General features: G+C 37.9%; 83 protein-coding genes, 1 tRNA gene and 1 pseudogene (2 of these 85 cut by a window edge). 22 read left to right on the top strand and 63 right to left on the bottom strand.

Annotated elements, in window-relative coordinates:
- Positions 1 to 1,033: the 3' portion of a PQQ-dependent sugar dehydrogenase gene (locus O0V13_RS12250; RefSeq protein WP_268035254.1), read on the top strand. The gene continues 161 nt to the left of window position 1, outside the view; the window shows 1,033 of its 1,194 coding nt (coding positions 162–1,194); its start codon lies beyond the left edge, outside the window; it ends in the stop codon at positions 1,031 to 1,033.
- A gap of 77 nt (positions 1,034 to 1,110) precedes the next feature.
- On the opposite strand, the gene O0V13_RS12255 is transcribed toward O0V13_RS12250, so the two are convergent.
- The 31 genes from O0V13_RS12255 to fbaA all read right to left on the bottom strand — a co-directional run bounded on the left by O0V13_RS12255 (position 1,111) and on the right by fbaA (position 38,925).
- A complete protein-coding gene (locus O0V13_RS12255; RefSeq protein ID WP_268035255.1) occupies positions 1,111 to 2,490 on the bottom strand; it encodes an exonuclease domain-containing protein in 1,380 nt (459 codons plus the stop codon).
- An 81-nt stretch (positions 2,491 to 2,571) separates the two neighbouring features.
- On the bottom strand, positions 2,572 to 4,152 hold the full coding sequence (locus O0V13_RS12260; RefSeq protein ID WP_268035256.1) for an NAD(P)/FAD-dependent oxidoreductase: 1,581 nt from the start codon (positions 4,150 to 4,152) through the stop codon (positions 2,572 to 2,574).
- A 136-nt stretch (positions 4,153 to 4,288) separates the two neighbouring features.
- Complete coding sequence (locus O0V13_RS12265; protein WP_268035257.1) at positions 4,289 to 6,199, bottom strand: polysaccharide biosynthesis protein; 1,911 nt, start codon at positions 6,197 to 6,199, stop codon at positions 4,289 to 4,291.
- 263 nt (positions 6,200 to 6,462) lie between these two features.
- The gene (locus O0V13_RS12270; protein WP_326492727.1) at positions 6,463 to 7,068 is read right to left on the bottom strand and encodes a sugar transferase; all 606 of its coding nucleotides are present in this window, start codon (positions 7,066 to 7,068) and stop codon (positions 6,463 to 6,465) included.
- Between the two features lie 5 nt (positions 7,069 to 7,073).
- A complete protein-coding gene (locus tag O0V13_RS12275) occupies positions 7,074 to 8,210 on the bottom strand; it encodes an aminotransferase class I/II-fold pyridoxal phosphate-dependent enzyme (protein WP_268035258.1) in 1,137 nt (378 codons plus the stop codon).
- A gap of 128 nt (positions 8,211 to 8,338) precedes the next feature.
- Positions 8,339 to 9,496: a glycosyltransferase family 4 protein gene (locus O0V13_RS12280; RefSeq protein WP_268035259.1), complete on the bottom strand. Its 1,158-nt coding sequence runs from the start codon at positions 9,494 to 9,496 to the stop codon at positions 8,339 to 8,341.
- 282 nt (positions 9,497 to 9,778) lie between these two features.
- The gene (gene cysQ, locus O0V13_RS12285) at positions 9,779 to 10,537 is read right to left on the bottom strand and encodes a 3'(2'),5'-bisphosphate nucleotidase CysQ (RefSeq protein WP_268035260.1); all 759 of its coding nucleotides are present in this window, start codon (positions 10,535 to 10,537) and stop codon (positions 9,779 to 9,781) included.
- A 230-nt stretch (positions 10,538 to 10,767) separates the two neighbouring features.
- Positions 10,768 to 10,986 carry a four helix bundle protein gene (locus O0V13_RS21660; protein ID WP_326492728.1) on the bottom strand — a complete coding sequence of 73 codons (219 nt, stop codon included), beginning with the start codon at positions 10,984 to 10,986 and terminating at the stop codon, positions 10,768 to 10,770.
- Positions 10,987 to 11,144: 158 nt separating this feature from the next.
- Positions 11,145 to 12,434 carry a sulfate adenylyltransferase subunit CysN gene (gene cysN, locus O0V13_RS12290; RefSeq protein WP_268035261.1) on the bottom strand — a complete coding sequence of 430 codons (1,290 nt, stop codon included), beginning with the start codon at positions 12,432 to 12,434 and terminating at the stop codon, positions 11,145 to 11,147.
- 127 nt (positions 12,435 to 12,561) lie between these two features.
- A complete protein-coding gene (gene cysD / locus O0V13_RS12295) occupies positions 12,562 to 13,467 on the bottom strand; it encodes a sulfate adenylyltransferase subunit CysD (RefSeq protein ID WP_268035262.1) in 906 nt (301 codons plus the stop codon).
- A gap of 24 nt (positions 13,468 to 13,491) precedes the next feature.
- Entirely contained in the window at positions 13,492 to 14,085 is a 594-nt protein-coding gene (cysC, locus tag O0V13_RS12300) for an adenylyl-sulfate kinase (protein ID WP_268035263.1), read from the bottom strand.
- A gap of 1 nt (position 14,086) precedes the next feature.
- Positions 14,087 to 15,850 carry an SLC13 family permease gene (locus O0V13_RS12305; RefSeq protein ID WP_268035264.1) on the bottom strand — a complete coding sequence of 588 codons (1,764 nt, stop codon included), beginning with the start codon at positions 15,848 to 15,850 and terminating at the stop codon, positions 14,087 to 14,089.
- Positions 15,851 to 15,859: 9 nt separating this feature from the next.
- A complete protein-coding gene (locus tag O0V13_RS12310) occupies positions 15,860 to 17,530 on the bottom strand; it encodes a capsule assembly Wzi family protein (protein WP_268035265.1) in 1,671 nt (556 codons plus the stop codon).
- Positions 17,527 to 18,282, bottom strand: a complete 756-nt coding sequence (locus O0V13_RS12315; RefSeq protein WP_268035266.1) for a glycosyltransferase family 2 protein — start codon at positions 18,280 to 18,282, stop codon at positions 17,527 to 17,529. Before O0V13_RS12315 ends, O0V13_RS12310 begins: the two co-directional genes overlap by 4 nt.
- On the bottom strand, positions 18,282 to 19,373 hold the full coding sequence (locus O0V13_RS12320) for a glycosyltransferase family 4 protein (RefSeq protein ID WP_268035267.1): 1,092 nt from the start codon (positions 19,371 to 19,373) through the stop codon (positions 18,282 to 18,284). Before O0V13_RS12320 ends, O0V13_RS12315 begins: the two co-directional genes overlap by 1 nt.
- The gene (locus O0V13_RS12325) at positions 19,370 to 20,131 is read right to left on the bottom strand and encodes a sulfotransferase domain-containing protein (protein WP_268035268.1); all 762 of its coding nucleotides are present in this window, start codon (positions 20,129 to 20,131) and stop codon (positions 19,370 to 19,372) included. The genes O0V13_RS12320 and O0V13_RS12325 overlap by 4 nt, the downstream gene beginning before the upstream one ends.
- Complete coding sequence (locus tag O0V13_RS12330) at positions 20,124 to 21,149, bottom strand: glycosyltransferase (protein ID WP_268035269.1); 1,026 nt, start codon at positions 21,147 to 21,149, stop codon at positions 20,124 to 20,126. Before O0V13_RS12330 ends, O0V13_RS12325 begins: the two co-directional genes overlap by 8 nt.
- Before the next feature lie 8 nt (positions 21,150 to 21,157).
- The gene (locus O0V13_RS12335) at positions 21,158 to 21,655 is read right to left on the bottom strand and encodes an acyltransferase (RefSeq protein WP_268035270.1); all 498 of its coding nucleotides are present in this window, start codon (positions 21,653 to 21,655) and stop codon (positions 21,158 to 21,160) included.
- A gap of 83 nt (positions 21,656 to 21,738) precedes the next feature.
- The gene (locus O0V13_RS12340) at positions 21,739 to 22,296 is read right to left on the bottom strand and encodes a serine O-acetyltransferase (RefSeq protein ID WP_268035271.1); all 558 of its coding nucleotides are present in this window, start codon (positions 22,294 to 22,296) and stop codon (positions 21,739 to 21,741) included.
- The gene (locus O0V13_RS12345; protein ID WP_268035272.1) at positions 22,286 to 23,605 is read right to left on the bottom strand and encodes an O-antigen polymerase; all 1,320 of its coding nucleotides are present in this window, start codon (positions 23,603 to 23,605) and stop codon (positions 22,286 to 22,288) included. Before O0V13_RS12345 ends, O0V13_RS12340 begins: the two co-directional genes overlap by 11 nt.
- A gap of 26 nt (positions 23,606 to 23,631) precedes the next feature.
- Positions 23,632 to 25,092, bottom strand: coding sequence for a lipopolysaccharide biosynthesis protein (locus O0V13_RS12350; protein WP_268035273.1), 1,461 nt, complete (start codon positions 25,090 to 25,092; stop codon positions 23,632 to 23,634).
- A complete protein-coding gene (locus tag O0V13_RS12355) occupies positions 25,076 to 25,765 on the bottom strand; it encodes a sulfotransferase family 2 domain-containing protein (RefSeq protein WP_268035274.1) in 690 nt (229 codons plus the stop codon). The genes O0V13_RS12350 and O0V13_RS12355 overlap by 17 nt, the downstream gene beginning before the upstream one ends.
- A gap of 1,307 nt (positions 25,766 to 27,072) precedes the next feature.
- On the bottom strand, positions 27,073 to 28,389 hold the full coding sequence (locus tag O0V13_RS12360) for a UDP-glucose dehydrogenase family protein (protein ID WP_268035275.1): 1,317 nt from the start codon (positions 28,387 to 28,389) through the stop codon (positions 27,073 to 27,075).
- A complete protein-coding gene (locus O0V13_RS12365) occupies positions 28,389 to 29,399 on the bottom strand; it encodes an NAD-dependent epimerase/dehydratase family protein (RefSeq protein WP_268035276.1) in 1,011 nt (336 codons plus the stop codon). The genes O0V13_RS12360 and O0V13_RS12365 overlap by 1 nt, the downstream gene beginning before the upstream one ends.
- Positions 29,400 to 29,442: 43 nt before the next feature.
- Positions 29,443 to 30,672 (bottom strand): GDP-mannose 4,6-dehydratase, encoded by a 1,230-nt coding sequence (gmd, locus tag O0V13_RS12370; protein ID WP_268035277.1) that lies wholly within the window; start codon positions 30,670 to 30,672, stop codon positions 29,443 to 29,445.
- Between the two features lie 86 nt (positions 30,673 to 30,758).
- Positions 30,759 to 31,709 carry a GDP-L-fucose synthase family protein gene (locus O0V13_RS12375; RefSeq protein ID WP_268035278.1) on the bottom strand — a complete coding sequence of 317 codons (951 nt, stop codon included), beginning with the start codon at positions 31,707 to 31,709 and terminating at the stop codon, positions 30,759 to 30,761.
- Positions 31,710 to 31,721: 12 nt separating this feature from the next.
- Positions 31,722 to 32,141 (bottom strand): adenylyltransferase/cytidyltransferase family protein, encoded by a 420-nt coding sequence (locus tag O0V13_RS12380; RefSeq protein WP_268035279.1) that lies wholly within the window; start codon positions 32,139 to 32,141, stop codon positions 31,722 to 31,724.
- Positions 32,142 to 32,542: 401 nt separating this feature from the next.
- A complete protein-coding gene (locus O0V13_RS12385) occupies positions 32,543 to 33,094 on the bottom strand; it encodes a hypothetical protein (RefSeq protein ID WP_268035280.1) in 552 nt (183 codons plus the stop codon).
- Positions 33,095 to 34,051: 957 nt separating this feature from the next.
- The gene (locus O0V13_RS12390; RefSeq protein WP_268035281.1) at positions 34,052 to 36,499 is read right to left on the bottom strand and encodes a GumC family protein; all 2,448 of its coding nucleotides are present in this window, start codon (positions 36,497 to 36,499) and stop codon (positions 34,052 to 34,054) included.
- Complete coding sequence (locus tag O0V13_RS12395) at positions 36,499 to 37,323, bottom strand: polysaccharide biosynthesis/export family protein (protein WP_268035282.1); 825 nt, start codon at positions 37,321 to 37,323, stop codon at positions 36,499 to 36,501. The genes O0V13_RS12390 and O0V13_RS12395 overlap by 1 nt, the downstream gene beginning before the upstream one ends.
- Before the next feature lie 540 nt (positions 37,324 to 37,863).
- Positions 37,864 to 38,925 carry a class II fructose-bisphosphate aldolase gene (gene fbaA / locus O0V13_RS12400; protein ID WP_268035283.1) on the bottom strand — a complete coding sequence of 354 codons (1,062 nt, stop codon included), beginning with the start codon at positions 38,923 to 38,925 and terminating at the stop codon, positions 37,864 to 37,866.
- 301 nt (positions 38,926 to 39,226) lie between these two features.
- On the opposite strand from fbaA, the gene O0V13_RS12405 reads away from it, so the two are divergent.
- Together O0V13_RS12405 and O0V13_RS12410 are read left to right on the top strand one after the other, a co-directional pair.
- Complete coding sequence (locus tag O0V13_RS12405) at positions 39,227 to 41,647, top strand: glycoside hydrolase family 31 protein (RefSeq protein WP_268035284.1); 2,421 nt, start codon at positions 39,227 to 39,229, stop codon at positions 41,645 to 41,647.
- Between the two features lie 139 nt (positions 41,648 to 41,786).
- Positions 41,787 to 42,653, top strand: coding sequence for an ABC transporter substrate-binding protein (locus O0V13_RS12410; protein WP_268035285.1), 867 nt, complete (start codon positions 41,787 to 41,789; stop codon positions 42,651 to 42,653).
- On the opposite strand, the gene O0V13_RS12415 is transcribed toward O0V13_RS12410, so the two are convergent.
- From O0V13_RS12415 to dnaG, 6 genes are all read right to left on the bottom strand, one after another.
- Positions 42,630 to 44,597 carry a tetratricopeptide repeat-containing sensor histidine kinase gene (locus tag O0V13_RS12415; RefSeq protein WP_268035286.1) on the bottom strand — a complete coding sequence of 656 codons (1,968 nt, stop codon included), beginning with the start codon at positions 44,595 to 44,597 and terminating at the stop codon, positions 42,630 to 42,632. The genes O0V13_RS12410 and O0V13_RS12415 overlap by 24 nt on opposite strands.
- Before the next feature lie 105 nt (positions 44,598 to 44,702).
- A complete protein-coding gene (gene surE / locus O0V13_RS12420; RefSeq protein WP_073569734.1) occupies positions 44,703 to 45,485 on the bottom strand; it encodes a 5'/3'-nucleotidase SurE in 783 nt (260 codons plus the stop codon).
- 3 nt (positions 45,486 to 45,488) lie between these two features.
- Complete coding sequence (locus O0V13_RS12425) at positions 45,489 to 46,139, bottom strand: hypothetical protein (protein WP_268035287.1); 651 nt, start codon at positions 46,137 to 46,139, stop codon at positions 45,489 to 45,491.
- A 141-nt stretch (positions 46,140 to 46,280) separates the two neighbouring features.
- On the bottom strand, positions 46,281 to 46,919 hold the full coding sequence (locus O0V13_RS12430) for a hypothetical protein (protein ID WP_073570780.1): 639 nt from the start codon (positions 46,917 to 46,919) through the stop codon (positions 46,281 to 46,283).
- 87 nt (positions 46,920 to 47,006) lie between these two features.
- The gene (locus O0V13_RS12435; protein WP_268035288.1) at positions 47,007 to 48,218 is read right to left on the bottom strand and encodes a bifunctional 3,4-dihydroxy-2-butanone-4-phosphate synthase/GTP cyclohydrolase II; all 1,212 of its coding nucleotides are present in this window, start codon (positions 48,216 to 48,218) and stop codon (positions 47,007 to 47,009) included.
- Between the two features lie 84 nt (positions 48,219 to 48,302).
- Positions 48,303 to 50,243: a DNA primase gene (gene dnaG / locus O0V13_RS12440; RefSeq protein WP_268035289.1), complete on the bottom strand. Its 1,941-nt coding sequence runs from the start codon at positions 50,241 to 50,243 to the stop codon at positions 48,303 to 48,305.
- Between the two features lie 207 nt (positions 50,244 to 50,450).
- Between dnaG and O0V13_RS12445 the strand changes: the two genes are divergently transcribed.
- The 6 genes from O0V13_RS12445 (at position 50,451) to O0V13_RS12470 (ending at position 57,916) form a co-directional block, all read left to right on the top strand.
- Positions 50,451 to 51,545, top strand: coding sequence for an Mrp/NBP35 family ATP-binding protein (locus tag O0V13_RS12445; RefSeq protein ID WP_268035290.1), 1,095 nt, complete (start codon positions 50,451 to 50,453; stop codon positions 51,543 to 51,545).
- A 4-nt stretch (positions 51,546 to 51,549) separates the two neighbouring features.
- On the top strand, positions 51,550 to 51,798 hold the full coding sequence (locus tag O0V13_RS12450; protein WP_268035291.1) for a NifU family protein: 249 nt from the start codon (positions 51,550 to 51,552) through the stop codon (positions 51,796 to 51,798).
- Between the two features lie 13 nt (positions 51,799 to 51,811).
- Positions 51,812 to 54,886, top strand: a complete 3,075-nt coding sequence (locus tag O0V13_RS12455; RefSeq protein ID WP_268035292.1) for a M43 family zinc metalloprotease — start codon at positions 51,812 to 51,814, stop codon at positions 54,884 to 54,886.
- A gap of 118 nt (positions 54,887 to 55,004) precedes the next feature.
- Positions 55,005 to 55,769: a PASTA domain-containing protein gene (locus O0V13_RS12460; protein WP_268035293.1), complete on the top strand. Its 765-nt coding sequence runs from the start codon at positions 55,005 to 55,007 to the stop codon at positions 55,767 to 55,769.
- Positions 55,770 to 55,777: 8 nt separating this feature from the next.
- Positions 55,778 to 57,610 (top strand): T9SS type A sorting domain-containing protein, encoded by a 1,833-nt coding sequence (locus O0V13_RS12465; RefSeq protein WP_268035294.1) that lies wholly within the window; start codon positions 55,778 to 55,780, stop codon positions 57,608 to 57,610.
- A 9-nt stretch (positions 57,611 to 57,619) separates the two neighbouring features.
- Positions 57,620 to 57,916 (top strand): rhodanese-like domain-containing protein, encoded by a 297-nt coding sequence (locus O0V13_RS12470; protein ID WP_268035295.1) that lies wholly within the window; start codon positions 57,620 to 57,622, stop codon positions 57,914 to 57,916.
- Positions 57,917 to 58,016: 100 nt separating this feature from the next.
- On the opposite strand, the gene O0V13_RS12475 is transcribed toward O0V13_RS12470, so the two are convergent.
- Positions 58,017 to 58,090, bottom strand: a tRNA-Ile gene (locus tag O0V13_RS12475).
- 151 nt (positions 58,091 to 58,241) lie between these two features.
- On the opposite strand from O0V13_RS12475, the gene O0V13_RS12480 reads away from it, so the two are divergent.
- From O0V13_RS12480 to O0V13_RS12490, 3 genes are all read left to right on the top strand, one after another.
- A complete protein-coding gene (locus O0V13_RS12480; protein WP_268035296.1) occupies positions 58,242 to 58,874 on the top strand; it encodes an HAD family hydrolase in 633 nt (210 codons plus the stop codon).
- Positions 58,864 to 59,973 carry a site-2 protease family protein gene (locus tag O0V13_RS12485; RefSeq protein WP_268035297.1) on the top strand — a complete coding sequence of 370 codons (1,110 nt, stop codon included), beginning with the start codon at positions 58,864 to 58,866 and terminating at the stop codon, positions 59,971 to 59,973. Before O0V13_RS12480 ends, O0V13_RS12485 begins: the two co-directional genes overlap by 11 nt.
- A gap of 1,038 nt (positions 59,974 to 61,011) precedes the next feature.
- Positions 61,012 to 61,584 carry a hypothetical protein gene (locus tag O0V13_RS12490; RefSeq protein WP_268035298.1) on the top strand — a complete coding sequence of 191 codons (573 nt, stop codon included), beginning with the start codon at positions 61,012 to 61,014 and terminating at the stop codon, positions 61,582 to 61,584.
- On the opposite strand, the gene O0V13_RS12495 is transcribed toward O0V13_RS12490, so the two are convergent.
- Together O0V13_RS12495 and O0V13_RS12500 are read right to left on the bottom strand one after the other, a co-directional pair.
- On the bottom strand, positions 61,581 to 62,768 hold the full coding sequence (locus O0V13_RS12495; RefSeq protein ID WP_268035299.1) for a hypothetical protein: 1,188 nt from the start codon (positions 62,766 to 62,768) through the stop codon (positions 61,581 to 61,583). The two genes, O0V13_RS12490 and O0V13_RS12495, sit on opposite strands and share 4 nt — an antisense overlap.
- A gap of 267 nt (positions 62,769 to 63,035) precedes the next feature.
- The gene (locus tag O0V13_RS12500) at positions 63,036 to 64,664 is read right to left on the bottom strand and encodes a hypothetical protein (protein ID WP_268035300.1); all 1,629 of its coding nucleotides are present in this window, start codon (positions 64,662 to 64,664) and stop codon (positions 63,036 to 63,038) included.
- A gap of 158 nt (positions 64,665 to 64,822) precedes the next feature.
- On the opposite strand from O0V13_RS12500, the gene O0V13_RS12505 reads away from it, so the two are divergent.
- Positions 64,823 to 66,784, top strand: a complete 1,962-nt coding sequence (locus O0V13_RS12505; protein WP_268035301.1) for a tetratricopeptide repeat-containing sensor histidine kinase — start codon at positions 64,823 to 64,825, stop codon at positions 66,782 to 66,784.
- Positions 66,785 to 67,429, top strand: a complete 645-nt coding sequence (locus tag O0V13_RS12510) for a response regulator (protein WP_268035302.1) — start codon at positions 66,785 to 66,787, stop codon at positions 67,427 to 67,429.
- 60 nt (positions 67,430 to 67,489) lie between these two features.
- On the opposite strand, the gene O0V13_RS12515 is transcribed toward O0V13_RS12510, so the two are convergent.
- On the bottom strand, positions 67,490 to 70,078 hold the full coding sequence (locus O0V13_RS12515; RefSeq protein WP_268035303.1) for an alkaline phosphatase D family protein: 2,589 nt from the start codon (positions 70,076 to 70,078) through the stop codon (positions 67,490 to 67,492).
- A 116-nt stretch (positions 70,079 to 70,194) separates the two neighbouring features.
- On the opposite strand from O0V13_RS12515, the gene O0V13_RS12520 reads away from it, so the two are divergent.
- Positions 70,195 to 71,109, top strand: a complete 915-nt coding sequence (locus O0V13_RS12520; protein ID WP_268035304.1) for an EamA family transporter — start codon at positions 70,195 to 70,197, stop codon at positions 71,107 to 71,109.
- Between the two features lie 2 nt (positions 71,110 to 71,111).
- Here the strand turns inward: O0V13_RS12520 and O0V13_RS12525 are convergent, their stop codons facing one another.
- Positions 71,112 to 72,269 carry a hypothetical protein gene (locus O0V13_RS12525; RefSeq protein ID WP_268035305.1) on the bottom strand — a complete coding sequence of 386 codons (1,158 nt, stop codon included), beginning with the start codon at positions 72,267 to 72,269 and terminating at the stop codon, positions 71,112 to 71,114.
- Positions 72,270 to 72,431: 162 nt separating this feature from the next.
- Here O0V13_RS12525 and O0V13_RS12530 point away from each other — a divergent pair, with 162 nt between their 5' ends.
- Complete coding sequence (locus O0V13_RS12530; RefSeq protein WP_268035306.1) at positions 72,432 to 73,364, top strand: cation diffusion facilitator family transporter; 933 nt, start codon at positions 72,432 to 72,434, stop codon at positions 73,362 to 73,364.
- Between the two features lie 2 nt (positions 73,365 to 73,366).
- On the opposite strand, the gene O0V13_RS12535 is transcribed toward O0V13_RS12530, so the two are convergent.
- Positions 73,367 to 74,431, bottom strand: coding sequence for a hypothetical protein (locus O0V13_RS12535; RefSeq protein WP_268035307.1), 1,065 nt, complete (start codon positions 74,429 to 74,431; stop codon positions 73,367 to 73,369).
- 190 nt (positions 74,432 to 74,621) lie between these two features.
- Positions 74,622 to 75,197 carry a uracil-DNA glycosylase family protein gene (locus O0V13_RS12540; RefSeq protein ID WP_268035308.1) on the bottom strand — a complete coding sequence of 192 codons (576 nt, stop codon included), beginning with the start codon at positions 75,195 to 75,197 and terminating at the stop codon, positions 74,622 to 74,624.
- 26 nt (positions 75,198 to 75,223) lie between these two features.
- Here O0V13_RS12540 and O0V13_RS12545 point away from each other — a divergent pair, with 26 nt between their 5' ends.
- Together O0V13_RS12545 and O0V13_RS12550 are read left to right on the top strand one after the other, a co-directional pair.
- Positions 75,224 to 75,913: a DUF2490 domain-containing protein gene (locus tag O0V13_RS12545; RefSeq protein ID WP_268035309.1), complete on the top strand. Its 690-nt coding sequence runs from the start codon at positions 75,224 to 75,226 to the stop codon at positions 75,911 to 75,913.
- Between the two features lie 178 nt (positions 75,914 to 76,091).
- A complete protein-coding gene (locus O0V13_RS12550) occupies positions 76,092 to 76,682 on the top strand; it encodes a DUF4136 domain-containing protein (protein ID WP_268035310.1) in 591 nt (196 codons plus the stop codon).
- Between the two features lies 1 nt (position 76,683).
- On the opposite strand, the gene O0V13_RS12555 is transcribed toward O0V13_RS12550, so the two are convergent.
- A complete protein-coding gene (locus tag O0V13_RS12555; RefSeq protein WP_268035311.1) occupies positions 76,684 to 77,877 on the bottom strand; it encodes an RNA-guided endonuclease TnpB family protein in 1,194 nt (397 codons plus the stop codon).
- A gap of 23 nt (positions 77,878 to 77,900) precedes the next feature.
- Positions 77,901 to 78,169, bottom strand: a pseudogene (locus tag O0V13_RS12560) (transposase); the annotation flags it as partial.
- 248 nt (positions 78,170 to 78,417) lie between these two features.
- Between O0V13_RS12560 and O0V13_RS21715 the strand changes: the two are divergent.
- From O0V13_RS21715 to O0V13_RS12570, 3 genes are all read left to right on the top strand, one after another.
- Positions 78,418 to 78,666: a transposase gene (locus O0V13_RS21715; RefSeq protein ID WP_442780924.1), complete on the top strand. Its 249-nt coding sequence runs from the start codon at positions 78,418 to 78,420 to the stop codon at positions 78,664 to 78,666.
- A 214-nt stretch (positions 78,667 to 78,880) separates the two neighbouring features.
- On the top strand, positions 78,881 to 79,729 hold the full coding sequence (locus O0V13_RS12565) for an OmpA/MotB family protein (RefSeq protein ID WP_268035312.1): 849 nt from the start codon (positions 78,881 to 78,883) through the stop codon (positions 79,727 to 79,729).
- A gap of 106 nt (positions 79,730 to 79,835) precedes the next feature.
- On the top strand, positions 79,836 to 80,144 hold the full coding sequence (locus O0V13_RS12570; protein ID WP_268035313.1) for a DUF3784 domain-containing protein: 309 nt from the start codon (positions 79,836 to 79,838) through the stop codon (positions 80,142 to 80,144).
- Between the two features lie 181 nt (positions 80,145 to 80,325).
- Here the strand turns inward: O0V13_RS12570 and O0V13_RS12575 are convergent, their stop codons facing one another.
- The 15 genes from O0V13_RS12575 to O0V13_RS12645 form a co-directional block, all read right to left on the bottom strand.
- Positions 80,326 to 81,663: a TolC family protein gene (locus tag O0V13_RS12575; RefSeq protein ID WP_268035314.1), complete on the bottom strand. Its 1,338-nt coding sequence runs from the start codon at positions 81,661 to 81,663 to the stop codon at positions 80,326 to 80,328.
- Positions 81,650 to 82,324, bottom strand: a complete 675-nt coding sequence (locus tag O0V13_RS12580; RefSeq protein ID WP_268035315.1) for an ABC transporter ATP-binding protein — start codon at positions 82,322 to 82,324, stop codon at positions 81,650 to 81,652. Before O0V13_RS12580 ends, O0V13_RS12575 begins: the two co-directional genes overlap by 14 nt.
- A gap of 214 nt (positions 82,325 to 82,538) precedes the next feature.
- Positions 82,539 to 83,891, bottom strand: a complete 1,353-nt coding sequence (locus tag O0V13_RS12585) for a Gfo/Idh/MocA family protein (protein WP_268035316.1) — start codon at positions 83,889 to 83,891, stop codon at positions 82,539 to 82,541.
- 12 nt (positions 83,892 to 83,903) lie between these two features.
- A complete protein-coding gene (locus O0V13_RS12590; RefSeq protein WP_268035317.1) occupies positions 83,904 to 84,578 on the bottom strand; it encodes a 3-keto-disaccharide hydrolase in 675 nt (224 codons plus the stop codon).
- A gap of 208 nt (positions 84,579 to 84,786) precedes the next feature.
- Entirely contained in the window at positions 84,787 to 87,195 is a 2,409-nt protein-coding gene (locus O0V13_RS12595) for an ABC transporter permease (RefSeq protein WP_268035318.1), read from the bottom strand.
- Between the two features lie 101 nt (positions 87,196 to 87,296).
- Complete coding sequence (locus tag O0V13_RS12600; RefSeq protein ID WP_268035319.1) at positions 87,297 to 89,708, bottom strand: ABC transporter permease; 2,412 nt, start codon at positions 89,706 to 89,708, stop codon at positions 87,297 to 87,299.
- Positions 89,709 to 89,825: 117 nt separating this feature from the next.
- On the bottom strand, positions 89,826 to 92,270 hold the full coding sequence (locus O0V13_RS12605; protein ID WP_268035320.1) for an ABC transporter permease: 2,445 nt from the start codon (positions 92,268 to 92,270) through the stop codon (positions 89,826 to 89,828).
- Between the two features lie 232 nt (positions 92,271 to 92,502).
- Complete coding sequence (locus O0V13_RS12610) at positions 92,503 to 94,911, bottom strand: ABC transporter permease (protein WP_268035321.1); 2,409 nt, start codon at positions 94,909 to 94,911, stop codon at positions 92,503 to 92,505.
- Between the two features lie 24 nt (positions 94,912 to 94,935).
- Entirely contained in the window at positions 94,936 to 95,880 is a 945-nt protein-coding gene (locus O0V13_RS12615) for a DUF4097 family beta strand repeat-containing protein (protein ID WP_268035322.1), read from the bottom strand.
- 231 nt (positions 95,881 to 96,111) lie between these two features.
- Positions 96,112 to 98,553: an ABC transporter permease gene (locus tag O0V13_RS12620; RefSeq protein ID WP_268035323.1), complete on the bottom strand. Its 2,442-nt coding sequence runs from the start codon at positions 98,551 to 98,553 to the stop codon at positions 96,112 to 96,114.
- A gap of 188 nt (positions 98,554 to 98,741) precedes the next feature.
- Positions 98,742 to 101,105 carry an ABC transporter permease gene (locus tag O0V13_RS12625; RefSeq protein WP_268035324.1) on the bottom strand — a complete coding sequence of 788 codons (2,364 nt, stop codon included), beginning with the start codon at positions 101,103 to 101,105 and terminating at the stop codon, positions 98,742 to 98,744.
- A gap of 92 nt (positions 101,106 to 101,197) precedes the next feature.
- Entirely contained in the window at positions 101,198 to 103,633 is a 2,436-nt protein-coding gene (locus O0V13_RS12630; protein WP_268035325.1) for an ABC transporter permease, read from the bottom strand.
- Between the two features lie 132 nt (positions 103,634 to 103,765).
- Positions 103,766 to 106,183, bottom strand: coding sequence for an ABC transporter permease (locus O0V13_RS12635; protein WP_268035326.1), 2,418 nt, complete (start codon positions 106,181 to 106,183; stop codon positions 103,766 to 103,768).
- Positions 106,184 to 106,502: 319 nt separating this feature from the next.
- The gene (locus tag O0V13_RS12640) at positions 106,503 to 108,959 is read right to left on the bottom strand and encodes an ABC transporter permease (RefSeq protein WP_268035327.1); all 2,457 of its coding nucleotides are present in this window, start codon (positions 108,957 to 108,959) and stop codon (positions 106,503 to 106,505) included.
- Positions 108,960 to 109,086: 127 nt separating this feature from the next.
- Complete coding sequence (locus tag O0V13_RS12645; protein WP_268035328.1) at positions 109,087 to 111,513, bottom strand: ABC transporter permease; 2,427 nt, start codon at positions 111,511 to 111,513, stop codon at positions 109,087 to 109,089.
- Positions 111,514 to 111,714: 201 nt separating this feature from the next.
- Here O0V13_RS12645 and O0V13_RS12650 point away from each other — a divergent pair, with 201 nt between their 5' ends.
- The gene (locus O0V13_RS12650) at positions 111,715 to 112,704 is read left to right on the top strand and encodes a bestrophin family protein (protein WP_268035329.1); all 990 of its coding nucleotides are present in this window, start codon (positions 111,715 to 111,717) and stop codon (positions 112,702 to 112,704) included.
- Positions 112,705 to 112,762: 58 nt separating this feature from the next.
- Here the strand turns inward: O0V13_RS12650 and O0V13_RS12655 are convergent, their stop codons facing one another.
- Complete coding sequence (locus O0V13_RS12655; protein ID WP_268035330.1) at positions 112,763 to 113,458, bottom strand: head GIN domain-containing protein; 696 nt, start codon at positions 113,456 to 113,458, stop codon at positions 112,763 to 112,765.
- Between the two features lie 78 nt (positions 113,459 to 113,536).
- Positions 113,537 to 115,343, bottom strand: the 3' portion of a protein-coding gene (locus O0V13_RS12660; protein ID WP_268035331.1) for an ABC transporter permease. The gene runs 620 nt beyond the window's last position; only the last 1,807 of its 2,427 coding nucleotides appear in the window; the start codon falls outside the window, past its right edge — the gene reads right to left on this strand; the stop codon is at positions 113,537 to 113,539.

The following is a 115,343-nucleotide window of genomic DNA, read 5'->3' on the forward strand; positions in this document are numbered from 1 at the left end:
AAACCTGCCTGAAGGCTTTAAAATTGACGTTTGGGCAGCAGATCTACCAAGTGCCCGATCCTTGGCTATTTCAGACAAAGGGATCATTTTTGTAGGAAATAGAAGAGAAAACAATGTTTTTGCTGTGGTAGATGAAGATGCAGACGGCAAAGCCGATTATAAATTTGTAATTGGTGAAGATCTTAATATGCCCAATGGTGTTGCCTATAAAGACGGAGATTTGTATGTGGCTGAAGTCAATAGAATACTCAGGTTTAAAGACATTGAAAATAATCTGGGAAACCCAACCTACGAAGTAGTCTATGATGGATATCCAACTGAAACTCATCATGGTTGGAAATTTATAGATTTCGGCCCTGATGGAATGTTATATGTACCTGTGGGAGCTCCTTGTAATATCTGCAAAGAGGATAATGAAATTTTCGCATCCATTACTCGAATTGATGTCAGTAAACCCAACCCAACTCCTGAGGTATATGCCCATGGCGTAAGAAATTCAGTTGGATTTGATTGGAACCCAAAAACAGGCCACCTTTGGTTTACAGACAATGGTAGAGATATGCTAGGAGATGATGTACCTGATTGTGAATTAAATCTGGCAACAGAAGCTGGACAACACTTTGGTTATCCCTACTGGCATGCAGGAACTGTAAAAGATCCGGAATTCGGCGATAAAGGAAAAGCAGCCAATGCTTATGTGGCCCCAGCTGAAAAAATGGGAGCTCATGTGGCTCCTCTAGGAATTCGGTTTTATGAGGGTTCTATGTTTCCTTCTTCTTATGATAACCGTGCATTTATCGCAAAGCATGGTTCTTGGAACAGAAGTAAAAAATCAGGATATCAAGTTGTTACCGTCAATATTGACGAAAATGAAAAGGTTACTAGCCAAGATGTCTTTATTTCGGGTTGGTTGGATGATGCCTCTCAAGATGTCTGGGGAAGACCTGTAGATGTTCAAGAGTTACCTGATGGAAGTTTGTTGATTTCAGATGATATGGCTGGATGCATCTATCGAGTTACTTATTCGAATTGAATTTGGGGAATAGAATCTGCATTTCTAAATAAATTTAGCCTCCACCTAAAGCTGGAGGCTTTTGCATTTATCCAAAATTAAAACTCAAAAGTCAGAACAGTTTGAGATCCTTTTCTTGGTGCAATCACTTGAATCTGATCCGGATCAATCTGATGAAAAAACTGTTTCAATAAATAGGAAGTCTCTGGATAGGGCTTTACCCTTTCTAAAGGTTCATTATCCTCCTTGACAAAGCCGTATTCCGTCAACATACCCCCTTCAAAAATACAAACAGCCTTTTCTTCTTCCTCTCTTCCAGAAAACTCAATTCTCAAACCTCCTTTACTTTCTTTGATTTTCTGAATAAAATCCTGTGCCCGGGCATTATATTGTTTAGGTTTTTCTGAAGAAGAGCATGCACCCAAACATGATGTATCTTGCACCACTTCACAATTAACTTTCCTCAATCCACAGAGTTTTGGACAAAGCTCATAGGCGGAGATACCTGATTTGAGATATTCTTTGGCCTCTTCTGAGGAAAAAAATGTTTCCAATGGCTGTAGTGCCTTGCTTATTTTTCCAATTTGAAATCGGGTATATCCGTTCCCATCCAAGTATGAAAAAAGTCCCCAGAGGGTCCTTGGAAGTTTTAATGCAGCATTATACTTCGGCCAAATCCGTTTGATTTCCAGAGTTTCAAGCATTAGAGCCATAAATTCTGTACCTGTCAATTGCCATTTCAAATCAAATACTTCGGCCTTGAGTTGTTGTTTTAGATGAGGGTGACTTTGACCAGAAAAGTGCCCTTTAAATCGCTCTTGAATATTGATAGCCTTCCCAACATAAATCACTTTTCCTTTGTCATTGAGCATGTAATAAACTCCACAAGCTTTGGGGATTTCTCTGAATTTGGTAAGGGAGAAATTAGGAGGCAAAAAGGATTCACCTGAATTCCTTTTCAAACTCGAAGAAATCACATCAGAATGACTCTTCAGAATCTTATCAAAAAGAATTGCAGTTGCTTGGGCGTCGCCCATAGCTCTATGTCTCGCCAGAATTGGGATATCCAATTGTTCACAAATTCTTCCCAAACTATAAGAGCGCTGTCCGGGAAAGGCCTTTCGACTCAATCGAACTGTGCACAGCTTGGCTGGTTTAAATTCGTAATCAACTCTGGATAAAAACTCTCGAATAAATCCAAAATCAAAATTTACGGAATGGGCCACAAACACCCTACCTTCTAAAAGATCAATCAACTCATCGGCAATCTCTTCAAATGTGGGAGCATCAGTCACCATTTCATTATCGATACCTGTTAATCCGGTAATATAGGCAGGAATAGATTGCTCAGGGTTGATTAGAGTCTGATACTCTTGAACAATGGATTCTCCATCATGAATTACCACAGCAATTTCTGTAATCCCTCCATTGCGGAAATTACCTCCTGTAGTTTCAATATCCACGATTGCATATTCCATATCTAAAGATAACTAGAGAAGTTATTAGAAGTTTGGAAAAGATTGAAATTGACAGAGAATGTCTTTTTATACCATAATTTTTTAGGTATTTACATAGGCAGCAATCAACTTTTCTGCGCACCTCTCACCATCCATAGCAGCTGAAACAATTCCGCCGGCATACCCTGCTCCTTCACCACATGGATATAAACGTTTCAACTCCGGATGCTCAAAACTTTCGCGATCCCTAGGAACCCGTACAGGAGAGGAAGTTCGGCTTTCTACTCCAATCAATTGCGCTTCATTGGTCAAATACCCCTTCATTTTTTGTCCAAAAGCCTTGAATGCAAAACGCATTCTTTCTGCAATAAAATCGGGCAAAACATCATCCATATTGGAGGAAGCTAGCCCAGGTTGATAGGAAGTATCCAACAAACTGCTACTCGACTTTCTTTGAACAAAATCCATCATCCTTTGGGCCGGAGCGACTTGGGTCTTTCCTCCTACTTCCCAAGCCTTTTTTTCAATCTCTGCCTGAAAATGCATTGCAGCCAATGGCCCGTACTTTTGATATTTAGGAAGATCTTCCAATTCAACCGCTACCACCATTCCTGAATTGGCAAATTTGCTATCTCTTCGACTTGGACTCATTCCGTTCACTACCAATTCACCCGGTGAAGTAGCAGCCGGGACAATAAATCCGCCCGGACACATACAAAAGCTGAAAACACCTCTTTGCTTTCCTTTGAATTGAGTCTGTTGAACTAATGAATAGGAGGATGCAGGCAAATATGGCCCCCGATCAACTTCACAATGGTACTGGATTTGATCGATTAAATTTTGAGAATGCTCTATCCTAACTCCCAGAGCGAATGGTTTTGCTTCGATTAATACTTTTTTGGAATGAAGCAATTCAAAAATATCGCGAGCAGAATGGCCAGTAGCCAAAATAACTCCCAAACCCAATATTTTCTCTCCATCCTGTGTTATCACTCCTTTTAGTTCATTTCCTTCCAAAATAAAATCTTCAACACGAGTATCGAAAAGAACTTCACCTCCGGCATCTAGAATACTTTCTCGAAGTTTCGTTACCAAAACAGGTAATTTATTGGTGCCAATATGAGGATGTGCATCTACCAAAATCTCCTCAGTTGCTCCATGTGCAACCAGTATTTCCATAACCCTTCTGACGTCTCCCCTTTTCTTTGATCTAGTATAAAGCTTACCATCAGAATAAGTTCCGGCACCACCTTCACCAAAACAATAATTCGAGTCAGGATTAACAATATGCTCTTTATTGATAGCCGCTAAGTCTCTTCTTCGAGATTGAACATCTTTTCCTCTCTCAATCACTATTGGTTTTACTCCTAATTCAATCGCACGAAGCGCCGCAAAAAGTCCGGCGGGCCCAGCTCCAACAATGATTATTGGATCAGAATTCTTAACTGATTTATATTGGGTTGGAGGATCAAATCTAGGAGTAGGAGCTTCTTTAAAAAATAATTCAGCCTCAACATTGATTTTAACATTTCTACCACGGGCATCTATGGATCTTTTGACTTGTCGAACGAAACATTCCTTTTCATCTGCATTCAGACCAGCCTTTTTTAAGACTACTTGCCTGAAAATATCCTGATCATAAGCCTCTTGTGGGCTCAATTGAAGTGTAAATGTTTTTTTCATGGTAAGGTGTTTTTCCTTAAAGCAATGGGTATTTAAAAATGCAAATTTACATCAGGTTCAGAAATAAAGAGAATTTGATTAGAAATAAAAAAGACCGCAAGAGCGGTCTTCAATTATAAATTCTTTCCAAAAAAGGTCAATTCAGCCTATCCAAAACTTCAAACCTCGAAGAATTGGAAATGAATTCTGGAACAATTGTTTTCAAATGACCAACAATTTCGTTTTCAGAACTCTTTTGAATCAGTTCTTGGAAAAGTTCTACCTGACCATCCACTTTATGATAGGCTGAAGGTAATACCTGAGCAATTTTAATTTTAGGATGATGAGTGATCTTTACAGTTTCAAAGTCATTCAACAGTTCCTCATACAGCTTTTCCCCTTCTCTTAATCCTGTAAATACTATTTTTATATCTTCATCTACACGCTTTCCTGAAAGCTGAATCATTTTCTTCGCCAAATCAAGAATCTTAACTGGTTCTCCCATATCAAACACGTAGATTTCTCCTCCATGCCCCATGATTCCAGCCTCCAATACTAATTGACATGCTTCAGGAATAGTCATGAAAAATCTGGTGATTTCTGGATGGGTAACAGTGATAGGACCTCCATGCAAAATTTGCTTTTTAAACAATGGAATTACAGATCCATTGGATCCCAAAACATTACCAAATCTAGTCGTGATGAATTTTGTATGATATTTCTTATGATTGACTTCTAGGTATTCATTCAAAGCCTGGACATACATTTCTGCAGCTCGCTTACTGGCTCCCATCACATTGGTTGGATTTACGGCCTTATCAGTGGAAACAAAAACGAATTTGTCCACTTGCGAAAGTACAGAAAGGTCAGCCAAAATTTTTGTTCCAATTACATTAGATTGAATAGCCTCTTCAGGGTAATTCTCCATCATAGGAACATGCTTGTAGGCAGCAGCATGGAATACAACTTGAGGTTTGAAGTTTTTAAATACTTCCCTCATCTTCTTTTTATTCCGAACATCCCCCAAAATAATCTTGATAGGACAGTTAGGGAAACTTTCTCTGAATTCGTTTTCAACGTCATACAATGCAGACTCTGCAATATCCAGCATTACCAACAGTCTAGGTTGATAATGAGAAATCTGTCTACACAACTCTGAGCCAATAGATCCTGCGGCTCCAGTTACCAAGACTACTTTACCCATCAAATCTTCCTGAATTCTAGGATTGTCCAATTTGATTTGCTCTCTGGAAAGAAGGTCTTCAATTTTAATTTCACGAATAGCTCCCGTTGTCAATCCACCTTTGATCCATTGATCTACCGGAGGCACAATAGAAACTGATATTTTTAATCTAAGACATTCATCAATTATCTCTCTCTTTCTTTGAACCGAAAGATCTCGGACTGCGATAATCAATTCAGAAACCGAATGCTGCTCCACCAATCTCTCCAATTCTGACAAGCCTTCAAAAATTCGGGTACCTGAAATATTTTTACCCTCTTTTTTGGAATCGTCATCCAAAAAGGCAACTGTATTATAGAAACTTGTTCCATCTCCTTTAATCGCTTCTTGAGCAATTATTCCTGACTCTCCAGCTCCAAAGATCACTACATTTTTAAGCTCTTTGGGAACCAATCCATATTTGATATAGACAAAAAGCTCTTTAACCAATAAGCGGTAAAATATTAAGCTGAATAATGAAGATAAACTCGCGATGATTAAAACTGAAGTCGGTAATAAAAAGCGATCATTCAGGAAATTTCCATGAAAGAAATTCAGGAATAAGAAAAGTACAAAATTAATTCCGATAGTCTTAAAAATATTTGAGCCGTCCTTAAATCCTGTATGACGAACTATCCCCTCATAACTTCTGGTATTTTGCATTACAAGCAAGCCTCCTACCATGAAGGTAAAAGATCCTGCAACAGCATCATTTTGTTCAATTAAAGCTAATTCAAAATTAAAACGAACCAGGTATCCGAACAGGGCACAATGGAAAAGTATCAATGCATCAAGGGTGGCAATAATCCATCTTGGAAGGATTTTTAACCGAGTCAAAAAATTCATAGTAGAATTGGATTCAAATATGGTTGGTTAATTGATGTGCCAAAACAATTATAATCGCACACAAAATAAGCTTTTTTTTACAATTTCACCAAACATCCTTGGGCAAGTTTCGGAAGTATCCAATTTTATTTTGCATAAAACCAAGGACTTTCAGCAAAAAAAGAATTACGTGTGGATGATTTAAATAAAAAGAATAAATATTTCTTCAAAAAAATTTTTCTCAAAATAGAAAAATTTAGGAAGGTTACTTATGGATGAATTCCTCAATTCCCCTCAAACTTCCCCATACTCACGTGTCCTTGCTGGGAAACCCCCTTTCCTTGAATCACATTAAAAAATGTAGTGAAAAGAATTTTCAAATCCAGAGCAAAAGAAAGGTGATCCACATAATAAATATCAAGTTTAAATTTTTCCTTCCAGGAAATCGTATTTCTTCCATTTATTTGGGCCCAACCTGTAACTCCCGGACGTACATCATGTCGCCTATTTTGTTCTTTAGAATATAGCACTAAATACTCTTCTAATAGGGGTCTAGGTCCTACCAAACTCATATCCCCTATCAGCACATTGATTAATTGGGGGATTTCATCCAAAGAAAACCTTCTAACAAGTCGCCCAAAATCAGTTATTCTTTCTGAATCAGGCAATAAACCCCCTTTTTCATCCCTTGAGTCTTTCATTGTTTTAAACTTCAGGATTTGAAAAACTTCTGAGTTAAGGCCTGGTCGTCTTTGAGAAAAAATTGGATTGCCTTTAAAATGAATCAAAAGGGAGAGATAAAGAAAAAAGAAAATTGGAGACAAAAGCAAAAAAAGAAGAGCAGAAAGAATGACGTCCAACAATCTCTTTCCAATATTTTTATAAATCACCTAGTTTAGAAAGTTTTAGCTAACTCTTTGATTACCACAGCTACTATCTTCTCTTGATCTTCATAGGTTAAATCAGCAGAACTTGGCAAGCATATCCCCCTTTGAAAGAGACTTCTCGACACATTTCCACCAAAAAATTGAATTTCTTTAAAAACTGGCTGCATATGCAATGGTTTCCAAAGAAACCTTGTTTCTATGCCATTTTTCATAAAAGCAATCCTCAACTGATCGTTGGTGAATCCAGTAACCTTTTCATCAATTAAAATTGTACTCAGCCAATAGTTTGAGAAAGCCCCTTCTGGTTCGTCTTGAAATGAAATACCTGGAATCCTTCCTATCAATTTCCGGTAATTGGAGTTGATTTGCCTTCTTTTTTTAACGCATTTATCAAGCTGTTCCAATTGAGCTAATCCAATAGCAGCAGAAAGATTATTCATCTTATAATTATAACCAATCTCCAAATGCTGGTAATAAGGTAAATCTTCGCGTGCTTGGGTAGAAAGATATCTGGCTTTTTGTACCAAAGCTGAATCATTAGCAATTAGAGCTCCTCCTCCACCTGCTGACACGATTTTATTTCCATTAAAAGAATATACTCCTATATCTCCATAGGTACCACAAGACTTTCCAAAAATCTTGCTTCCAACTGCCTCGGCAGCATCTTCTAAAACTGGAATATTGTATTTGCTGGCAATTTCCATGATCTCTTTCATTTTGGCAGGCATACCAAACAGATGAACCACAATGATTGCTTTTGGCTTTTTACCATGAGCTATTCGATGCATAATAGCATCTTCCAACAACTCAGGGGACATATTCCAAGTATCCCTTTCACTATCAACAAAAATCGGTTTGGCCCCCAAATAAATAATAGGGTTTGCAGATGCACAAAAAGTGAAAGATTGGCAAATAACCTCATCTCCTTGGGATATTCCTAAAAGGACTAAAGCCAAGTGAAGCGAGCTTGTACCCGAGTTAAGAGCAACCGCTTGATGAGTTTTAAGCTTCTTACTTAGCTTATTTTCAAACTTTTCGATAAAACTGCCCGCAGTTGCCAGTTGCCCTGAGCTTATTGCCTGCTGGGAATAGATCATTTCATTCCCATCAAATATTGGAGCAGAGAGTTTGTACTGGTAAGCCATCTATAAGGTTAAAAGCAATAAGAAACCGTAACTTACTAGCTTATACGCAAAAAGCCAACCAACCTAAAAATTAGTTAAAATAAAAATTACCAGAACTTCTAATTTTAAGGGTTTTAACGACAAAAACCTTAATTCATATTGATTTTAGAATCTGTAATTTTTTTTAAATCCATATCAATTTTGGATTTTTCTGATGCTTTTGATGGTTTTATCTCTAGTACACGAGGAAGCTTAGAGACCTTCTTTTTTACATTTTTCACTGTCACGGTATCCAAATAAAAACCCAATGAAATTGCCAAAACTGAAATTACAGGCAAAACAATGTGATCAGAATTATCCTTCATTCCCAATACCAAACAAATAAATCCCAATTGAATCCCACCAAGTAATAATGCGACTTGATTGTGCTTCAAACCCATTCTCATTAAAAAATGATGCACATGGCTTTTATCAGGTGTCATTGGTCCTTGACCTCTCCTGATTCTACGTAAGAACACCCTTGCCATATCATACAAGGGAAACATCATAATTGCTACACCAGAAGAGAATATTGGTTCAAATCTCAAATAAGAATCGATCGGAAGCGCGGCATTGTATTCCATAAAAGCTATGATCAATGCCCCCAAAGTGAAACCTAATGTTAAAGAACCTGTATCACCCATGAAAATTTTCGCGGGGTGCCAATTAAATACCAAAAATGCTAATATACCTCCCAGGAATGTAAATGAAAGTACAGCCAAACTCTCAAGACCTTGAAGGGTAAACCAAATACCAAGAAAGGTAAATGCAATAATTGCAATTGTACCTGCTAGTCCATCTAACCCGTCAATCAAGTTAAAGGCATTGGTCAGTGCTAAAAGTACAAATGCAGAAAATCCATAAGATATAATAATCGGCAATTCATTTATTCCCAAAAAGCCATGTAAATCTTTAATCCGGATATCAGAAGCCACAACTACTAGAATCACAGCAATCAATTGACCCAAAAGTTTATGAGTAGCTTTTAACTCAACCATATCATCCCTAAGACCTACAAAAAACATTAATGCTATAGCTCCCAACAAATATCTTATATCCGGAAGAGGAAATTGCCAACCCCAAATTGACATGGAAATAGCTGCTGCTGCAAAGAAGCCAATTCCTCCCATCGATGGTACAAATCCTGAGTGAATTTTTCGGCCTCCAGGAACATCACCAATTTCAGCTTTATTTAATACTTTGATCAAAATAGGAGTCACTAAAAAACCTACTGAAAAGGCTGTTAAGCTGGCTAAGAAAAAATACATATTGCGGTTGGTTTAATCAGTTAAAATTAAAAAAAGTAATCACAATAGTCCAGCCATTAACGATTTAATAATAAAAACTCAGTTTTAATAAGAATTCAAAAATACCGAATAACTACTTCAAGTTACCTGATTTGAAGGGTAAAATCCATTTTTTAGATTGTGAAAAATAAAATTTGTTGTCAAAAAAATATTTTAAAAGCATTTAAATTTTTGTTGCTAAAATCCCCAAAACGGAAAAAGCTACCCGAATTGGGTAGCTTTTATATCATTTTTTAATTGAAATCAAGGTTGGCAGATAAACCAAGGGTTTAGCAAATTCTCTCTATTATAATTTAAAGCCTTCATTTCAGGGTAAATTTTGACACTTCCACCGCAAGCCCGAATTACACCATGAGCCGCTGCAGTATCCCATTCCATAGTAGGAGCAAAACGGGGATAAACTTGGGCTTTGCCTTCAGCTACTAACATAAATTTCAAAGAAGAACCCATTGAAACAACCTCAACCTCTGGGTATTGATCAATAAATTCTTGGGTTTCCGGACTTAGATGGGATCGGCTTGCAACAATGGTCTTTATTTCTGAACCCGATTGTTTTTTCAATTGAAATGGAATTGCCTCTCCTTCTTGTTTCCAGGCTCCATCTTCTTGATTTCCCCAATAGAGCCATCCCAAAACTGGAGCATATACTACTCCTAGAACTGGCTTTCCTTCATGGATTAAAGCAATATTTACGGTAAACTCTCCATTCTTTTTGATAAACTCTTTGGTTCCATCCAATGGATCTACCATCCAAAAATACTCCCAGTCTTTTCTTACTTCGTAAGGAATATCTTTTCCCTCTTCAGATAAAATCGGTAGTCCTGATTCTTCAAGATATTTAACTATAACCTGATGAGCTGCTTGGTCAGCTTTAGTAAGTGGAGAATTGTCTCCTTTTATCTCTATTCCAAAATCTGCCGAATTGTAGATTTCTAAGATTGCCTTGCCAGCGGCTAGAGATGCTTCTTTGGCAAGGGATGTGAGTTGTTTTATATTAATCATTGTTTTTAATGCTATTAATTGTCTTTAGTCAATTTCTCGTAGAGTTTTAAAGATTATGACTTAGAGAATTTGGGACAGAGAGACGAAGAGACAAAGCGACTAAAGGATGTAGTTGGAAGAAATTGTAGGATATAATTAATAGGTCCATTTTTCAGGATGATGCCCCATAACTACCAGTTTACCTAAAATTTGGTTGTATTTATCATCTAGGTCTGTTTTACATACTTCATCTATATATTGACATTTAAAAGCATATAATATCCAAAATGAGTTTCAGCAGCTTCACCTTCGCAGTCCACTAATTTTGACACAAAATATTTCGGGTACTTTCTTTTTCTAAATGCTTCTGCAAGGTTTGCGCATACCGATCTTGAACTTCTCCTTATTGGATCAGTCAATGAATATTTTTCAACCTTGGGAAAAGACTTAGACAATTCAAAGATTCTCATTGAAGCATCAAATGCTAATTGAAATACCTGTAAATCCTCATGACTTCGAATTTTAACTATAATTAAATTTTAAAAAAAAAAAACTGCTTAATCTCTCATTCATTTCGTCTCTTAGTCATTATTCCCTTCTCCTTCGTGCTCTTTGTGGTTCAGTAACCTTAAATAATCATTCCAGCACCCACCGTTTCATTGGTGTTAGGATCAATCAAGATAATAGAACCTGTTTGCCTATTTTTAGAATAAGAATCAAAAAAAACTGGTTGAGCAGTTCGGATGGATACCCTAGCAATGTCATTCATCCCAATTTCTTCAATATTTTCAATTCTATGAAGTGTATTGACATCCACTTTGTATTGAATATCCTTCACCATTGCCTGACATTCTTTAGTAGTATGCTTAACAATGAGTTTAGTTCTATTTTGAAGAGCTTTCTGGTTCATCCAACAAACCATTACATCTAAATCTTGTTCGACTTCTGGCTGATTGTTTGGCCTTACAATCATATCCCCCCTACTTATATCTATTTCATCCTCTAATGTCATAGTAACTGACATTGGCGCATAGGCTTCTGAAATTTGCTCACCATTCAATTCAATTGATTTTATTTTAGAAGTAAAACCTGATGGCAATACTTTAACCTCATCACCTGGTTTAAAAATACCTCCATCAATTCTACCCGCGTACCCTCTGAAATCCTGAAACTCTAATGTATGTGGTCGAATCACCATTTGCACAGGAAATCTGCAATCAATATGATTGAAATCAGAGGCAATATGAACATGCTCTAGGTGATACAATAAGGTAGATCCTTCGTACCAAGGCATATTTTCAGACCGGTCAACAACATTATCCCCTTTCAATGCAGAAATAGGAACAAATTGAACATCTTTTATATCAAGCTTACTTGAAAATGCCTCATAATCAGCAACAATTTTATTATAAACCTCCTCTGAATAGTCCACCAAATCCATTTTGTTTACACAGACCACTACATGAGGGATTTTCAAAAGTGAGGCAATGAACGAATGTCTATAAGTCTGCTCCAAAAGGCCCTTTCTAGCGTCCACCAATATGATCGCAAGATTGGCTGTACTTGCTCCAGTCACCATATTACGGGTATATTGGGTGTGTCCAGGAGTATCCGCAATAATGAATTTCCTTTTTGGAGTTGCGAAATATCGGTAGGCAACATCAATGGTAATACCTTGTTCTCGTTCAGACTTTAACCCATCTGTGAGAAGGGATAGATCTACATAATCAAAGCCTTTCTTTTCTGACGAGGTTTTTACAGCCTCAATTTGATCTTCAAATATGGATTTGGAATCGTAAAGTAATCTACCTATTAAAGTACTCTTCCCATCATCAACTGATCCTGCAGTCGTGAATCTTAATAACTGATTATTTTCTTGTATGGACATTTTAAGTAAAATCTTTTGTTTGGAAGTCACTGAATGACGAGGTACGAACCGAGGCAGTCTTAAATTTTCCGAGATTGCTTCGTCGTCATTCCTCCTTCTAGCAATGACGGTAATAATTCATCATCTGGATACTTGATACCAAGTACTAGATACGATTCTAAAAATAGCCTGCCTTCTTCCTATCTTCCATTGCGGTCTCTCCCCTCTTATCATCGGCTCTGGTTCCTCTTTCCGTAGTTCTGGTTGTTGCTACTTCTTCGATAATTAACTCAAGGGTATCAGCATTTGAAAGGACAGCCCCCGTAATTGGCATATCACCACATGTTCTATACCTCACTATTAATTTTTGAATTTCTTCTCCTTCTTTTAATGGCAAGTATTCTGATTTTGCCAATATCACTTCATCTCTAACTACACATTCTCTTTCATGGGAAAAATAAAGAGAAGGCAATGCAATATTTTCTTCTTTTATATATTGCCACACATCCATTTCTGTCCAGTTGGAAATCGGGAAAACCCTGAAATGTTCCCCATGATGCTTTCTGCCATTAAACAAATTCCACAATTCCGGCCGCTGGTTTTTAGGATCCCATTGACCAAACTCATCTCTATGTGAAAAGAATCTTTCCTTAGCTCTTGCTTTCTCTTCATCCCTTCTTGCTCCACCCATCGCAGCATCAATCTTCAAGTCCTCTAGTGTATCCAATAAAGTTACCGTTTGAAGGGCATTTCTACTGGCATTGACACCTGTTTCCTCTCTTACTCTACCCTTATCAATACTTTCTTGTACAGAACCTACCACTAATTGTACGCCCAATTCTTCCACTAGTGCATCTCTAAACTCTAGCGTTTCTGGGAAATTATGACCTGTATCAATATGGATCAGTGGAAAAGGAATTTTAGCAGGATAAAATGCCTTCTTCGCTAAATGAGCCAAAAGAATACTATCCTTTCCTCCCGAAAAAAGAAGTGCAGGTTTTTCAAATTGGGAAACTACTTCTCTAATAATAAAGATAGCTTCAGCTTCCAATTCTTTCAAATGTGATAAATAATATTGTCCCATTGTTTTATTTTCTGGGTTGAACATTTAGTGGCTTATCGTAGCCGAAATTGTTTGAATAACTTTTTGTATTGATTTGGTCAATTCTTCTTGATCAGAATGAATATGAACTGCTGGATGCAATGGCTTTTCATAAGGGGAATCGATCCCCGTAAAATTTTTGATTATTCCTTTTCTTGCCTTAGCATAAAGTCCTTTGACATCTCTTTGTTCACAAACCTCAATAGGACAGTCCACAAATACTTCCAAGAAGTTTTCTTCCCCGACCAATTTTGCTATCATCTCTCTTTCCTCCCGAAAAGGAGAAATAAAGGCAGAAACAACTAAAAGCCCTGCATCCATCATCAACTTAGCCACCTCCGTGATTCTTCGAATATTTTCAACTCTATCCTCGTCCGAAAACCCTAAATCTTTATTCAGGCCTGTTCTAATATTATCCCCATCTAACAAATAGGTCATATATCCTTCTTCAAAAAGCTGAGCTTCCACTGCATTGGCAAGAGTAGATTTTCCTGAACCGGACAATCCAGTAAACCAAATTAATTTCGGAGACTGCTTTAATCTTCCTTTCCGTTGTTCGCTGGATACTTTGAATACAGTTGGATGTATGTGGTTTTCCATCTTAGAAATAATAAAGGTAAATAAATGTGATTACAACACTTGAGTAGATAAATGTTAAAGGAAGCCCAATTTTGGTATAATCTGAAAATTTGTAATTACCGGGGCCTAGTACCATTAAATTTGTTTGATATCCGATTGGCGTCATAAAGTCTGCAGATGCAGCAAAGGCAATCGCAATAAAATAAGGGGTTAAATTTTCTCCAAGTCTCAAACCCATTTCATAGGCTACAGGAAACATAATAGAAACTGCTGCAGCATTGGTAATCAAAGCTGTCAACCCTAAGGTCAAAACGAATAAAATAATTATAGCGCCTATTGGATTCAGGTCTGCAAAGATACCAGAGATCTGCTGAACCAAAAATGATGCAGAACCTGACTTTTGAATAGCCATACCTACTGCCAAGGCAGAAACTAAAATAAGTAACAAATCTACGTCAATGGCAGATTTTATCTGATTTAGGTTAATTACATTGGATAAGGCCATGACCAAAATTCCCACAAAAGCTGCAAGAAATAAATCTATCAATCCAAAAATTCCAATGAGAAGAACTCCTATTGCAATAATGCTAGGAAGGGTCTTTGTAAATGAAAGTTCCGTTTGAACTTCTCCTGATTTGGAAAGCACAATCAAGTCTCGGTTAGATATCACCTTGGTAAAGTCTTTGGAACATAGAAGCAATAATAAATCCCCCTCCTTTAATTGAATCTCACCTAGGTTCTCTTTCACTTTTTCCCCTTTTCTATAGACAGATATTACTGAGGCCTTATATCTATCCCGAAATCCCAGTTCTTTTAGTGAAGTCCCAACCAGTCTACTTCCTGATGGAATAACCGCCTCTGTCATTGCCGAGAAACCATTGCTAAGCAAATGAGAAGTATCAGGAAGTTCCAATCCATTGTTATCATTGATCAAATCCAGAATTGATTGGGTATTCCCTGCAAAAAAAAGAATATCTTCAGAATGAATAATTCTATCTGAAGACACTGCGGTGATACTTCTCTCTCCTCTTTTGATTTCAACCAAAAATAAATCCTTTAAATGTCTTAAACCCGCCTCTTCAATGGTTTTACCTATCAAAACTGAACTTGGTTTCACCTTAGTTTCTACCAAGTATTCATTGAGATGCTCCAACAAACTTTCCTTTCGGGTTATGGTGTTAGGAAGCAACTTTTCAGAGAAAAAAGCCAAGTACATTAATCCCAAAATGGTGACAATTCCTCCTAAGAACAAGAAATCCGAGTAGTTTAATGAGGGAAGTCCTGATTGAACAATCAGCCCATTTAAAACCAAATTGGTGGAAGTACCCACTATGGTGATCATCCCTCCTAAGATGGTGGCGAAAGAAAGTGGAATCAAGAACTTAGAGGCTGAATACCCGTTGCTTTCTGACCAATTCTTTACATAGGGAATCATAAAAGCTACCACAGGAGTATTATTCAGCATACTGGAAAGACCTGAAACTGCCAACATCATTCTAAACCGAAATTGGAATGGAGAAAGAGTCTTTTTGAACAAGGTATAAAAAATGCCTTTTCCTAGGTTTTGCTGAATCCCTGAAGTCAAAATGATCAAAAGGAAGATAAGGATAATTTGCTTGTTAGCTAGACCCTGCAAAAAGTCTTCTATAGAAATCACCTTCAAGATAACAAAAGCAAAGACTACCAACACAAAGGCCAGAGATGGCTTTAGCCAGTTTTTGTATAGGACAAGGACTAGGCATATTACAAGAAGACTTGTAATTAAAATATCAAAAGTCAAATTCAAGGGATTTACCTACTTGTCTAAATTCTTATTCCAAAAATAAATCAGACTGACCTGTGCCATCATGGATGTCAAATTCTTTCCCTTGGGAAAGTCAGGAGTACTAGCCGGATCCAGCTGCCATTGGTAGTTTCTGGCATGAATGACTTGAAGTTTAGAACTTAGCAATAAATTTTTAATTTTTTTATCATATAAAATGCCGAGGGAAAAATCAACCCAAGGTTTGCGCTGGGTGGCCTGTAATTGAGCTTTGTAGTAAAAATCCTGATTGTTAACCAGACGTTCCAGTAGAATCCCCATCTTATCTATTCCCTCAACCATTGAAAACTCCAGAGTCTGCACATTGGCGCCAGGAGCAATTACCACTCCTAAGGGCTGGCCATTCTGAACAAACCCCCTGGCTTTGCTATGCGTATGCCAAGTATAACCCCCACCGAGACCACCGGAAAAACCTCCATATCTAATATATCGATTCACAGATTCCTGAGCTTGAGTTACTTCTCCACGAACTTGAATCAACTTGGAAATGGAAGGTAGATCAAACAACTGAATAAAACCTAAAATATAAGCACGTGCATGTTCTGGGTTTAGTATAAACTCTCTCCAGTTTTTGGAATGATCTCTTCTACCGTATTCAAAGTAAAATTCGGATTTAGACTTTGGAATAACGTACCTGCCAAAAATAGTGATTTGCTGATCCTGCCCATCTGCATCCCGGTCATATCCATATTGATCTTTAGTAAGACCATTAAATACAGGGAAATAATCCAAAAAACCATTACCCAATGCCCCCCGATATTGTTGGAAAGTACGGGTAAAACCTAAAAACAATCTCGGAATCCATTTAGGATTATAGGAGACCATCAAAGCATTCAAATAGCGCCAATCCTCAGAAAATGGTTTAAAATATTGATCATTCAACTCTGGGAATTGAGAGGGATCATAGCCTGAATTGTCAAGTTTCCCAATTACTAATTGAGTTTCAAAATATCCAAAGAATGTTTTAGCAGGCTTCGTAGTATTCAAAGTTAAATGAGGAAAGCCTTGAGCACTGTTTGAGAAAGTAAGTGCATTCCACTGCCCAGGTCCCCACCAGACATTCTCTGTAGCTGCACCTATTTCAAACCCACTGAACTGAAAACTAAGTTTAGACTGTCCCCACCAAGGGCTTATCAACCATCCTTTACCGAAACGCTCTGGAAAATCTCCCCGATTCCAATAAAAAAACTTACTCCTTAACTCTGAATCTGTGAATTGATCCAAACTTGTTTGGTATCCTTTATTTTGTGCTATGACCAATTCCGGCCGAAAATCAAGATTGATAAATTTCCATTTTACATTTATCCCTCCTGACAAATAAGTTTGGTACCCAGGATTTGGAATCATGCCATAATCCCCCATATTGTAAGGCCTATTGGAAAGAATCCTAGTCGTATTTATAAATGGAGAAACACCAAATTCAAGCTTTTTTTTTGAATAAGCGAAATCTAAAATTTTGTTAAATCTATACAAGGTATCCATTGCATGAACAGGACGAATCAAAAAAGAATCGCCAATTGTATCAACAACTCTTAATTGATTCCTTCTTTGTATTTCCTCAAAAATTGGAAAACCGGCAGGAATACTTTGTCCCAAAAGGTCAAAAGAGAAAAAAACAAATAAAATTAAAGGGTATCTTTTCAATGTAATAATGGAATATATTCTAAAAATTTACGGAAATATCGGGAATACAATCTAAGATAATTAGTTTTCAGTCCATTTTCCCTACATGCCCTTAAGTCCTCTTGATTAATAATCCAGGTACTTTTTAAGGAAGCAGTACTAACACCTCCCAACCGCATCTTCATTAAGTCAAAATTTAAATATTGATACGAAAGCCGATATTTATATAGAAAACGAACTAATAACTCAAAATCAGCCGCGATCCTATATTCAGTCTTATATCCACCAAATTTTTCAAAGTTTCTCCGATAAGTAAAAAAAGTTGGGTGAGCAGGCATAAACCCCCATGAAAAGGAACCTAAATTAAATCTTTTTGAGGAATAATAACGAACTGTTTTATCCAAGTCAATTGAATTTACAAATCGAATATCAGCAAAAACACATTCTATTTTAGGATCTGAGAATCCCTCAACTATTTTAGAAAGTGCGTCGGGACGATGATAGAAATCATCAGAATTTATTATTCCTACGATATCCCCACTTGCCATTTTCAAGCCTTTGTTCATTGCATCATACAATCCATAATCATCCTCCGAAATCCATTTAGAAACAACATTTTCATATTCTTTTATAATCTCCAAGGTGTTATCAGTAGAATTCCCATCAATTATTATGTATTCAATTTCAGGATAGTCTTGATTAGCAACACTACAAATAGTATCTCTCAAGGTTGAGCCAGAATTAAAAGAGACTGTGATTAAAGAAACTTTCATTAATTCAGCTTAAAAAAATATTCAATAAATTTACTTTTTAAGATATGGATAGAAAACTTTTCTAAGTATCGATTATAGGAATTTTCACGAATTATATCAAGTTGATCACGATTTTCGAGAATATTTGATAGTACCCAATAGATTTGTTCTGACAATTTTTTGTCCTTATCAATAATAAAAGCGCAAGAACTGTCAATCATATCAGGGATACCCGCATGGTTAGTCACCAATGGAACACATTTCTGGGATATTGCCTCAATAATTGAACGAGGAGAAGCTTCAATATGGTAAGTTGTAGGAAGTACAAAAATATGTGATTCGGCTAAAATATTTTTAACCAAGTTTCTATCTGACACCTCACCATGGAAAATAATATTAGGACAATCAGAAATAATATTTTTAATTCTATTTACTACCTCATTTTCTCCTTTTCCATAGATATCCAAATGTAATGGAGCACTAGGTTTAAATTTCTTAACAGCAGAAATTAAGTCAAAGACACCTTTCGATACAAACAAATTACTAAGGAAAACAAGTCTTAGAACATTTGATGAATCTACTTCATTAATACGAGCACAGTTATCAAAAATCTCATCAACAAAATTAGGAATGATAATATAACGATTGGATTGTATACCGCTAACATTAGCAAGGTTGGGGGTTAGAAATATAAAATGAAAATTATCAAATAAATATAACCATCTAAACATCTTCTTTTTAATTGAAAAATCTCCACTACGAACATGACAAATAATTTTCTTCCCAGTGAGTAAAAATGGTAAATAAAATAAAAAGTCACGTATTACACTTCTTAAGTTACTACTTGGAACATAATAAAGTCTATTTGGTCTATTTAATATAAATGAAATCCAAACTTTTAAAACCACAAATAAGTATCTATTAAATGCTAAGAAAAAATATCCAAGTTTAGAAAAAAATGAGGCATTATCAGTCAAATAGTACCGAAGGTTAGATCTAAAAACACTACAATCTGCGCTTGAACAAAGCAAATCTTTAACAATAAGAGAACCTATATTCTGACCATTGTATGGAGGCGGCAGGCTAACCACAGCGAAGACTTTCATTTTCATAAAGGAATTTTTGAAAATAATGGATTAGAGGAAATTATTTTATTGTAATAAACTACATCAGAATCAGAAAAATAATCAGTCAAGATCCGCGATTTACTCGCTGCAAAATTATAAGAGGAGGAATCCAGTTTATTCTTGAAATTCACAGCTTTATCACGTCTCGTAAGTTTAATAGCTTCAGTCATAAGCCCCACATTAAAATCTACTCCCAGAAACTTTAAAGAATTTAAAATGACGTCTATATCTCTATATAACAAGTCATCATAAAGGATTTTATGGCTGCAGGCCAAATTCATATGTTTTGAATACAGAACCAGTTTTCCAATACCAAATTTTGGAGATCTCAAAAATTTTGAAAATGAGTAATTTTCTCCAATGATCTTTCTTGCCAAACAATAGTCATAATATGACATAACCGTATCTGGAGAATTTCTCTCAATATACAGTATTGGGTTTTTCCTCACCAATAAACTTACTATTGGATAGGAAAGATGAGATTTTATAAACAGAGGAAATCCACCAAAATATAATTCCTTTGAGTAGTAAAATTGACGAATTTCCGCAATATTTCCCTTTCCAAATTCAGGAAGAACGCTATTCACATAATCATAAGAAAACCTCTCCGAAAAATCTTCGATATAAAGTTTCAAATACTGAGCTATCGCCATTCGATATCTTGTATTTCCAGACTTAGGATAACTCATCAAAAAAACATCCGAATTATCAAGAGAGATTATATCTCTAAAATAGTTAATCATTTTCAATTCTAATATTATCGTATAAAGACATATATGAAACTAGATAAGATTCTAGCGATAATTTTTTCAAAATTTTCTTAGAGTTGTATATCATAGTACTTCTTTGCTCATTTGAAATACTTAGTGAGCTTAAAATTACATCTCTCAAGCTATAAATGTTTCCAGGTTTAAAGAAAAAAACTTCCTCTTCAGAAAACCAATATCGATTTTCTGCCAAATCAGAAAGAATAAGAATACAATTCTGAGATGCAGCCTCAAAAGCTACATTTGGCATACCTTCATTATAACTAGGTAATATAAAAAAGTCTGACAAATTGTAATATTCCAAAACATCATTTTTATATCCCTCTAAAAATATCCTTTCATTAAGACCTGCATTTTTAATAAGATTTCTTGCCTCGTGAAACAGCTGACCTTCACCAACTATTGTAACTTCAAAATCAAATTCTTTTAGAAGACTAAAAGTCTTAATCAAATCAATAACTCCTTTTTGAGGAACCAACCTTCCTACAAACAAGAATCGAGCTCCTGAAAAAGTTTTTGAAGTATTATTAATGGGATACTTCAAGGCGTTGGGTATAAATTCGTACTTATTCTGAAAAAGAAATTTGTAGTGGCGACGATGAAGCTCTAAAGGCACGTTCGAAACAAAATGTTTAAATAATGTAAAGCAAAAAAATTGGTAAACCCTTTTTAGCGAATTAAAACTATATCGATTTCTAATTCCTATAAGAACAAAATCTCTATGCCTATAAAAAGAAAAGGGTGAAATATATGTGAAAACATCAGGAATCCAAATATGGAGAATCACCCTACTTTTTTCTAATTTAGAAAAATCAAAATCAGCAATCTTAATAAAATCAATTGTTTTATACTTATCAAATGGAAAGCCATTAGCAGCAAATTTAAATACAACTCTCTGTTTCAATCCATTGATAGGAAGATTTTCTGCAAGGATCCTTAGCTGTGTTTCAGCACCGCCACCACTCAAATTTGTCGTAAAGTGATAAATAACCATTGGTAAAATCAAATAGAAAACTCATTACAATAATAGGCCCTCTTTTCGTTTTTTGACATATATTTAGTATCATGAGAATCAAAGAGAATTTTATTTTTATAGCTTTGTAAGTCCTTAATTACACGTGCAGGAACACCAGCGACCACACAATTAGGTGGAATATCTTTAGATACAACAGAATGTGCACCGATCACAACATTGTCTCCAACAGTTACACCTGGCAAGATAATGCACCCGAAACCTATGAAAACATTATCACCTATCTTGATTGGCTTAACGACGTCAACACCAGGATTTGTAGTTCGAAAAACCCAAACACCTCCATCATGTGTCTCAAACCTAGTGGAAGTTGCACTAACATGATTTCCAATAGAAATAAGATATGGTTCTGAACTATACTTGACATTTATCAGTCTACAACCATCACCTACCCGGACTCCAATAAATCTAGCATAACGAATTGGACTTAATGTCTTAAAAACTAAGTGTATAAAACGTTTTAACATAATAAATTTTAAAACAATTTAATTTAACAATGTCACCTCTGACACCAAAATAATTACAGAAATATTATAAAATTCTACACATTCTAAATTTGAATTGAATTGTGTAGATATGGCAAACTAGGAAAATCTTTAACAAGGATCCTAGCCGGATTCCCGAAAACAAGACTATTGTCAGGAACGTTTTCCGTTATAAATGAATTTCCGGAAACAAGAACATTGTTTCCCACAGAAATACCACCAACGATGACAGCATTTGGACCTAAAAAAACATTATTTCCAATAACAGGAGTTCCCTTTTTTTTACCATTTTTCACATTGCCAATGGTAACCCCTTGAAGAATATTACAATTGCTCCCAATTTTCGCTTTGGAATTAATGACAATTCCCCCGAAATGTGGCAACGACAAACCTGGTCCGACTACAACCGAAGTAGGAATCTGAAATCCGTATTTTACTGAGTATCTCTTATAAAAAAAATAAAGTATAAAACCTAATGGGGTAGTCCTTTTAAATTTTGAACTATATCGAAAAAAAAAGATGAATTTAAATCCTTTATCAAAAAGAAGACGAAAACAAAAAGATTTATAATCTATTTTACCAGAACACCTGAACAAGTCTGATCTCACACGTTTAAATATCATATCTAAAATTTTGCTGATACCTCAAGAATATTCCTAAAAATGCTCCCATAGATATTATAACAATTCGATTAATTAGTAGATAATTCACAGAAAAACCAAAAATCAGAATTACAAAGAAGAATATAAAAAATGGAAACATTGGTAACCCAAATGTATAAAAACTTTTAATCTTGATTGATTTAACAATAACCTTCAAATAGAAAAGGAAATAGAAGAGTCCAAAAGCAAAAATATCCTCTAAATACTGATTTTGACTTGCCGCAGTAAAATTACCTAAGCGCAAAAATTCCTCTCTTTTGACTGGACCATACCCTAACAAAAGACTATCATAAATGTAACCTAAATATTGATTAATTACCATAATTCTAATTTCAATACTTTCATCTGAAATAGAACTATCATTGGATTCAAAGAAAGATATTAAAAAATCCAATCTTTCAGAAAGAAATGAATACTCATAATTGGTAAGCATTATAGAAACATATTTCAAAAATAAATAAAAGATAGGAATAAAGAATAAAATTAATACAACAGATGGTAATAAACCCTGAATTACAATTGACTTTTTTTGTTCATGCTGTTTATAATAGAAGGAAAAATACAGCGCAATTGTTACAAAAATCAACAAAGATGTTCTAGATCCAGTTAATAGAATCAAAGCAATAGTAGTAATAAAGAAAACTAGCTTATGGAGAAATTTTCTTGAAGAAAAATAAGAAAAATAAAGAAAAATGGAAAAAAAGCATAGTGCTCTGGCAGCCATATTAGATTGAACATAAAACCCTATGGATCGATTACTTTCAGTTCTAACAAAGGCTATATCTTCTGTCTCAGCAGACAATGATAATATTGATCTAAAAAGATCATAATTAATTGACTCTAAGACAAAACTTAAAACTATAGATAGATAAGCTAATAAAAAAAAAACAAAAACAAAATAAGTAGAACCAAATTTATAAAACACATAAACTGAAGAAATAAACAAAGTTCCAAACAATGAAAAGAAAGAAAGCCAATAGATAGTCTCACCGCCATCTAAATTTCCAAGCAAAAAGTGAATCAAACTAATTGTTACAGGGAAAAACCAAATAAGCAAAAACCAACTAAACAATAATCTTATCTTAAGAAATTTCTTTACAATCGAAAAATTAAAAGCCAGAAAAAACAGACATATCATTAGTGTTAATATCGATGCGACATTAGTTTTTTTTTGAAAAACTAAAAGTAACAACTTATAGGTATCGGTAATCTGCAAAAATAAAATACCTATAATTAAATAAGAAAAATATCTAGAAAATCTTTTCAACATTACACTACTTGTTATATAAAATGCATCTACTTCAATTTCACAAATTTAATTAATCCATCAAAATCAACTAGCTTTTTATCTATAAACAAAAAAACCATACCAAAATACAAACCTACGAGAATAGGAATACTAACGAGTCTTTCTAAGAAATCAAATTGCATAATATAAAACACATAGCTTGCAATAAATGAAGAACATAAAGCAATAAAAACTACTCTCGCAACCAAATCTAAATGAAGGTGCATTGACTTTGATGAAATAATTTTTCTTGAAAAATAAAAATTTATTAAAAAGCTAAAAATGCTCGTAAGAACAAACCCCCAAATCAGCACCTCCAAATTCTCAAGGTAAATTCCGATAAAAATAGTAACCAATTGAACGCACTTTTTCAATATTTCCAAAAAAAGGATATGATTGGTTTGATCATAGACCTTAAATATAACACGGTTGAATTGCTCTTGCATATAAAAGAACGAAGCCACGATAAATGCCTTAAGGTAAAAAACAGAACCTAGCCAATCTTTGCCCAACAATAAGACAATTATATCCTCAGCAAAGGTGAAAATCAAAACAACAATCATTCCCACCAAAACAGTAAATACTGTGACAACCCGTGAAAATAGATTATTAAAAGTGGCTGTATCATCCTGCTTCTGAGCCAGTACAGGAAATAAAACACGCTGGCTAAACGAATTTAATACATTATTGGGTACTTTCTGTAGGCGCTGGGCTTGATAGAGGAACCCTACCTGTGAAAGGTTAAAGTATCTTCCCAATACCAAACTATAGATATTTTCAAATATGGTATCTAAGAGTGTGGCAAGAGAAGTATTTACCCCAAATTTATAAGTTCTATTGAAAGACTCTTTGTTAAAGCTTACCCCCCCCGCAAACCCTTCAAAGTATATCAAAATAAAAGTTAAGAATATAGAATTTGAAAGGGGAAACAATGCCAGAGCCCAAATTCCCATTCCGTAATATGCCATAAGTATGGAGATAACACCCGCAAAGAAAGTTGACGAAAATTGATAAATAAAGCGCTGCTTAAACTTAAATAGACGAATTAAATTGGTAATATTAATTAATTGAAACGCATTTACTATGATTGTTAAACCCGAAACTAAAAGCAAGGGTCTAATAACCTTACTTTCATAAAAAGCTGCAATATACCCAGAAAGTAAAAAAAGAATTAAATAAATGGCTGAACTTACCACTAAATTGAAGACAAAAACTGTTGAGTAATCATCTCTGGTTACCTCTTTCATTCGGATTAATGCACCGGCTAGCCCACCCTTAGCCAGCACATCGCTCAAGAGAATAAAAAACATAACAATACCCATAGCACCAAAATCAGAAGGCTTAATATAACGTGCCAAAACAATATTTACACCTAAACTAAGAATAACCGTTAATAACTGGCCACCGGACGTCCAAAAAAGACCGGTCTTTAGGCTTTTCTTAACAGTAGATTCACCACTCATATTCATAATTAAAGTGAGTGAAATCTAATTCGTATTTCTGGAATATTTTATCCTTTGACGAGCTAGTTAGACGTTTTGGGTCATTTTGTACCCTTAACTTTTCTCTCATATTTACAAGGGTCCTCTTCACAATACTGTCTCCTTTATTGCTTAATTTGTTATAATGCTTTAATTCAATATTCTTACTAAAAAAATTAATATTGGAGATAATATTGGTGAAATCAACACTAATAGACTCAAATTTGCCAATATAATCCACTAGGCATTTTCCATTTTCGTCAAATAAATAATCATAGGCAGGTTTCATAAAAAAACCATACATTTTGTCTTCAGATAGTCTATCGATTTTCTTACTTACAAATGTATCAAAGTCAACATACCTGTCAAAATTTAAAAATTTGTACGTAGAGTAGATACGGGAAATTGGGTTCCTAACAAAAGCAAATTTAAAATAGGATTCAAAAAGCTCTTGAGAAATGAAATGTCCAGATACATATTCTCTAGCCAATAAATGTGATATTCTTCTTGGCCCTAATGAAATGTTGGTACTTGCACCTAGAAGTAATGCATGTCTATTATCCATATCAAGGTCCAAATCTTCTAAAAAAACTCTTTCAATACTTGTTCCCGCTGCCTTTGGTACATGTATAAAAATACACTTATGTTTATGTGATATCATACTCTATTACTTTTCGTTGTCCATCAAAAATCTCCATATTGAGCTACCTAAGGTATTTAATTCTTCAAATCAGAAATACGAACATCTATTTCCGGATTAATGATCCTAATTTTTATGATACGAGTGTCTTCCGCATCTCTTTCCCACGGAAAATCAGCAGTATTTTTTAATATATACTCCTTAACTTCATGAGATCTTAAGACTTGGATGTTATTATTCCTGATTGGCGACTCAGATACCAATACTGAATCATTGCCATAAATATAGATAACCCTTTTATTTCAATGATGGATCATATTCTATATAAGCCTTTACAGAGCCATCTATTCAAGAAAATAATGTTGTTTCATGAGAATCTGGTCCATACTCTACAACATTCCCTTCTACGCTCATCAATCCATCTTGGATTTGTTTACCACGCCATTCTTTCCCAGAGAGCCTATAGGCAATTGCCATTTCTCCAGAATTGTATAAAAAGTTATTTAGTACAACACCTCGAGCCCCTCCCTTAAATCAAGGATTCCGTCAATAATTACAATAATACCCCCCCATAATCAAGACAATTGTAACACTATAATGAACAAAAGTCCCCATAAAATGTGTCACCCCATTTGAATGCCTATTCTTATGAAGGCCTTCTCGAATTATGCAATTACTAATCGTAATATCGTGAGAAGTGTTTTTTCTCCATTCCTCTGGGCTCTCCCCTTTAATTCTACTTCCGGAGGCCGAATTATTCTAGTCTATTGCCCAAGTGATTGAAAAGTGGTCGATAATTACATTGTAGGCTCCCCCGATAGTATTAGTCGTTGTCCCCGGTTTTATCTTAATATGTTGGAGACAACATCATGTGTTGCTATTATAAGCCCTCAGTTAACTATAGTGATCCTTAGAGACGGCCCTGTTTCCCCACGAGCTGTTAAGTCCGGCTCCGAAATTTTGAATGGGCGGCCTCTAAAGTCTATTGACCCTGCTTTCTTAAACAATACAGGTCGAGGACCTTCTTTCTGCATAGCTGAAATTAATGAGCCTGGCCCTAAGTGATTCAATTAATTTACTTCAATTACCCTCCCCTATTTGCCAGCCAATGTTTTTTAAGCCCATCCACTTTCAAATGCATTTAATCATTGGGAATAGTGAACAAGCTAAGAGAATATTAAAAACAACCTCCTTAAATAAAATCATATCATGTCGTGTTTTTTGCAGTAGATAATTGAATAAATACTATAGTTAAAGAATAGAACTATGATACTTAATCTTCTACTTCTCAATTAAATGAGTTAATCTCCTACCCACTAATCAACACTTTAAGACCCAATTTCATAGTGTTCGAATCCCAAAGTTGCAAGGTGTTTTTTATCGTAAATGTTGCGACCATCGAAGATCACTTTGTTCTTCAAAAGCTTCCCGACTACTTCCCAACTTGGAATTCGGAATTCAGACCATTCTGTCACCAAAAGAAGTGCATCTGCATCTACCAAAGCATCATAAGCATCTGTGCAATAAGTCACCTTATCGAAGATATAGTGCTCTTTTGCTTCATCCATGGCCACAGGATCGTAGGCTTTGACTTTAGCGCCAGCTGCTCTCAATTCGTCAATAATAACTGCTGCCGGAGCCTCGCGCATATCGTCAGTGTTTGGTTTGAAGCTCAAACCCCACATCGCAAAGGTCATCCCCGAAAGATCCTCGCCAAAATGAGCCTTGACTTTATTGGCCAAGACATGTTTCTGATCCTCATTCACATCTTCTACCGACTGAAGTACTCGGAGTTCATGTCCATATTCACGGCCAGTCCGGATGATTGCTTTCACATCTTTTGGGAAGCAAGATCCTCCGTAACCAACTCCCGGATAAATAAATTTATTCCCGATTCTTGGGTCTGAGCCAATCCCTTTTCTCACCATGTTGGCATCAGCACCCACTTTTTCGCAAAGATTAGCAATGTCATTCATAAAGGAGATCTTGGTGGCCAGCATGGCATTTGCCGCATATTTGGTCATTTCCGCAGATGGAATATCCATGTAAATGATGCGCTCCCCACTAAGTTGGAACGGTTTGTACAGGCGCTTCATAATCTCTTCCGCACGTCCATCATCAATTCCGATCACGATTCTATCTGGTTTCAAAAAGTCCTCAACTGCTGCACCTTCCTTCAAAAATTCAGGATTAGAAGCTACTGCAAAAGGAAGGTCAGAAGCTCTCTGATCCAACGCAGATTTAATGGCTCTTCTCACTTTTTCTCCAGTAGTGACAGGCACCGTACTTTTGGTAGCGACTAAAATGTAGTCTGTCATCTTCTGACCAATTTCATCTGCTACTGCCAATACATATTTCAAGTCAGCGGATCCATCTTCACCCGGAGGTGTTCCCACGGCTATAAATGCTACGGCTGATCCCTGAATTGCTTCTCCCAAATCAGTACTGAATTTCAGTCTTCCACTTTTATAATTACGAACCACTACTTCTTCAAGTCCTGGTTCATATATAGGCATTATGCCTTTCTTGAGGTTATCTATTTTTTTCTGATCGATGTCAACGCAGGTTACTTCTATTCCTACATCTGCAAAACATGCTCCTGATACCAAGCCTACATAGCCCGTTCCTACAACTGCTATTTTCATTAATCTGTTATATTATAATATTTTTTATACCAGTTTACAAACTTCTGAATTCCCTGTTTTAATTCTATTGAAGGTTTGTAAGAAAAGTTACTTCTTAATTTATCGGTATCCGCATAGGTTATTTGAACATCACCAGGTTGAGCCTTCACAAACTTCTTAGCTAATTCTTTTCCTGTGCTCTTTTCTATTAGGCTAATAAATTCACCGAGTCCTAAAGGCTTTCCTTGACCTATATTACAGACTTCAGCTCCTTCAATTTTAATACGCTGATCAAAAATTTGAATAATACCATTTACTATATCGTCAATATAGGTAAAATCTCGTTTTTGATTCCCCTGGTTAAAAACCTTAATTTCAGTTCCTTCAAAAGCTGATTTGGTGAATATAAAAGGGGCCATATCTGGCCTACCCCAAGGTCCATAAACAGTAAAAAACCTTAATCCTACTGATTCTATTCCAAAAAGATGATGGTAGGTATGGGCCATTAGCTCATTAGATCGTTTGGTGGCTGCATATAAACTAACCGGCTTATTGCAATTTTCATTCTCCGAAAAAGGTTGAACCGAATCCAAACCATATACTGAAGAACTTGAAGCATAGATCAAATCTTTAATTTTTAAATACCTGCAAAATTCTAGGACATTTAAAAAACCTTCTACATTGGATTTGATGTATGATTTGGGGTTTTCTAGGCTATACCGTACACCAGCTTGGGCAGCCAAATGAATGATAGATGTTATATGAAATTCATTTGAAAGAAGTTCCCAAAGATGATCATCAGTGATATCAGCCTTTAAAAAAGTAAAATTTCCAAATTCGTACTCTTTAATTCCCTTAGTTTCAAGTCCTACAAACGATATACCTAACTCATTCAGCCTGTCCAACTTAAGCTTCGGATCATAATAATCATTTAGATTATCAACTCCTATAACTTGATGACCATGTTCAATCAGCTTTTTACTGAGATGATAACCAATGAAACCAGCAGCACCTGTTACTAAAACTTGCATATTGTGTTTATTAATTTTACAAAAATTAAAAAGGACAAACTAATTACTCTGCTTGTCTAAAAACTTCATGACCACCTTCGACCAAATGCAAATCCTTTTGCATCAGCTTGATATCAGAAGCCATCATATCTTCAACCAATCCAGCTAAATCAAACTCTGGATTCCAGTCTAGTTGAGTTTTAGATTTGGTTGGATCGCCGAGGAGTAGGTCTACCTCTGTAGGGCGGAAGTAAATAGGATCCACTTTTATCAAAGTCTCTCCAATGTTAAGTGTTGATCCGTTAACCGTTAATTTGTTAATTGTTAACACGTCATTATCGTTAGTAACACTTAACGCTGAACCTTTAACCATTAACTGCTGTCCTGTTGCTTCAAAATATTTTTGTTCATCGACTGAATCCAAGATCCCGACCTCGCCAATTCCTTCTCCTTCCCATCGGATTTTGAAACCCACATGCGCAAAAGCCATTTCAACGAAATCACGTACTTTGGTCGTTTTTCCAGTAGCAATCACAAAATCCTCCGGCTTTTCCTGTTGCAAAATTAACCACATGGCTTTTACATAATCTTTGGCATGTCCCCAGTCTCTTAATGCCTCCAGATTACCTAGGTATAGGCAATCCTGCAAACCCAAGGCAATAGCTGAAACTGCCATAGTAATTTTTCTTGTAACAAATGTTTCTCCCCTTCTGGGAGATTCGTGATTAAACAAAATCCCATTGCAAGCAAACATATTATAAGCCTCCCTGTAGTTCTTGGTAATCCAAAAACCATAAATTTTTGCTACTCCATAAGGTGATCTCGGATAGAACGGAGAGCTCTCATCATAAAACCCTTTTTCGTTTTTATTCTCAGGCATACCTCCATATAATTCAGAAGTAGACGCCTGATAAATTCTGGTTTTCTTCTCTAAACCTAAAATTCGGACTGCCTCCAAAATTCTTAATGTACCGATTCCATCTACATTGGCCACATATTCCGGAGAATCAAATGAAACTTTTACATGAGACATCGCCCCCAAATTATAGATCTCATCTGGCTGAACTTCCTGAATAATTCGAATAATATTGGTCGAATCTGTTAAATCCCCGTAATGCAATTTGAAGTTCACATGATTTTCATGCTGATCTTGGTATAGGTGATCTATTCGTTGCGTGTTAAATGAAGAAGCTCTTCTTTTCACGCCGTGTACTTGGTATCCCTTTTCTAGCAGGAGTTCTGCCAAGTAAGATCCATCTTGACCAGTAATACCTGTGATTAGTGCCGTTTTCATATTGTAATGTTAAATGTTAATGGCTAAACGTTAAATGTTAATTGTAATGGGTAATATGATTAACTTATTAACTCTTAACTCAATAACTAAATTTTAACCTCTTTAAAATTCTCCTGATTCTCCAAGAACCATTCATAAGTACTCTTAATCCCCTCTTCCAATCCAACTTTCGCTTTCCAGCCAGCTTTTTCCATTTTGGAAACATCCATTAATTTTCTTGGAGTTCCATCAGGTTTAGTAGAATCCCAAAGAATTTCCCCATTATGCCCTACAGTTTTTTGAATCAACTCAGCTAGTTCCTTGATAGTCAAATCTGTACCTGTTCCTACATTATAGAGGTTATCCTGAAATTCATTTTCCAAAGCAAAAACCACAGCTTCAGCCAAATCCTCAACATATAAAAATTCCCTCATCGGAGCTCCAGATCCCCAAAGTTCTACTGGAATGTTTCCATTTAATTTAGCATCATGAAACTTCCGGATCATGGCAGGTAGCACATGGGAAGTCTTCAGATCAAAATTATCATAAGGGCCATATAAATTAGTAGGCATTAAGGAGATATAATCCTTCCCAAATTGCTTTCTAATTGCTTCGCATGCTTTTACTCCAGTAATTTTTGCTACGGCATACCATTCGTTAGTCGGTTCCAAAGGACCTGTCAACAAATAATCCTCTTTTAAAGGTTGAGGAGCCATTTTTGGATAAATACAGGAAGAACCCAAGAATATAAACTTCTCAACATCAGCTTTTAAAGAGGAATTGATCAGATTATTTTGAATCTGCATATTCTCCATCAAAAACTGATAGGGATAGGTATTATTTGCTAAAATCCCTCCCACCCTAGCTGCGGCGTCAATAACTACATCAGGTTTCTCATTTTTGAAAAAGTTCTCAACAGAATTCTGATTCCTTAAGTCCAGTTCTTTAGAAGATTGACCAATCAAATTGGAATAACCCTTTGTTTCCAAGGCTCTCCAGATGGCTGAGCCAACCATACCTCTATGGCCAGCGATGTATATTTTTGTGTTTTTATTCATTTCTATACACTCCTATCTCTTTAATAGCCAACTACTTGATTGAATTTTCTCTCCCAAACCATCAATCAATTGGATACCTAATTCCTCACAAACTGGAACCTCAGGAATGGATTGATTATTCTGATCTCCCCCGTTGGCGAATGCCAATTGGTAAGAATTTGAAAGTTCTTTATAAATATGTAGGATCGTCTCACAAACTGTCCGGTCCTGGTCAAGAGATAAAAAGACCCTATCCACACTTTTTATATTGGAAACTATAAAAAGTCGTTCTTCCTCTTTTTGAAATTCCTCCGAGCCTTTTAAAGCACGCTGCAAGTCATTATTAACAATGACTATCAGTTCATCTCCTAAGGCCTTGGCATGGTTAAAATACTCAATATGTCCTTTATGTAAGGGATTAAAGTAACCAGAAACAATGATGGCTTTTTTCATTCTCTTTTTCTTACTCTAAAACGAATAACAATTTATTCCAGCTTAAAAAAATGGCAGATACAGCTTCGCCCTTTCAGTCCCATACATTAAAAAAGAAAAAAAGTTGAAAGAGCTAAAAAAGACTATGTCTCTGAAATTATATCTCCTTCTCCTATTTTCTCGTCTGCAGTATAGTCTTAGCTTAGATATTTGGTAATTAAATAGACTGCCCTAAAGCAGTCATTTTTTTAAAAAAAAGAAGAAAAAACTGTCATATTATTAATTTTTGACAGTTTTACTCCCTATTTTCTGTTGTAAATATAATCAACTGAGTAGTTTTAGTACTCATTTTTTATCCTAATTTTTAAAGGATTTTTCATATACATTTTTATGTATTTCACTTAAAGAATAGACGATTCGGTCTAATCAAGCCCTAACAATTCTGGGCAAATTTTCAATTTCCAAAATTGACTATGTCCAAAATTTTCTGCATAAAAAATAGTATCCGCATTAACTTGGATTTTGATTCCCTTAGACATTTCAGAATCATTTGGGATTTGATTTTTCAGAGAGCTTTTGAAATTTTCAAAATCTTTCCCAAAGTCATAAATCCTTAAAAAAGTGGCAAAAAGCGAATCATTGGCATAAAATTCATATAGACTTGATGCTTTATCTGAATCAGCTTTCACAAATCGGAAGGCCTTCATTTTTTTATTGTTTTGGTTCCAGGAAACACTTACAGAAGGCTCTAATTTTCCGTGCTCAAACTGCTCATCTTTTTGCAGATCTTCCAAACCCTTTTTAAAATCGAGTCTTGAAGAAGATATTTTAAAAGAAGCCTCCTGAATCATCGAAATTGGATCAAAAAAAACAGGTTTCCCAGAGTATTTATAAACCATGGGAATACCTTTTACCAACTTCTTCTTGGTTTTGTAACCAATAAAGATTTTCGAAAGTATTGAAATTGCATCCATGCTAGCATTATTGCAAAAACAAAACCCATAAAATCTTAAGTTCTAAGTGGTTTAATAAATTAGCCCCTATAAATTACAAATATTTGAATTACAGCGTTTTAACTTACTTTATAAAGGTTTACCATCTTAAAATTCTTTGTATAAAAAATTGATAAATATTATTCAATTAAAATTAAAGAGGAAAACTGTGGAGTAATTCCCCAAATTGCTTTCATGGAGGGGTTTAAATTTGGAATAAATAAGGGATTCTAAAATTGAATTTTCAGCTTACCACTCTTGATAATCATTGGGCTAAAGCCCCAATTATTGTATTCACATTTTTATCCTCTAGCTTAAGCTAGAGGATAAAAATGTGAAAATTGGAATTTATCTTTCTGGAAAGAGGACGAGGTATAATGGTAATCTTGAGTAAGAATGGCGCTTTAGCCCATGCTAAAAAACAATTTAGTATTGAGCTGGGCTTTAGCCCAATTCTTTATTTTCCATTTTTATTCACCTTCCTGAAAATTTATTTTCTATACCTTCTCGGCAATATTTCTTCGTTTTTTTAAAAATCCAATGGCCGAGGGAAATGGTATTTAATTTTTGCAATTATCCACAATGATTTCAGTAGCCTAATTTTCTTAGCTAATCCAGCCGGGTGTCCGATGCCCGATGACGGATGCTTGCAAGAATGGTACTTCAAAGCTACATTTTAGCCGATTCCTTATTAGACTTGTGAGATTGTGGATAATAGTAAGATTAATTTTTTACCCTTGCTTAAAACCTAAGGCTATTAAGGTTTTGGTTGATATATGGCAGATGGGCGGAAGACGTGGTTCCTCATTGAGATTGTAGATGTTTATATTTCGCCGAAGGCCTATTTTCCACTTTATTTCGAGGAGCATATTTCGGATATTAATCCTTCTAGATCTCTGTAGCTTATAAATAAAAACCCCGAATACATCGGGCTAAAATTTAGGATTTTCTTCTTAAGGCTCTCTTCCACCAAGGAAGTTGAACTTCCTCATGGTATCCATAGGAATTCCCTCCATATCCATAACCATATCCGTAGCCATACCCGTAGCCATAGCCTTTGTCAATATGTAAGTCATTTAAGATTCCATACATTTTGGTCACTCCTCCTTTTTCTACCAAATTATTCAAAATAGCGGTATTTCCTTTCATAGAATATCCTTGACGGAAGACATAGAAATTAATATCCGCTAAGGCGAACAGTTCTTTTGTTTCAGAAACCAATCCTACAGGAGGGCAGTCAAAGACAACCACATCATATTCTACCTTAATCTCCTCAATGATTTTTGTAAACTTATCCTGAAGCAATAATTCTGCAGGGTTTGGAGGAATTGGACCAGATAGAATTACATCCAAATCCGAATGGGCTGTCTTCTTAACAGTATTTCTCCAGGAAGTATTGGAACTTAAGGCTGTACTCATTCCAATATCATTTGGCATATTGAAATCTTCGGCAATTTTTGGCTTCCTTAAATCAAGACCTAGAAGAATTGTCTTTTTACCCATCAGAGCAAAAACAGAAGCCATATTCATGGAAACAAAAGTCTTTCCTTCTCCGGAAATTGAAGAAGTAAATAGAATAGTTAACTTCTCCTTATTGGTACTTAAATAAGACATATCCGCTCTTAGGGATCTAAATGATTCTGTCACAGTGGATCTTGGACTATTTAATACAGGAAGATTATCTTCTGTGGTTGCTCTACCAATCATCCCAATCAAAGGAACCTTGATTTGGTTTTCCAATTCTTTTGGATCTTCAATTTTGGTATTTAGAAAATCTTTTACCGTAATAAAACCAATTGGAATTATAAAGCCCAAAATCAATCCAATCAAGAGATTTAGTGACCTTTTAGGGGCAATTGGTAATTGGCTGGATTTGGCAAAATCCAAAATAGAGTTCTTCGGCATATTTGCCGCTTTTGTAATTTCGGCTTCCGCTTTCTTTTGAAGGAGATATATATAAATATTCTCATTAATAGAGAATTGTCTTTGGATCCCCAATAAATTTCGTTCGGTTTCAGGCAGTGAGTTTACATCTCTTTCGATAGAAGAAATTCGGCTATTCAAGTCTGAAATAACATTTCTAGTATTTTGAATTGCTGAACTTACGTTTTCTTGCAATGCTTTTTTTGAATTTTCTATTCGAGTAGCATTTTCTCGTACAGCTGGCAACTCGTCTGAAAAATTTGACCTAAGGCGAATTCTTTCAGCTTGTAATTCACTTAATGATTCAACCAATGAATTCAGTAAAGGATCAGTCACTCCAATAATAGATGGTGCTACCAAATCTCCTTCAGCATTATTGCTCAAATACTCATTCAAAGTTTGATAATATTTTAGGTTTAATTCTGCCTGGCTCCTTTCCTTGTCCAGTTCCTGCATCTTTTCAAATATGACCGCCCCTTCTTCAGATAGATTGAAAATATTATTTTCTGTTCTGTATTCTTGAAGTCTATTTTCGGAGGTTTCAAGAGACTCTGTAATTCCACTAAGTTGATTATCGATAAAAGTAACTGTACTTTCAGATGCTCTATTTTTTTCATCCAATTCCCTTTGCAAATACATTTCCATCAACTTATTGATGTAATCTTCACCTAATCTCCTTACAGGAGTTTCCAAAGTTAGATTTAGAATGGACGCTTGCTTATTAATCGGAGAAACTCCCAGCTCTTCTTTGAACTTTAGTGCTAGAGATGGCGTATCGATTAATCTGAATTGAAATTTTTCACCAGGTAAGGCAGAAATCTGATTGATTTTAAAGGAATAATTCTCGCCCGAAATCGACTCTCCAAAATTGAAAACAGATTTCTTCAATTGAAAATCTGTCTCTGGTTTGGTTTTATAATAAGGGTCTGCTGGATTAAAAACGGAAAACTCATCATCACCTACTCCAAGCTCAAAAGTTCTATCATCCAAAACTTCTATGGTAAACATCCCTCCCACAACTTGAGGCTGTTTCCAATTAACTTCTACTAACACTGGAATTTTCTCATAAACCTGAGTTGTTCTCAAAACCCCTTCAACGAAATATTGAACATTCAAATTCAACTCGTTGACAGCTTCTTCTGCAAGTGAATAGGATTTTAGAATTCCAATTTCATTTTCAATATTATTCTTTCCTTGTAGACCAAATCCAGCAGATTCAAACAGATCCATTCCAAGACTCGGCTGTTCATCTTTTACCAAGACTGAGGATTGAATATTGTAAATTGGAGTTGAATATCTATTAAAAAGGAAGGCTCCAATAATACCGGCAACCATAAATGCCAAAATCAGTGGCCAATATTGCAGGTAATTGAATAAAAGAACCTTTAAATCAATCTCATCCTCCTTTTGTTGAATAAATGGTTGAGAATTTCCTTGATTAAAGTTTTGAGTCGAGGAATTCATTATTTGTTTAATGAAATAATAAGGTTGATAATTAAGGCAGCAGCAGTAATAGAAGAAATTACCAAAGAAATGGACTGGGCAGCATTTTCACCAGCTCCAATTTCACGAACCTTCATCGGTTCTGCATAAATTTGATCATTTGGCTGAATGAAGTAAAAAGGAGACTTCACGACTTGCCTATCATTTAAGTTGATCCTATGCAATTTGGTACCCTCTGGATATTGTCGAATCAATAGTATCACATCTCTTTTTGCAATGGGAGTCAAATCACCGGCATTAGCAATTGCCTCAAAAATAGTCATTCTATCTTGGAGAACCACAAATTTCCCAGGTCTTCTAAACTCTCCCAGAGCTGAATAGCGAATACCTCCTAATTTAACTTTTACATACAAGTCAGATTTTACAAATCTCCGCAATCTTTCTTCAATTTCAACTCTCGCTTCTTCCAAAGTTTTATCTTTCACATATACATCTCCAAGCATGGGAACCTGAATATTCCCATTTTTATCAACAGTATATCCAGTCATATAATAGATATCGCCACCAGATTGCGAAGCTATGTTTCCCATTTGTCCATTCATAGAAACACCAGCCTTGTTATTAAACCCAAACTGTAACATGTCCTCCACTGTTTGTACATTGACATCTATGATGTCATTGTATTGGAGCTTGTACTCTGGGATTTCGTAGGTAATTAATTCTCCTTCCTCAATTACTTCTTCTCCTTCTAAGTTTTGGAGGTAGATGATTTTCTCATTGGAAACGCAGCCTACTGCGATCAAAAAAACCAGGGCAAACTGTACCCCTGTCCAAATCTTCTGCATATGTTGATGGTCTATCTATAATTTATTACTAGGATCGGCAAACATAAAGAAAATCTCCCTAATACGTTTCTAAAATTCGTAGAGTGGCGGATTTTTTCGTTGATATTATTGTTAAGTTTCTAAATTTCAATTAAATAAATTAAAAACATCAATTTCAGAACTATTTCGCTGAAAATCAAAATGTTTAAATAATAAAACCCTAAATAATCTTTGTAAGATTCAATTAATCTTGATTAAATCACAAATAAATAATTACGGGATTTTTTAATAGAAATAGGTGAATTTGGGTTGAACCCCTTTTCCAAAAAAGGAGGAGGTATTTAGGGATATCTTATAAGTATATTAAACCAATCCTTGTACCAACAAGATGAAATCAGGAATAAAGTTTGAATATTTGGCTAAAATACCTGAATGCAATATTTCAAATTATAGCCGATAGCAATAGATATTCTACTTTGGGGAAGAACTCCTCACAAAGTCCATTTTCAGAACTTTCAAACTATAAAAAAAGTCACTCTTTCGAGTGACTTTCTATTTTGATTAGTTTTTGTTGACTGCGTTGAGCATATCAAATGCCATCTCCAAACGCTTAACGAAGTTTTCTTCGCCTTTTCTTAACCAAACACGAGGATCATAGAATTTCTTGTTTGGACTATCAGGACCTTCTGTGTTACCCAATTGAGTCTGAAGGTATCCTTCATTCTTTTTGTAGTAATTCAAAATACCTTCCCACATAGCCCACTGCATATCTGTATCGATATTCATTTTGATAGAACCATAAGAGTTCGCCTCTCTGATCTCCTCCACTGAAGAACCAGATCCACCATGGAATACAAAATTCAATGGCTTACCACTCAATCCATATTTCTCATTGATATAGTCCTGAGAGTTCTTCAAGATGATCGGCTTCAAGCTCACATTTCCTGGCTTGTAAACACCGTGAACATTTCCAAAAGCTGCTGCAATGGTAAATAAGTCGCCAATTTGCTTCAAATTCTCATATGCGTAAGCAACTTCTTCAGGTTGGGTGTACAACTTTGAAGAATCGATATCAGTATTATCTACTCCATCTTCTTCACCACCGGTTACACCCAATTCAATTTCTATTGCCATCTGAAGCTTTTCGAACTCCTTGAAATAATTGCAAGAAATCTCCACATTTTCTTCCAAAGGCTCTTCAGAAAGATCCAACATATGGGAAGAGAACAAAGGCCTACCATTAGCTGCATAATAAGCTTTTCCAGCTTCCAACATGCCGTCAATCCAAGGCAATAATTTCTTAGCCGCATGGTCAGTATGCAAAATCACAGGCACACCATAAGCTTCAGCCATTTGGTGAACGTGATGCGCACCCGAAACAGCACCAGCAATACTTGCTTGCTGCTTATCATTGGCTAGTCCTTTACCTGCAAAGAATTGGGCTCCACCATTGGAGAACTGAATAATTACCGGAGAATTTAATTTCTTGGCGGTTTCCAAAACAGCATTCACTGAATTGGTACCAATCACATTCACTGCTGGCATAGCAAACTCATTCTCTTTCGCATAAGCGTAAAGATCTCTGAGTTCCTGACCATATTTTACACCAGGTTTAAATTTCATGTTTGAGTTAGGTTTGGTTATTTTTCTTAAAGCGCTAAATCACGCCTGTCTGCTTTCAAACGCTTCAAAGATATAAATCCCTGCAATAAAATTCCCCAATTCCAATTTGAAATCCTTCAAAATTTGAAAAGCCAGCCCCAAGCATCCCTTTTTGAAGCTTTATTCTATAGATTTCTGAAGTAATGAAAACAGCATTCAACCTCTTTAAATATTAATAAATTGCTTTTTGGCAGAAATTCGAATATAAATTGCTATTTCATAGAGGTACTCTGTTCAACATCCTAAACCTATTTTCGACACCATGCAGAATCGGCCACAATCGTCAGCTTCCTATTTGGGAATAGGCTCAACGCTAGAGATCGAACCAATACCCCATGGAATCAAAGGAAAAACTGAAAACGGCTTTTTCCAGATCACTGTCCTCAATCCACATATCCTTCGTATTCAGGCAAGCAAATCTGATTTTTTTTATCCCAATCCTTATTCGGTCCTAAAAGTTGATACTGAATCGGATTTCCAACTTAATGAGACCCAAACAGGAATTACCCTTTCCACTACCCAGATCAAATTAGAAGTTACCCTATCTCCTTTTGCATGCACCTTTTATGATAAAAATGGCAATATTCTAAATCAGGATGATCCATTGGGAATATCCTGGATAGGAACTGAGGTTTCTTGTTACAAAAAGGTTCAAAAGGAAGAAAAATTTATTGCGCTTGGAGAAAAAACCGGCAACCTCAATAGAGTAGGACAAGCTTACACCAACTGGAATACGGACTATTTTGCCTATGGCACCGGAGACGATCCTTTATACATGAGCATTCCATTCTATATCGGAATTCATGAAAAAGGTGCTTATGGGATTTACTTTGATAACACCCATAAATCAGTCTTCAACTTTGGTGCTAGCACTAATCGATTCATGTATTTTTCAGCTGAGGATGGCGAAATGGATTATTATTTTATCCATGACCAAGACATTGCCGGAATCATTTCCAAATACAGCGACTTAACAGGGAAAATGCAGCTGCCTCCACTCTGGTCATTGGGATATCAACAGTGTCGCTACAGCTATTATCCGGAATCGGAGGTAAAAACACTTGCCCAAACATTTCGGGATAAAGATATGCCTGCTGATGTTATTTATCTGGACATTCATCATATGGAAGAATACAAAGTATTCACATTTGATGGTAAAAAATTCCCTGACCCAAAGTCCTTGATTCAATTCTTAAAGTCAAAAGGTTTCCGAGTTGTCGTTATTATGGATCCAGGAATCAAAGTAGATGAAAAATACCAGCCGTATTTGGAAGGTAAATCAGCTGGTTTATTTGTCAAATACCCAGACGGTGACGAATACCAAGGGCAAGTCTGGCCTGGATGGTGCGCATTTCCAGATTTTACCAATCCAAAAACAAGACAATGGTGGGCCGAAAAAATGAAATTTTATACAGAGGCAGGAGTTGATGGATTTTGGACCGATATGAATGAACCCGCTTCTTGGGGGCAATTCACCCCCAATGTGATAGAGTTTGATTTTGAAGGAGAGGAAGTTTCTCATCGGAAAGCCAGAAATATTTATGGAATGCAGATGGCAAGAAGTGCTCAGGAAGGTTCAATTTATCAAAACCAAAACCTCAGACCGTTTGTATTAACCCGCTCAGGATTTGCAGGAATCCAACGATATGCTGCAGCGTGGACAGGAGATAATGTAGCATCTGAAGAGCATATGTTGGCGGGTGTAAGACTTGTCAATAGTTTGGGATTGAGTGGCGTGCCTTTTTGTGGATTTGATGTCGGAGGTTTTGCCGGTGAAGCATCAAAATCACTATATGCTAGGTGGATGAGTATAGGAGCCTTCACTCCCCTATTCCGGGCTCATTCCATGATCAATACCAAGGATGCAGAACCTTGGGCTTTTGGTGAAGAGGTGGAAGAAATCAGCAGGAATTATATCAAATTGAGATATAAACTCTTACCAACTATTTATTCTAAATTTTTTGAATCTTCTCAAAACGGACTTCCAATCAACTCTAGCTTAGCTATATCCTATTCCCTAGACCCAAAAATCTACCAAACAGCTTATCAAAATCAATTTTTATTTTGTGATAGGTTTCTAGTTGCTCCGGTTGAAAGCACCAAAGAAATCACCAAGATCTATTTACCGGAAGGAACTTGGTACAGTCTTTATTCTGATGAGTTTTTCACTGGGGAAAATGAAATTTATATAGACTGCCCACTGAATTACTTGCCTGTTTTTGTGAAAAGTGGCTCAATTTTCGGCATGCAATCAGAAAGGTCTAACACAAGTGAAATACACGATGGAATTTTACATCTTCATGTTTACTGCAGTAATCAAGCAGGTGCTTACCTCCATTATGAGGATGACGGGGAATCGATGGGATATTTGAAAGAAGAATACTTCATGAGAGAAATCACTTATTCTCCCCAGCAAATGTCAATGACAATAGGTCCTGTCGAAGGAAACAGAAATTCCAGTTATAAAAAAATCAGAGTTTATCTCCACGGATTTCAGACTGATGTAGTAAGCTTAAATGGCCAAAGCTTCAGTCTCGAGAATGAAAACTATGCTTTCTTGGAAAAATTGACAGAATTTGATCCACTTCCTGAGCATGAACACCCATTTTATGAAATTAAAGCTCTTCCATTTCTGGAAATTGATCATATCTATGAGCCAATCATACTTTCTGGGCTATTCTAAAGACATTCAATTAAATTTGAAATCGAATTGCTAATACCTTACAATTATATTCAGGCCATTTAGGTCTAATATTCTCCTTTCAATTTAAAACACTGCGCTTTTCAAGCACTAGCTATTACTTTTGCAAAAACCCAAATAAATGAAAACCTTACGAGTAACAGGTGTTCCTGAACACTTCAATTTTCCTTGGAAAAACGTCATCCAAAATCAACCGTTTTTAGATAAAGATATCGAACTAGAGTGGATAGACGAAAGTAGAGGTTCTGGTCAAATGAATTTAGCACTCAGAAATGGTGATACAGAAATAGCGCTGATTTTAACAGAAAGTTTTCTAAAGGATTTTGAAGCAGGAAATCCATCCAAAATGATTGGTTACCACGTAATATCACCGCTTATTTGGGGAATTCATGTTGGGATAAATAGTAAGTTGAATGCCTTGTCTGATATTTCTAGACCACTTTTTTATATCAGTAGGCCTGGATCTGGGTCTCAATTAATGGGACTTGCTTTAGCTGAAAGGGAAAAATGGAATCCAGAGACCCTTCAATTTGAGGTAGTTTCCAATTTACCTGGTGCATTAGTAGCCTATCAAAACAATCCCGATGGTCTTTTTCTTTGGGAAAAATTCACTACCAAGCCATGGGTAGACTCAAAAAAAATGAAACGAATTGGAGAAATACCGAGCCCTTGGCCTTGCTTTTCAATAATTGCCAGCGACCAAGCACTGAAGGAATTTGGCGAGGAGATATTTCAATTGAGAGATCTAGTCTATGAAGAATCTTATCGATTGGAAAAATCAAAATCTGACACAATCAGAGCCATCTCAATAGCCTATGAACTTCAGGAAAAGGATGTCAAAGCTTGGATATCACAAACTAAATGGGCCACGACAGAAACAGTAAGTTTGGGAGAATTGAAAAAATCAATGGATAAAATGGTCACACTAGGGATCATTCAGCAGCCAATCCAGCCCCGAGATTTCTTAAGAATCCACAGGATCAAGTAGCCCTGTTGGAAGTTTGACAGGAAGACTCACACAGAAGCGTGAACCTTTCCCTAATTCACTTTCAATAGTTAACTCTCCATCACACATCGAGACAAATTCCTTGCAGACCTGTAAACCTAAACCTGAACCCTTTTCTCGGTTTGTTCCGGGTCTCGAATTAGTCAATGAAATCTTGGAGCTTAAAATCTCATTGATTTGCTCTTGGGTCATGCCAATTCCCTCATCTTTTACACACCAATTCAACATCCCATCTATTTGCCGAACATTCACTTCAATCGTTTTTCCTTTTTGAGAGTATTTGATAGCATTATTCAAGATGTTTCTAACCACAACCTCTATTATATCTCGATCAATTAATACAGGTAAATTTTCAGGCATCTGAACCAAAACCTCAATATCCTTTGCTCTGATTTGATTGCTTAATAGTGAAATAGAAGCATCCACAACTTCCCTCAAATTTATTTTGACAGGGTGAATCTGAAAGCCCTCCATTTGGGCAGTGGACCATTTCAAAGTATTAGTCAAAGTGAAATGAACGGTATCCAGATCTTTTTTCATTGAGCTCAATAACTCATCAAATTCTTCCTTACTCAAATGAGTCGTAGATGCCAAATCCACTATGGATTTCACTTGTCCGACTGGGCCTCTTAGGTCATGACCAAGTATTGAAAATAATTTGTTTTTGGTTTGATTTATCTCTTCAAGTTGTCTGGATTTCTCTTCCAAATCGGAATTTTGGTTTTCTATTAACTTTTGCTGTTTGACTAGCCTAGTATTGAATTTTTCTACATTTCTATTTAATCTAAAGAGCCAAATCAGCAAAGCGAAAATCAAAATTGTAGCTATGGAAATAATCCATACTACCTTTTTTATAAAATCCAGTTTAGTCGCTTGGTTTTCATTTTGAGCCTTCAGCAATTCCAATTCTGATCTTTCAAGGTTTTGTTCAAACATACCCTGCATCAGCGCTATTCTATCCCGGTTGGATTTATTAACCAAAGAATCATTAATAGCTAAATACATACTTTGGTGATCAAAAGCGGAATTAATATCCCCTCTTTGTCTATAAACCTCTGCCAAATATTTATGACTTTTTGCTAATTCATCCCTCAAATTATGAGCTTGAGAAAGCAAAACTCCTTCTTCGAGAACCCTTTGGGCTTGATTAAGTTTTCCCAACTGGATATAGGTATTCCCTAACCTATGAATGACACTGGCGATAGTTGTAGTAATTCCTTGACTTCTTGCCATATCCAAGGATCTTTCGAAATAATTTTCGGCAGAATCCAATTGACCTTTCGCTAGAAAAACATCCCCAATTACTCTATTGGAAAATGAGGTTAAATAAGGAGATCCAGCATCGGTATTCGTCTGAATGGCTTTTTTTGCAAAGAATAATGCAGAATCCAATTCACCCAATTGACTAAAATTGAATGCCACATTATTTAAACTTCGGATTTGGGTATACAAATCTTCAGAATCCATACTGATTTCGTAGGCGCGCTTGAATTGACGGATCGCCATTCTGTAATTTTGCTGCTCGTAGTACAGGGCTCCCATATTATTCAAAACCCTGGCTGCACCTAAATTATCACCTACTTCTAAAGAAATTTGATAGGCATCTTCAGCATATAAAAATGCCTTCTGCCAATTACCTGTTCTATAATAGATCCAACTTATATTCTCTTTTGCCTTGGATTCTCCGTGTAAATCTTGCATTTCAGAGGCTAATTTTTCTGCCTCCACTGCAAAACCCATTGCTTCTTCCTGATTGATTTCCCTTAATAAGAAAGAAAGTTCTACCAATAAATCAACACGCATCTTTCCTTCAGATTCGGTCAGAAGGTTTCGTAAACTATCCAATTGTACATTTTGTGCATGTATAGTTGGGCTTACAAATAGACAGAAAAATAAAATACTAAAATGAATCCAGTACTTTCTCACGCTTCTTTGAAATTTGAACCTGCAAATTAATGAGATTCAGTTGAATGCAATTATTTTTAGTGATAATCTATATACGAAAAGATGGAGAATCTCAGATTTAAAAAGTTATTTTAATTTTTCCCAATCCCAATCTTTATTCATCTGAGAAATAGCATGATGGGCAGTTAAGTCATATTGACAAGGAACAATGGACACATAATTATTAGCAATTGCCCATTCATCATTGTCCTCTCCTTTGTCAAAATTCACAAAATTTCCTGCCAGCCAAAAGTACTTTCTTCCTGTTGGATCAAATCTCTCGTCAAACTCTTCCTGCCATTTGGCATCCGCTTGGCGACAAACTTTCACTCCTTGGATTGGTTCGTTTTGCTTGGGAGGAAAGTTTACATTTAAAGCAACTCCCTTTGCAATCCCGTTTTCCAAAACCTGTCTTGCAATCTTTTCTACCCATTCTTCAATATGGGAAAAATCAGCTTTTGAGGAATAATCGCATAAACTAAAACCAATAGAAGGATAGCCCTCCAAGGCCCCTTCGATGGCCGCAGACATAGTTCCGGAATACAAAACTGAAATGGAGGTATTAGATCCATGATTGATCCCACTGACCACTAAGTCAGGAGTGCGATCCTTCAATACATAATGCTTGGCAATCTTCACACAATCAGCAGGAGTTCCACTTGATTTATAAGCTGTTACACCCTCAAAAATATCTTCCTCTGCCAATCGAAGAGTTTCACCGATTGTAATGGCATGCCCCATTCCCGACTGAGGACTGTCTGGCGCCACCACCACAACATCCCCCAGTTTTTTCATAATGGATACTAAAACGCGAATTCCTTTAGAAGTGATTCCATCGTCATTGGAGACGAGAATAAGTGGCTTTGACATGTATCAGTTTTTATTCAATTCGTTGTAATAAGCAGTAATCTGAAGCAAATCTCCTCTTTCATTATACTCTAATTGATTTTTTCGCATATAAAGATTGATTTCTTCATCGTAACCAGGAAGGAATGTAAAGAGATCTTTTTTCTTCAAATTATATTTTTGAATCTCATTATTTTTAAAAAAATAATAGTCGAAGGCTAGTTTATAACCTGTTAAAGTCTTTGGACCATTCGAAGGCATCATTCCAACTACTCCCTTTGTTCCTGTATCTTTGTAATGAGCCTCAATGTATTCTCTACACAAAAGTGCAAAATCATTTCCCTCAGTCAGGACCTCAAAGAAAACCGGTGTTTCATTATCCCCATTTGGACTATAAGGAAGGCTATAAAAACTTCTTAGCCCATCGTTTGTAGCTTTTTGAATTTCAAAATGATTGACATTGGAAGCTGTATAGGTAGTAATGGTCTCAGCTTGTAACTGAACCAGATTATTCTCCAAATCATATTTCACCATGCCTTGATAAACCTGACCATCTGTACCATAGATAGTACCTTTATGCCAAATCTGCGAAGGGAACTGATTTTGAGCAAACAAGAAGAGTGGTCCTACAAATAGCAAGCTCAGGGTAAATACTGCTTTTATTAAGGATTTTTTCATGCTTGAATGATTTATTAAAAAAAGTTATAGCTCTATGACTCAACCCCTATCCTTTTTAAAGAAATTTTCTTTGAGGTTTATTAAATATTAAGAGCAAATCCTATTCTAAACCATAAGTAGAATCAATGATTTATCCTTGAATTAGTTCTTATTCAATTCATTGTAATAAGCTGTAATTCGAAGCAAATCCCCTCTTCTATCATGCTCCAATCTATTTTTTCGCATAAATAGGCTGATCTCATCATTGTGCCCAGGCAAGAAAGCAAAGAGATCCTTTTTCTTCAAACTATACTTTTGAATCTCATTGTCCTTGAAAAAGTAATAGTTAAATGCCAAACGGTATCCAGTCATGGTTTGAGGTCCCCAAAAAGGATTCATTCCCATGGGTCCCCATGTCCCCATATTTCTAGAATCTGTTGCTACATATTCTCGACAAAGCAAGGCTATGTCATTTCCTTCGGTCAATACCTCAAAGAAAACAGGTGTTTCGTAATCTCCATTTAAGCTATAAGGAAGACTATAAAACCTTCTTAATCCACCATAGGTCTCATCAAAAATTTCAAAATAGCTGACGTTAGAAGCCGTAAACGTTGAAATTGTCTCAGTTTGTAACTGAACAAGATTATTTTCCAGATCATATTTGACCAAACCTGCATAGGTCTGACCTTCTGTACCGTATATATTTCCTTTATGCCAAATCTGGGAAGGGAACTGATTTTGCGCAAGCAAAGAGAGCGCTCCCACAAATAGCAAAGAGAATGTAATTAATGCTTTTTTCATGGATTCTATCATGCTTGAATTAACGTTAATCTGGAATTAGGGTTGAAAATTGACAGCCCTTTTTCCCTAATATATTCTAAAACGAAATCATTTTAAAATGTTGTGTCCCATCTTATCACGCTTCGTTTGTAAGTACTTTTCATTATGGGGATTTGGCTTGATTTCGATTGGAACTTGCTCCACGATTTCCAAACCATACCCTATTAACCCAACCCTCTTTTGAGGATTATTGGATATCAATTTGATTTTGCTTACTCCCAAATCCCTTAAAATCTGAGCTCCAACTCCATAATCCCTGGAGTCTTCCGGAAGACCCAAAGCCAAATTAGCCTGAACGGTGTCCATCCCCTGCTCCTGTAGCTTATAGGCCTTCAACTTATTAATTAAGCCGATTCCCCTTCCTTCCTGGTTCATATAAAGCACCAAGCCTTTCCCTTCTTTCTCAACCATTTCCATAGCTGCATGGAGCTGAGGACCACAATCACAACGACAGCTACCAAAGATATCTCCTGTCACACAGGAAGAATGCACCCGAACTAAAATTGGCTCATCTTTTTCCCAAGTGCCTTTGATCAAAGCCAGATGGATCTCCTGAGTATTGGTCTGACGGAAAGCAATCAAATCGAAATCTCCCCAATTGGTAGGCATATCTACTCCGATCTCTCTTTTGATCAATGACTCGTTCTTCAGTCTATACGCAATCAGATCCTTGATCGATACTAACTTCAGATTAAAACGCTTGGCAACCTCCACCAAATCCGGAAGTCGGGCCATTGTTCCATCTTCATTCATGATTTCAACCAAAACCCCAGCTGGTTGTAAACCTGCCAATCGTGAGAAATCAATGGCTGCTTCTGTATGACCAGCTCTTCTTAAGACTCCCCCACGCTTGGCTTTCAAAGGGAAAATATGACCAGGTTTACCCAGTTCGGAAGGATCAATACTATCATCTACTAAAGCTTTGATAGTTTTAGCTCGATCCGAAGTAGAAATTCCAGTGGTACATCCATGTCCAATTAAATCTACCGAAACTGTAAATGGAGTTTCAAAGGCCGCAGTATTTTGTCCAACCATCAACTCAAGGCCCAGCTTTTCACATCGGTCCTCGATCAAAGGTGCACAAATCAACCCTCGCCCATGAGTTGCCATGAAATTGATAATCTCCGGCGTTACTTTTTCGGCAGCACAGACGAAATCACCTTCATTTTCACGATCCTCATCATCTACAACGATGATTACTTCACCGTTTTTGATTGCCTCGATGGCATCTTCAATGGGATCTAACTGATAATTTTCCACACGATTTGGGTTTAAATGAAATGGGAAAGGCAAATTTAAGGCCTTTCGATTCTAAAACAGGTGTTAACCAAAGAAAGTTTGGTTTTATCCAATAACAATCCCGAGTTCCTTATCAATGTCTATTTGAACTTTCTTGAGAGTGAAATAAATCTCCTGAAGATCTGTCACTTGCGTATCATCCAATTTTTCAGACTCTGCATTCTTTATTTTCTGTTTGGCTTCTTCCATCATCTTTCTGACGAATTTCCTTTTCAGCCTAAGAATAGATTTATAGCCTGTCAATGTCAAATCATCATTTTCTTTTCCAATTATGATCTGATGAGTCTTCTCCCAATGAGTGGAAACTTCATGCCTTGGACTAATCAGGTCAATTACTTCTGTTTTGACTTCTTGATCCTGAACCGAAAGAAAATAATCTGTACTTGGTATCAGATTTTGAGCTAATTGGTAGCGATACATTTTCAAAATCTTAGAATAAACAGGCGTTTCAAATTCTAAATCTTCTGTCTCATCCAATAAATATTGACAGAGGTGCAACTCCTGCCCTTCCAATTTTTCAAATCCATAATTCACCAAAAGTCGAATCATTTCTCGCTCTTGGAGACGTAAAATCTCAGAAAAAGAAGTTTCCTTTTCCTGAGCTGGCATAAATTCCTCGAAAGGAGTGAATTCATCCGGACCTTCTTGAGGTTTTTGAAATGAATCTTTTTGCCCTTTTAAGAGCGTTTTATTGAGCTCTGCATGAAGTATTTCCTCCTCAATTTCCAGTAATCCTGAGGCTTCTTTCGCATAAACAGAGCGAATAATAGGATCTGGAATTTTTCCAATGCTCTGAACAACCTCACGAATAACTTCAGCTCTTCGAATAGGATCTTTCTCGATTTCATCCTTATACAATCCAATTTTGAAACCGATAAAATCTCTACTGTTCTTTTCTAGGTATTCCTGAAAAGCCTGAGATCCGACTTTTCTGGAATAACTATCTGGATCCTCTCCTTCTGGGAATACAACGGCCTTGACATTCAACCCTCCTTCCAGCAATAAATCAATCCCTCGCAATGAAGCTTTAATACCAGCCGAATCTCCATCATAAAGGACGGTTACTTGATCGGTAAAACGCTTGATCAGTTTGATCTGGCCATCCGTCAGGGATGTACCTGAAGATGCAACAACATTTTCAATTCCTGATAGATGGAGTGAAACCACATCGGTATACCCTTCCACTAAGTAGCAATTATCCTTATCTCGGATTGCTTTTTTGGCCTGGTACATCCCATAAAGCACATCACTCTTATGGTAGACAGAAGTTTCTGGAGAATTGATGTATTTGGGTTGGCTCTTATCCTTGGTCAGGATCCTAGCACCAAAACCTATCGGCTTTCCACTAATGTTATGGATTGTAAATGTGACCCGATTTCGGAAACGGTCATATTTGCGACTTGGATCTTTTTCACTCTGAAGAACCAGACCTGCTTTCAAAAGAATATCTTCCTGAAAACCAGCCTCTTTTGCTGCATTCAATAGATTATCCCATCCATCTAATGCATAGCCCAGATCAAATTTTTCGATGATTGATGGACCAAAACCCCTTTCCTTGAAATAACTTAGTCCAATGGATTTACCTTCAGGAGTCTGAAGATTTTTGACAAAAAAGTCTCGAGCGAAACCCAGCGCAATCAATAGGCTTTCTCTTTCACTTTGAGCCTGCTCCTGCTCAGGTGTCCGGGTTTCATCCTCTTCTACTTCAATCCCATACTTTCCTGCCAAATGCCTGATCGCCTCCTGAAAGCCAATCCCCTCAATATCCATAATAAATTGGATAGGATCCCCTGCTTTCCCGCAACCAAAACATTTATAAATCTGCTTGGCGGGAGCAACTGAAAAAGAAGGCGTTTTTTCGCCATGAAAAGGACAACAAGCCCAGAGGTTCTGTCCTTTCTTCTTTAATGGAACATAGTCAGAGATGACCTCTTCAATGTCCATTCTTTCTTTGACTTTATCTGCAGTGATTTTACTGATTCCCATATTGACTCCTCAAGAACCCGGAAAATGGTTTAGAAATCACATCCTATTCCATAATCGTAGTTAAACAAAGTTAACGCTACATCTTAATTTAAAGGTCAAAAAACCGAACTATTTAGAATTTGATGGGGTTAAAATCTGACCTCAATTGAAGAAGGTTTCTAAAAGCCGATTCTAAGCCTTAACTTGCGCCAAATTTCAATTACCCCCATGCAAATCACCAAAGAAGCTATATTAAAGTCCCTTTCCAAAGTTCAAGACCCTGATTTAAAAAGGGATTTGGTCAGTTTGGGAATGATCCAAAATATTCAAATTGCAAGTGATCAAGTGAGTTTTAAAGTCGTTTTGACTACTCCGGCTTGTCCACTGAAAGAAGTAATCAAAAACAATTGTTTGGAGGAGTTGGAAAGCGATTTTGGTTCGGGAATCAAATGGGATATCCATATGACTTCTCAAGTCACCACTGTTAGAGATGCAACTCCGGTTTTACCACAGGTTAAAAACATCATTGCAATTGCTTCAGGAAAAGGTGGTGTTGGAAAATCTACTACATCCGTGAATTTGGCAGTTTCTTTAGCTGAATTGGGAGCAAAAGTCGGATTGATTGATGCGGATATCTCTGGACCATCCGTCCCTACCATGTTTAATGTGGAAGGTGAGCAACCTGCTGTAAAAAAAGAAGGTGATAAGAATGTAATCATACCCGTCACACAATATGGAGTCAAATTGATGTCAATCGGCTTCCTGACTCCTACGGATTCCGCTGTGGTTTGGAGAGGTCCAATGGCAAGTTCAGCACTCAGACAGTTCATTTCTGATGTGGATTGGGGAGAATTGGACTATTTATTGATAGACCTTCCTCCAGGAACCTCTGATATTCACCTAACTATGGTTCAAACTGTCCCAGTGACAGGAGCTGTGATTGTGACTACACCTCAAAAAGTAGCGCTAGCAGACGCCAATAAAGGTTTATCTATGTTCCGCCAGCCACAAATTAACGTGCCTATTTTAGGTGTTATTGAAAATATGGCTTACTTTACACCAGAGGAATTGCCAGAAAATAAATATTATCTTTTTGGTAAAGAAGGAGGAAGAAAACTAGCTGAGAAATACCAAGTTCCATTCTTAGGCGAAGTGCCGATAGTGCAGAGTATCAGAGAGAGTGGAGATACCGGATATCCGGCAGTATTAAAAAAAGGGGTGACCCAAGATGCATATATGGAGTTGGCAGAGACAGTCGCGAGACAAGTCGCTATCCGAAATGCATCAGACAAGAAAACAGAAATAGTAGAAATAAAAGCATAAACTCATGCAAGCAGAATTAAAAGAGCAAATTGAATTCGCATTAGACACGATCCGTCCTTATTTGGAAGCCGATGGTGGAAATGTGCGAATTGTTGAGCTAACTGACGATATGGTATTGAAAATCGAAATGTTGGGTTCTTGCGGATCCTGCCCTATGTCCTCCATGACTCTTAAGGCAGGTGTCGAAGACGCCATTAAACGAGCAATTCCTGAAATCACAAAGGTTGAGGCCGTAAATCTGACAGTAGCCTAATTCAAAAGACTAAATGAAAAAATGGTCCAGCTTTTTTATAAAAGCCAACATGCTCCTTCTGGGAGCTATTTTTGCATATAGCGGAAGCTATTCCCAAGGTTTTAAAATCACACCATTCCAAGGATTTTCAACTCTAGAAAGCAAATCTTCTGAGGTTCACAATGAAAAATGTGCTCAGGTACATTTGCATGAAATGCTGGAAAAAGAAATGGGTTATTTTGGATCTGAAGAGTTTTTTGAAAACTGGTTGGACACCAAAATTGAAGAAAGGAGAAGCAATCCTCAAATATATTTAAGAACTCAGGAAGATGTTCGCCTGATCCCGGTTGTCATTCATGTAGTTCATAATGGAGAATCTGTAGGTACCGGAAGTAATATTCCGCTTTCTCAAATTGAAGCCCAAATCAGAATCCTAAACGAGGATTTCAGAAGGCTAAATGCAGATGCTAGCCAAACTCCTGCTGAGTTCCTTCCAGTTGCTGCGGATGCTAATATTGAATTTGTTTTAGCAAAGCAGGACCCCGACGGGCTTCCAACTGACGGGATTGTAAGGATCCAAGGTCCTAAATCCTCTTACTTGGATACTGATGCAGTGACAATTGGTCAATTGACCCAGTGGAATCCAGAGGAGTATTTAAATATTTGGGTAGTTCCTTTAACTCAACCTTATATAGGATATGCTACTTTTCCAGTATCTGATTTGCCCGGATTGAACTTCTCCCCTTCCGCTGCAATCACTGATGGAGTAACAATTGACTATCGTTTTTTTGGAACAGGAGGAAATGCCACATCCGCTTCTTTGGGAAGAACTGCAACCCATGAAGTAGGGCATTATTTTGGATTAAGGCATATTTGGGGAGATGGAGGTTGTGACGTTGATGACTTTGTGGCAGATACTCCTGATCAAGACAGCTCCAATAGCACTTGTAATTCCAATCCTTCTAGAATCAGTTGTGGATCCAATGACATGATCCAAAACTTCATGGACTACACTCCTGATGCTTGTATGAATTTATTTACACTGGGTCAAGTGGAAAGGTTCAATGTTGTTTTAGAAAACAGCCCTAGAAGAACTACTCTAATTAATAATCGTGCAACACAGGATCCAACATTGGTTGATAGAGACTTAGCAATAACAAAAATCAATGAACCCGGTGATTTTGTTTGTTCTCCAGCAATCATGCCTTCTATTGAGGTGAAAAATGCAGGTAAATTAAATGTAACTTCTGCCAGAGTCGCTTTAAGAAGAAATGGCTCTGTAGTTGAAAGCAGAAACTTCACTATGAACTTGCAAACTGGCGAAGTTGCCACATTAAATTTTCAAAGCTTTTCCTTGGCCTCTGGATCAAATGAAATCGAATTCGAGGTAATCCAGGTAAACAATAACACAGATGAGAATTCTGCGAACAATTTAGCTTCATCTAGTCCTGTACTCCAATCAGCAGTTTCTTTACCTCTGACATTAGATATAGGGAATATTCCAAACTCTTGGTCCACCATCAATCCGGATGAGTCCATGACTTGGGCTGATACTACTTTGACTATTTCTGGTACTCAAGAAGACCTACTGTATATTCGACATTATGAATACGAGGCTCCCGGCGCGTTGGATTATTTCGTTTCCCCAATCATTGATTTGAACCAATATCCAAATGCTCAGGTGGTTTTTGACGTTGGACACGCCCCCTACAATCAAACCGGGTTCCAAGATGAATTAATTGTAGCTATATCTGCTGATTGTGGAAATACTTTTGATTTTGCAAATGCTACTTATAGCAAATCAGGATCATCTCTTCAAACAGACACCCCTACCCTAGACGAATTTATCCCTGATGGATCAGATCAGTTCAGAACTGAATTGGTCAATTTGAGTGCTTTTGCAGATTTGGGACAAGTACGAGTTGCATTCATCACTGTAAACTCATACGGAAATAATATCTTCCTCAAAAACATCAGAATTCTTGATGAAGAGCGGTACAATTATAACATCAGGATCGATGAATTGATGTCTCCATTCCCAATAGCGAGTGAAAACATAGATACAGAGATTCTTTCAATCACCAACACAGGTAATTTACCTGTTTCTCAGTTTGTCTTTACCAAATCAACTAATAACGGGACTGCCCAGCAGTTTTTAGCCAGTGGATCATCCATTTCCCCTGGTCAAAGTGTGAATCTTACAGGTGATAACACTACAGTAGAAGGCAAAAACAAATTGGAATTCGAGATCTCCCTTCCAAACTTTGACCAAAATGGTGGGAATACAAGTGAGCTTACCAGGTATGTTGTAGTCAATAATGAAACTGCTCTGGTTCCTTGGAGGCAAAACTTCAATCAATCCACTTCATTAGAACCTTGGGCAACAGTCAATCCCCAAGAAGATCAATCAGCTTGGGAAGTCATAGCGACAGGCTCAGCAAATGAAAACGTTTCGGGGATCTTAGAGCCTGAAGGGGGATTGAGTTACTGGCTCGGATCATCCATGTTTGATCTTTCTGATCGAACTCAGGCTTCATTATTCTTCGATATTGCAGCCGGAAGCATGGCTAGTAACACATCATTTAAAGTTTTGGCTAGTCCAGACGGCGGAGCAAATTACCTAATCATCTGGGAAGAAGCTGGTTCTTCCATTAGTACAGTAGATTCTGGTTCACCAAGTCCGAATAATGTAGAAGACTTTGAAAGGAATTACATTGACTTGACTAACATTACCACTACCGAATTCGATTCTGTTAGAATTGCCTTTGTCTTGGAAGTAGCGAACGGAAGCAACTCCCCAGTCTATTTGGACAATATTGAGTTATTTTTAACAGCAAATCCTGACCCGGTAATTCCTGGAGATGGCATGGCGATCTTGTATCCAAATCCGGCAACAGATTTCTTCAATATTGCTTTCAACCTTCCAGCTTACGAAGATGTCACCATCCAGATAGTTTCTGCAAATGGTGCAGTACTTCATGAAGTAGAATATCCTGAAACGTTAAACCAGACATATTCTTTTAGTAGAGAAGTCTTCCCGCCGGGTCTTTATATTGTCAGGATCACAAGTAATTCGATTAGCGAAACAAAAAAATTAATCATAAACTAAACAAATGAGCCGAAGTAAAGCACTTCGGCTTGTTTTTTGCCCAGCACCCAATGCTAGCCCCTAAATCTTTGTGGGGTTTAAAATTCCCGATTATCTTTAGCAATTGTAAATTTCATTCATGAGCGGCTTTTCTTACTCTTTGAAAAAAGTAATAATCAATATTATCGTAATCCTGGCTCTTTCTTTCTTGCTAGGGTTTTTGTTCTTGCAACTCTACCTTCCCATGTATACCAATCATGGTGAGACAGTCTCCGTTCCAGACTTATCCGGCTATACTTTTGATGAAAGCGTTGACATTCTGGACAATGCAGGACTGAATTATGAAGTCTCACTTGATTCAGGTTTCAGCACAGATGAAAAGGCATTGGCTGTATTGAAGCAAATTCCAGCTGCAGAGGAGCAAGTTAAAAATGGGCGAAAAATTTACTTGACTCTGAATGCAAGGAACGCGCCTTTGATCAAGATGCCAAATCTGGTGAACTTGCAATTAAAAAATGTGCAAGAAACTCTTGCAAACATGGGATTGGAAAGAGGAGAAATCATTTATGTTCCAGATATTGGGATAAATGTAGTATTGGAACAAAGATACCGAGGAGTAAGTATTTCTGAAGGATTTGAAGTACCTAAAGGGTCTAAAATTGATCTAGTTGTCGGAGATGGTGATGGAAATCAAATTCTAAGCGTCCCTAACTTTATTGGAAAAGATGAAATAGATGCTGAATTTTTGATCTTAGGTTCTGGACTTCGAGTTGGTGAAAAAATTTACGCTAAAAACGATACCGTATCAGCAGGAATAGTTTTTAGACAATCTCCAGATGCAGGTCTTCAAGTAAGAACCGGAGAAATTGTCGATCTTTGGATCTCTGGTGAACGAGATTTTTAAACATTCAAATGGGAGCAATAACCCGAAATTATGGACTATTACTACTATTCTTGATTTTTTCGGGGATAGCTAAAGCTCAATTTGTTCAATTTGCTCCTATTCCACAGAATAAATTCAAACTTGAAACTTCCATTGAGTCTGAACGATTCAGAATCAACAATGAGATAACTCTACCATTTTGGGATGATTTCAGTCAAGGAATGGACACCCTTTCTTGGGACTTTGAGGGAGCGACATTCAGTTCCACCATTGGTAATGCAGCACCATCTTTTGGAGTAATTCTTCTAGATGGAGTAGACTCAGATGGTACTCCTTATTCACGGCAAATACGAGATCAAGGAGCTGGAGATTACCTCACTTCCAAACCATTTGATCTTTCAAGTTTAAACGCCACAGAGTCTTCAAGTCTTTATCTTAGCTTCTTTTGGCAAGCTGGAGGAAAAGCAGAAAGACCTGATGAAAATGACAAGTTGACCCTTCAGTTTTTGAATGAGAATGGAGTGTGGGAAACGGCTTGGGAAATGAATGGTGGTGCAGAAAGAGACCCAGATATTTTTACCCAAGAAATCATTCAAGTAAACTCTTCATACCAACATTCAACCTTCCAGTTTCGATTTGTAAATATGGGGAGACTCTCAGGACCATTTGATTCTTGGTTGGTAGATTATGTTTTCCTCAATGCCGGAAGAAATGAATCCTCGACCTATTACCTAGATCGGGCATTGACTCAATTCAACTTTTTTCAAATAGGTTCTTATGCAACTGTTCCTGCAGAATTGATTGGAGATTATTCTTCCAGTGATTTTTCAACAATTCAAAACGAATTCTACAATCTCGAAAATAGATTTAGAGCCATGGAATATTCCATAGCTGTTTTGGATCAAAGCAATGGAACAAGCACATTCATTAACCTTAATACCCCTTTCAATCCCGTTCCAAATGCTTTGGAAAGAAGAAGCTTTGAAAGCAGAGAAGTCGCTGAAATCCCATCGATCCAAGGAGAAACAGACTTAGAAGTAGTCACCTATTTAACTACAGGTGACCAAAACTTCTATACCGTATCTGCTGGAGATAGTACATTCTACGATCAAGTAGATTTTAAAATCAATGATACGGTGAGAACCCAAATTCCAATCCATGATTATTTTGCATATGATCATGGAAGCGCTGATTATGCAGCTGGAATTAATCAAAAAGCGGGTCGCCTGGCTGTAAAATATGAAGTTGATCAAGAAGTTTATTTAAAAGGGATTTCAATTAATTTCACCAACCCCAATCAAGTTGATCTTCCGATAGATATTCTGGTTTGGCAAGACTTGAGCAAGGAACCAATCTTTGCTAGAGAAGAACTCATCCCTCTAAAAGAGGAAGGCGAAGATCTACTCTATTTCTCTTTAGACACCAACTTGAGGGTCATTGGAGAGTTTTACATTGGTTTTGCCCAGTTTACGGATGATTTTATCCATGTCGGACTGGACAAGACCAATAATCAGGCGGATAAGATTTATTACAATGTAGCTGGGGCTTGGGCCCAAAATGAAGAGGTTTTAGGGTCCCTGATGATTAGACCTCATGTCAGCATAGCCACACCTTTTGAACAGAGTGAAGATACTGGATCAAATTTCAAGTTTTATCCTAATCCTGTAGAAACAAGACTGACCGTCGAGGGAGAATATTTGGATTTAAGAGTTTTCGATTCCTTTGGAAGGGAGATTTTCCTAGAAAGAGAAGCAATGGACAAAAGAGAATTCCTTAACTTTATAGGACAAAAGTCAGGAATCTATGTTATTAATCTAATAACAAAGTATGGACCTCAGTCATTTAGAATTTTAGTAAAATAGTATAGCACCATGGAAGATATCACCGTAAAAGAGCTCAAGGAAAGACTTGATAACAATGAAAAATTCTTTTTTCTCGATGTAAGAGAAGAATGGGAATATGACGATGACAATTTGGGAGCTAAAAACATCCCATTAGCTAATTTACCTCATCAGTTGGATGAACTGGAGGCTTACAAAGACCAAGAGATTGTAGTTCACTGCAGAAGTGGAGCAAGAAGCGGAAATGCCAAGAAATTCCTGGAAAGCAAAGGTTTCTCAAAGGTTAGAAATGTATTGGGCGGTATTATCGCTTATAGAGATCTATAAGATCTCCAATCCAAAAAATTTAAGGCGCTTGAAAAGGCGCCTTTTTTTTTTCGTGTTAAAACAAAAAAAGAGTTACACTTACGTGCAACTCTTTTAAATGTGGGCCCAGCTGGGCTCGAACCAGCGACCTCCTGATTATGAGTCAGAAGCTCTAACCAACTGAGCTATAGGCCCAAGATTATCAATTTTAATCTCCAAAAATGAAGATTGAATAGCATTTTAAAATCCTCAAAAGCGCTTCAAAAACCTTCCTATTTTCGAAATACCTTGGTTTTGGGAGTGCAATGTTACATATTTGAAAGGATATTCACAACCAATCTTTCGAATGAAAAAAACACCTGATGCAGACTTTTTAATATTTGATTTAGGAAATGTCATCGTTGACATCGATTACCAAAGGTCCTTAGACCTTATCCGTCAGGAACTTCCATCCTCCCACCATCATTTATTGGAGGGTTTTTATAAAACAGAATTTCATCACAATTACGAAAAAGGAAAAATAGATTCTTTGACTTTTCGTCAAGAAGTGAATGCTTATTTTGGCCAGGATTGGGAAGATGAGCATGTTGACTTCCTTTGGAACTCACTTCTGGGAAAAATTCCTGCTGAAAGACTGGAGCTAGTAAAGCGTGTAAGAGAGCATTATCAGGTTGGAGTATTGAGCAATACCAATATGATCCATATTCATGGTGTCAACAGCATTTTGTGGCGAGATCATGGGTTGCAAAATTTCGATCCTGTTTTCGACTGGGTCTTTCTAAGCCATGAGATGGGGCTGTCCAAACCCCAGCCTGAGATCTATGAGAAAATGCTGACCGATTTGGGCACTTCGCCTGAAAGAGTGGTATTCTTTGATGATTTGGCTCCAAATGTAGCTGCCGCAAATGAAATCGGAATCAAAGCCATCCAGGTTACTGGACCAGAAATCATATTTGATTATCTCAAGGATGTACAGTAGTAAAGAGTACCTAAAGCATACTTCCCTTTTCATCCTCACCCTAATTGCAACAACACTGGCAGGTGGAGAATGGGTTTATGGCAAATCTGTTTTGGGAGAAGGAGAAAGTGCGCTGACCTGGGAATATTTTATTAAGTCGCTGTCATTTTCTATTCCTTTTATTGGAATTTTGTTGATTCATGAATTGGGACATTTGTTTACCTCCATTTACCATAAGGTAAAGTGTTCTCTACCCTTTTTTATCCCCGCCTGGTTTGGATTTATTGGAATCCCTTCTATTGGAACATTCGGAGCGGTGATTCGGATGAAAGGCTTTGTCAATTCTCGTAAAAAGTTCTTTGATATTGGTGTAGCTGGACCTCTAGCAGGTTTTATAATTGCTTTAGGAGTCTTGATTTATGGATTTTCGACTCTGCCTCCTGCTGATTATATCTATGAAATCCATCCGGAATATGCTGATCCCAATTTCGAAGGCTATGGAGAGGAGGTTTTAAACTTTGCCTTAGGAGACAATCTTCTTTTTTGGGGATTAGGAGAAATTTTCGCAGATCCAGAAAGACTACCAGCCATGGATGAGGTCATCCACTACCCTTTTCTATTTGCAGGCTATTTTGCCCTCTTTTTTACAGCATTGAACCTCTTGCCTATTGGACAATTAGATGGAGGACATGTTGTGTTTGGATTATTCCCTAAGCACCATCGACAGATTTCTTTTGTAGTCTATACTGCCTTTTTATTTTATGCCGGATTAGGGATGATCAGCCCCTTTATGCCCTATGAGGACCTTGTCCTGAGATTACCCTTGTATTTAGGTTTTCTATTTATCTGCTATCAACGGTCGGGATTGCCACTTCAAACCAGAATAACTCTTATTCTTTGCATGGGAGCAATTCAGTATCTGATTGCCTACTTATTCCCAACAATCGAGGGATACCAAGGTTGGCTGTTTTTCGGTTTTTTGTTGGGCAGGGTCATGGGAATCCGTCACCCGGAAGTTTCTGGATTTAGAAAATTAGATACAAAAAGACAATGGATCGGATGGCTGGCCATTCTGATCTTCCTGGTGTGTTTTACCCCCCAGCCTTTTGTTTTCAACTAAAACCAACAAGGGAGCCAGTTTATCTCCCTTTTTCACTATTTTCAATTCCAGTTTAATTCTCTTCCAGAATTAATTTTAGAAATGCTGAAGACGGAACGGTTGCCTTTGCATCCCTTTGTTATTTTTTGACTCATCAACCCAAGGCTGAATTCTCTTGGTATAGGTCTTTGCCTCAATCGCATTTTCAAATTGCCCTTTGATACCCGCAGCACCAGGACTGAAAGAAAGGGGCCGGGAATTTCAGTATTTCGCCGCTAAGACCTCGCTGAATTCACCAATCCTCACTCCTGGAAAAAAGGTATAAACAACATTTTGGAGGGCTGATAAAAAATATTTGATCTCCGCTTCTTTTATTGTTTTTTTTAGACAAGGCAATTCAAGCTCTTTCGTTTCGTTTTTACAAAGTATCGACCTAGGTATATCCGCATGTTGAATTTCAATGCTAGGTAAAAACCCAACCTAATTTCCAACTACTTATTTAGAAAAACTTTCCAAAATTATAGGTATAATCCTATTTATACTTTCAAAAAACTATATTAAATACAAAATGTAATAATATTTTAAAAATTTTAATATTAAGGAGAGCGGACCATTATTTATTTCTACAATATGAAAAATTCAAATTAATATAAAAAAATACAATTACCATTTATACACTTAGTTACCTATATATATAATTAACTTAATTTATTATTAGCTATTAAGACAACCATATACCCTCTTTTATTTGAAGCAAAACACTTCAATGGAAAAAATAATTAAATTCAAACAAATATTTTATAAACCTCAAAAAAAACTCTTCCACGAAAATAAAAACAACACTTATCCTTATTTTGAATACACCTGTTATCAAAATAATACAACTAAACAGGGATTACAACAAAATTTCAATCCCCATACACCAATAGTCTAACAAAAAATAAAATCTGTATATAAAATACATTTAACTTTATACATTATATTTACATAATAGAACAAATAAACGTAACCCACTTTAACCTATAGAAAATTATAATTTCAGTTATACCTATAGACAATATGTATTTTTTAAGAAAAATATCCGGATTCGTTTCCGGAATCAAAACCAAAAAGTTAACCATTGAAGGGAGAATCGTAACTTATTCTTATCAGGGAAAATTTATTAGTATCAATCCTTTTTCCATGCTTAGGGATTTAAGCTACAAAGCCCAGGGAATTGCCAAGCTCAACTCTGAATTGAAGCTAAAGGATCTTCAGGAAATAACATTTGATTGCATTCCTGAATTTGGCAACGAATTGAATATCCGTGTCCAATCCAAAATTGATAAAACAAGCTTCACAATAGAAAGAAGTGTGAAGAAAATGGATCAAACTCCCCATACCTGCTATGAATTCTATTTTGAGGAAATTCTCATTGCTAGGTTAATCAAAAAGTATGATTATGGAAGTCAATTTCCTTTCGTAGTAAATACATTTAAGGAATCTTTATCCGAACCTACAAAAGAGGAATCAAATCAAGCATCCTGGAAATCCGGAAATCAATTTCTTATTGCAGAAAATTTTGGCCATTCTCATGTAAATGTCTGCTACGACCAGGAATTATTACTCAGAATAGGAAATATGGTTTCCTAATTATTTTGTTTTTCCTTCATCAAAGGATAAAGATCAAATTCATAAATATTCCCATTGCGATCAGAAAACAGGATTAACCAAGGACCCTTTTGAATTCCGGTAAAATCCTGTTTACTGAGCGTAACATTGTTTAAATGTGCTCCATTGGTGGATTTCAACCTGATTTTTTCACTAACTCCTATCGGTTGATCTGAACCAATCTTGATCTCATTGATAGAAATCTCTGCAGATCCATCCGTAAAAGCACTTGTATGCGCTTCCAGGACAACTCCATTCGGTAAATGGGTGATAACCGGACGTGTCGGTGAAACATCTTCGCTGAGGTCCTCATAGGGAAAGTCTTTCCACTCCCCTTCCAAGGAACGCATTCTCAATACAAACTGCGGCTTACCGGTTTGATCCACACTGTTTTTCGATACTAAAATCATCCTTCCATCCTCCAGTAAAGTAGTGTTCAAATGATCGTCTGCTGTTTTATTCCCTTTAGAAACCGTTATCAGGTCAGACCATTCCAAATCATGGTTTTTATGAATCCTCTCATAAATTGCCTCCTCCAATTGATTGGACCAGACCACCGATATTCCTCCCTTAATCCGTGAAATCACTGAAATATCATCTTTACTGATAGAATCTGCTAACACAGCTGGTTGGGACCAAAATTTCCCCTGATCAGAAGATGACCAGACCAGCACCTGTTCATTCCAATCCGAAGCGATCCACAGTATCCCTGAATCATCTTTGGTAATCGTTGCTGTTTCGATTTGGTTGCAATCTGATGGAATGGGCAATGAACTTACCAATTCCACCTGAATGGACTTCGAAGTAGTTTTAAGCCTGAGAAACCTCAGTTTGCAATTCCCAACCAAAACTATGAATTGAATATCCCCGTCAGAATACACGTCCGCTTTCCCAGGCAGACCCCACAATTCCCCATTTAAATCCTTCTCTTCCATCCATTCTCCTTCATTTCTTTTCCAGACTTTAGGTCCTGTTGAATCAGGTAGAACCGCCCACCAGGCTCCTGATGAAAACCAGATTTTGGACTGGGGCTTGTCTTGAGTTGGGTCTTTAAAATCGACTTTAAAAACAGGCTTCACTTCTAGTTGCTGAGCAAGCATCTGATTTCCAACAAGAAGAAAAAATGGAATCCCTGCTAAAAAAGGAATGAGACTTTTGCGAAACATAGTGGAATTAGCTTTTAAAACACCAGAAATCTACTGTAGAAAGGTAAAATCTTAAAATGTCCTTATTATGAATTAAAGATCAAAGTTTCTGTAATTACACTACTGAGCATGGCCTATTTTAGTCCACCCCAAACCAAGAGAAGAATGAAAACGGGTTCCATTCTTCTTTTTTCCATTCGCTTGAAAATCCAAGAAAGAAGGAGGACCTAAGCCCTCCTGTCACATGCGCTGAGATTCCTATCTCAAAGCAAAAAGAAACATTCCATCTCAGCGTAGTATCAATTGCTTTCTAGTTCCTTTTTTGACATCTAAGGTATTGAAGATCAACTTTCCTGATGGGGATATTAAATAAGGAACAGAACCGACTAGAATATCCTCAAACTCATAACCTGGGGAGATTTTTTGATTATCTGGGTCAATCTTAAAAATTTTGCCCTGAGCCATGACTTCATCGATTCTCACAGTGGTGATTTTCAATGAATATCCCAAATCATCTCTGGAAGTGTGAATCCCTTGTTCCAATTCTGCAGGCACACTTCTGATCAATGCATAAACCACCCCATCTACCTCAAAAATATCAGTTTCCAAATGGATAGGGTTTCTTCCTATCACACGCACAGGCTCATTGTTATCTCCCTCAATTTCTTCTGTGAGATAGGCAGTTTTAAGATCTCCTTGAGAAGAAATTTGCAAAATCACTGTGGATACAGGAGTTCTTTGATTGGCGAAGGCGATCAAATAATCTCCGTTCGAAATAGCGGTAATTGATTCCACTGAAGCCACATTCAAATCTTTGAACTTCACTTTGGAATCCGCTGGAATTTGCAGCTTGGACTCTATTTCCGCATTGGTAATTTGCTTGGCAAAGACTAAATCATCCTCAATTTTATAAATGGCAATACTTGGTTTTTTATTCGCCCCATCCCCATAATAGGGAGCAATAACGAACTGAGAACCCGCCGCTTCTTTGATTTTAATTGCAATACTAGGCCTTTTGTTGGGGCCTTCTGCAAAAGGAAGAGGAATCTGATTTAAAATATTCCCTTGATGATCCATGCGAATTGCCCGAAGATTACTGTCATCTTTGGCGGATTGAGAGTTCAATGCCAATACTCCATAGGATGTCTGGGCATAAGTAATCCCTATAGGGGCTGATTCCATCTCTGTCATCACTTGATTGTCCCAGGACTTGGTAGCCATATCATATATCCCGGAAATATAGTGGGGGTCACTGGTGGCCATCATCCCTGCGATAAAAGCTTTTCCATCCAAGGGGACATACTCGGTCTCTCCTTCTAGTGCCCTCAACAACCGATTCTGTCGGCTAGTTTGATAGTTCTGGTTATCAACCCCTTCATTTTTGATCGCAAAGGAGACAAAAGGCCAGAATTTATCATCCAATTGAATCTGATCCTCCTTTTTGAATTTGAAACCGGACCAAAGATCATTGTAATATCTGTTTTCAAAGGTGCCTATGTTCAATTTGGGTTTTCCGGCCAAAACAGTTTTTTGAAAGTGTCCGAATTTCTTTCCTGCCAAATTCGCGGGTACCTTGGCTCCTGTAAGCATGGGCTCTGCTTGTAAATTGGAAAATTGCGAAAAATTGGAGGCATCATACTTTTCTTCTACAGAGGAGACCACTTCTCCTTCCTCATCGGTAGTCACTCCCAAAAACATTAACCCATTCTTTTTATCCTGGTATAGGTAAAAATGATTCAGTTGGGTTTTGGCTTCATCCCAAAAAGTCCCACCATAATATAATGCTCCTTTTTTAGCAGCTTTTTCTGCCTCAGCACTTAATGGAAGAGCTGCTTCATTGGCAGTAATAGATTGAGAATAGGCGAAAATTAATCCAGTCATTCCCATTAAAAGGGTAAGTGTTAATTTCTTGATCATTGCTTTGAGAGTTTTGTTTGTTCAAAATTCCCTCAATGGATCTCCATTTATCTACCCAATTACCTTGATTTTCCTCCCCGTTTTCGGGGAGGACGCAGACTTTTGAGGTTTTTAAAATCATTTTTTTTATTTTCCATTGCCAGAAAACCTTCAAACCGATGAGTCATAATAAACATGCCTCTGCATTTTTCGGAGTGCTTTTAACGTTCAGTTTTTCAGCCTTCGCCCAAAAGGACAGTTTATTCAATGCAGCAGAAAAATTTCATCAAGAAAATAAACTATTAGAGGCTGTAGAAGCCTACAAAAATATCGGTCGATATTTTGAATCCATCCAAGCCTATGATTCTGCCTTTCAATTTTATCGAATTGAAGGAGAATACATCAAAAGTCATCTAGAAGAGCCGATGCGGGATTCCCTATTGGGAAAAGTCTACATGGATTTTTCATTTGTAGCTCTTGGAATGAGAAATCTTGAAAAAGCACTGCCTTATTTAGATAGCGCAGAGATTATTTATAAACGATTGGACAGCCCTGGTGATTTAGCTCGGGTAATGAATAATAGGGCCAATGCTTTGAATGAAATGAACCGATATCAGGAGGCGATCGATTACCTCCTTCAAGCCATTAATTACGGGGAGTTGGTCCAAAACAAAGAAAGTAAAGATGCTTTACTCAATAGTGTTTATAACAATATCGGTAAGAACTATTTGTCCTTGGAAGATTGGAGCAATGCAGCCAAGTATACTCAAATGGCTATTGATATTCACTCATCCTATGAAATCAATAATGCACACGCCCGTCTGAACCTTAGTAACGCCTATATAGGAATGGATTCTTCAGATCTCGCCATCCAAGCAGCATTGGAAGCGGAAGAAATCTACAAGGAAGTTGGCTTTGCCTATGGAATAATCGCCGCTAAAAACAATATAGGTCTAGCGCTGAAAAATCAAGGGAAATGGGAAGATGCTTCGACACTCTTCGAAGAATCTATTATGATGTCCGAGGAAGTAAATTATCCATTGGGAAAATTAGAAGCTATGATCAACAGATCTCCCATTTTAGCTTCCAAAGGACAGTTGACCAAGGCTATTTCAGAAATGAATGAAGCAGAGGAACTATGTCTCCTGTATGATGATAATCAATACCTAAAATCTGTTCAGGAGAATTTGGCTGAATTGTATGAAAAAACAGGAAACACAGCACTTGCACTAACCTATTTCAAGTCTTTCAAAGTACTGGATGATTCCCTGAAATCCACAGAAAATGTCAAAAATGTAAATGATCTACTTCTGAAATATGAAACTTCTGAGAAAGAAAAAATGCTTGCTGAGCAAGAATCTGAAATTCAAATTCAGAAAGCAACTTTAGCAGTCCGAAGTACACAGCTCACCTATCTCATTTCAGGATTGATTGTTTTGTTGATTGGAGGAGCATTTATCTATCAGAGGAACCGATCCAAACAAAAAGAAGCTATCCAGCTAGCAATCATACAAGAAAAAGAGCGAGGCTACGATGCTGTAATACAGGCCACTGAAGATGAAAGAAAGCGTATAAGCAAGGATCTTCATGATGGAATCGGACAACAGCTAACTGCATTGAAAATGGGTCTATTGAATTTGAAGGAAAAGGCAGATTCAGCCGTTCAAAAAGAATTAGATCTAATCACCTCAGAATTTACTAAATCTGCAGACGAAGTACGCCAAATATCACATCAAATGATGCCTCGTGCATTGATGGAAGACGGACTGGTTCAGGCCACTGAAGACTTACTAAGAAATACCTTTCAATTTTCTGAAATCAACTATGAATTTGAACATCACGGAATGGATTCAAGAATGGAAGAAAGGATCGAAATCAGTATCTATAGAGTTCTTCAAGAATTACTGAACAATATTTTAAAACATTCTCAAGCTAGCTTTGTCAATATTCAACTCTTCAAAATAAAAGGAAAATTGACACTATTAGTAGAAGACAATGGACAGGGACTATCTGGAGCCAAATCCGATGGACATGGTCAAATGAATATTCGGAACCGGCTTGATTTGATCCACGGCACTGTCAATTATGAACCTGGCCCTGAAAGTGGCCTTATCGCAATCATCACTGTACCGGTAGGATAAATGGAAAATACCAGGATTGTTTTAGTAGATGATCACCAAATGATCAGTGATGGCCTAGGCCGAATCATCAAAGATATTTCCGGCTTTGAAGTGGTTTGCACTTACCAAAACCCTTTGGAAGCATTGCAAAAAATCCCCGTCTGGAGACCGGATATTTTACTTGTAGATTTGGAAATGCCCGGCATGAATGGACTGGAATTGATAAAAAACTTGAAAAAATCGTTCCCAGATCTCAAGTGTGTTCTATTGACAATGCATCTAGACAAAGCAACTGTGAAAGAAGCCCTTAGCCTCAAAATCAATGGATATATCCTTAAAAATATGGATGAATTTGAGTTGAGAATTGCATTGGAAAAAGTAAAAAATAATCAAAACTACTACAGTTCTCCCGTCACAGAGGTCCTCCATAAAGAGTCCAAACCCATTTCAAAAAACGGGAATTCCAAATTGGAACTGCTCAGCAACCGAGAGCGAGAGGTATTAGGGCTAATTGCAGAAGCTTTTTCCACCAAAGAAATTGCAGATAAACTCAGCCTAGAAATATCCACTATTGAAACCCATAGAAAATCACTTCTCAGGAAGTTGCATGCCCGAAATGTTGCGGGGCTGGTTCGCATAGCCATTCAAGAAGGACTGGTTTCTTGAAAGTGGCGAAGTGTATAAAACAAAAAAGGGCTAGTTGCCCTTTTTTTTATTTCAAATGCATCAATCTGTCCTGGAATTTACCTTCAAACCATTTTTCTCTGCCCTCAAGCCTGTCTTTTGATCCTCCACTATTATAGTAAAGGAATCCTCTGAAAACACTTTTGGCTTGAATCCTTTGGCGGGTATCCTCCTTTTATATTCCAATTCACCTGTCCGTTCATTAATGACAGAAAGTAATGGGGATTTAGCATCAGGAACCACCCTAATTTCATCCAAATACCCAATGGCTTTCCTTCCGTAATTATCATCAACTGATACTTCTATCGGCCAATCAGAATACTGCCCATTGGGATCAAGAATTGGATCCACATATCTAGGCCAGCACTCTATTTTCATCTTTTGATTCATTTTATCAAAGGTGATAATTCCATAGCCCGTTGCCCGATCATATATTCTTGCCGGTTTCAAACCAGTTTTATATGGATTTCCAATAGCATAAACTGTCATCTTATTTCCAAATCCGTCTTCAAAATCACCGGTATACTTTGGCTTACCTGGAATAGATCGATGACCAGCATCTACTGTTGGCCACCATCTTCTTGGCCATAAATTATTCAAAGCAGGTCCTGCAAATGCAAATCCTGAATCTCTATACTCGTCTACACCATATTGAACAGTGCTTGCCAAGTGTTGATCTCCGGCGATATGCAAAGCATGGCTTTTTCTGATTATCCGCACTGCCTTATCTCTCCCTTTTTGAGGCCAACCATTGGAGTCCATATCGATGGTTGGAGCATCTCCAGATGGATACTCACCCTTTTCAGGAATAGGTAATCTAGGTACTATTTCATCGATCAGACTACCTTCAGGCAATGTTGCCACTGTACAAAAGTTCGTTTGGGACAAAACTGCCTTCATCTGTGTATCAGGAGTCCAATTCTCCACCCAGCTTTCCAAAAATTTAAGCTGTCTATCTCCTAACAAAGTAGCATCAATATCATATTGCTTTTTGATATCAAAATCAGGGTTTTGAATAAACCCATTTTGAACTTTTGCCTCAGCAGGAAGGACATTCTTTGGAGCAGATTTGAATTTCCTGTCTTCCAGAACGGCAAAACTCACCCCTCCATAAACCCACTCTGTATAATAAACTCCAATATTTTGCTTGATTGCTGTCCTATCAAAAGGATCAGGTAAATGGCTGGTTTGGGTTTCCTGAACCATATTTACCCATTCCCCGGGCATTTTATACCCTCCCTGATCTTGGGCAATGTATCCCCAACCTTTATCCGTTGGTGCTACTTTTCCTCCTTCTCCCCAAACATTGCCATGATAGACATCATGATCATCTGGAATAAAAGCCGATGGAATCGTTCTAAAGATATTTCGATAAGACCAGCCGAACATGTACCATTTTCTCAGATAGTCCAAGCTGGACTTCTCAAATGGACCAGTCTGAATACCAAAACCACCGGTCCCTTCATAAAATTGATCACCTAAGAAAAAAGCAATTTCTGGATTATGCTTGGCAACATGGATACTAACTTCTTCATCTGGAAACCCATAGTCCGCATTACAACTAAATACAGCAGCTTTGAGGTTCTCCAAAGATTCCGGTTCTTTGGCTATTTCTCCATAGTAATAGAAATCTTCTACTCCTGTTTTCAAAGGTATGGAAACCCCAACTCTGTAAGCGGTTTTTCCTTTCTCCCAGTTTTCAACTCTAAACTGGGCTGTTCTAGCCATGGGTTGAATAGTGCTCTCTCCCACTTTTTTCCAACCAGCATCACTTTTGATTTCCAAAAAGACTTTAGCATCAACAATTTTCTCTATCGGAGCTAGTTGAGCAGTCAACTTCAATGTACCCTGGTGAAGTGTGTATTGAGCAAAACATATGGGCCCAAAAAACTGCTTAGGGTTAAATGCCAACTTTTCTCCTCCGAAGGACCAATCAGAAAAAGCCACCAGAGGATTGGATTCATCTATCAATTCTTTGGAGGTATGAGCCACCAAACTGATATTTCCTTCCAAAACTTGAGGTTCAATACTTGGTATTGTAAATTTTACAGCCTTTCCTTTTTGAGGTTTTGCCGTTAAATCAAGCGTATACTTTCCATTTTCATAGCTCGCATCTAAGCTCAACTCAATCTCTTGATTCAGGTCTATCGTATCCATAGATTCCAAATCATTTCCAATCAGTCTACCAAGACCATTGATTCCGACATCCAATCCTTCGCCAAATACGGCTGATGATCGGTAATCCGCAAACTTTCCTTTAGCTCCCAATCGGAATCCTACAAATGAATCCTTTTTACCAATCAATTGATTATTTAGCCAAGATATCTTCACGGACTCTTTGAAAGAGACCAATTTCTCACCCAATTGATGAGTTAAGATATGTAGCGTCCTATTGGGGCCAGAAATGACACATTGAGCTTTTCCATTCACAATTTCCCAATCCTGAAGCCTATTACCCCAGTATTCAGGACCGACCCATTTCATATCTGGCCAGTTTTCCCAATTACTTTTATAACTATTCTGATCCTCAGAAATAATTTCCTTCAATCCGGAAAAAGCCTGAACAGGAAATGTAAAAGCACTACTTAAAGTGGAAAGAGCTATAGTTTTAACAGCTGATCTTCTCTTCATAATTTAATGGTAATTGAATTTTAAAAATAGGTCAAATAGCCTAAGTATTTTCTACCGTTAAAAAAACTATTAAAAATAATCCAACATCACTTATTTTCGCTGGATTTTTAATTCAGATGAAGAACTCTTCGCAATCATCTCAAGGTCTAATCCTTGCATTATCTGCAGCGATTTTTTGGGGAATCTCAGGGAATTGTGCCCAATTTCTATTTGAATATAAAGCTATTGACCCTTCCTGGTTAGTTTGCTGGAGGTTGATGCTGGCGGGTTTTCTATTAGTTGGATATGAGCTATCCAGAAAAGGAAAACAATCATTTGAAATCTGGAAAAACAAAAGCTCATTAATTCAACTTCTGATTTTCAGTGTATTTGGAATGCTGGCTGTACAATATTCCTATTTCATTAGCATCAAACTTTCCAATGCCGCTACAGCCACAGTCCTTCAATATATCGGTCCCGTATTTGTCGTTGCTTTCTATGCCATCAAATTTCGAAGATGGCCTGTCGTGGCCGAATTTGCCTCTATGATTTTTGCGGTTGCAGGTACATTCCTTTTAGTGACCCACGGTAATTGGAAAGAACTGGTCATATCAGAGGCAGCCTTTTTCTGGGGAATTATCTCTGCGATCACTTTGGCCTTCTACACCATTTATCCTGCGCAGCTTTTGAAAAACTATTCTGCAGCCAGTATCACCGGCTGGGCCATGCTATTAGGTGGATTGATCCTATCGGTTTTTCTTCAACCTTGGCAGATCGATGGAATCTGGGACATAGAAACCCTAGCAGTATTCGCTTATATAATTGTATTTGGCAGCTTGATTCCATTTATGTTCTTTCTCAGCGCAGTACCCAAAATAGGAGCACAAACTGCATCCCTCCTTTGTAGCGTAGAACCTTTGGCTGCTGCGATTATGGCAGTGCTTTGGCTTGGAGTCACTTTCAGTTTGATGGATTGGTTGGGAACAGCTTTGATTTTATCTACTATCATATTATTGACCTTCGCAACGAAACCAAAGGAATTAGCACTTTAAGGTTACTTTTCTACCAATTTCAGCTTGTAAATCATAATCCCGTCATCCTCTACTTCTGTTAATGAGGGATCTTTGGAGACTACAAGTTCATCTTTGTTGTTCAGAACAGTATTATAAGAAGCTGGAACAGGAATGGGGACATTACTTGCCAATTGATTGAATTCCTTATCAAATACAGCAACTAAGTGAGGGTTTTTCCTCCTTCTCTCTGACTCAAAATTTGGATCTTGGCGATCTAAAGCAGCCATCTGATCCTCAGTTAACCCTTTATTGTAAATAGCAATGTATTTATCACCTATTTGAAATAAATTGGTCAGATTACCGGTTGTCTTTTTTTGGTTTTCTACAAAAAAAGCATCGGGATTGCCCTCAGGGACTGGAGTATATGGAACCCAACCCGGAATATCTATTTCTACTGTTTTTTCGAATTCGAAATTTCCATTTTTGATCGAGTAGACATAAAATCGAGGCTCCAGCCACATAGAAAGCAAAAGCTTGTCTGATGTCAAAGTATAAGTAGGAATCGGAAAGCCTTGGATACCTTCTCCAAGTAAAGGTGAATCCTCGGGCAATTTGACATACCCTAAAGTGTCTCCGGTATCTTTATCCTGAGATTCCAAAATATCCAGTTTCATCAAAGCTTTATAAAAAGCACCTTCCGAAAAACTAACTTTCAAAGTTTCTGGCCATGGCTTAGGATAAAATACCTTCCCATCCAATTCAAACATTCCCAGCTTCGGATACATCATAAAAACTTGACTAGAATAAGGAATCAACACTTCACTTACAATGGCGGAATCTTCAAAAGAAAAATACCCTTTTGGAGAGTCAAAAACAGTCACCTTCCCATCAAAATAACCTAAACCCATGGGACTACTAATAGGATTGGAACCTTCTTCAGAAAATTCGCTATGGTTTAGAATATTCCCAGATTCATCTATTTCCAAATAATCGAAATATACATCGTTGGTTAGGAGGTATTTTGATGATTTCGGATCATAATCCTGCAAATTCATATTTCCCAAATAATCAACCAAAACAGAATCCACTACTTCAAAAGAATAGCTGGTTGAATTAGCCTCATCTTTATTACCATCTGAGCAAGAAAAAAAGAATGCTGAAAGAACTAATAAAAAAAGTACAGATTTAATATTTCTCATTGTTGGAAGAATTATGGTTGTAAAATAAAAAACTGAAAACAAGCGACTTGACACACTTAATAATACAAAAGAATTAAGTTAATTCAACTAATATCCTTTCATTTCCTTTCTGCAATTCCCTTGCAGCCCTCTTTTGTTAATTTAGGTTTCAAATAGTGAACTATGGCGCATTCTCATTCCCATCATGATCATACTCAAGGATCTGGCAACCTGAAACTTGCATTTTTCCTCAACCTTGGATTTACCATACTAGAATTGATTGGAGGCTTCTATGTCAATTCAGTTGCCATTTTATCCGACGCAATCCATGATCTGGGAGACTCCCTCTCTTTGGGATTGGCCTGGGGATTGGACATTAAATCGAAACAAAAAGCCAATGATAATTTTTCTTTTGGCTATGGAAGGTTCTCCCTTTTAGGAGCCCTGATCAATGGATTGGTATTGATTATCGGGTCTGTATTTATTGTCAAAGAAGCCATCGAAAGACTTATCAATCCAGAACCAAGCGATGCCACCGGAATGATCATATTTGCGATTTTTGGTGTGGCGGTTAATGGCTATGCGGCCTGGAAAGTCAGTCATGGAAGCTCCCAAAATGAAAAAGTAATAAGTTGGCATCTCATGGAGGATGTATTGGGATGGGTTGCAGTTTTGATAGCTGGGATACTATTATATTTCTTTGATATCCCTTGGATAGACCCAGTTCTTTCTCTAGCCATTTCTACATTTATTCTTTGGAATGTGGTTAGGAACTTGAAAGAAACCATTTATATCTTCCTTCAGGCAGTCCCTTCCAATATTTCATTGGAAAAAATTAAATCTGACATTCTCGCACAACCTAAAGTTGACTCCTTACATCATGTACATATTTGGTCTTTGGAGGGTGCAAATCACGTCTTTACTGCTCATATCAAATTGAAAGAAATTCAGGATCTTCAAGAGCTAACTGAGACCAAAGGCAAAGTTCAAACAATCCTCAAGGAATATCCTCTGGGACATTTCACCATTGAATGGGAGCTCCAAAATGAAGAATGTGCCCTTGATGAGCATGAACATGATCATTCAGATCATTCTGAAACAGCTCATTCTCACTGATTTCATTGGATTTTCAAATCCAAAAGATAAAGAACAATCCCATCATCCTCTATTTCCGAAAGGTTTGGATCTTTGGAAACCACTATTTCACCGTCGGAATTGACAACTCTAGGTGTTCTGATAGATTTGGGAAAAGGAATACCTGAAGCTAATAAGTTAAGGTTCTTGTCATAAACAGCCGCATAGAACGGATTCATCTGTTCGATCTGTTGATAATACTCTCGGTCCTTCCCTTCTATTTTAGTGGGCATTTTTAGCTCAGAAACTCCCCTTTTGTATACCACAAGATAATAATCTTTCCAAATGAGAATGTCTCCTATCTGACCCGGTCTGTGCTTTAGATTTTTTTGAAAATATTCACCGGTATCATCGGAGTCTGTCGGTTCATCCATCACAAATCCAGGGTCCTCCACTACCAGAGTCCGGATATATTTAAGTTGCCCGGATTCAATTTGGTATACATATAACTCATTCCCAAAGGTCGGGGAATAAATCACATGCGTATCTGAAACAGTATACAGGGGGAAAACCATACCGTGGATTTTCCCGTCCAACCAAACTGATTCAGTCGGCATTGACATCATACCCTCTGTATTCCCTGTTTCCGGATTTTGACGCTGCAATACTGGCATTCTATAAATTGCCCTAAAAAAATCTCCTGGGTTCCCGTCTTTACTCATCACATTTTCAGACAATGGATTGGGATAAAAGACATTTCCATCAATTTCAAAAAGTCCCAATTTTGAAAAATTCATCCAAGGTGTATAAGGTTTTGGAAGTGGCAATTCTCCCACTTTTTCAGAACCGTCAAACATCATAAAGTTTCCTGTGGAAGAAAATACCGTCACATCTCCTTTGAAATATCCCATTCCCAGAATATCAGCCACTGCATCTTTGCCATCCATGGAAAGTTCTGCTTCAGTCAGGATATTCCCTGAAAGGTCTACTTCCAGAAAATTGGTGTAAGTCTGAGGATTGCGAAGCAGGTATTTATCAGTTAAAGGATCAAAATCCAGCAGCTCGTAATCACCAAGAAAATCGACCAATACAGAGTCTTTAATCTCCATTGAAAAGGGGATGTTTTTATCAGTTTGGCCACTTTTATCTTCACAGGAAAAAAAGAGTGAAAAGGATAGAATGGATACAATAAACGAGAATCGAAATGCTTTCATCGCAGGATCTAAAAATTGATTTTAAAGATGAAAGATCCTCAAAGCCCATCTATCCTCCAAAACTTTTAACGCTATTTAATAACAACTAAATCAGGATATTGACCCGTTCCCTGAGCACAGGAATCACCTCTTCCTCAAACCAGGGATTCCTTCTCATCCACATTCTGTTTCTTGGTGATGGGTGCACCAATGGGAAAAAGGCAGGCAAATACTCTTCAAAATCCCTAACCGTTTCAGTCAGAGTTTGCTTTCGGTTTATGAGATAATAGGACTGGGCATAGCTGCCTATTAACAATACCAATTTCACTTGAGGCATATGGCTAATTAGAGGTTCATGCCATTGGGGAGCACATTCTTTTCTGGGAGGCAAATCCCCTCCTTTTCCCCTACCCGGATAGCAAAAGCCCATGGGCATAATTCCAAAAAGTTTTGGGTCATAAAAAGTCTCTCGATCCACTCCCAGCCACTTCCTCAGCTCGTCGCCACTTGGGTCATTCCAGGGAATCCCAGTTGCATGAACTTTTGTCCCAGGTGCTTGTCCCACCACCAACACTCTACTTTCCGGGTGAATAGATACAACAGGCCTTGGGCCTAAGGGAAGGTCTTCTTTACAGATTTCACATTTTCGAACTCGATCCAAAAGTTGGGATAAATCACTCATCTAGATAAATATGTTAAATTAAACCTATGAAAAAATTTATACTTTTTGTTTTTCTCTTTTCTATTAGTTTTTCAATCAAAGCCCAAGAAAATCCTGAATTAGGAGCCTGGTATATGTATTTCGGAAACCTTCGATTTCGAGATAGTCCTTGGGCAATTCATGGGGAGATCCAATACAGAAATCATAATATCATTGGCGATTTGGAGCAACTCCTCCTACGAACTGGCATGCAATACAACTTAACAGATGGAAAGGCTAGTTTCTTAATCGGATACGGAAACATAACTACCGATATACCTGGAGAGGTCTCTGATCCATTTAGCGAAAACAGACTATATCAAGAGGCAATTCTTAGACAAAATGTTGGCAGAGTGGGAATCATGCACCGTTATCGATACGAGCAGAGATGGACAGAAAGCATAGAATTCCGAACCAGATTTCGCTATGCTATTTTTATCAACATACCTCTCAATACCAAAGAATTATCCGAAAAAGGAAGTTGGTATATACAGCTTTATGATGAGTTATTTATAAATGGAGAAACATTGGATGGAAAAGTCTCATACTTTGACCGAAACCGACTATATCTAGGGCTTGGAAAACGACTTAACTCGAATCTAGCAATTCAATTTGGTTTTATGGATCAGAAATTCAACCAAGGGAGTAAAGCTCAGCTACAGTTCTCTGCTTTTCACCAACTCTACAATAGAAAATAGATGGCAAAATAGACTTCTAAAAAAATGGCTACCACATTCATTATTATTTATGAATACTTTTTGATAAATTATATTGATTAGATTGAATATCAAGTATTTGGAAAACAATTGAATTTAAATCCAGTTGATCCTTTAGTCTCGTTTATTCACTATATATATCAAAAAACATCAGCCAATCATGAAAAACTCTACTATCTGCCTGCTAATTCTCCTTTTGGCAGCTTCAGGCTGCTTCACCCAAAAGGACTATATTACCGAATACGATTACAATTATCAAGGATCTTTTAAGCGCTATAAGACTTTTGCTTTTGTTGAACCTACTGTTCCCGATTCAACGATGCTGACTCCTGTTTTGAATGCCACAATTGGAGCAAGATTGGGTTCTCAGGGATTTCGGGAAAAAACCGAAAAGCCAGATCTCTTAGTCAGCTACAAGATATTCACCGACTCTATCCGATACAGAGGATATGTTCAGCCAGAATTTGATTATTGGCTCAAAAGAACTGGAGCCCAGATCGTAGAAGTCGAAGAAGAAGATAAAGACGAGAAGGAGCTTGAAAAAGATGAGACCTATAATATGGTCAAGTATAAAGAGAACAATGGCATGCTAGTTATCTATGTCATCGATTCCAAGCGCGGTAATACTATCTGGCAAGGGTATACAGCTGCTCAATTTGACTTCAACTCACCAAATTTCCAATCTGACATCACTCGAGCCGCCTATCGTGTCATGAATGAATTTAAAGTGGTCAATCGCTATATGGAGTGAACTACCCATTTGCTATAGACAAATGGGCTTCGGGTTTCACAGACCTGTGCTTCTGGAAAGAAGTCTGATTTGAGTCTCCACCCGTGTAATCGCCAGTTCCTGACGATATTATTTTTAATCCTTCATTGAGAATATTCTTTGCAGCATTTTCATCCCTGTATAAGGGATGTCCATTTCTGCAAGTCCATTCACGAACTGAAAGGTTTAAATCTTGATTTTTCCATCCACACACATGACAAGTTTTACTTGAAGGGTAAAAGCGATTGATTTTTACTACTTGTTTGTCGTTCCAATCAGCTTTGTATTCAAGGAGCCTCACAAATGTACCCCAACTTGCATCTGCAATATGCTTTGATAATTTCCTATTGCTCATCATTCCTTTAACAGGAAGGTTTTCCAGAGCAATTACGTCATATTCAGAAACCAGTTGATACGATACCTTATGTAACACGTCTTGTCTTGTGTTGGCTATTTTCTCGTGAATCCTGGCAACTTTTCGTTTTTGTCTTTCAAACGAATTGCTGCCCTTTGTCTTACGAGAAAAGTGTTTTTGTGCTTTCGCTAAATCGCTTTCATATTTCTTGGTATATCGGTTATTCTTGAATTTGATTCCATCAGAAGTAATGGCAAAGTCTTTCAACCCTAAATCTATTCCACATACAGCACCAGTTTTTTCTTTGGGTTGATACTGTTCTTCAGTTAGAATTGATACAAAGTATTTTCCGGTCGGTGTTTTGGAAAAAGTCATTTTACCGACGTCACCCTTTACTTCACGGTGAACTATACATTGAATCCCTTCCTTAAATTTGGGTACGTGAACTTTACCATCAATTAGCTTTGTATGCTGTGGTACAGTAAAACTATTCTTCCTTTTCCTTGACTTAAATCTTGGGAACTTAGCATTGCCAGCAAAGAAGTTCAGGTATGCTGTTTCCAAAGACCTTAAAGCAAACTGTAAGGTTTGACTATTCACCTCTTTGAGCCAAATAGTTTCATCTTCCTTCTTGAGTTCAGTTAAGGTTTTTGCCTGAGCATAGTAATTATCAGACTTCTTGTTTGCCTGATATTGTTCTTTTCGCTCATTCAAGAAGTGATTGTAAACATAACGAACACATCCGAAATGCTTATCCAACAGTACTTTTTGGTCTTGTGTTGGTCTTAATTCAAAGCGATATGTCCTGTGTATTGTTTTCACGGCTACAACTAGTATTTGTATCCTCATCCATGCACGCATGGGTGAACTGACGCAAAAATCAATCGTTCGAATAATTTTTCTCCCAAGTACCTGCGATTCAATTTGTAAACGAATTCATTCAGGTAGTTCTGCAAGTATTTGTAAGAGATCATATGATAAATCCTCTTGCTGATGGCTTTGTGAACCAATCTCAAAGTCTCATGGGTCTCTTTTTTACTGGAAACTACTGTGAAATGGGTATTTACGACCTTTTCCATTTGACATAAGCTATGCTTCTGTCTGTGAATAGCACTACTTCTCCCGGTAAGATTTAATGAAGAGTTCACAGGATCCCTCATCTGGAAATTGATTTAGAAAGTGGATTTTTTCATGCCCTCTGATGTTTAAACCAAAGAAAAGCGTAATTCCCTACTTGACAAAACCAGTGACACTAGCTGTCATTTTATGATAGTTGGTGAGATGCGAACTCACGATTACCTCAAATGTCATCTCATTTTTGTTTGTAAGTACCGTGAAATTTACTTGTTGGTCAATTGAAAGATGATATGCGTTCCATTCTCTTCAACAATTCCTAGGCTTTTTATCACGTCTATCGTCGGTCAATTAAAGCAAGAGTCCACTTACCATAGTTGGCAATCAATGCATCGCTCATTCCTATTCAAGCATTTTTGGCGTGAGCACACCTTTTGGTCAGATGGTTATTTTGTTTGCTCTATGGGTGAGGCTTCACCATATACCATTCGTCAGTATTTACTCACTCAGGGTTTTCGCTTACTTCCCACAGGCTAAAGACCTGTGGGTTTTTTGCTCCGTTTTATAAATAAAATTGGGGAGTGATTCCCCAATCCAGGAAATCCTTTCTACCCAGTCCTAGACTGGTTTTTTTATTGAAAAAATATTTAATCACCTGATTTACAATCTATTATATTATGAAATAAATTCCTCTAGGTAGGATGGCTTCCATTTTGGATCAAAGGATATCAAAACTAGAAATAATCTGACTATGAAAAATTCTTTGATTTTATCAGGTATCCTCAGTGCATCAGTTATGGTGTCCTGTGTTTCTAAAAAGAAATATACAGAATTGGAAAGTAATCTTTTTAGAACCCAAACCGAATTGGCCACAACCAATCAGGAGAAAGCTGAATTGGAAGAGAAAATGGCTGCTATCGAGGCTCGTGTTGCAGAGTATAATGCAAGAATCAACTCTCTTCGTGACACTAATGAAGCATTGAGCGAGACAAACAATTCACTTTATTCAATCCAGGAAGGAACTGTAATCTCCAAGAATTCCAAGGAGAAAATGAACCAGACTCTTGCCAAAGTTGATCCGGATAAATTGGCTCAAGCAAGAACTTTGGAAGATTCAGTAAATCTAGCCGTAGAATATAACTTAAAGCAAAACATTACTGAAACCACTTTAGATGGAAAAGAAGATGATGTTCAGATTAACATCGATCAAACTGTAGTGATGATCTCTGTTTCTGACAAATTGCTTTTCAACACTGGTTCATATCGAATTAACAGCAAAGCGGATCCATTATTAAAAAAACTAGCTGAGGTAATCAATGCCGAGCCAAGTCTTCAAGTAATGATTGAGGGACATACTGACCCAAGAACCATCCAGACTGCTGTAGTTCAAGATAACTGGGATCTTTCTGTAAAAAGAGCTACCTCTATCGTAAGAGCACTTCAACAAGATTACAATGTAGCACCAGAGAAAATGATTGCTGCAGGACGTGCTAGCTACATGCCTATCGTAGCTAATGACACTCCAGAAAATATGGCCATCAACAGAAGAACAAGAATCGTATTGATTCCCGATTTGGATATGTTCTTTGCGATGCTTTAAAAATCAAAAATCTACCACAATAGCTAATCGAAAAAGCAAGCCTTTCTGGGGCTTGCTTTTTTTGCACCTGTAAATCACTATATTTAATAAACAAAACCTAGTGGATATGGAAGCCGCAATCGTTGTAGGAACTTTATATTTGATTATTGGCCTAGTGGTTCGAGTATTTCCTACCATTTTAGCTGGATATTCTAGTTTATCAAACAGAGAAAAGGAAAATGCCGAGAAAAACGGTTTGCGCCTCTATGCCTCCGTTCTCTTTTTGATAATGGGAAGTGTGACTCTTATTGGATATCCTATTTCTATTTGGCTAGAAAACCCAGGTTTAAGCGTGGGAATCGCCGTTATTGCAACTATCTCTGGACTAGTAATTTCTGTTATCGGAGGAGGTATTTTGACCAACAATCGCATTTGAATAATGTGATGGATACCTTTAAAAGTTGGAATGCTATCTATTTTTTAAATGATACTTCTAAGTATATTGACCATTAAACAATTCAGTGATTTTTAGAAGTGATACCGAATTATGAGTGAGAGAATTAAAGCCGAAATCTTTCCAGATTCCGGCTTTTCGCTTTATTCTGGGTCTGATTTTTCTATTCAAGCGAAAGAGTACCCAAAGCATAACGCATCAGCACATCTTGAAAATAGAGTGTATAAATGGCCTGAGCTTGATCTGCCTGTGATGCTACAAATTGCTGGTTGGCAGTGGACAGATCCACGAAATTGGAAAGTCCCAACCTAAATCGCTCTTGAATGGCATTTTTTGCTTCTGTTGCTGCCTTTACCTGAACTTGAGAATTAAATTCCTTTCGCACTGCAGCCTGATAATTCTGATGCGCCAGTTTGACTTCCTGAAAGACCTTTCTATCAGTCGATTTTTCCTGTAAAATCTGGTTTTTATAAACCGCCTTGGCTCTTGCTACATTCAATCGGGTTTGGAAATTGGTAAAAATTGGAATGTTTATCCCAATTCCAATGACATTCTGTGGATATAGATCCCAAAACTGCTTATTAAAGGATTCCTCAACCAATGAAGTATAATAAGTGTTATAATTATAAAATGCGCTAATTCTTGGATAATACATAGCTTTAATGGCTTGCATATCTTTTTTATAAGAAGTTTTCAAAAGTAAAGCCTGCGCCTTATCAGAACGGTTTATTTCAGCAATTTCAATTAATTCCATCAATTCATAATCTTGAAATTCCCTAGTCCCTGAACCAGTATCCACCGCTTCCAAAACAGGTATTGTTCCCACTTCTAACTGCAAATACTCAGCAAAAAGCCATATATCATTTTCCAATGTAATTTCAGAATCTACCTTTACGGATTCCAATCGTGCAACTTCTGCCTGTTGGTTGTATAGATCAGAAACCGTTCTCAATCCTGCATCCACAAAGCCCTCAATCTGACGAAGTACTTCATTTTGATTTTCTAGATTCTCATTCGCAATACGAAGCAACTCCTGATCTAGCAAGACTTGCAAATAACGTTTTGCCACATCGAAAATCACCAGTTGTTTGGCTCTTTCGATTCCCTTTTCTCCTGCTAAATAGGCTAGATTTGCCGATTGGGTATCCAAGATCCTCCTACCCGAATTAAAAATCGGCATGTTGACATTCAAATTAGCCGAAACCGTTTTATTGGTCACATTGGTTACCACTATTTGATCTTCAACTAACTGAGATTGCTGCCCCTTCAGTTGACCCAAGTTTGAGCTCAGGCCTACTGTAGGCAAATGGGAAAGCAATGCTGATTGTTTCTCCTTTTTGAGAACGTCCATATTGTTTTCCTGAATCTGGTATTCAAGATTAGCTTTTAGACCTAAATCCACAGCCTCACTGAAATTCAATCTTAAGGTGTCCTGAGCAAATACCCCTGTCATTCTCAAAATTATCGCACCAAGTGCGAACCCTAACTTATATAGCTTCATCGCTTTCTATTCTTCCGTCTAGTAAATTGATTAATCGAGTGCCATAGTCTGCATTTTCTCTGGCATGGGTAGCTTGAATAATAGTCGTTCCCTCCTTATGTAGCTCCTGAAATATCTCCATGATTTCCTTTGCCTGTCCTGAATGGAGGTTTCCTGTAGGCTCATCGGCCAAAAGCACTCTCGGTCTACCTGCAATAGCTCTAGCGATCCCCACCAATTGCTGCTGACCTCCAGAAAGCTGAGCAGGAAAAAGGTCTTTCTTAGCTACCATATTAAATCGATCCAAAAGATCAGCAATGATACTTTTTCTCTCATTGGAGGATACTTTTCTATATAGTAATGGAGTTTCAATATTTTCATACACGGTCAACTCATCAATCAAATGATAAGCTTGGAAAATGTATCCAAATTCAGATTTATGGAGATTGGAAAGGTCTCGCTCGCGCATTTTTCTAATGTTTCTTTCACCAAAAAAATACTCTCCTTCGTAATCTTCATCCAATAAACCAAGGATGTTCAAAAGTGTGGATTTACCGGCACCACTAGGTCCCATCAAGGTGAGAAACTCCCCCTCTTTAATTGTAAGATTTATCCCTTTGAGGATAAAAATCCGTTGGAATCTGGATTCGATGAACTTATCGATTTCTTTTAGCTGAATCATTCGCTGTTTATAATGAGATGATTTTTGTAAGATTTATATTAAGTCTTCTCTCTTGTAGACTTTCATGAGAACCTAATTTCTCCTCCTCCATTGACCCAGTTCCATGCCATAAAAAAATGCCTCTGAATTCGCTCCAGAGGCATTTTTTAGAACTATACCCTATCCGCTACTCGAACATTTTTGTTCGCTAGCGGACGAAAGATCTTTTACTATTTTAGAACTTTCTGTATTTACCGTCCAAGTACTGATTGGCTTCTTTTTCTTCGAATTTTGCTTTTTGGCTATCCCAATGCAAAGTCTGATTAGGGAATCTTCCTGCGATCACACCCAGCAAGATAGTTTCAGTCAAACGTGCCGCATAAGAGAATGGTGCAGAACACTCATCTTTACCTAGAATAGTATCTACAAACTGATGGTAATGTTTATTACTTTCAGAATCGTAATCTTTTACCGGCTTACCCAAATTGAATTTTTCGATATCCATCTCCTGGTATTCCCCATCGACGATTAATCGAGGAAGTTGCTGGAAGTGAGGAAGCAACAATCTTCCTTTTTCTCCCATAAACATTGCACCTTGATCTGGAAGCTTTTCACCATTTGGCAATTTCAAATCTTCATGTGCAGCTGGAGCTCCTGGTCCATCATACCATACCCATTTCAACGTCTCTGCTGTGTAAGGAGTGCTAGGGAATTCATAAGTCACAGTATTATGCTCTGGGAAACCAAAACCAGTTGGCTGACGGCATTCATTTTTAATCGTTCTTGGAACATCCAGTTGCAATGCATTATATGGTGTATCAAAAATATGAACCCCCATATCCCCCAATGTACCACAACCAAAGTCCAAAACTTTTCTCCAGTTTCCAGGATGGTATTCCCCTTCTTTGAAAGGACGTTCTGGAGCAGTTCCTAGCCAAAGGTTCCAATCCAAGTTTGCAGGAACCGGATCACTTCCAACTGGTGCAGGTGCATCTGTCCCCCAGTTTTTAGGAGACCATGCCCGAACAGTATGGACTTTACCAATAATTCCAGATTGAATCAATAAAGTCGCCAATTTATAGTCATAAAAAGAGTGAACTTGAATCCCCATCTGAGTAATCAAGTTTTTCTTTTCTGCTACTTTCTTCATTTCTCTAGCTTCTGACACATGGTGTGTCAAAGGCTTCTGGCAATAGACTGGCTTATCCATATGCATTGCCATTAAAGATGCCGGAGCATGTGTATGATCAGGGGTAGAAACAACCACTGCATCAATCTCATCTTCCATCTCCTTTAGCAATTCTCTATAATCTGCATAGGTCTTTGCATTAGGGAACAAAGCTGTAGCATTTGCAAGCATTTTAGAATCTACATCACAAAGCGCTACCACATCTACTGCAGCGTGAGATGAAATGGCTTTTAAATCAGCCATCCCCATACCTCCTAGTCCAATGTGAGCTGTTCTAACTCTACCATTGGCAGTTTTCAATTCAGATAAAAGAGAAGGTGCCAATGCTGCACCTAGCAAACCAATCCCACTTTTCTTGACAAAGTCTCTACGGTCTATGCTAACTATTTTCTTACTCATTGTTAGGATTTATTATTTTGACGATAATTCTTTAATTCTAATGTTTTTGAAGCGGACAACATCACCATGGCCCAAAAAGCCAATATGTCCTGATGATCTCTGCAAGCCAGGATGATCTTTCCCATCCAAAGTCCCATTTTTTGAAGCTTCCAAATAATCACCTTCCAGGATTGTTTCACCATTCAAAATGATTTTAATTTTTGGATGCTGAACGATTACTTCTTCGGTATTCCACTCACCCACAGGCTTCAAATAACCTCTTTTGGAAGGAATGACACCATAAACCGAGCCATGATATTGGTACTCGTGCAATTGAGAATACTTTTCTGCTGTATTGTCCAGAATCTGAAGCTCCTTCCCTACATAGGCCGCATCTCCTTCTAAAGGTGCATGGATACCCAATCCATTATTAGCTCCTGGCGTCAATTGAAACTCAAATCGAAGAATAAAATCTCCGTATTCTTTCTCAGTATAAAGGTTGCCTCCACCGGTTCCTTTGGGGTCGATAACAATCATTCCATTTTCCGCTCTATAGGAAGATTTATTGCCTACCCAACCATCTAAATTGGTTCCGTTGAAAAGTATCGTAAAATCGGACTCATTTTCAGCACTTTGTGCAAAAGTGGAAAAATGGGGAATTGCAAAAACTGCAAGGGTAAATACGGCACTTACTAATTTATTCAGCATAGAAAAAAAGGGATTTGGATTGAACTCAAAATAAAACTTCCGGACAAGATAAGAGTCTCATCCGAATTTTCTACTATGTGACTTATTAAAAAAAATCCATTAGACCACTTTACTTTTCTATTTTTTTTAAAAATCTAAGAATAAAACTATCCGGTCATCCAAATCCCCAATTTTCAAGCTCAACCTTATGAAAACTAATCAATTAAAATTATTCATCTTTTAAAACTTTAGCTGGATTGGACTGAGCTGCCACAAAGGAATGAGCTCCTACTATCAAAAGACAAATCAACAATACTCCTATCCCGGAAAGCGCAAATAAGAAATAAGGCATATCCACTCGATATTCGAAACCATTCAACCAATCTCTTAAGAAATAATAGGCGGGATAAATTGCTATTGCAAAGGAGATCAAAACTAAAATCACATATTCCTTGGAGATCATCCCCAAAATCTGTGGGATGGTAGCTCCCAATACTTTTCTGATGCTGATTTCCTTCAAACGTTGAGAAATAGTAAATGAAGACAATCCAAACAAACCCATCGAGGAAATCAAAATGGCAAGAATACAGGCAAAGCCTAGGACGTTTCTGATTCTCAAATCTTCTTGATAAAACTTATCCATTTCAGTATCTAAAAATTGAAAAGAGGCAGTTTCATAAGGATAAACTTCGCTGAAAATCCTATCCAGATTTTCTCTCGCCAAAGCCAGGTTTTGCCCATTTTGAAGCTTTACGGAAAGAATGCTAAAATAAGGTCGGTTAATGGTAAAAAGTAAAGGTCTTACCTCTTCCCTCAAGGTTCGAGAATGAAAATCTCCCGTGACACCGACAATTTTTCTTATTTCACCACTAAATCTAACTTCCCTTCCTATCGCATCTTCAGCTGAAGAATATCCGGCTTCAGCCACAAACCTCTCATTGACCAAAACCTCATCGGATAAATTATGACCAGGAACTCCTGCAATTAGCGGTATACCATTTGTTCTGATAAATGCTGAATCAACATTCATCACTTGGATGTTAAATTCTTTGAAAGTCGTGTCTATAGGAATCCCAACATCGGAAGTCCACAAACTCCCAGATGAAACCAAGCTCCCACTCAAACTTGCTGATGAAACTTGACTTTCTTGAAGCATTCGATCCTTTAGGGATTCCATTCTATCCTCACCAGACATAAAAGGCAATCTGGTATACATCACGAATTCCTTATCAAAGCCCATGGGTTGGCTAGTCACATATTTGATTTGATAATTCAAAACCAAAACCAAGATGATGAATGCAATCGAAGAGGAGAATTGAAGAATCGTCAAATTTTTCCTCATAAATGCACCCAAAGAAAAGCCTCTGGAAGTTGAAAGCTCACCTTTCAATGCTCTCTGAGGTTTATAACCGGAAAGAACTAACGAAGGATAAATACCTGCCAAAGCAGTCAGCAAAATTGGGAAAAGAATGTAAAATAAAAGATTAATTCCAGAGAGGTAATTAACCGCAAATTTCACAGGTAAATAAGAGCTAAATGTCACTTTTAAAACTTCAACCAATGCAATCCCAACAAGCATGGATCCGATCACGATCAGATAGGTTTCTGATAAAAATTGGAAAATCAATTGACCACGTACACCTCCCAATGACTTTCGAATTCCCACTTCTTTGGCCCTGCCCATCGCCTGAGCAGTTTCCAGATTGATGAAATTCAAAGTAGCCAAAGCCAAGATAATCAACCCTATATAAATCAACCCATTTAAAAAAGTCTTCGAGATGGTCGTGTTATCATAGTTATCATTAAAATGAAATTCTGCTAAAGGCTCCAAAAAGAAGTTAATATCTGTTTCTTCTTTATCCTTGTAATTTTTTTCAGCTAATGGTCCAAAAGCTTGATCTATTTGAGCTTTCGAAACACCGGCTGTAGTCTTCACAAATAATTGTGAACTAGAGTTGAGGTTGGTCCAAGAATGAAGACCAAACCATTCTTTCCTTTCCTGAGAATCAATAGTACTGAATGAAATAAAATCAGTGAAAATCAAGTCTGAGTTTTTCTTAAAATCTTTAACAATCCCCGTCACCTCAGCACGAATTGTATCGGTATCTATGTAGGTCAACTCTCTACCCAGAACATCCACAGGCTCTTTGCCAGGAAAGTACTTTTGCATCACTGACTCAGCAATCACGACCGTGTAAGGTTTCTCCAGAGCATTTTCAGGGTTTCCGGCCAGCCAGGTTCTAGGAAATATTTCAAAAAACCCACCATCAGAAAAAGTTACATTGTTTGTTCTCCCCATCACCTGATTGGTCTCTGGCAAAACAACCATCGTCTCCCAAAGAGTGTACAATCTAGCTTTATTTTCTATTCCCGGGATTTCTGAATCTATCACCTCGCCAAGTGGTCCTGGAGTCCCAGAAAACGAAACTAAATCTCCTCCCCAATTCTCCTCGGTATTTACTCGAAAAATCCGCTCTTTATCTGGATGAAAACCATCAAAACTATAGGCATAAACCAACAAATTGAAAATCAAAAAGCAGATGGAAAGACCAATAGAAAGACCCAGAATATGAATGAATGTTCTGAGTTTATTTCTTTGAAGATTTCTCCAGGCGATTTTAAAGTAATTTTTTATCATGATACTCAAATTGAAATAGTGGGATTACTTGTCCGCCTTCGCGGATTGGAAAATTGAAAAATCAGACTTGACCAATTTCCAATTACTTATTTTTTTAAATCTTACTCACTTTTAAGGGTTTCAGATGGATTGACAAACATGGCTTTCAATGTCTGATAGAGTGTAGTCAATACGAAAATCAGCAAGATGGAAACTGCTGGTAAGGCAAAGAACCACCAACCTAAAGACACTTGGATCTGGAAGTTTTCCAGCCAATTAGACAAAAGGAAATAGGAAAGAGGCACTCCTACCAAAAAGCACACTGCTAACCAAATCACATATTCTCCAGAAATTAAATTCATTATCTGAGAAGGGCTTGCTCCCAAAATTTTTCGAATACTGATTTCCTTCGTTCGCTGGATCACCAGTTGATTGGTCACTCCCAAAATCCCCATCACAGCGATCAACACCGCAACCAATGAGGCTAATCCAAAAAGCTTCACAAACTGTTGCTCACTTTTGTATTGTCTATCAAAATGCTCATCTAGGAAATAATATTCAAAGGGAGAACTGGCATATTGCTTTTCGAAAACATACTCAATTTCCGCTAATACCTTCTCAGCATTTCCCTTCTCAAAATCCACGACGTAGTATTTCAAATCCTGTTTTGAGAAATTCAAAACCAAAGGTTCAACCTCTACATTCACTCCCTGTTGTCTGAAGTTTTCCACCACAGCGACAATAGGAACTCCAGAGTTTCCAAAGGCCAAAGTTTGTCCCAAAGCCTCTTCTGGATTTTCCAAACCCAAGGCTTCTAAAGCTTTTCTATTGATGATCGCTTCAGAGCCATTTTCCAAGGCAGGATTAAATGATTTTCCTGCCAAATATTCAATACCAAATACTTCAAAGTATCCTTCTCCGACATTGAGCATCGTATACATCAGTCCATTTTTTTCCTTTCCTTTCAAATGGAAATCATCAGACCTCCAATACACCTCAGTACCTGGAATTTCGTTGGTCGCCGCCAGCTTTTTCACCGAATTGAGTGAGCCAACAGAATTCTGCAGTTGCTCTTGATAGTTTCCACTTCCCTCCACGTAAAGCATCGGCGATCTAAAAACCAACTTGTCCTCCAAACTCAACCCCAATTGCTGATCCCTCATAAACTCCAATTGCTTGTAAACAGTCAAAACACCGGCAATAATGATGAGACAAAACACCAATTGAGTAACTAATAAAGGTCTTGAAAAAGCACTTTTCATTTTCCATTTCAAAGTCCCTTTCAATGCATTTGCAGGAGAGAATGAAGTCAATACCAAGGCTGGATAAATTCCAGACAACAAAGTCCCAATCAACCAAAAACCAATCAGGTATTGAAGGTTTGGTTCCAGCTGAAAATCTGAATCCGGTAAGCCTAAGTCCAATAAATTATTCAACAAAGAGCCAGAGGAAGCTATTAATACCGAAGCGAGAATTACCGCAATTAAATTAAGTGCTAAACTCTCAAATGTGAACTGAAAAAACAGGTGCTTTTTAGTTCCTCCTGAGACTTTGCGTACTCCAATTTCTCTAGCCCGATTCAAGGCCTTGGCATTGGAAATATTGATGGAATTCAAATAAACCATCAGCAGCACAAAAAGACCTATCCAAAGAAAATAAGAGAGCTTCTTTCCATCAATTCCTTTCTCATATTCTCCGGTAGTATCCAAGCTGGTATGAATCGAAGAAACAGACTGTAAGCTCAAATCCCATTTGGAATGATTGGATTCCAAAGCTTCTCCGTAATGCCTTTGCAAATTTTCATTGGCAGCAAATTCCAAATCAGTAATGGAAGCTTCTGGGTTGAGTTTAAGATAAGTGTAGAGATTAACCCAATCGTAAGACTGATCTATTTCTTTGCCTATGAATTGATGCAAAGTAGCGTAGGAAATCAAGATTTCAGGTCTCAAATGTCGATTGCTTGCTGGAGATTCAAACACTCCTGCAACCTGAAAATCTACAGTCCCATCAAAATTAGTACTGTTGATTTGCAAAGTCTTTCCAACAGGATTTTCCTTTCCAAAAATCTTCTCTGAGATCTGATTGGAAATCATCACCTGCATGGGTTCATTCATGCTTGCTACTTTCCCATGAAGCATTTTTACATCAAAAAAATCAAAATACTCGGTATCCGTTAGGAAGATACTCTCCTCTCGAATAAACTGATCCTGAAATCCAGCGATGACTTCGCCCAAAATGACAACCCTGCTCAATGCTTCCACTCCTGGGACCTCTTTGAGAATATTTTCACCTATACCTGGAGATGTCCTCGATCCAGTTTCCACAATATCACCATCTGTTTGAGTAGTCAGGTTGACTCTATACAGTTGCTCGGAAAAAGGAAGGTCTGCATCAAAACTTTGTTCAAATCGAACATAAATCAACAAAATCAAAACCGCACTAATCCCCACAGCCAATCCACCGATATGGATCAAAGAATTCACTTTGTCACTCCATAGCTTTCGCCAAAGTATCTTAAAGTAGTTTTTTAGCATGGCTGCGTTGGTTATATAGTTTGAATGGTCGAAAGTTCGATCAAATTCTCATTTCCTGTTTTCTAATCTCTGTACTCTAATTTCTTGCGTCCAAGATCTCGACTCTTGGTTCTAATTTTATTCGTCTTTTAATGTTTTCACAGGATTCATCTGAGTCGCTCTAAAAGCCTGAGCAGAAACTATCAGAAGAGTAAATCCAATTCCTAAGATGGCAAGAAGTACAAAATTGATCCAAGAGGGCCAGTCCTTGACGGCAAACTGCGCAATCCAACTTTGCATCAGATATAAACTCAAAGGCAATGCGATCAAAACCCCAGCTACAGTAATTGCCAAAAATTCTCTATTGAACATCCAGGAAATACTCAGGCTAGATGCACCCAAAACTTTTCTGATCCCAATCTCTTTGGTTCTTCCTGCGATACTCAAAGCAGCCATCGCAAAAAGACCCATGGTAGCGATCAATATAGCTATTCCAGCAGCAAAGAAGACCATTTTACCCAGACGCTCATCCGCTTTATATTGACCTTGCACCTTTTCATCCATAAAGCTGAAACTAAACGTTTCCATTGGAAAAACTTTAGCCCATTCACTTTCCAAAACACTTTTAAATTGTTCAAAATCAGTACCGCTTCCCTTCACCAAAACTTTTGGATTAAATGCGGCATGAATCATCAAATTATTGATCCCACTGAAAAACACTTTTGGACTTTTTGCCAAAAGCAAGGGTTCAATTTCTTTATAAAGGGAATTATGATTGAAATCTTTCACCACTCCCACGATTTGATGAGGTTCAAACTCAGAGCTAGGCAACATTTCGCCCAATGGATCATCCCAATTCATGGCTTTTGCAAAAGTCTCATTGATCACAAATGCACTGCTATCAGCACCTATATCCGGGTTCAAAGCCCTTCCCTCTGCCATTTCCAAGCCCATTGATTTAAAATAATCTCCACCGACAAAGCTTACTCTGAAGTTAAATTGCTCTTTTTCATCGGTTTCAAAACCAGTATCCCAAAAAGATTCATCTCCATAAGTTGCGATTGAAATACCTGCAGATTGTACTTCAGATCTACCCACCAATGCCTGACGGTAGGTCTCTGCATCTTCAAACCCTTCTACAAGGTTTTTTATAAGATCCTGTCCAGACACACCCGGAACATCCACGATCACAACCATCTCTTTATCAAAACCCAAATCGTAGTTGCGGATCGCTTTCATTTGATTGACCATGATTAACGTGGAAGCAATCAATAGAAAGGAGATAAAAAACTGAAAGGCTACCAATCCTTTTCTTAAGCCCTGCTTCCCAAAGCGAATGGAAAGGTTTCCTTTCAAAACCTTAATCGGTCTCAAATTGGACATGAAAAACGCAGGATAAGCTCCTGCCATGGCAGTTATCAAAATGACCAAGCCGATCAGAATCCCAATTTGAGTAGGTTGATAGACCAAATCCAATTCCTTTTCAAACAAATTATTGAAAGTTGGTACTAGCAATTCTGCCACCATCAGACCTAAAACCAAAGCAATCAAGGTAGTCATCAAAGCTTCAGTCAAAAACTGAAACATCAACTGGCTAAAACCTGCTCCCATGGTTTTCCTCACTCCCACCTCTTTGGCCCGAGTCACAGATCGACCAATGGCCATGGTGGTAAAGTTGATAGAGGCAATTAATAAGATCAAAAAGGCAATACCAGCTAAAATATATAGCAAGGTTGGGCGAGTTGTTTCAGCCATCCCAGTGATTTCATCATCTGTCAAGTGAATCTCTGACATAGGTTGAAGCTCCCATAGATATTCTCCTTCCACATAATCCTCTCCCAAAACTTTTTTCATCATTGGGATAGTGCCTGATTCTATAGACGCTTTTGCTAAAGGATCATTAGTCTTAATGTAAGTATCCCCGAAAACATGAAACCAATGATTCATTCCTTGTTCATCCACGGTGAAATCCAGATTCTGATCATTTATCAACATTTCGAACTGCAAACTTGAGTTTCCAGGGATATCTTCAAGCAAACCAGTCACTTGATACTCCTCAAAATTATCCCCCATTTTCATCCGAATCGATTGCCCTATTGGGTTATTGTTTCCGAAGTATTTCCGAGCTAAAGATTCAGTAATTACTACCCCAAACTTATCCTGAAGGGCATTATTACGATCGCCACTCAGCATAGTGTAATTGAAGATTTTTAGAAAATCAGGACTTACCATGAAATAATTCTGATTCTCAGTAGTCGATTCATCCAAGTAGGCCTGAGAAGCTCCGCCTATATACCGAGTAGAGGCCTCAATTTGAGGAAATTCAGCTGCAAAAGTAGGTGCGGCAATGATAGGTGTAGAATAGGAGAACGATTTTTCACCATCAACTACCTCAAACCTTTTCAATCTAAAGATTTGATCACCATCAACATGAAAATTATCGTAGCTTGATTCAAACTGAACAAAAAAGAATATCAAAATACTCACACCCAATCCCAAAGTCAATCCAATGATATTGATCCCGGTATGAAGTTTATACTTCATGAGATTTCTAAAAGCGATTTTAAAATAATTCTTCAGCATGGTTTTTAAGATTTTAAGTATCCTCTTACTAAATGGACTGGAAAATGATAAAACTTAAAATGTGTGTTGATATAGGATTTGATTAAATAGAGTTTCCCCTTCCCATAATGTAATTCCACTTTGGCGCCATAAAAAAAGCCCCTAAACTGCAAGAATAAGGGCTTTTTAATTTTTTTGATTTTAAAAGGGCGAACAAAATTGTTCGCTCTCGCACAATCATTCAAGTGGAAAATCAGTCATTTTTTATACTCTTGACAGGATTGGCTAAAGCAGCTTGAATAGCTTTCGAGCCAACGGTCAAACTTGTCAAAATCACAGAAACAATCAGCACTATCAAAAACAATCCAATAGAAATAGGAATCTTGTAAGCGAATGTCTCCAACCAACCCTGCATCATAAAATAGGCAATTGGAATTGAAACTAAGAATGAAATAGCTACCATAATAACAAACTCCTTGGAGATCATTACAGTCAACTCTGACACTGAAGCACCCAATGTCTTTCTGATTCCGATTTCTTTCACCCTCTGACTTACCAAGAACGAAACCAATCCATAAAGGCCCAATCCAGCGACGATCAAAGAAATCCCTGCAAAAATCTTAAAAACAGCAGCCAACTTCTCTTCACTTTCATAGAACTCCCCGATCAATTCGTCATAGAATCTTCCTGAGTAGATCTTGGTCGGATAAAAGTTGTTGTACAAATCTTCAATTTGAGTCAAAGTAGCTCCGGTTGCCCTTTTCTCGAGCTTGATCGTTGCATAAAAATAATACTCCTTTTGAGTGGTGATCATCATAGGCTTTACCTCTTCTCTTAGAGAGTTTGGTGTAAAATCTTTTAACACTCCGGTAATTTCCAACCAATCACTTCTTCCCATTCTAATGGTTTTACCTACTGCATCTTCTGGATTTCCCTGAGTCAGATCCCTTGCCAAAGTCTCATTGATCACTGCTTTTCTGGCTGTGTCACTATCCGCGTATCCATTTCCAGCCAAGAACTTCATATCGAAGTTGTCAAAATAATCGTGATCGGCAAGTTTCAAGAAAACCGGGTAAGGCACATCTTCAGAGCTATTGTCATAACTAAAATTAGTGGCTGAATTATTACCTGATCCTGGAGGGTCAGAAGCCAAACTCACCGATTTGACACCGGAAATCCGCATCAATTCTTGCTTAAAGCTTTTGTTTCTTGGATTTTCTGGGTTTTCAGACTCCAACTCGACCAAATAAACTTCATCTTTTGTAAAGCCTAAATCAGCATTCTGAATGAGGTTCATCTGCTGAATAGCAACCAAAGTCGCAATCATCAAAACTTGAGCAATTGCAAATTGAACCAACATCAAAGCTCTTCTCAACGAAACATTTCCCAACTGAGCAGTTTGAACTTTGCTCTTCAGGGCACGGATCGGTTCAAATCGTGAAACCACCAAGGCCGGATACATTCCAGACAAGACTGTTACTGCAATGACCAATGCGGCCAATAAGCCATAAACCACCCCAGGAATCTCATTGAATTCCTCCGGGATATTGGAAACTTTAGAAAGGAAGGGAATAGCAAAATGAACTACAGCAAGAGAAATAATTGCGGCAGAGCTCACCAAAATAAAGGTTTCGGTTAAAGACAATTTGATCAATTGAGACCGGGAACTCCCCATCACTTTATGAATTCCAATTTCACGACTCTTGCCAATTGCTCGAGATGTGGTCAAGTTGATATAATTGATCGAGGCCATAATCAGGATAAAAATACCGATCAGCATCAAGGTCTTGATCGTCGCCTTTCTCGCTACTGGACCACTCAAAGGCTCCAAATCCGCATTATAGTGGAGATCACTCAAAGCTTGTAAATGATGGGTTCTGATGGAATTCCCGCGCCCTTCAAAATGCTTTTTGGATAAAGCCAACAATCCCTCCTCGACCTGGCCAATGCTCATATCCGGATTTGGAGAAACATACACCTGAAAATTGGAACTGGTACTTCCCCACTCTTCAAAATTATAACCAAACTCTTCCTGATGAGATATCAGGGATTCAAAGGAAATAAAAACGTCAGTGCCGAAGTTTGTATTCATTGGCTGGTCTTTATATACTCCAGCAATGGATAGCTCTACTCCATTGAGAAGCTGAAAAGTTTCTCCCAGGGCTGCTTGAGATGATCCAAAAATCGTTTCTGCCATTTTCTCAGATAAAAAAGCCTGGTCTGGCTTTTCTAAATCTGATGGATTTCCAGAAATAAACTCAAGGCGGAAAAGATCCAAATAATCGGGTGTTGTAAAGAAGATGTGGTCAGAAAGATATTTATCCGAGTCCCCATCTCTTTCGACAGTCAACTGAATCTCCCAATCTCCCACAATAGGAACTACTTTATCAAATAGCTCAGAATGAGTCATCAACTCCAATGAAAAAGGAGCAGGAATACCAGGAGTAAACTCTAGCCCATCTGTATATTCATCCTGAGTTTTGATTCTATAAGTAGATTCATATGCAGGCTGAAAGCGATCGTATGACCACTCAAAATAGACCACTGTTGCCAAAAGCATGGCTGCGGAAATCCCCAAAACCAATCCAAACAGGTTGATAAAGGTATTGGAAACAGACTTTTTGAGATTCCGGAATGCGATTTTAAAATAATTCTTCAGCATAAAAGAAGTTTAAAAATTGAGGAATTAATCAGTATTGGAAACTCGAATGGAACCGCCGGAAGATTGCATAGAAATAGCAGGACCTCCTCCATTAACTGAACCAGAAATTTTGTCTTTAGTGATCGTGCCATTGAAATGATCCAAATCTGAACGAATTCCCCCACCTCTTACTTCGATGTCAAATTTTGCATTATCAGTCAATGCTACCTGAATGCTTCCACCGCTTGATTTGAAACTCATATCACCATCGACTCTGTCCAAAGAAGCCTTGATAGATCCTCCACTGGAGCTTGCATCAATAGAACCTGAAATATGGGAAAGGCTCATTCCTCCACCTGAGGTACTCGCGATCAAATCCCCTTCCAAGCCTTCAATTTTAATCGATCCACCACTGGTTCTTACATCTACCTCACCAACGAAATCGGTCAGATTAATGCTCCCTCCTGAAGATTTAGAAATCAATTCTCCTTTGCTGTCAGCCACTCTAATTGAGCCGCCGCTACTTGCCAAATCATGGGTTCCATTGATTTGTTGAAGAGAAACTGATCCTCCACTGGTTCTGATGTGCGTGTCTAGATCACCGGGAGTGATGACCAAAAAGGACAAACTTGGTTTGCTACCCCAGCTAAAGTTAAAATTGGACTTCGGCTTTGCAGAAATAGTCACAGTTTTACCGGATTGATGAACATCCACATCAAAATCCTCCAAAAAATCTTGCGTTTCAGAATCTGATTCAAGGAAATATTCGCCGTTCTTTTTCAAGAACATATGAACTACCATTTCGCTGACATTGCCTCTTTCAATAGCAATGGACGAACCTGAAAGTTCGGTTTCTAAGGTGGTTCCTTCCGAAATTGAAAAACGCTCTGTTCTAAATGGCTCTTTATTATCTTGACTGAAAGCTTCTGTCAAACCCAATTGAAAAAAGGCAAACAGAAAAAGGATCGGGAAAATTGGTCTTGTATTCATCGATGTTTTATTTGAATATTCTATTCCCAATAGCATGCCATCAGAAAAAACTGGTCAGACTTGCACTTGCATAGTCAGGCTGAGCGAAGTCGAAGTCTATTTCTGGGCCGCTGAGGCCATATTTCGACTCCGCTCAATGAGACAATTCATGGATAAAAATTTCGTAACCTGAATCTATTCAAGAAATAGGCTGAAATAAGACGGACATCTTTGACCGCCTGCGAACAAAAACTATTCGTTTTTCAGGCTCTCTATTGGATTGACAATTGCCGCTCGGTATGCTTGGGAGAAAATAATTCCCAAACTGATAATCAGGATGGATCCAACGCCTATGCCAATCGGCACCACCCCAATACTCACGCGAGAAGCAAAGAATTCCAGCCATAGATTATTGATAAAATAAGCAGCCGGAACGGCAATCAAGGTGGCTACCAAAAGAAGCGAAACAAAGCCTTTGGAAAGCAAAACAATGATTTGAGGAATGCTGGAACCCAAGGTCTTTCTGATGCCAATTTCCTTCACTCGGGTTTGGGCCGTATAGGTTGCCATTCCCAAAAGCCCCAGACAGGAAACGAAGATTGCCAAAAAAGAGATCAAGCCGATCACCGCTATCACATCCCCTAACACCTCATGAATAAAAAGAAGCTCCTGATCCAGGTACTTATAGGAAAACTTGGAATTTGGATTCACTTCTTTCCATGTGTTTTCCAAGGATGCTACAGTTTCAGACGGATTCGTTCCAGAGATTTTGACCATGGCAAATCCTAAAGCAGAGTTCCTATTTCTCATCAACAAACTCTCCATCGGTCTATCTGGAGATAGAAATTGAAAATCCTTCACCACCCCGCTTACTTCGGCATTTTGAAAGTTTTCTCCATCAAGTATTACAATTTGTTTTCCGATGGCCTCCTCCACCGATCCCAAATCGAAATTCTTCAAGGCTGTTTCATTGATCAAAACCTGATTTTCACTTCCTTCAAAAGGCAGGTTCTTACCAGCGATTATTTCCAATCCCAAGGTTTGCACAGCCCCGGAATTAATATCAAAAAAATTGGTAGAAACACTGTCAGTAGGATTCTCGGGGTTGACTACCTCAGTTCCAAAATTCCAACCAGCTGCAGGAATCAATGAACTACCTCCCACTGATGATACATTGGGATTAGAAGAAAGAGCTTGTGCAAAACGATCGTAATTATCAGCATCAAAAAGATTTACAGTCACGATATTTTCTTTGTCAAAACCAAAGTCAAAATTTAAAATATGACGAGCCTGAGACTGAATCAATACTACAGAGATGATGAATATCAAAGAGATAGTAAACTGCACTACCATGAGGGCATTTCTGATTCCCATGCTTTTGAAAAGCTTTACTCCTGATAATTTATTGAATAGGTTAATGGGATTGAGTTTGGCCACATAAGTCGCCGGAAGTAGACCTGCCACAAAACCTACCAATAAACTGAAAACCAAAAATAGAAGCATGGCCGGAAGACTCTGCTGAAAAGAGATCTTCAGATATTGATTGAATGTCAAATTCTCAAAACCCACTTGAAGAACTTGCAAAATCGCAAAAGCGAAGAGCAATGAACAAAGTGAAATCACCACAGCTTCGGTAATAAACTGAGCAAAAATCTGCTTTCTATTTGCTCCTGACACTTTTCTAATACCAACTTCCTTTACACGTGTCAATGATCTTGCTACTGACATATTGGTGTAATTCAAACAAGCCGAGAACATCACTATCAGACACAAGATCCCCAATATGAGCAAAACCACTTTGGGAATGGATACGTGGGTCGTATTCCCAATAAATCCGATTGGGGTAATATCCCTTAATGAAACAGCCTTAAACGAATGCTTCCCTTCATACTTTTGAGCATAAATCCGCTCAGAGATTTCATCCAAAGCACTCTGAAGGTTTGCTTTTTGTTGACCTTCTTTCAATAGCACATAGGTATAATTGGTCCATACATCATCCCAATCCTCATCTTTTCTTGAAAATACAGCTCCTTCAGGCAAGGATTTCATCGTACTCAAAGAAGCCAATAACTTGAAAGGAAGATGTGTTTTCCCGGGTGTCGGATTCAAAACCCCCGTGATGGTAAAGTAGCCAAAGTCGGTTTCAATATTTCCCTCCTCAATGTCCATCGGCTTGATGTCCTTATCATGAAAGGCTACCGTTTTGCCCAAAGCCGATTCATCTTTAAAAAGAATTTCAGCCATTTCTGAGGAAATCACCAATGAATAGGGTTCCTGCAAAGCAGTATTGGGATCGCCCTCTTTCCAGGAGAAATCCAGGATTTTAAAAAGATTTCCATCGGCAAAATATCCTCCTCCAGTAGCAAACTTATCTTCGTAAATCACATCCCCGCCAATCTCTTTATTCAGAGCAGCAGATTCTTCGATAATCGGATAATCAGCTCTCAGTCTTTCGGCCAAGGGAAGGGCTGAGCTGGCCGTCTCTCCATTATTCTCATGATAACGGGTCGTATGAACCCTATAAATCCTGTCTTTTTTGGAATGATAGGTGTCGTAGCTGTATTGATCCACCAAAACCATGATGATCAAAAGGCACACGGACATGCTCACTGCCAATCCTAAAATATTGATGAGGCTAAAAGACTTATTTCTAAGCAAATTCCTCCAAGCGATTAAAATGTAGTTTTTCAGCATATTGCTTTGATGAGATTGAGTAAGAAAAGGTTACAGTTTAACCACCTCCTTTAAAAAAAATATCGAAAGGCCTTTGAAAAAATTGAAGCCACAGGTTAATATCCGTGACTTCTATTATTTAAGTCCTGCTCAGGAAACTCAAACTCAGCAATTCCCCTTTCCTGCTAAAAGGTAGATAAAATGAATTCCTACTCGCTTTTCAATGTATTCGCTGGGTTAATCAAGGCTGCCTTGATCGCCTGAAAGCTTACCGTCAACAAAGCGATCCCCATCGTGATTATTCCGGTTCCTACAAATATCTTCCAATCAATGGAAGTTCTATAGTCGAATGTATCCAACCAATCTTTCATAAAATACCATGAAAGTGGAATCCCAATAATCACGGAAACCAAAACCAACTTGCTGAATTCAGAAGAAAGCAATGCCACTAAACTTGAGACTGAAGCTCCCAATACTTTTCGAACCGAAATTTCTTTTTTCCTTCTTTCAGCGATGAATGTAGCCAGACCAAACAAGCCCATACAGGATATTACAACAGCCAATCCCGAAAATAGAGAAGTCAAAGCTTCTGTCTGCTTCTGAGACTTGAATTTTTGCTCGTTTTCCTGATCCACAAACTTGTATTCAAAGGGTGAATCCGGATTAAACTTTGCAAAAACCTGTTCAACACTAGCCAATGAATTCACCATATTTTCTCCATTTTTTAATCGGATATGGATAAAATTTAGATTTCTCTCTGGACCGATTACCACTATAGGTCTAGCCTCCTCAAATGGGGATTCCATGATAAAGTCCTTCACCACTCCCACCACCGTAAATTCATCATCATCATCCTTGATCACCTGACCAATAGGGTCATCAAAGCCCATTATTTCAACCGTTTTCTCATTGATGATTGCCGAAGTACTATCTCCAGCATAGTTGAAAATATCAATATCTCTACCGGCGATTAGCTCCATTCCAGCAGTTTTAACCAGATTCGCATCTTCTCCCATTCTGGAAATATTGGGCTTGTAATCAGGATCTTTCCCTTGCCAATCCATCGAATTGGTATCGCTATAGATTTCAGTCAAGGGAGAAAAAGTATAGGTAACACTTTCCACTTCAGGCAAAGCCATCAATTCATTTCTCATGGCTACTTTATTCTTTCGAATAGACTCTGTTACCTGATGGAATATGAGGTTGTTTTCATTAAATCCCATATCGCGATTCTGAACAAACTCTACCTGATCTCGGATAATCCACACACTGGAAATCAAAGCAACCACCACTGCAAACTGAAAAACAACGAGAACTTCCCTTGGACGAACTCCCCAATTCCTTTTGACTCCCAATTTGGATTTGAAAATCACCGTTGGATTGAATGAACTCATCAGAAATGCCGGATAGCTTCCTGCTAAAATCCCTACGAAAAGGATGTACACGATAGATAAAATCCAGAAAAACGGCTGATAAAATGGATTACTTAATTCCTGCCCGATCAGATCTGTAAACCAAGGGAAAGTCATAGAAACAATGACCAATGCCAATACATAAGCACAAAGGGCAATTAATATGGATTCAGCCAAAAACTGACCAATTAGCATGCTTTTTCCTGCCCCTGAGATTTTTCGAATCCCAACTTCTTTGGATCGTTTTTCACTCTGGGCTGTACTTAGATTCACGAAATTGATCCCTGCGATGATCAGAACAATCACCGAAACGATTCCAAACATTCGAATCAATTCGATTTTTCCTCCTACTGATTGGCCGTTTTCAAATTTTGAATACAAATGCAAATCCTTGACTGGAAAAAGGAAATCAGAAATATCATCCCCTCCTGTCCAATATTTCTTTGTAAAGCCTTTAAACTTATCATTGAATAAAGCGATGTCGGTTCCTTCAGCCAACATGGTAAATGTCCTGTAGGAGTTGTTTCCCCAGAAATCATCCACCCATCCCATAGCCTCCAATTTTTTAAAAGGCAAAAAAGCAGTAAAAGGAAACGCAGTATTTTCTGGAAGGTCTTTAATTACTGCCTTTACTTCAAAATCAAGTTGGTTTTCTGCTTTGACAGTCTTACCAATTGCTGAAGATTCCCCAAAAAGCTTTTGGGCCAAAGACTCAGTCAAAACAATATTATCAGGTGCTGAAAGAGCCTCTACAGGATCACCCTCCACAACCTCAAAATTAAAAATCTTGAAAAATCCAGGATCTGTGAAGGTAGTTTGTTCAGTGAATTTATTCTCGCCCACCGCTAAGAGAAATGGATCCCATTCCGTGATACGGGCTACTTCTTCCACCTCAGGATATTCTTCTTTCAGGGCTGGAGCATAGGGAGCAGGTGTATAGTCCCAAGATGAAATCTCTCCTTGCATTTCTGAGTTTCTCCAGGCTGCATAGATACGATCCGAATTCTTATAAAACCGATCCACGGAAACTTCAAACTGCACCCAAATCAAAATCAAAATAGAGGCTGCCATACCGATTCCTAATCCGCCAATATTGATAAAGGCATATCCCTTACTACGGGTGATATTTCTCCAGGCTATCTTAAAGTAGTTTTTCCACATGGTTCTAAAAGTAAATGGTTGGAAGGTTTTAAGGTTTTATTGTCGGTACAGTTATCGCTTCTCAGATCTCTTTTCTCTTGGTTCCTGATACTCTATTCACTTTTCAATGTAACAACTGGGTTGATTCTTGCGGATTTGATCGCATGGAAGCTGACAGTCAACAAGGCCATCCCTAGGGCCAATGCTCCTGAAATCGCAAATACCTGCCAGCCAATATCAATTTTATATTCATAGTCCTTTAGCCAGTTTTCCATAAAGTAATAAGCCAATGGACAAGCGATCACCAGTGAACCAAAAATCAGCAAAAGAAACTTCTGGGTAAGCATCCCAAAAATCCCTTCCATGGAAGCTCCCAGTACTTTTCGGATACTAACTTCCTTGCTTCTTTGCTCCACCATAAAAGCAGAAAGTGCAAATAGTCCTAAGCATGCTACCAAGATTGCCAATACGGCAAAACTGGTAAAGATCAACTTCACCCTACTGACATTGTCATACATCTGAGCAAATGAATCATCCATAAATGCATAACGGAAAGGAAGATTGGGAACAAATTGATTCCATTTGCCCTCAAGCTCTGCAAGCAATGCCGGCATATCTGCCGTTTCTGTTTTAACAGAAAATATGGTATTGCTTTTACCTAAAAAGAAGGCCAAAGGCTCAATCCTTTGCTTCATATTATCAAAGCGAAAATCCTTCACCACTCCAATAACCTCACTTAATTGACCATAGCGAGAAATACGCTTTCCAATTGGGTCTGTCAGATTTAATTCCTTGACCATCTGCTCATTGATGATGGCAGCACTCTTGTCCGATTCAAGATCTTTATCAAAATTTCTTCCGGCTAACAATTCAATTCCCAGAGTGGAAAGGTAATCCTCATCTATTTGCCAAGCCTGAGCTCCAACAGTCACATCAATGTTTTCTTTTCCTTCGTTGACAAATGAATTTCCATTTCTCTTGGTATTTTCCAATGGCAAATAATCACTGATTGACACCGAAGAAACCCCTTGAATTCGGCCTAGTTCCTCTTTGAATAACTCATCCTTATCTCCCAGCATATTGGTTCCATACAGTTGAATCACTTGCTCTTTTTCAAACCCAATTTTGGAAGTTAGGATGAAATTCAGCTGCTCATTGATGATCAATGTCCCAATGATCAGGATAATAGAAACTGTGAATTGGAAGACTACCAAACTGCTCTGAAGTCCTCCTGATTTGCTACCTAGTCTCAATTTTCCTTTGAGTACTTTAATTGGTGAAAAACCCGAAAGGTAGATAGCTGGATAAAAACCGGCCATTGCTCCAACCAAAAGTGATGAAGCCAAAAGAATGGGAATAAATAGAGGCTGTCTCCAAGGCAAAGTCAGCTCTACTCCCGACATTTGGTTGAAAAATGGCAAAAACAATTCGGCCAAGACAATCCCTACCATAAATGCGATAATCGAAATCAACATCGATTCGGTCAAAAACTGGGAAATCAGACTTCCTCTTCCGGATCCAACTACTTTCCTTAATCCAACTTCCTTTGCTCGATTCGCTGATCTTGCTGTAGATAAATTGATGAAATTGATGGAGGCCAAAAAGAGGATAAACAAGGCCACAGTTCCAAAAACCCAAATGATTTTGATATCACTTCGAAAGCTTGCTTCATCTTCAATAGATGTCGAATGCAAATGGATATCAGTCATTGGCTGCAGATACATGCTGTACAATTGTTCAAAATTTTCCGGAAGTGCTCTTCCTTGGGCCACAAATGCAGGTAAAATGTATTTATTGATGACCGTGGATCCCAACGTTTTCCCGAAGACTTCCGCCTCTACATCTGGTCTCAATGTCACATAGGTTTTATAGTTATTTTGAGTCCATCGATCTTGCTCACCAGGCTCAAATTCTATCCCTGTTAAAGTCAGAAAGTAATCGTAATCCAAATGGGAATTGGTCGGAAAATCTCGCATCACTCCGCTTATTTTGCGAGGATCTTCTCTGTTTCCATTTAGATAAATCACATGACCAACAGGATTTTGATCTTTAAAAAACCTCTCAGCAACCGACTCTGAAATGACAATGGTATTAGGATCTAAAAGAGCTTTTTTCGCATCTCCATAAACCATAGGAATATTGAAAATATCCAAAATAGACTGATCTACATAGGCAAATTTTTCCTCATGATGCTGCATGGGGTCATCGTCAAATTGGATTTCATTGGAGCCTGAACCATAGAAAAGTTCATTGTCCATTAATCGACCCGATTGCTCAATTTCATCAAAATCTGAATTGATTGTTCGAGCCATATTTGCCGAGAAATGTACACTTCTCTCAGTTCCTTGCTCAAAATCAAACTGCCGCACTACTCGGTAAATATTTTCAGAGTTTGGAACAAAACTGTCATAGCTTGTTTCATGAATGATATAGACCGAAATCAAAAGGCAAGCAGCAATGCCTATCCCCAATCCGGCAATATTAATGATTGAAAACCCTCTTGCTTTCAACAGGCTTCTCCAAGCTATTTTAAGGTAGTTTTTCCACATGCTTTTCTAAATTGAAATATTCCAAAATTTGAAAATTGAAAAATTGACTTCAATTGCTCTCCAATCTCTATTCACTTTTCTCTTGATTCTGGATTCTTGATACTAAAATCTAGCTACTAGATACTTTCAAATTCACTCGCTTTTCAAACTCTTCACTGGATTCATAGAAGCTGCTTTGATGGATTGGAAACTGATCGTTACTATAGCGACAACCACAGCCAATATTCCCGCGATTAAGAATACCCACCAGTGAACTTGCGACTGATAGGCAAAACCTTCTAGCCATTTATTCATGGCATACCAAGCGACTGGAGTTGCGATCACGATTGCCACCAATACCAGTTTGATAAAATCCTTTGAAAGCAAGGCTACTATGCTTCCGGTATTTGCTCCTAATACTTTTCTGACTCCAATCTCTTTGGTTCTTTGTTCAGCCGTATAGGTCGCCAAGCCCAAAAGTCCCAAACAAGCGATGAAAATGGCCAATACCGAGAAAGTGGTAAAGATTTTCCTGAACCTGAAATCCGATTCATATTGAGCATTGAAATCCTCATCCAAAAAGCTATAAATGAAAGGTCTTTGTGGCACCAATTCTTTCCAGACACTCTCAATTTCCGCCAAAGTCCGAGGAAGGTTTTCAGTTTTCACTTTGACACTCATATATCGGCTAGCAAAAGCTGCAAATGGCAAAGTCAACGGTTCAACCGCTTCATGAAGGGAGGTGTAATTGAAATCTTTCACCACCCCAATGACAGTTCCTGATCTCCCCCATTGATCGAATTTCTTACCGATAATTTCTTCCGGATTCGAATAGCCATATTGTCTTGCAGCGGATTCATTTAACACCATCGCGGATGTTGAATCTGAAGGATAATCTCTTGAATAGGACCTACCTGCTGCCAATTCCAATCCAAAATGATCAATAAAATCAACCCCCACTTGAAATATGGGTTGGACTTGGAGAACCATTTCTCCATCCGGGTTTTCAATATGGGTACCGGCATTTGGATAATGACTTCCTGGAACACTTCTGGAAAATGCCACCGAAAGGATGTCAGATTTAGATTCCAACTCACTCTTCAAGGAAGAGGAAACGTTGGTCACACTCCCATCATAATTAAAATCAGCGATGACCATTTGCTCCTTGTCAAATCCCATATCCTTATTGAGCAAAAGGTTCATTTGATTATAGACAATGATAGTCCCGGCAATCAGAGCAATGGAAAGGCTAAATTGAAATACAACCAATCCTTTTCTGAGGTTTACTCCTTTTTGGTCTGATTTATTGATCCCTTTGAGGATTGCAACTGGTCTAAATGAGGATAGAACCAAGGCTGGATACGATCCTGCCAAAAGTCCAACAAGAATAATTAAGCTTATGATAAATGGAAGTGTTTGCCAATTAATGACACTTTGCAAGGCAAATATTTTTCCCGTCAAATCATTCATCAATGGCAATGCAATTGCCATCAAAACCACTGCAACTGCCGCAGAAAGCAAAACAATAATCAATGACTCACCAAGAAACTGATATATCAGACTTTTTCGATCAGCACCAATAGATTTTCTGATTCCCACTTCTTTGGCTCTTTCCAAAGACCTAGCGGTGGACAGATTCATAAAATTGATGATGGCAATGGATAAAATGAATAGACCAATCACCGAAAACACATAAATATTAGAAAGGGAACCTAATTCTCCAGGCTGTCTTCCTGCTACAGAATGCAAGTAGACATCATTCAAGGATTCGATCGCAACAGCATAATTTTCACCATTTTCATCCCCAGCCCTTCTTTTGACAAAATCAGGAAGTTTTGCCTCAAAGGCAGCCCGATCAAATTGATCATTGACCAAGAAATAAGTATAAGTATCCACATATCCCCAAGATTCAAACACATCAGGTCTGGATTGAATATTCGTGATACGCGACAATAAAACCTCGAATTTGAAATGGGAATTGGAGGGCAAATCTTCCACTACACCGGTCACAGTGTAATCTCCACCATTCGCTCTGCCTGCCACATCTGATCCTTTCATGGTTTTTCCCAAAGCAGGTTGATCACCAAAATACTTTTTGGCTGCACTTTCTGTCAAAACCACACTGTAGGGAGCCACTAATGCTGTTTTTGGATTTCCTTCAATCAAGTCCCAGCTAAATACATCAAAAACTGTGGAGTCCATAAACAAAATCCCATCCTCTTGCTGAGTAACATCGCCAACTGTAAACAAGATATCTGCTCTACCAGAGAACTGGACAACTTTCTCAATCTCAGGAAAATCAAGCTGTAGCGCAGGCCCAACGGGAGCATTTCCCCAAACCCAAAAAGAAGAATAATCCGGATTTTGCCCCTCTATCGATTCTCCATCAATCACTCGATAGATTCTATCCTTGTTGACATGGTATTGATCATAGGAAAGCTCATCCTGAACGAACATGAAAATCAAAACACAACAAGTCATTCCTATCCCTAGGCCCACTATGTTGATGATAGAATAAACCTTCTTTTTCAAAAGATTTCTCCAGGCGATTTTAAAGTAGTTCTTCAGCATGGTTTTTTATGTTCAAAAATTGGAAGGTTCGAAGGTTCCAAAGGTTTTAAAGTTCTTACCTATGATGTTTAGTCTTGGATCTCGGTTCTTGATACTTGCTACTGATTATCCACTTCAACTATTTCCACTTTTGTGCCATGATGAATAGGTCAAAAGAGCCAAAAAACCACCATTTTCAACAAAAACACCTATTTCCTCGGACAATAATGTTCGCTCACGGTCGAAAGGAAAGTATGAAGGTGGGAAGGTTGGGAAGTTCGAAGGTTTTCATATTCTATCTCCAATCTACCGATTCTAGGTTCTTTGCTCTCGACTCTAATTATTCACTTTTCAAACTATCGACAGGATTCATTAATGCCGCCCGGACACTTCTCAAGCTGATCGTTGCAAATGCTATCGCTATTGCAATCAAAGAAGCCAATGCAAAAACCCACCAGCTAATTTCCACATGATAGGCAAAGTCGGCTAGCCATAAATCCATCAAATATTTTCCTAGTGGGATAGCGATCACCAAGGAAATGACAATCAATTTGATAAAGTCTTTAGCCAATAGACCGACCACTTGATTTACAGTGGCTCCCAAAACTTTACGAACTCCTATCTCTTTGACTCTTTGCTCAGCTGTGAATGTAACCAATCCAAATAATCCCAAGCAGGCTACAAAAATGGTCATCAGAGCCAATACCATCAGAAATGAACCCATTTTGGCCTCTTGGATATAGGTTTCATTATACAATTCATCCAAAAAGGCATAGTGAAAAGCTTCCCCGATATCGAAGCCATTCCATGTAGTCTCTATATCCTGCAAAAGCGGCTGCAATTCAGCCCTATCCACTTTCAAAATCAAACTATAATACGGATTGTACACCATCATCAAAGGCTTAATGGGTTCACGAAGGGACTTTGCCACAAAGTCTTTCACTACACCTATGACTTGGACATCTTCTCTCCCTCCTTGATTGTCCGTCATGATTTCAAAAACAGCCCCAACAGGATCTTCTGTAATTCCCAATTCCTTGACCGCAGTCTCATTTAGAATAATATTATTCTTTTCATTTCCTCTACCTGAAGAGAAATTCCTCCCAGAAATCAATTCCATTCCCAGTGTGGAAATATATGCTTCATCTATTCCATACTGCATCATTCTGGTGGTCTGGGTAGGATCGTCCTTGGATACCAGGTTTTGGACGTTGGTATCTGTAGGTCCTGAAGGGATAAAAGCCGAATTGGTCAAATGACTGATTCGAGGGTCAGAGCGAAGTTCATTCATAAATACCTCCAAATGCTCACCAAGAAGACCCGCATCCCGAAGCACCACCAACTGTTCTCTATCATATCCAATGTCTTTGTCCTGAATAAATTTCATTTGCTGGGAAACCACCAAAGTGGCGATGATCAATGCTACTGAAACAGCAAATTGAAAAACCACCAAACCGCTTCTGAAAGAGCTTTTATTCGACCCAAAAGCTCTTTTTCTCAGTGATTCAATTGGTTTAAAACTTGATAAGAAAAATGCCGGATAACCACCCGCCATTAGCGTAACCAGGAGAATCAACAATCCAATAATCCCTAGAAACAAGGGATCCAATAATGACAAAACGGTTAAACTTTTATCTGAAAAATCATTAAAGAAAGGAACTGCAATACTAGCCATAACAAATGCTAAAATCATGGCTAAGCAGATCGCCAAGAAGGACTCAGATAAAAACTGATAAATCAACTGTTGCTTATCAGAACCCATTACTTTTCTCACCCCAATTTCCTTCAGTCTTTGAGAAGCCCCTGCAGTGGACAGGTTCATAAAATTGATACAGGCGATGAGCAACATAAAAGCTGCGATGGCACAATAGATCATTACAGTTTGCATGTCTCCACCTGCCTGGAAATCTCCATGCCCATTATACTTAGAATTCAAGTGGATATCTTTCAGATTCTGTAGTTTGAGGTAAACGAAATTTCCCTTTGCAAAAAATTCATCAAAACTCATTCCCATACCCTGTTGCATTTGCCCTTCCATGTATTTTCTGGAAATAGCAAGCAGGTTTTCATCAATTTGATCTGCTTTGATTGCTTCATTCAAGCGCACATAGGTAACATAGCTTCCTGATAGCCAGCTTTGATTTTTGGAATCAGGACTACCAAGCATTGAAATAAACATATCAAAGTGAAAGTGGGAATTGGAAGGAATATCTTGAATTACTCCTGTCACCAAATATTCCCCAGATAAATTATTGTATTCCATATGGTGATATCCTATATCCTCCAATTGGATCACTTGATTGATTGGGTCACTTTCTCCAAAAAGTGCTTTGGCCTGCTCCTCTGTCAAAACAATAGAATTCGGTGTATTCAAAGCAGTAGCAGAATTGCCTTTGACAAAAGGAAGAGAGAAAACCTGAAAGAAATTAGGATCAACTATCGCTGTGGTTCCTTTCCGGATCACTTGGTTATCTAGGTTAATTTTGGTTTCAGAACTCAGTTTGATGACTCTTGTGGCATCTTCCACCCCGGAAACCTCTTCTTTCAAAGTCGTGGCTAGAGGTGCCATGACGCTTGCCTCATCCAATAGTTCGTTACCAATTTTTGCCTCAAGATTTACTCTAAAAATCCGATCCGAGTCTTCATAGAACCTGTCATAGCTAAACTCTTCTATCACGTACAGGCTAATTACCAAGCAGGTAGCTAATCCGAGAGAAAGTCCCAAAATGTTGATTAGAGAAACCAGTTTATTCTTTTTTAGATTTCTCCAGGCGATTTTTATATAAGTTTTCAGCATGTTTTTCTTAATTGAAATATTTCAAAATTGGAAAATTGAAAAATTAGTCTCAGCTGCATTATTGCTCCAGTGAATCCTGATCCATATCTCTAATCTCTTTTCTTTTGGTTCTTGACACTTGATTCTCTTATTCATCTTTCAAACTTTGGATGGGTTCAGATCTGGTGCTTTGGTAGCTTTGGAAGAAAATCGTCAATCCAGCGATTACAAGACATGCCAAAACGGAAAGCAAAATCAAACCTATGCTGATTCCCGTTTTATAAGCATAATCTGAAAGCCATTGATTGGTCAAATAGACAGCAACTGGAATCGCCAAAACGATGGCTATCAATACCAATTTCAAGAATGAGGAGGAAAGCATAATGAAAATTTCGACTCCTGAGGCTCCAAATACTTTCCTTATACCAATCTCTTTGGTTCTCAGATGAGTAGTATAAGCTGTCAAGCCAAATAAGCCTAGACAGGCTATCAGGACGGATAAAAATGTCAAAACCTTGAGCAGATCAGCCATTTTCATCTCAGATTGATACATCCTTGAAAAATCCTGATCAAAAAAAGTGTAATTCATCGGTACTCTGGAGACAAATCCTTCCCAAGTTTTTTGGATATCCTCTATCCCTGCCTCCGAAGGATTTAAAGTCAACCTGATACTGATATAATCTCTGAGATAATAATCATGCATGTACTCGATTACCAAAGGCTTGATTTCATTTCTATAGGACTCAAAGTTGAAATCTTCTACCATTCCGATTACTTCCAACTGTGCCTCATCATTTTCACCTTGATTGCGAACTACTATTTGTCCAATCGGATCTTGAGCAATCCCAAGGTATGCAGCGGCCTTTTGATTAATGATTACTTTGCTTTGATCCACGCCTTCTACCATGGAAAAGTTGCGCCCTTCCACCAATTCGAACTGATAGGCATCTAAATAGTCGGCATCAGCTTCATACCAGTTCATTCCATGTTCCAAATCCGAATCTCGAAGGTTGAATGAGCGCATTTGGAACTGGCCAGTCATGGGAATCCCTGTTGAAAAGCTCACAGAATTGATCTGAGACTGAGAAGAAAGCATGTTTTTAAACGCCTCTCTTTCTTCATTTTGAACTTCCCCGTCATTATGAATGATCAGCAGTTGTTCCTTGTTAAATCCAGGATTGGAGTTTTGGATAAAAGACAATTGCCTCTGGACAAGCAAAGTGCAAATGATCAATGTCAAGGAGGTAGCAAACTGGAAAACCACCAGGGTATTTCGGAAAGTATGCGAGTTTTTACCAACTCCTATTTGTTGCTTGATCACCAGAAGTGGCTTGAAAGAAGAAAGGTAAAACGCAGGATAAGCCCCTGACAAAAAAGTCAAAACTACTATCAAAACTGGCACCACTGTCAAGATCAGTGGATTCTGGATCAGGTTAAACTGAAGTTCTTTTCCTGAAATCTGATTAAACAATCCATTGGATAACTGGACTAAAATCAAAGAAAAGACCATGGCTACCACTACGACCAAAAACGCTTCCGTCAAAAACTGAAAAACCAGCTGAGATTTTTGCGACCCCATTACTTTTCTAACCCCAACTTCCATGCTTCTCAATCCAGCTTTCGCAGTTGCCAAATTCATGAAATTGATGCATGCCAAAAGCAATACAAAAAGGGCCACCAGAGAAAACATGTAAACATAACCCTCATATCCATTAGCTTCCATTTCCCGAAGCAGATGAGATTTCAAATGGATATCTTGAATGGGCATCAGTTGTAAGTTGAAGTCTGAACCTTCCTCCTCACTTCCAAAGGCCGGAATCGCATAATTGGCAACGACCTGGTTTAATTTTTCTTGAACCTGTTCCTTTTTACCTTCAGGAAATTTCAGATAGGTATTCAAAATAGGCCAAGTCCAGGAATCCATTAAAAATATCTCATTGTACATCCCCGGTTCATAGACGAGCATGTCAAAATGCATATGTGACTGCGAAGGCAAATCTTCAAAGACCACTGCGATTTCCCTTGCTACCGGCTCATTGCTACCAATCATTAGAGCTTTCCCAATCAATTCCTGTGGGGCCACATCACCAAAATATTTTTGAGCCATTGAAGCCGAAATAGCTAAAAGATTGGGCTCTGAGAGTGCTTTTTCTTTACTTCCTGCCAAAACAGAAAGATCGAAGACATTGAAGAATCCAGGCTCAGCATAGAATACCTTTTCTTCTCTGAAAATTTGTTCCCTGTTTGGGCCTGTTGCAGGCTGGATCGTAAAATCATTCCATTTCAATATTCGTGTCATTGCCTCTACTTCAGGAATATCTTCTGAAACCCTTACTCCCAATGCAGGTGGAGCTGTCGCATAACTTGCGGTTTCAGCATTCCCCCAATTCGCACTGACCCTAAAAATCTGATCTGAATCCGGCAAAAAACGATCATAGCTCAACTCATCCTGAACAAACAAGAGAATGATCAAAAAGCTGCTCAAACCTAAACTCAGCCCAAAAATGTTCAGTCCCGTATAGAGTTTATTTTTCTGAAGAGTTCTCCAAGCTATTTTCAGGTAGTTTTTAAGCATAATAGGTCAGGTTTGCGGAAAATATTATCCTAGGATTATGCCAGTAAAAATGGCCGAATTAAGCACTCTAAGGCCATTTTCATAAATTCCTCCTATAAGATCCGAACAGTTTCGTCCGATTTCGAGCAATGAAATTCCATAGCTCACATCCAATAGCAAAATCGGTTAAAAATCAGTAGTTTAAAGAAAAAATCATCACCTATGTACGTCAAAAGGCATTATCACATTTATAGCACGATTCGATGGTCGAGAAAAATCTTGCTCAACGGATTCCTATACTCTGCTGCGGTGATTTTAATCTATGAAATCACCAAGATTCCTTTTTACCTTCCTTGGCAACCTATTTCTGTAATAGGTATTGCCGTGGCTTTTTATCTGGGTTTTAAAAACAACTCCTCCTACGACCGAACATGGGAGGCCAGAAAAATCTGGGGAGCAATCATCAACGACAGCCGATCTTTTGCAACAGGAATCATATCTCTTCCTGTCTCAGAAGAAGTCTCTGACGAGAAGAAAAAGGAAATCATTTACCGGCACCTTGCTTGGGTAATCGCACTGAAACATGCCATGAGAGCAGGTAAATCTTGGGAGCACAATGGTGCAGTGGACAAGCTTGTTTTTACACCTCATTTCATGGAGGAAGCAATTCAGGGGGTATTCCCAGAAATCAAACGTTACCTTTCAAAAGAAGAAATTGAAGAATTGAAAAAACACAGCAACCTTCCGAGTCAGATTTTACTCAATCAGACCAAAGCTGTAAAGGAATTGGAGGATAGTGGTCAAATCTCGGAATTCAAACACATCTGGCTCCATGAACTGATTACTCGACTCTATACAGACCAGGGAATGACGGAGCGAATCAAAAACTTTCCTTTTCCAAGACAATATGCCTCTACGGGTCTTTTTATCAATTACATATTCTGTGCATTGATTCCATTTGGCCTTTTGGATATTTTCATCCAGTCAGACAGCCTCCATCATTGGATGACCATTCCATTTTCTGGAATCATCATCTGGATTTTCTTTTTGGTCGATCGAATCGGGGACTATTCGGAAAACCCATTTGAATCAGCTTACAATGATGTACCTATATCATCAATTACTAGGGCAATTGAAATTGATTTGCTCGAAATGATCAGAGACAAAGACATCCCAGAACCTTATCCGGTGGAAAATGGATTTTTGATGTAATACCAAAAAAGCCCTGTCATTTAATCTGAAAGGGCTTTTTTATGGTGCAATTGGTTAATTATCTCTTACGGATGGAGCTGGAGCCAGAAACTCTGACTTCACCCATTCTAGGGGAACCTGAATAAATAATATCTCCAGAGCCTGATGATCTTACAGAGATCTCTCCCAAGTCTCCCACCTCAGTATCGCCTGATCCTGATTTGGAAACGTTCAATTCCCCAATCGCTAAATTCTCTGCCAAGAAGTCTCCTGAACCTGACTGCTTGATTTCGGCCTCATCTACCGCACCTCCTTTGATCTTAATTTCAGCCGAACCAGAAATTGAGGCTTCCAATTCTCTTGCTTCCAAGGTATTCATGATGATATCTCCTGAACCAGAAAGCCCGATATAGAACTCACCTGCCTCAACTGGAGAGGTCACTTCCATTTCACCGGAACCAGAACATCTCACTCCTTCCAATTCACGATAGGTGATGTAAAACTTCAACTTCACATTGTTATAGTTCCCTCTAACTAATCCGACACTCAAAACATCTCCGTCGATTTCGGTTTTCACTTTATCCAAGCTTACTCCTTTAGCCTCGATACGGATTTCTTCTTTATTCCCTTCAGTCAAAATCACCTCCCAGCTTCCTCCTGAATGTACTTTGGTAAAATGTCCAGGAGTTCTGGTTTCTGTTTGTTGAGCTTGTACGCAAGAAGCCAATCCAAATACGATTAGCATAACTGCGGCAATTTTTGTGTTGATTTTCATAATTCGAATTGTAAAATTTTAAAATTGAAATATTATAAAATTCTGTTTCTCTTGGATCTTGATTCTTGGATCTATTTTTTACTCATTCTTGATACTCTTAATCGGATTTGCCCAAGCAGCACGGATGGTTTGACTGGTCACCGTAACAGCAGCAATGATTCCTGCAATACCTCCGGCCCACAAGAAAGTGGTCCAGGAAATACCAATGTGGTAAGCAAAGTCCTGAAGCCAACTATCCATTCCAAACCAGGAAATAGGAATAGCTATCACAAAACCTATGGCTACTAACTTCAGAAAGTCTTTCCCTAATAGAAGCAAAATATTGGAAGTCTCTGCTCCCATTACTTTTCTGATTCCTATTTCTCGGGTTCTTTGTTCGGTTGCAAAAGTCACCAAGCCCAAAAGACCCAAAACTGAGATCACAATGGCTAAAGCTGAGAAGAAAGTGAAGATGGTTTTCACACGTGCTTCAGCTTCATATTGTCTATTAAATCCTTCATCAATAAAATTAGGTTCGAAAGGATACCCAGGTCTAAAATCAGCCCATTCACCTCTCAGGTAAGCCAAAACCTCATCTCTTTTACCTGCCACATATTTGATACTCACATTATTATTTCTGTCCTGAGAAATCATGAAGACAATAGGTACAATTGGCTGGTGAAGGCTTTCGAAGTGAAAATCTTTCATCACTCCCGTCACAAAGCCTCTTCTACCTCCATAATTGAATGCCTTCCCAATAGCTTCTTCAGGTGAAGACCATCCAATTTCTCTGACTGAAGCCTCATTCAAAATAAATGCTTCTGTTGAATCACTCGCTAATTGGTAATCAAAATCACGCCCTGCGACAATTGGAATACCGTAGGTATCCAAGAAATTATGGGCCACATGAACATCAGCTATTCGAAGATTCAACTGGGTCATTTCTCCATTGACTTCGGTAGTTGCTCCCTGCGAATCCAATAAGCGTCCAGAAGGAACTCTACTGGACATAGAAACTTCAATAATTCCAGGTTGATTTTCCAAGCGATCCTTAATGATCAGATAGTTTTCGTTGATTGCAGCATTACTTGGTAAAACCACCATATCCTCTTTTTCAAAGCCCAGATCCTTGTTTTGCATATAGCTCAACTGCCCGATTACCACCAATACAGCCACGATCAAAACTACCGAAATAGCAAACTGACCAACCACCAACACGGATCGGAAATTTTCATGCCCTTTTCCGGCTTTAAAAGCTCCTTTGAGCACTTTTGCCGGTGCAAATCCTGAAAGGAAAAGTGCAGGATAACTCCCTGAAATCATTCCTACGAATAGGATTATTCCTCCAATCCAAAGAAGATATTCTGGGTGGCTGAAAAAGTTTAAGGAAAGTGGTTTTTCAAGAAAATCTGAGAAAATCGGTAGGAATAGGAATACCAAAATCAAAGCGATAATCATAGACAAAAAAGTCATCACAAAGCCTTCTCCCATAAATTGGCGAACCAAAACGAGTTTGTCCGCCCCCATTGCTTTTCTTAAGCCTACTTCCATGGAACGGAGGGAAGATCTGGCAGTACTTAAATTCATAAAATTGATACAGGCGATCAAAAGAATAAATAAAGCAACTGCTCCGTAGATATAGACATAATCGATATTGCCGTTAGCCTCAATTTCTGAATCCAAATTGGAGTGCAGATGGATGTCCTGAATCGGCCATAAAAATAAATCTGTGGTCTTTGACATCGGGATTCCCTGACCAGTTTCTCCCATATGACGATCAATCATCCCAGCCAACTTATCTTCAAAAGCTTCCGGATTTACTCCGTCAGCTAGTTTTAAATAGGTTGAAAAATTATTGGATCCATAATTACCCATAAAGGCTTCCTGCCCACCGTAAAACTGGACA

Source organism: Algoriphagus sp. PAP.12, assembly GCF_026652115.1.
Classification (GTDB): domain Bacteria; phylum Bacteroidota; class Bacteroidia; order Cytophagales; family Cyclobacteriaceae; genus Algoriphagus.

Coding starts and splice junctions, on each gene's coding strand:
- O0V13_RS12255 (WP_268035255.1), bottom strand. CDS start 2,490: ATGGAATATGCAATCGTGGATATTGAAACTACAGGAGGTAATTTCCGC.
- O0V13_RS12260 (WP_268035256.1), bottom strand. CDS start 4,152: ATGAAAAAAACATTTACACTTCAATTGAGCCCACAAGAGGCTTATGAT.
- O0V13_RS12265 (WP_268035257.1), bottom strand. CDS start 6,199: ATGAATTTTTTGACTCGGTTAAAAATCCTTCCAAGATGGATTATTGCC.
- O0V13_RS12275 (WP_268035258.1), bottom strand. CDS start 8,210: ATGGCTTACCAGTACAAACTCTCTGCTCCAATATTTGATGGGAATGAA.
- O0V13_RS12280 (WP_268035259.1), bottom strand. CDS start 9,496: ATGTATTTTTTCTTAGCCAGCTTAACAGCCTTTTCAGTAGGTTTTTTA.
- cysQ (WP_268035260.1), bottom strand. CDS start 10,537: ATGATTAATATAAAACAACTCACATCCCTTGCCAAAGAAGCATCTCTA.
- O0V13_RS21660 (WP_326492728.1), bottom strand. CDS start 10,986: ATGAGAATCTTTGAATTGTCTAAGTCTTTTCCCAAGGTTGAAAAATAT.
- cysD (WP_268035262.1), bottom strand. CDS start 13,467: ATGGGACAATATTATTTATCACATTTGAAAGAATTGGAAGCTGAAGCT.
- cysC (WP_268035263.1), bottom strand. CDS start 14,085: ATGGAAAACCACATACATCCAACTGTATTCAAAGTATCCAGCGAACAA.
- O0V13_RS12315 (WP_268035266.1), bottom strand. CDS start 18,282: ATGAAAGTTTCTTTAATCACAGTCTCTTTTAATTCTGGCTCAACCTTG.
- O0V13_RS12320 (WP_268035267.1), bottom strand. CDS start 19,373: ATGAAAATGAAAGTCTTCGCTGTGGTTAGCCTGCCGCCTCCATACAAT.
- O0V13_RS12325 (WP_268035268.1), bottom strand. CDS start 20,131: ATGATTAACTATTTTAGAGATATAATCTCTCTTGATAATTCGGATGTT.
- O0V13_RS12330 (WP_268035269.1), bottom strand. CDS start 21,149: ATGGTTATTTATCACTTTACGACAAATTTGAGTGGTGGCGGTGCTGAA.
- O0V13_RS12335 (WP_268035270.1), bottom strand. CDS start 21,655: ATGTTAAAACGTTTTATACACTTAGTTTTTAAGACATTAAGTCCAATT.
- O0V13_RS12340 (WP_268035271.1), bottom strand. CDS start 22,296: ATGATATTTAAACGTGTGAGATCAGACTTGTTCAGGTGTTCTGGTAAA.
- O0V13_RS12345 (WP_268035272.1), bottom strand. CDS start 23,605: ATGTTGAAAAGATTTTCTAGATATTTTTCTTATTTAATTATAGGTATT.
- O0V13_RS12350 (WP_268035273.1), bottom strand. CDS start 25,092: ATGAATATGAGTGGTGAATCTACTGTTAAGAAAAGCCTAAAGACCGGT.
- O0V13_RS12355 (WP_268035274.1), bottom strand. CDS start 25,765: ATGATATCACATAAACATAAGTGTATTTTTATACATGTACCAAAGGCA.
- O0V13_RS12360 (WP_268035275.1), bottom strand. CDS start 28,389: ATGAAAATAGCAGTTGTAGGAACGGGCTATGTAGGCTTGGTATCAGGA.
- O0V13_RS12365 (WP_268035276.1), bottom strand. CDS start 29,399: ATGCAAGTTTTAGTAACAGGTGCTGCTGGTTTCATTGGTTATCATCTC.
- gmd (WP_268035277.1), bottom strand. CDS start 30,672: ATGAAAACGGCACTAATCACAGGTATTACTGGTCAAGATGGATCTTAC.
- O0V13_RS12375 (WP_268035278.1), bottom strand. CDS start 31,709: ATGAATAAAAACACAAAAATATACATCGCTGGCCATAGAGGTATGGTT.
- O0V13_RS12380 (WP_268035279.1), bottom strand. CDS start 32,141: ATGAAAAAAGCCATCATTGTTTCTGGTTACTTTAATCCCTTACATAAA.
- O0V13_RS12385 (WP_268035280.1), bottom strand. CDS start 33,094: ATGGATGCAATTTCAATACTTTCGAAAATCTTTATTGGTTACAAAACC.
- O0V13_RS12390 (WP_268035281.1), bottom strand. CDS start 36,499: ATGAATTCCTCGACTCAAAACTTTAATCAAGGAAATTCTCAACCATTT.
- O0V13_RS12395 (WP_268035282.1), bottom strand. CDS start 37,323: ATGCAGAAGATTTGGACAGGGGTACAGTTTGCCCTGGTTTTTTTGATC.
- fbaA (WP_268035283.1), bottom strand. CDS start 38,925: ATGAAATTTAAACCTGGTGTAAAATATGGTCAGGAACTCAGAGATCTT.
- O0V13_RS12405 (WP_268035284.1), top strand. CDS start 39,227: ATGCAGAATCGGCCACAATCGTCAGCTTCCTATTTGGGAATAGGCTCA.
- O0V13_RS12410 (WP_268035285.1), top strand. CDS start 41,787: ATGAAAACCTTACGAGTAACAGGTGTTCCTGAACACTTCAATTTTCCT.
- surE (WP_073569734.1), bottom strand. CDS start 45,485: ATGTCAAAGCCACTTATTCTCGTCTCCAATGACGATGGAATCACTTCT.
- O0V13_RS12425 (WP_268035287.1), bottom strand. CDS start 46,139: ATGAAAAAATCCTTAATAAAAGCAGTATTTACCCTGAGCTTGCTATTT.
- O0V13_RS12430 (WP_073570780.1), bottom strand. CDS start 46,919: ATGAAAAAAGCATTAATTACATTCTCTTTGCTATTTGTGGGAGCGCTC.
- dnaG (WP_268035289.1), bottom strand. CDS start 50,243: ATGGGAATCAGTAAAATCACTGCAGATAAAGTCAAAGAAAGAATGGAC.
- O0V13_RS12445 (WP_268035290.1), top strand. CDS start 50,451: ATGCAAATCACCAAAGAAGCTATATTAAAGTCCCTTTCCAAAGTTCAA.
- O0V13_RS12450 (WP_268035291.1), top strand. CDS start 51,550: ATGCAAGCAGAATTAAAAGAGCAAATTGAATTCGCATTAGACACGATC.
- O0V13_RS12455 (WP_268035292.1), top strand. CDS start 51,812: ATGAAAAAATGGTCCAGCTTTTTTATAAAAGCCAACATGCTCCTTCTG.
- O0V13_RS12460 (WP_268035293.1), top strand. CDS start 55,005: ATGAGCGGCTTTTCTTACTCTTTGAAAAAAGTAATAATCAATATTATC.
- O0V13_RS12465 (WP_268035294.1), top strand. CDS start 55,778: ATGGGAGCAATAACCCGAAATTATGGACTATTACTACTATTCTTGATT.
- O0V13_RS12470 (WP_268035295.1), top strand. CDS start 57,620: ATGGAAGATATCACCGTAAAAGAGCTCAAGGAAAGACTTGATAACAAT.
- O0V13_RS12480 (WP_268035296.1), top strand. CDS start 58,242: ATGAAAAAAACACCTGATGCAGACTTTTTAATATTTGATTTAGGAAAT.
- O0V13_RS12485 (WP_268035297.1), top strand. CDS start 58,864: ATGTACAGTAGTAAAGAGTACCTAAAGCATACTTCCCTTTTCATCCTC.
- O0V13_RS12490 (WP_268035298.1), top strand. CDS start 61,012: ATGTATTTTTTAAGAAAAATATCCGGATTCGTTTCCGGAATCAAAACC.
- O0V13_RS12495 (WP_268035299.1), bottom strand. CDS start 62,768: ATGTTTCGCAAAAGTCTCATTCCTTTTTTAGCAGGGATTCCATTTTTT.
- O0V13_RS12500 (WP_268035300.1), bottom strand. CDS start 64,664: ATGATCAAGAAATTAACACTTACCCTTTTAATGGGAATGACTGGATTA.
- O0V13_RS12505 (WP_268035301.1), top strand. CDS start 64,823: ATGAGTCATAATAAACATGCCTCTGCATTTTTCGGAGTGCTTTTAACG.
- O0V13_RS12510 (WP_268035302.1), top strand. CDS start 66,785: ATGGAAAATACCAGGATTGTTTTAGTAGATGATCACCAAATGATCAGT.
- O0V13_RS12515 (WP_268035303.1), bottom strand. CDS start 70,078: ATGAAGAGAAGATCAGCTGTTAAAACTATAGCTCTTTCCACTTTAAGT.
- O0V13_RS12520 (WP_268035304.1), top strand. CDS start 70,195: ATGAAGAACTCTTCGCAATCATCTCAAGGTCTAATCCTTGCATTATCT.
- O0V13_RS12525 (WP_268035305.1), bottom strand. CDS start 72,269: ATGAGAAATATTAAATCTGTACTTTTTTTATTAGTTCTTTCAGCATTC.
- O0V13_RS12530 (WP_268035306.1), top strand. CDS start 72,432: ATGGCGCATTCTCATTCCCATCATGATCATACTCAAGGATCTGGCAAC.
- O0V13_RS12535 (WP_268035307.1), bottom strand. CDS start 74,431: ATGGAGATTAAAGACTCTGTATTGGTCGATTTTCTTGGTGATTACGAG.
- O0V13_RS12540 (WP_268035308.1), bottom strand. CDS start 75,197: ATGAGTGATTTATCCCAACTTTTGGATCGAGTTCGAAAATGTGAAATC.
- O0V13_RS12545 (WP_268035309.1), top strand. CDS start 75,224: ATGAAAAAATTTATACTTTTTGTTTTTCTCTTTTCTATTAGTTTTTCA.
- O0V13_RS12550 (WP_268035310.1), top strand. CDS start 76,092: ATGAAAAACTCTACTATCTGCCTGCTAATTCTCCTTTTGGCAGCTTCA.
- O0V13_RS21715 (WP_442780924.1), top strand. CDS start 78,418: ATGATATGCGTTCCATTCTCTTCAACAATTCCTAGGCTTTTTATCACG.
- O0V13_RS12565 (WP_268035312.1), top strand. CDS start 78,881: ATGAAAAATTCTTTGATTTTATCAGGTATCCTCAGTGCATCAGTTATG.
- O0V13_RS12570 (WP_268035313.1), top strand. CDS start 79,836: ATGGAAGCCGCAATCGTTGTAGGAACTTTATATTTGATTATTGGCCTA.
- O0V13_RS12575 (WP_268035314.1), bottom strand. CDS start 81,663: ATGAAGCTATATAAGTTAGGGTTCGCACTTGGTGCGATAATTTTGAGA.
- O0V13_RS12580 (WP_268035315.1), bottom strand. CDS start 82,324: ATGATTCAGCTAAAAGAAATCGATAAGTTCATCGAATCCAGATTCCAA.
- O0V13_RS12585 (WP_268035316.1), bottom strand. CDS start 83,891: ATGAGTAAGAAAATAGTTAGCATAGACCGTAGAGACTTTGTCAAGAAA.
- O0V13_RS12590 (WP_268035317.1), bottom strand. CDS start 84,578: ATGCTGAATAAATTAGTAAGTGCCGTATTTACCCTTGCAGTTTTTGCA.
- O0V13_RS12595 (WP_268035318.1), bottom strand. CDS start 87,195: ATGATAAAAAATTACTTTAAAATCGCCTGGAGAAATCTTCAAAGAAAT.
- O0V13_RS12600 (WP_268035319.1), bottom strand. CDS start 89,708: ATGCTAAAAAACTACTTTAAGATACTTTGGCGAAAGCTATGGAGTGAC.
- O0V13_RS12605 (WP_268035320.1), bottom strand. CDS start 92,270: ATGCTGAAGAATTATTTTAAAATCGCTTTTAGAAATCTCATGAAGTAT.
- O0V13_RS12610 (WP_268035321.1), bottom strand. CDS start 94,911: ATGCTGAAGAATTATTTTAAAATCGCATTCCGGAATCTCAAAAAGTCT.
- O0V13_RS12615 (WP_268035322.1), bottom strand. CDS start 95,880: ATGAATACAAGACCAATTTTCCCGATCCTTTTTCTGTTTGCCTTTTTT.
- O0V13_RS12620 (WP_268035323.1), bottom strand. CDS start 98,553: ATGCTGAAAAACTACATTTTAATCGCTTGGAGGAATTTGCTTAGAAAT.
- O0V13_RS12625 (WP_268035324.1), bottom strand. CDS start 101,105: ATGTGGAAAAACTACTTTAAGATAGCCTGGAGAAATATCACCCGTAGT.
- O0V13_RS12630 (WP_268035325.1), bottom strand. CDS start 103,633: ATGTGGAAAAACTACCTTAAAATAGCTTGGAGAAGCCTGTTGAAAGCA.
- O0V13_RS12635 (WP_268035326.1), bottom strand. CDS start 106,183: ATGCTGAAGAACTACTTTAAAATCGCCTGGAGAAATCTTTTGAAAAAG.
- O0V13_RS12640 (WP_268035327.1), bottom strand. CDS start 108,959: ATGCTGAAAACTTATATAAAAATCGCCTGGAGAAATCTAAAAAAGAAT.
- O0V13_RS12645 (WP_268035328.1), bottom strand. CDS start 111,513: ATGCTTAAAAACTACCTGAAAATAGCTTGGAGAACTCTTCAGAAAAAT.
- O0V13_RS12650 (WP_268035329.1), top strand. CDS start 111,715: ATGTACGTCAAAAGGCATTATCACATTTATAGCACGATTCGATGGTCG.
- O0V13_RS12655 (WP_268035330.1), bottom strand. CDS start 113,458: ATGAAAATCAACACAAAAATTGCCGCAGTTATGCTAATCGTATTTGGA.